Here is a 96219-nt window from a genome sequence, read left to right as displayed (position 1 = left end):
TTCGATGCCGCCTTCGGCGGGGCGCGACGCGACGAGGAGGCCTCCCGCGCCAAGGAACGCGTCTATTCGTTCCGCGACAAGCACCACCGCTGGGACCCCAAGAACCAGCGCCCCGAGCTGTGGAATCTTTACAACGGCCGGGTGAATCAGGGCGAATCGATCCGGGTCTTCCCGCTCTCCAACTGGACCGAGCTCGATATCTGGCAATACATCTACCTCGAGTCGATTCCCATCGTCCCGCTCTACTTCGCCGCGCCGCGTCCGGTGGTGGAGCGCGACGGCATGCAGGTGATGGTCGACGACGAGCGCCTGCCGCTCGAACCGGGAGAAGTGCCGGAAGAGAAGTGGGTGCGCTTTCGCACGCTCGGCTGCTATCCGCTCACCGGCGCGGTGGAATCGCGTGCGGCCACGCTGCCCGAGATCATCCAGGAGATGCTGTTGACCCGTACCAGCGAGCGCTCGGGTCGGGCCATCGACCGCGATCAGGCCGGGTCGATGGAGAAGAAGAAACGCGAGGGGTATTTCTAAATGTCACACCAGTCAACGCTCATTGCCGACGACATCGAGCAGTATCTCCACGAGCACGAGAACAAGGACCTGCTGCGCTTCATCACCTGCGGCAGCGTCGATGACGGCAAGTCGACCCTGATCGGACGACTGCTGCACGACTCCAAGATGATCTACGAAGACCAGCTTGCCGCCATCACGCGGGATTCCAAGACCAGTGGGACGACGGGCGACAAGGTCGACCTGGCGCTGCTGGTCGACGGTCTGCAGTCGGAGCGGGAGCAGGGCATCACCATCGATGTCGCCTATCGCTTCTTTTCGACCGACAAGCGCAAGTTCATCATCGCCGACACGCCGGGCCACGAGCAGTACACCCGCAACATGGCAACCGGTGCGTCGACGGCGAGCCTGGCGGTGATTCTGATCGATGCGCGCTACGGGGTTCAGGTGCAGACCCGTCGGCACAGTTTCATTGCCGATCTGCTGGGCATTCAGCATCTGGTCATCGCGGTCAACAAGATGGACCTGGTCGACTACTCGCAGGCACGCTTCGACGAGATCGTTGCCGAGTACCGCGCCTTCGCCGAGAAGCTCGACGCCCAGGATATCCGGTTCGTGCCGCTGTCGGCGCTCGAGGGCGACAACGTCGTCAACGAGAGTGACAAGATGCCGTGGTATCGCCACGGCGATGCGCCGGGCCCGGCGCTGCTGAGCGTGCTCGAGAGCGTCGACGTCAAGCACGACGCCAACCTCTCCGATCTGCGGCTGCCGGTCCAGTACGTCAACCGGCCCAACCTCGACTTCCGCGGCTACTGCGGCACGCTGGAGGCGGGCATTCTGCGCCCCGGGCAGGCGGTCAAGGTGCTGCCGTCCGGCAAGCCCTCGCGGATCGAGCGCATCGTGACCTTCGATGGCGATCTGGAAGAGGCCTATCCCGGCCAGGCCATCACGGTCACGCTCGCCGATGAGATCGATGTCTCGCGCGGCGACTGGCTGGTAGCGGCCAACGCCGAGGTCGAGCTTGCCAGCGCCCTGCACGCCGATCTGGTGTGGATGGACGAGACCGCCCTGGAGCCGGGGCGGCTGTACGATTTCAAGATTGGCACCCAGTACGTTCCCGGCCGTGTCACCGAGATCGACTATCAGATCGACGTCAATACGCTCGCTCATCAGGCGTCGGATCGGCTGCCGCTCAACGGTATCGGCCGCTGCCGGGTCGAGCTGACCGTGAGCGTGCCTCTGGACGACTATCGAACGAGTCCCGGTACCGGTAGTTTCGTGGTGATCGACCGGTTGACCAACATCACCGTGGGCGCCGGGCTGATCCGTGGCGCTGCGGGCGCTGAGTCGAGCGCCACGACGGTCGACTGGGCGGCATTCGAGGTCGATCTCAACGCGCTGGTGCGCAAGCACTTCCCGCACTGGGAGGCGAAGGACGTGCGCGAGCTGTTCAAGCGCTGAGCCGCTCGTGGCATTCGACGGCGCGCCTGATTCGGGCGCGCCGTCGGCGTTTCTGCATGGCGGTGTCCGATGCCCTGCGTCCGGGGTTTTGATCCCCTGACGGCGGCCGGCTTATGATAAAGCGCTATCCGCCCGGCCGTGACTACAAAGGACTTGACCCATGCAACACGTCAATTGGCAGCTGGACGGGATCGTCTCGCAGCTACGAGCGACCCGCGAGCAGTGGCGCGCCCAGAACGGCCGAGAGAAAGAGAAGGGGTGCCGTGAGCTGCCGTCACGCCACCGTCTGCGCGACACCCTCGATGCGCTCAGCGGGGCAATTTTTCCCATGCGCCTGGGTCCATCGGATCTGCGCAAGGAGAGCGAAGACTTCTATGTCGGCCATATTCTCGACCGTGCGCTCAATGCGCTGCAGGAAGAGGTGGTCCTCGAACTTCGCTACATGGCTCGGCTCAACGGCGACCGCGAGAGCGACCCGACGCTTCGCGCCAATGACATCATTCAGGGCTTCGCCGATGCGCTACCCGCGCTGCGTCAGCGTCTCGACGGGGACGTGATGGCGGCGTTCTACGGCGATCCCGCCGCGCATAGCGTCGATGAAGTGCTGCTCTGTTACCCCGGCGTCCATGCGGTGATCCATCACCGCATCGCGCACTACTTCTACCGTGCCGGTGCGGGGCTGGTGGCTCGCATCATTGCCGAAATGGCGCACTCGGACACCGGGATCGACATCCATCCCGGCGCCCAGATCGGCGAAGGTTTCTTCATTGATCACGGGACCGGTGTGGTGATCGGCGAGACGGCGATCATCGGCGATCGCGTGCGGCTCTATCAGATGGTCACGCTGGGGGCCAAGCGCTTTCCGGCGGACGAGAAGGGCCATCTCGAGAAAGGCCTGCCGCGCCATCCGATCGTCGAGGACGACGTTGTGATCTACGCCGGCGCCACGATCCTGGGCCGTATCACCGTCGGCAAGGGCTCGATCATCGGCGGTAACGTCTGGCTGACTCAGGGCGTTGCTCCCGGCAGCAATATCACCCAGGCCAATCTGCAGTCCGCCCCCTGCCCGTGACGTGGCTGCCGTCACGCGGCGGCTTTTGCACGAACGCAAGCGCCCGGCGAATGCCGGGCTTTTTTGTTGGCCAGCGCAGACCGGGAAGGATCAGCGCAGCGGCTTGCGGGCAATCAGCGTCGCCCGGCGCGGCGCGGGGTAGCCCTCGACGGTCCGCGTGCGGTCCTGCGGGTCGAGAAAGTCGGCCAGGGAATGAAACTGCATCCAGTCGGTGGCGCGCTGCTCGTCGAGAGTCGTTGGGGTTTCGTCGACGCAGCGCACCGCCTCGAATCCGCAGCGCGTGAGCCAGTGCGAGAGCGCCGCCGACGAGGGAAGAAAGTAGACGTTCGGCATGCTGGCATAGCGCTCCCCCGGCATGAAGACGGTGCGCTCGTCACCCTCGACCACCAGTGTCTCCAGCACCAGTTCCCCTCCCGGCTCGAGAGCGTCCTTGAGCTGTTGCAGATGTTCGAGCGGCGAGGGCCGGTGGTAGAGCACCCCCATCGAGAAGACCGTGTCGAATGCTTCCAGCCGCGCCGGCACGTCCTCGATGCCCACGGGCAGAAAGTGGGTGCGATGGTCGTCCGCATCGCCGACGAAATGACGCACCGCCTGAAACTGATAGTAGAAACGCGGCGAAGGATCGATCACCAGAACGAAGGCTGCCCCGGCACCGGCCATTCGCCAGGCGTGGTAGCCGTTGCCACCGCCGACGTCGAGAATTCGCCGCCCCGCCAGCGGGGCCAGATGAGGGGCGACGCGTTGCCACTTCCAGTCGGAGCGCCACTCGGTGTCGATCTCGATATCGCCGAGGCGGTAGGGCCCCTTGCGCCATGGCATGAGGATGCGCAGCAGACTCTCGCAGCGGCGCCGGTCGGCGTCGCTGAGCGTGACATCGATGGTGACGCTGTCGGTGTCGAGGTTCACCGCGCGCGGGGCGTCGAGCATCGGCAGCTTGGCAACCGCCTTCTCCCAGGCGGGCAGGTCGCCGTGGCGTCGACGGTCGAGGCCCGCCGCGAGCTGGTCCGGCAGCGCCGCAAGCCAGCGTGTCAGGCCCTGCTCGAGAAAGGCGAGGTAGAGCTGGCGTTCGGCCTTCTGCAGTCTCGTTTGCGGATCACTCATGGTCGGCCGCCTGGGAAGTATCGCCACGATTCGGTGTGTGTCTCGGTTTGAAGGCGATCAGGGAGGCGAAGTTCAGATACTGGAACCAGGGGGTGACGCGCTCGAAGCCGGCGCCCTCCAGGCGTGCCCGATGCCCTTCGAGCGAATCCGGCACCAGCACGTTCTCGAGCGCGGTGCGCTTCTGGCTGATCTCCATGTCGGTGTAGCCGTTGGCCCGCTTGAAATCGTGGTAGCGCTCCACCAGCCAGGCGTTCTCCTGCTCGTCGGGGGCGACGATCTTTTCCGAGAGCACCAGGATGCCGCCGGGTTCGAGCGCCGCGAAAAGGGCGGCGATGACGGCGTCGCGATCCGCCGGGGGGAGAAACTGCAGCGTGAAGTTGAGCACGATCATGCCGCTGGGACGGTAGTCGAGTCTGCGGATGTCCGCCTCGACGAAGCGCAGATCGTGCTCGGGCGCCTCCTTCGCGGCGGTTTCTCGGGCGCGCTCGACCATGGACGGTGAAAGATCCACGCCGGTCAGCGTGAACGCCGCGGGAGCCAGGCGTCCGGCCATGGCCAGGCCGACCGCGCCGAGCGAGCAGCCCAGGTCATAGACGTGAGCGCCGTGGCGCAGGTGGCGCTCGGCGAACAGTCCCAACATGCCGAGAATCTGGCCGTAGCCGGGTATCGAGCGGCGCACCATGTCGGGAAAACAGGCGACGACCTGCTCGTCGAAGGAGAAACTCGCCACGCGATCGAGGGGTGTCGAAAAGATGGCGTCACGGTAAGATGCGTCAGTCATTGCCGGAAGACTTTTGTGGATACATGGGTGACGGCTTTGCGGTCGATGGGTCACTGCCGGAGCGCTGCCTGCTCGCACGGCGAACGTCGACAGCGAGCGGGCGGTACCCGGGAACGGGCGTAGTTTACGTGTTGCGCCCCGGCGCTGCACGACGCGCCGCGCCACCCGTGACAGCCAACGGTTTGTGTTCACGACGCTCGTCGTTGCGGCTGACGGGAAGTTCGATCAACGCTCATTCTGATAGCAGCTAGACCGATACAAGGAGAGTCATCGATGTCGATTCGCGAAACGAAGGCGTGGAAAGCGCTCGAAGCACAGCTCCAGGGTGGCATGCGCGACGTCCACCTGAAGACGCTGTTTCGTGAGAGCGGACGCTTCGAGGCCTTTTCGCTCGACGCCGCGGGCATCCAGCTCGACCTCTCCAAGCAGCGCTGGACGCCGGCGGTCCGTGAAGATCTGCTCGCGCTGGCCCGCGAGGCGGGTGTGCCCGACGCCATCGAGCGGCTGCTGACCGGCGAACGGGTCAATGTCACCGAGGATCGCCCGGCGCTGCACACCGCGCTGCGTCTGCCGCGGGAAGCGAAGCTCGACGTCGAGGGCGTCGACCTGGTCGCCGAAGTTCACGCCACGCTCGACAAGATGGAGACGCTGGTCGACAAGCTGCTGAAAGGCCAGTGGCGTGGCGCGACCGGCAAGCCGATCACCGACGTCGTCAATCTGGGCGTCGGCGGCTCCGACCTCGGTCCGCTGATGGTGACTTCCGCACTGCCGGAGTTCGAGCAGGATGGCGCTCACAACATCGAGACCCACTTCGCCTCGACCATGGACGGCTCGCAGCTGGCGGACTTCCTCGGCTGGCTCAACCCGGAGACGACGCTGTTCATCCTGTCGTCGAAGTCCTTCGGGACCATCGATACGCTCTCCAACGCCTCGACGGCGCTCGACTGGATCGCCTCGCGTCTCGGCGGCGACGAAACGCTGATCAAACGCTTCCACTTCGTCGGCGTCTCGACCAAGCCGGAGAAGATGACCGAGTGGGGCATCGCGCCGGGCAACCAGCTGCTGTTCTGGGACTGGGTCGGCGGGCGCTACTCGCTGTGGAGCGCGATCGGACTGCCCATCGCCATTCGCATCGGCATGGATAATTTCCGCAAGCTGCTCGCCGGCGCCCATGAAATGGATGAGCACTTCCGGACGGCCCCGCTGGAGCAGAACCTGCCGGTTCAGCTTGGCCTCATCGGCATCTGGAACGTCAATTTTCTGGATATCCGCTCCCACGCCGTGCTGCCCTATGATGGTCGCCTGAAACATCTGCCGGGCTACTTCCAGCAGCTGGAGATGGAGTCCAATGGCAAGTCAGTGACCAATGATGAGCAGGTCGTCGACTACTCCACCTGCCCGGTGATCTGGGGCGAGATCGGCCCCAACGGACAGCACGCCTTCTATCAGCTGCTGCACCAGGGCACCCAGCCGGTGGCATGTGATTTTCTCGCCCCGGTGAACCGCTACAACGATGTCGAGGACGAGCGCTTCCGCGACGACCTGATGGCGCAGCACCGTCTGGCGCTGGCCAACTGTTTCGCCCAGTCTCGCGTGCTGATGCTCGGTGACGATGCGGTGAGCGCCGACGGTACGCCGCCGAGCTACAAGCGCTACCGCGGTAACCAACCCTCCAGCACGCTGCTCTTCGATAGCCTCAACCCGTCGACGCTGGGCGCGCTGATCGCGCTCTACGAACACAAGGTGTTCGTCCAGGGGGTGATCTGGAACATCGACTCCTTCGATCAGTGGGGCGTGGAACTCGGCAAGCAGATCGCCACCGAGACCGAGGAGATCATCGCCACGCAGAAAGGGCTCGAGACTCTCGACGACTCCAGTCGTGGTCTGATCGAAGCCATCTGGCGCGGCCAGCCGCCGCAGTGAGTGGTGACGCGCGCGTAACCGAGGGGCCGCTGGGCGCAGTGGCGGGCCCCTCGACGCCGGTCTCCTCGGTGCTCTACCTGCACGGTTTCAACAGCGCCGCGGCCTCGCCCAAGGCGCGGCTGATCGAGCAGACCTGCCGGCACCTGGAAGCCGAAAGCGGCGAACCGCTGGCGTGTCTCGCCCCGGATCTCTCTCACCAGCCGGCAACGGCGCTTGCGCGTGCCGAGGCCTGCCTGGATACGCTCGCCGAGCGTAATGGCGGGTTGCACAACACCCTGCTGATCGGCAGCTCCATGGGCGGCTTTCTCGCCACCTGCCTGGCCGAGCGTCACGGACTTCGCGCCGCGCTGATCAACCCGGCCGTCGCGCCGGCAAGATTGGTCGCCGACTATCTCGGCGCGACGCTGACCAATCCCTACACCGAAGAGACGTTCACCATCGGTGATGCCCACCGGGATGAACTCGAGGCGATGATGTGGTCGTCGATCGTCGATCCTGAGCGCTATCTGGTGCTGCTTGGCAGCGCCGACGAAACCCTCGACTGCCGTGACGCGCTAGGCGCCTACGCCGGCGCGCGCACGCTGATCGAGCCCGGTGGGGATCACGGTTTCAGTCGTCTCGCCGCCTACCTGCCGGCGATCTTTGCCCACGGCGGCTGGACGCTACCGTCAGACGTCGTGCCGCGTGTACTCGTGGACTGAGTGATCGATTCCGGCGAAGCGCTACTGGATGTTTGACCAGTCATGTATCATGGCCCGATGTCGTCCCCGGCTAGGTTTGCCGGTGTGCAGCCCTCGGCGCGCCAGTGTCGGGCGCTGCGATCTTCGACCCTGACAACACGGCGAGACCCTGCATGACGCAATACAGTGCCAGTTCCATCGAGGTGCTTTCCGGCCTCGATCCGGTCCGCAAGCGGCCGGGCATGTATACCGATACCACCCGCCCCAATCATCTGGCGCAGGAGGTGATCGACAACAGTGTCGATGAGGCGCTGGCCGATCACGCCCACGAGATTCGTGTCGTTCTGCTCGAGGACGGCGGCATCGAGGTCTCCGACGACGGGCGGGGCATGCCAATCGATATCCACCCCGAGCACGGCGTCTCCGGTGTCGAGCTGATCCTGACGCGGCTGCACGCCGGCGGTAAGTTCTCGCAGTCGAGCTATCGTTTCTCCGGCGGGCTTCACGGCGTCGGCGTATCGGTGGTCAATGCGCTCTCGACTCGGCTCGAAGTGGAGGTCTGCCGCGACGGCAGCCGCCACCGTATCGCCTTCGAGAAGGGCGAGAAGGTCGAGGAGCTGGCGGTGATCGGCAGCTGCGCCAAGCGTGCCACCGGCACGGTGGTGCGTTTCTGGCCGGAGGTCGAGTACTTCGACAGTGCCAAGTTGTCGCTGCCACGGCTGAAGCATCTGCTGCGGGCCAAGGCGGTCCTCTGTCCCGGGCTCAAGGTCGTCCTCAAGGAGAGTGACGGCGCCGAGAGCGTCTGGCAGTACGCCGATGGCCTGCGGGACTACCTGGCGCAGGCCACCGATGGCTACGAGGTGCTGCCGGCGTCGCCGTTCATCGGCCACTTCGCCGACGACGAGCAAGCGGTGGACTGGGCAATCCAGTGGCTGCCGGAAGGCGGCGAAGCGGTGCTCGAGTCCTACGTCAACCTGATCCCCACGCCGCTCGGCGGCACTCACGTCAACGGCTTTCGCAGCGGACTGCTCGATGCCGTGCGCGAGTTCTGCGAGTACCGCAGCCTGCTGCCTCGGGGGGTGAAGCTGACCCCGGAAGACCTGTGGGAACGGGTGTCGTTCGTCCTCTCGGTCAAGATGCTCGACCCGCAGTTCGCCGGACAGACCAAGGAGCGGCTCTCGTCGCGTACCGTCGCCGGCTTCGTCTCCGGCGTCGTCAAGGATGCCTTTTCACTGTGGCTCAATCACCATACGGATCAGGCCGAGGCGCTGGCCGAGCTGGTGGTCAGCGCCGCCCAGCGGCGACAGAAGAGCGCCAAGAAGGTGGCTCGCAAGAAGGTGACCTCCGGTCCGGCACTGCCCGGCAAACTTGCCGACTGTTCGGGTCAGGATCCCGTCGCCAGCGAGCTCTTCCTGGTCGAGGGGGACTCCGCCGGCGGCAGTGCCAAGCAGGCGCGTAACCGGGAGACCCAGGCGATTCTGCCGCTGCGCGGCAAGATTCTGAACACCTGGGAAGTCGAGTCCGGTGACATCTACAGCTCCCAGGAAGTGCATGACATTGCCGTGGCGATCGGTCTCGATCCCGGCAGCGACGACCTCGGCAAGCTGCGCTACCACAAGGTCTGCATCCTCGCCGATGCCGACTCCGATGGCCTGCACATCGCGACGCTGCTCTGCGCGCTCTTCGTGCGTCATTTCCCGGCACTGGTCGATGCCGGCCACGTCTTCGTCGCCATGCCGCCGCTCTACCGCATCGATCTCGGCAAAGAGGTGCACTACGCCCTCGACGAGAGCGAAAAGGCCGCGATTCTGAAACGGCTCGAGAAGAAGCGCGGCACCGTCAACGTCCAGCGCTTCAAGGGGCTCGGCGAGATGAGTCCGTTGCAGCTTCGCGAGACGACGATGGCGGTGGATACCCGGCGCCTGGTGCAGCTGACTCGCGAGCTCGACGACGGCACGCTGGAGATGATGGACATGCTGCTGGCACGCAAGCGGGCCTCGGACCGCAAGAGTTGGTTGGAGGATTACGGCAACCTCGCCGAAATTGAGGTCTGACAGGCCTGCGCGAGGCGGATACGGCGTGGAATGCTGCGCGCCGAAGGTGCTTTGACACCGGGGTCACTTCGCTTTACCGCTCATCGTCCGTCTCGTCTGAGCCATACGCGTCGCTGTCAGTCACTTCACGGTGCTTGAAGGGGCGACTCGGCAACGCGCTATCTCTCGACGCTCAAAGCTCAAAGCTCAAAGCCCAAAGCTCGAAGCTCGCGTTACCCAGCGTTGATGAGGGCGAAGCTCTCGACGATTCCACAATCGTGAACAAGGTCAAAATCGTATGACCATGGATATTCAGGTAGCGGAAGGCGACGTCGAACGCCTTTCGCTCAAGGAGTACACCGAGAAGGCGTATCTCGACTATTCGATGTACGTGATTCTCGACCGTGCGTTGCCGAACATCGGTGACGGCATGAAGCCCGTGCAGCGGCGTATCGTCTACGCCATGCGCGAGCTGTCGCTGAACGCCAATGCCAAGTACAAGAAGTCGGCGCGTACCGTCGGCGACGTGCTGGGTAAATTCCATCCCCACGGCGACAGCGCCTGCTACGAAGCGATGGTGCTGATGGCGCAGCCGTTCAGCTATCGCTACCCGCTGGTCGATGGCCAGGGCAACTGGGGTAGCCCGGACGATCCCAAGTCGTTCGCGGCGATGCGCTATACCGAAGCGCGGCTCTCCAAGTTCAGCGAAACGCTGCTCGCCGAGCTAGGCCAGGGCACGGTCGACTGGACGCCGAATTTCGACGGCACCATGAACGAGCCGGCGGTGCTGCCCTCGCGGCTGCCTCACGTTCTGCTCAACGGCGGCACCGGCATTGCCGTGGGCATGGCGACCGACATCCCGCCGCATAACGTCAGCGAGGTGGTGGAGGCGACCTGTCATCTACTGCGCAACCCCGGTGCGAGCGTCGCCGATCTGATGGCATATGTCCCGGGCCCGGATTTCCCCACCGAGGCGGAGATCATTTCTCCCGCCTCGGATCTGCGCAAGCTCTACGAGAGCGGGCGTGGCTCGGTGAAGCTGCGCGGACGTTACGCGCGCGAAGAGAGCAATATCGTCATCACCGCGCTGCCTTATCAGGTCAGCGGAGCCAAGGTGCTCGAGCAGATCGCCGCGCAGATGCAGGCGAAGAAGTTGCCGATGGTCGCCGATCTGCGCGACGAATCGACCCACGAGACGCCGACCCGGCTGGTCATCGAGCCGCGCTCGAACCGTATCGATGCCGAAGCACTGATGGCACACCTGTTTGCCACCACCGATCTCGAGAAGAACGTCCGCGTCAATCTCAACGTCATCGCGCTGGACGGTCGTCCGCGGGTGATGCCGCTCAACGACATGCTCGGCGAGTGGCTCACCTTTCGGCGTGAGACCGTACGCCGACGGAGTCAGCACCGTCTGGACAAGGTCGAGGACCGACTGCACATTCTCGAAGGGCTGCTGGCGGCATACCTCAATATCGACGAGGTGATCCGTATCATTCGCGAGGAGGACGAGCCCAAGCCAGCGTTGATCGCGGCCTTCGGGCTCAGCGAGCGGCAGGCGGAAGCGATCCTCGAGCTGCGTCTTCGCCACCTCGCCAAACTCGAGGAGATGAAGATTCGCGGCGAACAGGACGAGCTCGAGGCCGAGCGCAAGCGGCTGCAGAAGCTGCTCGGTTCCGAGTCCGCGATGACCAAGCTGATCGAGAAGGAGCTGCGCGACGCCGGCAAGGCCTTCGGCGACGAGCGCCGCTCGCCGATGGTCGAGCGTCAGGAGGCGAAAGCGCTCTCCGAAGTCGAGCTGCTCGGGGCTGATCCGGTCACCGTGGTGCTCTCGGACAAGGGCTGGATTCGTGCGGCACGCGGGCACGACATCGATCCGGCGGGACTTTCCTACAAGGCCGGTGATGCCTTCCATCTCGCCGCCCGGGGCAAGACCAACCAGCCGCTGCTGCTGCTGGACGACAGCGGCCGCAGCTACACCCTGGCGGCGCACAATCTGCCATCGGCGCGGGGGCAGGGCGAGCCGATCACCGGACGCGTCAACCCGGCGGCGGGGGCGCGCATGGTCGGACTGATGCTGGCACCGCCGAGTGCGCGCTATCTGCTGGCCAGCGACGGCGGCTACGGTTTCGTGACCCGCCTCGAGGACCTCACCGGCAAGAACAAGGCCGGCAAGGCGGCGCTCACCGTGCCCAAGGGGTGCAGCGTGCTGCCGCCGCAGCCCATCCCCGACGGCGACGACGTGCGCGTGGCCGTCGTCTCCAACGAGGGGCGACTGCTGGTCTTTCCGCTGACGCAGCTGCCGGCGATGGCCAAGGGCAAGGGCAATCGCATGATCGATATCCCCGGCACGCGGGCGGCCAATCGCGAGGAGTTCGTCAAGGACCTGGTGGTGCTGCCCGAGGGGGCAACACTCATCGTGCACGCCGGCAAGCGCAAGCAAACGCTGAAGGCAGCGGATCTCGCCTATTATGTCGGCGACCGGGGCCGACGTGGCAGCAAGCTGGCGCGTGGCTTCCAGAAGGTCGATCGGCTCGAGGTCGGCAGTTGAATACATTGCAGTGCGATTCTTGGCGCGGCACGGTCCCGCGCGCCGCAAACGAGAGTCACGATACGATCAGACAAGGGCGGTTACGCCCAGCAGGTAACAGATGTCACGACGTTTTGTAGTGAGAGCCGTCGGTCCGGCACGGCCGGGGCAGACAGCGGCGCTGGCAACGGCGTTGGCGGTGGCGCGGGTCCGGTTGCTGGATCTGAACCAGCGGGTATCGATGGGAGAGGTGAGCCTCGACGCGCTGGTCGAGACCGATGGCGACATCGATCTCGGGACACTGCTGCCCAGCGCGGGTGACAGCTGCGGCCTGGACTGCCGCGTCGAGCCGATCGCACCCGCAGTGGAGGAGACCTGGCAGGCGGAGGCCTGCTCGCCTCAGTGGAAGCTGACGTTGATCGGCGAGTCGCTGAGCGCCGAGATCGCAGCTGAGGTGGGGGCATTGACGGCCGCCCAGGGGCTGACGATCGAGCGTATCGAACGGCTGTCGGCGGGTGCGGACCTCGAACCTGCACAGACGCCGCCAAATGGGATTTGCCTGGCCTGGTCGCTGCGTGGCGAGCCCGTCGATAGCGAGTCGTTTCATGAAAGCGCGCTGGCGCTCGCCGAGCGGTTCGGCGTCGATATCGCACTGCAGCCGGTCACGCTCTGGAGTGGTCATCGCCGCCTGATCTGCTTCGATATGGACTCGACGCTGATTCAGGCAGAGGTGATCGACGAGTTGGCGCGGCGCCATGGCGTCTTCGATGAGGTGGCTGCAGTCACCGAGCGCGCCATGCGAGGTGAGCTCGATTTTCAGCAGAGCTTCCGCGAGCGCATGCGAAAACTCGAAGGGCTCGACGAGTCGGTGCTTGCCGAGGTGGCGGCATCGTTGCCATTGATGCCGGGTGTCGAGCGACTCATGCGCCATCTCAAGCAGCTGGGCTATCGCACCGCGATTCTCTCCGGCGGCTTTACCTACTTTGCGCACTATCTCCAGGCGAGGCTGGGCTTCGACGAGGTGCATGCCAATACCCTGGTGATTCGCCATGGCAAGGTGACCGGCGAGGTGGAGGAGCCCATCGTCGACGCCGAGCGCAAGGCGCTGCTGCTCGGCGAGATCGCTGAGCGTTGCGGTATCGATCGCGAGCAGACGGTGGCGGTGGGCGACGGTGCCAACGATCTCAAGATGCTCGCCAGCGCCGGCATGGGCGTTGCGTTTCATGCCAAGCCGCTGGTCAGACGTCAGGCGCGTCAGGCGGTATCGAACGCCGGGCTGGATGGGCTGCTCTATCTGCTCGGTTACACGGAACGGGAACTCGACGCTCTCAACTAGAACGTGGCGGGGCGGAAATCAACTTTCCGCCCGGACCGCCGATAATTCATCGATTTTTTCCGTTCTTGCTGCTGTCATCGGAGCCTCCCATGTCTGAAACCGCCTCGACCGATATCGTCAACGCCAAGGCCAAGTGGGAGTGGCTCGAGCCGCTGTATTTGAAGGGGGGAGTCAGTCTCGCCTTTGAGCCCGGCGATGACGAGTCCTGGCCCGTGCTGCTCGACGAAGTCACGCCTGATGAGTCGATGGTGGTCGATGTCACTGCCATCCCGGCGCTGGCTGCCAAGCTTCAGCGGGGGGATACCTTCCACCTCTTCGGCCACGTCAACGGCGCGCTGGTGCGCACCGGGCCGCTCGTCGCCGACGCGACGCTCGAGTCGAACGAGCGCCTTCGCTACCGCTGTGGGTATCCGGAATTCCTGAGCACCGTTCACCGGCGCAATACCTATCGCGCCGAGATTCGTCACGAGATGGGGGTCACGGCCACGCTGCTGCTGACCGGTCAGCCGACGCTGGACGTAGAGCTTCGCAATCTCTCCCTCGGGGGCTGCCTGTTGGCGGTGCGCCTGAGCGATGCGCTGGCACTCAAACAGGATCAGCGCATCGAGTGCCTCACGCTCCACTTTCCCAGTGGCCAGCGCCTCGAGGTCAACGGCTACGTGAGGCATGTGCGCAACGACGCCGATTGGACACTGGGGCTCGTCGGCTGCGAATTCGACACGCTCGACCTCAACGAGGAGCGCAAGCTGTGGTACTGCGTCAAGGAGATCGAGCGCGAAGGGGCTCGCAGCGCGTTGACCTCGGATAAGGCGTTGGCACCGTCGACGCTCTTTCGTTCGCCGGACGGGCGCCGCCCTAAACCGGCGCCCGTGATGCGCGAGTCGACGGTAGGGGTTCCCTCGGGTAATGCCACGGCACGTCGATTGAAGCACATCGCCGACTATCTCAACGCCCAGCAGTTGCAGCTGCAGAACGGTGGCGAAATCGCCGCTTCGCTGTTGTCTCGCCAGGCCGACAGTCTGGTGGCACTGGGCGAACAGGGGCGTGAGTCGCTGCTCTACGCGATGGGTTATCTCAGCGGCGAGACGCGACTCACCCAGCACTCGCTGGCGGTGGCGATTCATGCGACTGACCTGGCGCGTTGGCAGGGCCATCCTCGCGAGACGCTCAAGGCGATCGCGGCCAGTGCGCTCGTTCACGATCTCGGCAAGAGTTGGCTGCCGCCGAGCCTGCTCGAGAGTCAGATACCGCTGGACGAGGACCAGCGCGATCAGTTGGGGCGTCAGGTCGCGGCGTTGATCGAGCGGCTGCAGCCGTGTCGCTGGCTCGACCCGACTATCGCGGTAACGGTCATCATGCAGGTCAATGAGCGCCTCGACGGTAGCGGCTATCCGCTTGGCGTGAGCGCCGATCAGCTGGATGAGCTGGGACGGATGATGGCGGTGGTCGACGTCATCGATGCGCTGACGCGCCCGCGGGCCGATCGCGCTGCGTGGACGCGGGTCGAAGCCTACCGCTACCTGCTCGCCTCGCCGGCCGCATTCGATAACGCCTGGGTGCAGCGCTATATCAAGCGCTTTGGCACCACGCCGGTGGGATCACTCGTGAAGTACTCGAGCGGCGCGCTCGCCTGGGTCCAGCGCCTCGACGAGCAGGGCAAGCCTCTTCAGGTTCATCTGGTGCTCAACGACCGCAGCCCGGAGCGACGCCTGGACCAGATTCTCGTGGCGCCGGACATCGGTCAGCTCGGTCGGCTCGAGGGGGCCGTGGCGCCGGAAAGCTTCGGGCTGTCGCTCGCTTGAGAGCGCCCCGACGCCAAGGCCTGTACCGCTAGCCGCCCCCTTCAGGGCGCCACTGGCTAGCGCGCCCCACGCCGCGCTTCTCGCGGCGTGAGCCCAAAGGCGCGGCGAAACGCCGTGGCAAAATTGGTCGCATCGGCGTAGCCGGCGAGTTCGGCGGCGGTGTCGACACTCACTCCCCGCTCATGAAGTGCCTGACGCGCGGCCTCCAGTCGCCTGCGGCGCAGGTGACGCTGAAGCGACATGCCGTAGCAGTGCTGGCTCAAGCGTTGCAGCGTGCTCGTACTCATCCCCAGGTGGGCGGCGATGGCGCCGAGTGAAGCGCTATCGGCCTCGCCGCTATCGATGAACGTCTGCAGCCGCTGCTGCTGGCGCGACATCCCCGGTCCCGTCTCCCCGTAAGTGTCGAACAGCGTCGCCAGGCCCTGGTTCGCCATCGATAACGCCACGGCATCGCGCTGTAGATTGGCCAACCGCGACGTCTCGCCGTCCCTCATCGGTGATGCCAGCAGGGCGCGGGCGGCTCCATCGAGGGCGGTATCCGGCTGCCAGCGGCGGATCATGAGGTGCGGTAGCGCCTCCTGCAGCGGCGCTGTCTCCGCTGATTGGTCAAGCCACGCCGAAGAGAGCGTCAGCGTCAGACTCGACTCTCTCGTGCCGGCCTCGGCACGACGTTCGAAGGCCACGGGGTGGCGCAGATTGACCAGCAGCGCCGTCGAGCCGCCAGGGCACAGTGGCAGGGGCTGCCCGTCGAAGCGTACCTCCGTGGTGCCCGCCATGAAGACAATCAGCTTGAGTCCCGGGGCGACTTCGGCGCGGTTGCGCATGCCGATTCGATTGCGGATCGCCGCCTGGCGTAGCGTCATGCCGGCTTCGATACCGTCCACGCAGAAACGTCCCTCCACCAGTGCGCGCTGACTCGTGGCCTCGACATGGTAGCCGCGGCCGACGATCGCGGCGTGACGGGCGAGCGCCGTCACGCCAAGGGTTGAGCCGGTGCCACCGGTTGGCTCGGGTGACGCCGGTAGGGCGAGAGGCATTGATGACATCAGGTTGAACGTCCCGCAAAGCGATTGGCGTGTTTCGCACAGGTCGGGCCTGTGGGGATCTGGAATAATGCGCGTCGACAATCACTAGTGCAACTCATTCGCATTAAGAATGCCGGCCTGAGAGCCGCGCCGCCAAGGGGACGTCATGACCTTTACACATTGCCGCTTTCGCCATCGAGTGCCGTCGGCGCTGCTTCGTTATTCCCTGCCACTGGCCATCGGTCTGGCCGCACCCTGGGTGGCCGCTCAGGCGCAGGAGTCGGCGCCAGGCGATGACGCGTCACTCGAGACGCTGACCGTCACCGGCAATCGGCTTTACGAGATGCTGCCGTCCGAGACCACGGGGGGGTACTCGGTAGAGGCGGCCACGGTTGGCACCAAGACGCCGGCGTCGCTGCGTGACATTCCCCAGTCGATCAGCGTGGTCACCCGCGAGGCGATCGAGGACCGGAACCTGCTCACACTCGACGAGCTGGGACGCCGCACGCCCGGCATGCGAGTGCTCAGCAATGACAACGGTCGATCGTCGATCTATGCCCGCGGTTACGAATACGACGAGGCGAACATCGATGGCCTGCCGGCGCCGATGACCAGCATCAATGGCTCGGTGCCGTCGCTGGCGGCGTTCGATCGGGTCGAGATCATGCGCGGGCCATCGGGACTGTTCAACAGCACCAGCGAAATGGGCGGTATCGTCAATCTGGTGCGAAAGCGCCCGACCTACGACTTTCAGGGCCATGCCCAGGCAAGCGTCGGCACCCAGGGGCAGCAGCGCGTCCTGACCGATCTGTCCGGTCCGATCGACGCTCAGGGGCGAGTACGCGGTCGCCTGGTCATCGACAACACCGAGCACGCCGAACGGGTCGATCGCAACGACAATGAGCAGAACGACTTTTACGCGGCGCTGGATATCGATCTCGACGACGCCACCACGCTGGGGCTGGGCTTCCTGCGCAATACCAAGGACATCGTGGTCAACAACGGGCAGCCAGTGGACGCCAACGGTGACCTGCTCTATAGCCGGCGTACGGCCTTCTACGGCGCGGACTGGAACGACTTTCAGAGCCAGTCGAATGACTGGATCGCCGAGCTGAACCATCGCTTTGACGGCGGCGGCTATGGCCGGCTGGCGGCGCGCTACTCCAATCGAAATGCCAGCTACAACTATGCATTCGGTGGCAGCGCGCTCGACGACAGCGAGACGCTGGCCGTGGCGGGCACGGCGAGTCGCGTCGACCAGACGTCGCTCGCCCTGGATGCAAGCTACAGTCAGCCCTTCGCCGCCTGGGGCAATGTCAGTGAGTTCGTGGTGGGAACGGACTACAAGCGTTACGACACCGACGTGGCGTCGGGGCGCTCTCGCGACCTCGCGAGGAGACGGGTGACGCTCGACGAGCTCAACGACCTGGCCTACGTCGACATTCTGGGTGCGGCCCGTGCCACCGGCCGCGGTTTCAGCGATACCCGCACGCGACTCGAGGAGACCGGGCTCTACTCCAAGCTGACATTCCGCCCGGTCGCGTCGCTTGCGCTGATCACCGGCGGACGTTTCAGCCATTTCAACGTTGGCCTCGAAGATCGTGTGGCGGCGGATCATCAGTCGAGAAGCGATGATGAGTTCACCCCCTATGCTGGGCTCGTGCTCGATCTCGATACGCATCACTCGCTCTACGCCAGTTACTCGCAGGTGTTCAAGCCGCAGACCGAGTATGACGAAAACGGAGACCTGCTCGACGCTCGCGAGGGCGACCAGTACGAAGTGGGGGTGAAAGGAAGTTACTTCGGTGGCGATCTCAATGCCCGACTCAGCGGATTCCGCCTGTACGACGAAAACCGTGCGGCAACCCCGAGTGATACCGGCGCAAGCTATCAGGTTGCCGTGGGCAAGATGCGAATCCAAGGGGCGGAACTGGAAGTGACGGGCAGCATCACCGATCAGTGGGACGTTATCGCCGGCTACACTTACCTCGATACCGAAGTGCAGCAGGCGTCGACATCCCGGGACGACGGTATATTCCTGCTGATGCCCAAGAATACACTCAACCTCTGGACGCAGTATGCCTTCGCCGGCGCGCTCGACGGCTTTCATCTCGGCGGCGGAGTCACCGCGCTCAGCGACTTCGACTCCTCCAGTGGTGTCCAGGCACCCGGCTACGCCGTGGTGGATGCAATGATCGGCTACGACTTCTCTGCGCACTTGAGCGGTCAGATCAATGTCAATAACGTGTTCGACCGCGACTATTACAACCGCGTGGGCGGGGTGAACACCTTCAATATGGCCGGTGCGCCGGCCAACGCGGTCGCTTCTCTACGCTATGACTTCTAACCCACGTCGTCTGTTACGCACGCTGGGACTCGGCTGCCTGCTAGGGGCGGCCGTTTCATTTTGCGGCGTCGATGCCGCCGACTCGCGAAAGGAGACGCACGCCGTGACCCTACCCGACACCGCCGAATGGACGATGCCCGCGGCGAGTGGCGCGCGTGACTATCTGGTTCAGGTCTCGGTGCCGGATGCGCCGCCCCCCCCGGGCGGTTATCCGGTCCTCTATGTGCTGGATGGCAATGCGCGCTTTCCGCTGGCGGTGACCGGGCGTGACGCCTTGACGCTGCGCGGACCGTTCGACGGCACGGCGCCGTGGCTGATCGTCGGCGTGGGCTATCCGCAGACCCGGCGCTTCGACGGTGACGCGCGAAGCGAGGACTACACGCCGGCGCTGCCCGGCGGGGCGACAACGGACGCCCGCGGTCGACCCATCGGCGGGGCGCGTGCCTTTCTCGACTTTCTCACTCGACGTCTCATACCGGAAATCGAGCATCGGTACGACGTCGATGACCGGCGCCGGGCGCTGCTCGGCCACTCCTACGGCGGTCTTTTCGCCCTCTACGCGGCACTGACCGAGCCTGCTCGCTTCAGTGACATCATCGCCATCAGCCCTTCGCTCTGGTGGGGCGATGGTGAGCTCTATCGCCTGGCGGCGCCTGCCGGCGGTGACGCCACGAACGTTCGCGTACTGCTCGGGGTCGGCGGTCTCGAGCGCGCCCGGCGTCCTGCGTTTGCCGAGGTCGCGGGTGACGACGACACGCCGCGGATGTGCGACAACGTCGTCTGCTTCGCGGACTGGCTCGACGAGCACCGTCCGGGCTGGCAGATCGAACACCGTACCTTCGCGCAAGCGGATCACGGCAGCGTGATGTGGCCGGCCATGCAGGCGGTCTGGGCGTTTCTCGATCCTCCCGAGGAGCGAGATTCGCCCCGCCGACGCGGGCGGCAGACTCCGGCAGGGCCTCAGGATACCGACCTCCGTCAGGACGGCGACGAGCAACAAAAAGGTACAGTGACCGGGCGGTGACATTGGCGGGTTTGGACCACACTGGGATTGTACGCAGCGACCCAGGAGGCATTCATGATCTCACCGCGATCTCATCCGGCATCGGGCTTCATGCCCCCTCACGTGCTGGAACGGGTGGCGACCCACGGCAGCGTTCGGTTGAAGCGCTGTGCTCAGGCGACGCTTCGGGTGGACGCCGAATTTCGTGCCCGCAGTGCCGTGGCGCCCGCGGCGCGACCGGCCGACAGCGCGCGTCGCGGCGCGCCGGCGCGATACATCTACAGCGCCGGCAATGAGCAGACACTGCCCGGAGAGCTCGTGCGCCGTGAAGGCAAGTCCGAAAGTGGCGACGCCGCCATCGACGAGGCTTACCACTGGCTGGGCGCGACCTACCGGTTCTTCTGGGAACGCTTCGAGCGTCACTCGATCGACGACGACGGGATGGCGTTGCTCGGTACGGTGCACTACGGGGACGGTTACGACAATGCGTTCTGGAATGGCGCCCAGATGGTATTCGGCGACGGTGACGGGGAGCTGTTCAACCGATTTACCGCCTCGCTCGATGTCGTGGCCCACGAGCTGACCCACGGTGTCATCGAGCGTGAGGCGGGCCTCATCTATGCCGATCAGTCCGGCGCACTGAACGAATCCCTTGCCGATGTCTTCGGCATTCTGGTCAAGCAGTATCACCTCGAGCAGCGCGTTGACGAGTCGGATTGGCTGATCGGTGCGAGCCTGCTCACCGATCGTGTCAACGGTCGTGCGTTACGCTCCATGGCCAATCCCGGGACGGCCTACGACGACCCGGTGCTGGGCCGCGACCCCCAACCGGGACACATGGATCAGTTCGTGAGCACCTCGTCGGACAATGGCGGCGTTCACATCAATTCCGGCATCCCCAATCGCGCCTTTTATCTCGCTGCCGTGACGCTCGGCGGTGCGGCCTGGGAGGTCGCCGGGCCGATCTGGTATGACGCTCTGACTGATCCCCGGCTAACACGGGAGGCGGACTTCGTCGCCTTTGCCGAGCTGACACTTCTCTGCGCGGCGCGTCGTTATGGGGAGTCAGGGCGGGAAGTCGAGGCGGTGCGTCAGGCATGGATTGGCGTTGGCGTGCTCACGTGAGTGGTCATGAGTCGCCGCGCCTGGAGATGCAGGCCGTGCTGGCACTGGTGCGAGAGGGCGGTTTTGCCGCCATGCCCGGACTCGAGCGGCCTCGGCGTATCGTCTGCGCCGAGCTGAGCGAGGGACAGTGGCAGCGTCTTCAGGCGCTGCTCGACGAGATCGAGCGTCGCCATGCCGAGGCGTCGAGTGGCGCCGATCGACGGCGGTTCCGGTTGACCCTGGAGCTACCCGATCGGGGCACCAGCTGGCAGTGCGAGCTCGACGAGGCCACGACACCGACCGTCATCGTCGGCCTGTGGAAGCGCGGGGTGGAAGCGCTCGACGAATGACGCCGGCGTGCGCTTGAGTTTCGATGCGGTTTTCTCAATCTTTGCGCGTTTTTTTCGACGTTGGTGGAACTCTCACGTCAGAAGTGACTCTCAATAGGTAGCCCAGGACGGGCACACAGCGTAGGCCGGGCCCATCTTTGGGTTCGGCTTTTTTTTGTTCGATGGTTTTTGTTTGACGGCTGACCTTTTCCGCTGAGGGCATGGATGCCGTCAGCGGGCTAGACACGAGGTCTGCCTCGGTGTCTGGCTTTTCGCGAGAGGCTCACGCTGGAGAGTGCCCGCCGTTGCCCCAATACTTCAGGGAAACATCAGCGGAGGGCGGTCATGAAAGCCAGGCGCCGCAAGGGTTGCATGCATTCCCGGTTGAGCACGCTGGCCGCCGCGCTGGGTCTGGCCGGTCTGGTGTCGGTGCTGATCTTTGCGCTCGGCGGACTGCTTCCGGATGACCGAACACCCCAGGTCTCGGCGGAAGAGACGCTACGAAAGGCTTACGAGAGTCAGCGCAGTGACTTCTGGGTCGAGGCACAAGGGGAGATCGTTGCCGTGCTTGCGGACGACCGGCGTGGCAGCCGCCATCAACGCATGATCCTGCGCCTCGCATCGGGGCAGACGCTGCTGGTCGCGCACAATATCGATATCGCACCCCGGCTCGAAGGCATCGAGGCAGGCGACGCTTTGCGGGTGCGCGGGGCGTATGTCTGGAATGCCAAAGGCGGCATTCTGCACTGGACCCACCGAGATCCCGATGGGCGCCAGCCGGGCGGCTGGCTCGAATGGCGAGGCAGGCGCTACCGCTGATGGGGTAGCGGCTGGGCTCAGCGGGCGTAGGCGCGTCGCTTGGGGTGGCGCGCGGCCGCGGGCTGGGGCGTGAGTGGCCGGAGCCGGCGGGAAAACCAGGCCATGCCCAGGGCATCTCGCGCGGTGATCAGCGCTTCGAGGGGCAGTCGGTAGAGGGCACGTGCCGGTCTTTGGATGCCGGGCCGCGGATTGGCGGCATGGCATTCCATGAGCCAGCCACGGCGAGCCACCAGCAGCGGGAGGTAGCGCTTGAGACCGGTCATGTCGGGCATCAGGGCGAGTGCGTCTCGGCGCACTAGGTCCATGCCGTGATGATGGCTGCTGCCGGACCGACCCAGTGAGGCGACCCAGTGCGTCGCTCGGTCACGATAGCCGATGGGTGCCATCGCCTTGCCGTGAACCAGCGTCAGTCCATGATGCCGCGCCTGGCACAGCATCTCGGGCAGGTCATGCGGATCGTCACGCCCGCTGGCGTCCAGCGTCGCCACCCACTCATTGGCAGCGACTTCACCCGCGCGCAGGAGGGCCGCATCCTCGCCGATCGGCAGGCTTTGGCGCAGCACGCGAACGCGAGAATCCGACTCGGCCAGCCGCGCTAGGCTCTCGGCGGTGAGCGAGGCGGTGGCATCATCCACGACGATGAACTCCAGGCTCCGGGCGTGACGAAGGGCGCGTGACGCCTCTTCGACGACGCTCTGAACGCGGTGGGTCGCATCGGTCACGGTGATCAGAATCGATAGCGAAGGTAGTGCCAGCATGATGAAATCCTTTGATTTCCGCACGGTAGGGGCTTCTTACGGCGCTTCCACGTGTCACTATGGCAGCGTTTCCTTAACCGCGACTTAGCGGCTTTCCGAAGCGACTGCGAGGGTAACGGCGAGCGCGCCACGGCAGCGACGTCTCGCTGACGGTTACGACAGTACCGCGCGCCGACATGTTCATTCTGCGTCTCATCGATGACGCTGGCATGTCAGCGTGACGTCTCGGCCGGTGGGCGTCGGATCGGCACGGCAGCGCGGGTGAAGTACCGCCGCCGCGTTTTTCGAGAAAGGCGGCCCACGTCCGAACGCCGCTTTCTCGATCCCGAGCTCGCAGACAAGGAGCGCGTTCTTGAGAAATTCCGCCTGGGCTTTAACGTCACCGATGACGGCGTATCGACAAGAGGAGCGACCATGAGGGTAATGCTGGTGGAAGACGACCCGCTGCTCGGCGAGGGCATTGTCCACGTACTGCGCCGCGAGCAGATGACGCCCGAATGGCTGAGCGAGGGGAAGGGCGTGGTCGAGGCGGTGGGGAAGTCCACCTTCGACGCGCTGATACTCGACCTGGGGTTGCCGGACATCGATGGGCTGGAGGTGCTCAAGCAGCTCCGTGACGCGCAGTGCCACGTCCCGGTGCTCATCCTCACCGCGCGAGACGACATCAACCATCGCATTCGTGGACTCGACGAGGGCGCGGACGACTATCTGGTCAAGCCGTTCGACAACGGCGAACTGCTCGCCCGGCTGCGGGCGCTGGTCCGCCGCAGCGCCGGCAGGTCCTCGCCGGTGGTGAGCTGCGGGCGACTCACGCTCGACCCCGCCGCACACGAGATTCGCTTCGACCAGGAGGTGGTGGCGCTCGGCCGACGCGAGCATGATCTGCTGGCCTATCTGATGACGCACCCGGGTCAGGTTTTCAGTCGCGATCAGCTGGTTGAAGTCCTCTATGGCTGGAGTGCCGAGGTGGAGAGCAACGTCGTTGAGGTGCACGTCCACCATCTGCGTCGCAAGTTCGGCAGCGGTGTGGTGGCCACGGTGCGCAATGTGGGGTATCGCCTGGGTGCCACCGATTGATCTCTATTCGCCGCTATCTGCGCCGTGTCCTGCTGCTCTCGGTCACCTCGATCACCGCGATCGCGGCCCTGTGGAGCTATCACGACACCCGCGATCAGATTGACGAGCTGTTCGATGCCGAACTGGCGCAGACCGCTCGTACCGTGGTTGCGCTCTATTTCGAGTACCGCGGGGAAGCCGACCGGGCGCTGTCGAAACGCGGGCCGAGTTTGCAGCTAGCGCCGACCATCATCCCTGACAGCCTGACCGACGCGCCGACCCGGGTCGGCCACCCCTACGAGAAGAAGCTGGCGTTTCAGATATGGGATGCTCAGGGCCGGGCGCTGCTGGGGATGCAGCTGCCCGGCGTGCTGGATTCGCTCACCGCCGAGCAAGGCTACACCCATCTTAGCGATGGCGAGCATGACTGGCGGGTCTTCACGCTCTTCGACAAGGATCGCAAGGTGTGGGTCAGCGCCGCCCAGCGCGACGACGTGCGCGATGAGCTCACTTGGCAGATTGCCATTCGGGATCTCATCCCGCCGGTTGTCGGGGTGCTGCTCATCGCCGTGCTGATTCCGTTCATCATCGCCCGCGGGTTCTCCTCGCAGCTGCGCATCAGCCGTCAGATCACCGAGCGGCAGCCGACCTTCCTGGAGCCGATTGATGCCAGCCGCGCACCGGAGGAGATTCGCGGCATGGTCACTGCGCTCAACGGGCTATTCGCGCGTCTGGCGCAGACCCTGGACAAGGAGCGACGTTTCACGGCGGATGCGGCCCATGAGCTGAGAACGCCGCTGGCGGGCATCAAGGTCCACGCCCAGAATCTGATGGAGGAGACCGCGACCGACAGCTCCCACCGTGCTGTCAGGGCGATTATCAACGGTGTCGACCGCATGACACGGGTGGTGGAGCAGCTGTTGACGCTGTCGCGCCTCGAGAGTGGGCAGACCGTGACGCGCCAGAACGTCGATCTCAATCGACTCGGCCAGGAGCTGGCGCGTGAAATGCAGCCGCTCGTGCTCCAGCGAGCGCTTCACTTCGAGCAGGCGTTGCCGCCAGGGCTGCGCATCCACAGCTACGAAAACGCGCTCTACGTGCTGCTGCGAAATCTGCTGGATAACGCAGTGCGCTACACGCCGGCTGGCGGCGAGGTGAGACTGGCGATGGCGCGCCAGGGGCAGCGGCTGCACATCGAAGTTGCCGACAGCGGGCCCGGCATTGCCGACGACGATCAGGCGCGCGTTTTCGATCGATTCGTACGGCTCGCCGGTCAGGGGACCAGCGGTTCAGGCCTGGGGCTTGCCATCGTCAAGGCGCTGGTCGAACGGTTGGACGGCGAGATCTCGCTGGCGCCAACCTCTCTCGAGGCGCCCTCGGGCCTGAGCGTCCACGTCTATTTACCGCTCGCCTGAGCGGGTGCCCCAGCGTGCCGGGTGCCGAGCCCGGACGCTATAGCGGGGTCTTGTTGGGCTCGCCTGGGATCTCGCGCACCAGCCGCGGTACCAGAAATCCCGGCGCCCGCGCCCGCAGCGCCGCCACCAGGTCCCGCGCTTCATCATCGCCGACATCGAAGTGTGATGCGCCGCGTACCGGATCGAGCACGTGGAGGTAGTAGGGCAGCACGCCGGCGTCGAAGAGCTGTTCGGAGAGCGCCTCTAGGGTCGCGACGTCGTCGTTGACCCCCCGCAGTAGCACGCTCTGGTTGAGCAGCGTGACGCCGGCGTCGCGCAGGCGCTGACAGGCGCCGATCACGGCGTCGTCGATCTCCTGGGCGTGATTGATGTGGAGTACCATGACCCGTTGCAGCCGAGTCTCGCCGAGCCAGCCGAGCAGTGCGTCGTCGACCCGCGCCGGGATGACCACCGGCAGCCGCGTGTGAATGCGCAGGCGCTTGAGGTGTGGGATCTCCGATAGCCGTTCGACCAGCGCGGCGAGGCGACGATCGGACGAGGCGAGGGGATCGCCGCCGGAGAGAATCACTTCCCGGATCGAGTCGTCACCGCGCAGATAGTCCAGCGTGGTCTCCCACTCACGCATCGACGGCGCGTTGTCGTCGTAAGGGAAGTGCCGGCGGAAACAGTAGCGGCAGTTGATCGCGCAGGCGGGGCTTGCGATCAGCAGGACGCGGCCGGCGTACTTGTGAATCAGACCGGGCTTCGGGGTGTGATCGCGCTCGGCCAGCGGGTCGTCGACGAAGCCGGTGGCCGTTTCGGTTTCCGAGGCCACCGGTAATACCTGTCGCAGCAACGGGTCGCCGGGGTCCCGCGGCCGGATCCGCGCCAGGTAAGCTTCGGGGACCCGGGTGGCGAACAGCGCGTGGCCGGCTTCGGCGCCGGGCAGCCAGCCGGGGTCGAGGTCGAGCCGGCGGCAGAGTTCCAGCGGGTCGGTGATCGCCGCACTCAGCTGACGCTGCCACGAGGCCGCGACGGGCGCCGCGTCTACGTCATGCACGTCTGCGTCATGCACGGCGATCGGGGTTCGGGTTATCATGCGGACCACTCGGAGTCTGAGCGCACGCCATCGGCGTGACGCCTTTTGCGAAAGTTTTCGTCGCGACAGGATCGCGAGCGTTCATTAGTGAGGAAACATGGCGAACCATTCTACCAACGAATTCAAGGGCGGCCTGAAGGTCATGCTGGACGGTGACCCTTGCAACATTCTCGAGAACGAATACGTCAAACCGGGCAAGGGCCAGGCGTTCAACCGGGTCAAGCTGCGTAACCTGATCACCGGCCGCGTCTGGGAACGGACCTTCAAGTCTGGCGAGTCCCTCGAGGGCGCCGACGTGCTCGAGCTCGACATGGAGTACGTCTACACCGACGGCGACATGTGGCACTTCATGAAGACCGACGGCTCCTTCGAGCAGTACGCGGTCGACAAGAAGGCGATCGCCGACGTCGAGAAGTGGCTGAAAGAGCAGGCGGTCTACACCGTGACGCTCTGGAACGACAATGCCATTGCCGTTACGCCGCCGAACTTCCTCGAACTCGAGGTGACCGAGACCGATCCCGGCCTCAAGGGTGACACCGCCCAGGGCGGCTCCAAGCCCGCCACGCTCTCTTCGGGTGCCGTGGTGCGCGTACCGCTGTTCATCAATCAGGGTGAAATCCTGAAGATCGACACGCGTAACGGCGAATACGTTTCCCGCGCCTGACGTCGCGAGACATCCGTTGCCGCCGAGGCGGAGTCACTGGCCACGCAATTGCGTGGCCTTTGTCGTCACGGCCTGGAGAACGGTGCCGCGCCGGGGTGATGCGACAAGGAGCTGAGCATGGGCAGACTGAGCGGGCGCCGCGCGCTGATCACCGGCGGAGCCAGTGGCATCGGGTTGGCCACGGCCGAGCGATTCCTCACTGAGGGGGCCAGCGTGGCCCTGCTGGACCTCAATCGCGACGCCCTCTCGCGTGCGGTTGCAAGGCTCGAGCCGGCGCCCGGTACGACGGTCATCGGCATCGCGGCCGATGTCGCCGAACCGGGGGAGGTCGAACGCGGCGTTACCGATGTTCTCGCCGCGCTCGACGGCATCGATATTCTAATCAATGCCGCCGGCGTCAACGTCTTTGCCGATCCGCTCGCCACCGATGACGCGCTCTGGCGTCGCTGTCTGGCGATCAATCTCGAGGGTGCCTGGCACTGCATCCGCGCCGTGCTGCCCGGCATGCTGGAGCGAGAGTACGGCAATGTGGTCAACGTCGCCTCGGTTCACGGCCACAAGATCATTCCCGGGGCCTTTCCCTATCCGGTCGCCAAGCACGGCTTGATCGGACTGACCCGTTCGCTGGGGATCGAATATGCGGCGCGCGGGCTCCGGGTCAACTCGGTCTCGCCGGGATTGATCCGCACCCCGCCGGCTCAGGCCTGGCTGGACGGCCTGAGCGAAGAGGCGCGGCGCGAGCAGTTGGAACTGCTGCCCTGTCAGCGCTTGGGCGAGCCCGAGGAGGTCGCCAATACCGTGCTCTTTCTCTCAAGCGATGAAGCCCGTTTCATCAACGCCACCGATATCCTGATCGATGGCGGCCGCAGCCAGGTTTATCACTCATGACCCGGATGGACACCTTCGACGACTGGGGCCCGAGCGCCACCGTCGAGACGCTGCGAGGGCGCGCCCGACGCATCGCGGTGATTCGCGCCTTTTTCGCCGCCAGGGACGTGCTCGAGGTGGAAACGCCCACCCTCGGGCACGGTGGCTCCACCGATGCCCATCTCGACTCGCTGTCGTTGCTCGCGACGACGTCGGCGGGCCGCGAGCGGCTCTGGCTGCAGACCTCCCCGGAGTTCGCCATGAAACGGCTGCTGGCGGCGGGGATCGGGTCGATCTTTCAGCTTGCGCGCAGCTTTCGTGATGGCGAAGTGGGCGCGCGTCACAACCTCGAGTTCACCATGCTCGAGTGGTACCGCCCGGGGCTGGCGCTGGATGCCCTGATCGACGAGTGCGATGCGCTGATCCGCGATGTGCTCGAGCGCGATCCCGGCCCGCTGACACGCCGTCGCTACCGCGATCTGTTTCGCGAGCGTCTCGCGGTCGACCCCTTTACCACGCCCCTCGAGACGCTTCGGCAACGGGCAGAGCGCCACGGCGAGCTGCCCATGCAGGATGCCGATCGTGAGACGTGTCTGGATCTGCTGATGAGCCTGGTCATCGAGCCCGAGCTCGGGCGCCACGGTGTCGAGGCGATCGTCGACTATCCGGCTGCGCAGGCCGCGCTCGCTCGGCGACGAATCGACCCTGAAGACGGGGTCGAGGTGGCGGCGCGCTTCGAGATCTATCTACAGGGACTGGAGCTCGCCAACGGCTACGACGAGCTGGTGGATGCCGACGAGCAGGCCGCGCGATTCGCGGCGGACAACCGCCAGCGCGAGGCAATGGGCAAGCCGATGGTCGATGTCGACTCGCGGCTCGTTGCTGCCCTGGAGGCCGGAATGCCGGCGGGCAGCGGTGTGGCGCTCGGCGTGGACCGGTTGATCCAGCTGGCGCTCGGCAAGGATACGGTCGCCGAGGTCATGGCCTTCTCGACGCCGCGCTGCTGAAGCCCACGGCACAGCGCTGATCGATCCGGCCAGCAGCGCTCGGGTGCTGCAGCGGAGTGATGGCGCGGACCGCTCAGCCGTCGATCTTGCCGCGCAGGCGTTTTTTCTGACCGTGCTTGGTCTTCTGGTCGGCGCGTTTACGCTTGGCGTTGCGGGAGGGCTTGGTCTCGCGCCGCGGCTTGTCACCGTAGAGTATCGGCTTGATCAGCTCCTTCAGTCTGACCAGCGCCGCCTCGCGGTTGAGCTCCTGAGTGCGATGTTCCTGGGACTTGATCACGACGACGCCGTCGCGGGTGATGCGCCGGTCTTTCAGTGCGAGCAACTTCTCCTTGAAGCCCGGATGCAGGCTCGAGGCGCGGATATCGAAGCGCAGGTGAATGGCCGAGGAGACCTTGTTGACGTTCTGGCCACCGGCGCCCTGGGCGCGCACGGCCTGCAGCTCTATCTCATTGTCAGGAATGGCGACGTTGCGGGAGATCTCGAGCGTCATATCAGTGCCTTGCAGAAGATAAGAGGGGAACCTGACGCGATGTCAGGCCGCACCGGGCAGCCTGCCCAGCGATTGACCCATGCGAACCGGGGTGCCGCTGGGGTCGAAATCCGAGAAGGCGGTGTCGCGACCCAGGCACATCACCACGGTGGAGCCGAGCTTGAAACGCCCCATTTCCTGGCCCTTTTCGATCACGACCGGCTCGTCGAAGCGGGTCGTCTGGACCTGACCGCTCAAGGGTGTGATCTGGCCGGCCCAGACCGTCTCGATGGCGGCCACTATCATCGCGCCGACCAGCACCATCGCCAGCGGCCCGTGCTCGGTATCGAAGAGACAGACGAGTCGCTCGTTGCGGGCGAACAGGCCCGGTACGTGACTCGCTGTCGCCTGATTGACCGAGAAGAGGCGTCCGGGCACGTAGACCATCTCTCGGAGCGTGCCGGTCATCGGCATGTGGACGCGATGGTAGTCCTTGGGCGAGAGATAGACCGTGGCGAAACTGCCGTTGCGGAACGGCGTGGCGCGCTCGTAATCGCCGCCGAGCAGTGTCTCCAGCGAGTAGTACTGGCCCTTCGCCTGAATCAGCGTGTCGCCCTCGATGCGCCCGAAGCGCGACAGCGTACCGTCGGCAGGCGAGAGCAGTCCGCTGCCGAGCGGACGTGCCCCGGGTTTGAGGGCGCGTGTGAAGAAGTCGTTGAAGCAGGCATAGGCTGCCGGGTCCGGCTGCTGGGCCTCGCTCATGTCGACGCCGTAGGTGTCGATGAAACGCCGGATGAAGGTGTCCTTGACCCAGGGCTGGCGGCTCTCGGCGACCTGGCCTACCAGCCGCGAGATGGCGTGGTGCGGCAGCGGATACTGAATGTTGGCGAAGAGTTCCTGACGATCCACGGTAGTGATGACCTCGGCGGTTGATGGGGCAGGCTTGAAGGCCGGGACGTGCGGGGCGACATCAAGAGGGCGGACACGGTAGAGCGACGCCGGCGTCCGCGCAATAGACGTCGTGTCAGCCTGGGCGCGGCGAGCGGCTCACCGCTCGACCGGTGTGTCGTCGCGATTGCCCCACTCCTGCCATGACCCCGGGTAGGCGCGTACGTTGTCGTAGCCGAGCGCCCTGGCGGCAAGCCAGGTCAGTCCGCTGCGGTGGTGGCTCTGGCAGTGAGTGACAATCTCCTTGTCCGGGGTCAATCCGCGAATCTCGAGATCGTGGATCAGCTCGGCATAGTCGCGCAGGCGCAGGTCACGCTCGTGGTCCATGACATCGAGCCAGTCGAAATTCACCGCCCCGGGCAGATGGCCGAGCTTGCGGTTATTGCCCTTCTCGCCGCGGTACTCCGCCGGCGAGCGGGCATCCCAGATGGCGAGTTCGCGCTCGTTCAGACGTTCCAGCAGCTCCTCTCGGCGGATCTGTACTTCCGGGTTGAGGTAGGCCGCGTCGTAGCTGCCGGGCGTGGGATGCGTCTCATCGGTGGCGATGCGATGGCCGTCGGCGCGCCAGGCGTGAATACCGCCGTTGAGATAGGAGTAGCGCTGGTGGCCGATCAGCTCCAGGGTCCACAGCAGGCGGCCGGCCCAGCCGCCGCCTTCATCGTCGTAGGCGACGACGTGGGTTTCCGCCGACAGCCCCAGTTCGGAAAAGAGGGCGCTGAGTGCTTCTTCCGTGGGCACGTCATTGGGCACCTCACCGCTACCCGCGAGCAGGCGGCGGTGATCGAGGAAGACCGCCCCGGGCACGTGGCCTTCCCGGTAGCTTTCGGCCTTGAGCGGCACATCGATGATCAATAGATCATCGGCACCGAGGTGCTCGGCCAGCGTCGTCGGGTCGAGTATCAAGGGTAGTCGGGGCTGCTCGGAGCTCATGGGGCCTCCCGTTGCCGTGGGAAAAGGGGCGCGCGGTCACTGCGCGTGGATATCTCGATGATGGCACAGTCGCACCGCAACGTAATAGACGAGGCGGCAAGCGGCGAGAGAAGCCGTGTGATGAGCCGCGGCCGAGCTGCCGGCGACAGAGTGATCCGGTATACTGCGCGCCCTCGAGGGGCGTCTCTCAAGCCTGTCCCAATGATAATTAATGAATCGCCAGGAGACTGCTGCGTGATCGACAACTATTTCTCACTGCGCTCGAAAGGGAGCACCGTCAAAACCGAGGTGCTGGCGGGTGTGGCTACCTTCCTCGCCGCGATGTACATCATCGTGGTCAACCCGGCGATTCTTTCCGGGGCAGGGGTGCCCTTCGCCGGTGCGCTGACCGCGACGGTGATCATCAGCTTCTTCGGCAGCGTGATGATGGGGCTCTATGCGCGTAACCCGGTACTCGTCGCACCGGGCATGGGGATCAACGCGCTGTTCGCCTACACCATGGTGTTGGGGGCCGGCATTCCCTGGCAGACCGCGCTGGGGTGCGTGTTCTGGTCCGGGGTGCTGTTCGCGATACTCGCCGCGTTCAACGTGCGCCGCTACGTCGTCGATGCCATTCCCGCCACGCTGCGTCACGCCATCGCCTGCGGCATTGGGCTGTTCATCACCGTTATCGGACTGGTCAACGCGGGACTTCTGGTCTCCAACCCCGCGACGGTGGTCGGTCTTGGCGAGATGTCGCCGACGCTGATCACGTTCCTGATCGGTCTTGGCATCACCGCGGTGCTGGTGGCTCGAGGCATTCAGGGAGCGTTGATCATCGGTATCGTTCTTACGACGCTGATGGCGATTCCCATCGGCCGACTCTGGGGTGACGGCAGCGCCTGGTCCCCGGATGGCGCGACGGCGACACTGGTCAACTTCCAGGGCATCTTTGCGTGGCCGGATTTCGGCGCCATGGGTCAGGTCGATTTCCTCGGCGCGCTGGCGATTGGCTACTGGCCGTTCATCTTCGTGATCCTGTTCACCACCTTCTTCGATGCCATGTCGACCTTCATCGGTGTTTGTCAGGCGGGCAATCTGCTCGACGAAAACGGCGAGCCGCAGAACATTCGTCGCTCGATGATGGTGGATGCCGCCTCGGCGCTGATCTCGGCGCCGCTGGGTACCAGTCCGGCCAACGCCTACGTCGAGTCCGCCGCTGGGATCAGTCAGGGCGGCCGCACGGGCCTGGTGGCCGTGGTCGCGGGACTGCTGTTCCTGCCGTTCCTGTTTCTGTCGCCGCTGCTGGCACTGGTGCCAACCATCGCCACGGCGCCGGCGCTGATCATGGTCGGTGTCTTCATGCTCTCGCCGATCCGCACCATCGACTGGCAGAAGTACGACGATGCCATCCCCGCTTTCGTGGCAATGATCCTGATCCCGCTCACCTACTCGATCACGCATGGCGTGGTGTTCGGCTTTCTCACCTACGTGGTGGTCAAGGTGGGCGTGGGCAAATCCCACGAGGTGCGTCCGGCGATGTGGGTGCTGTTCGCGCTGTCGATCCTGATGCTTTTCGAGGGCTGAGCCCGGCGGCCGGCGCGTGTCGACTTCTCGCGTGACGCCCGCCGACCTCGAGTGAGCGCCACCTTGTCGTCATCATAAAAAAGCCGCCGCGTTTCGACGCGGCGGCTTTTTGGTGGATGGGGAACGCCCCAGCCAAGTGACTTGGCGCTAACCGCTGGCGACGTCATCGCGGATGCGCTGAAAACTCGCGAATCGTTGCGGATGAATCGCGCCTCGCTCGACGGCGTCGAGCAGGGCACAGCCGGGTTCGGCTCGGTGGCGGCAGTCACGGAAGCGGCACGCATCGAGAAACGGCCGGAACTCGATGAAGCCCTCGGCAATCTGCTGCTCGTCGAGATGCCACAGGCCGAACTCGCGGATGCCGGGGGAGTCGATCAGATCGCCCTCGCGGACAGCGCCGGCCTCGCCATCCCTGGGCAGCGGGTAGAGCCTGGCCGTCGTGGTCGTGTGCTTGCCCTTGCGGGACTCCTCCGACAGCGCGCCGATGCGCAGCGTCTCCTCGGGTAGCAGACGGTCGATCAACGACGATTTGCCGACGCCGCTCTGGCCGACGAAAACGGAGGTGCGCCCGTCAAGCTGTTCGTGGAGCGCGCCGAGGCCATGATCGACCCGGGCGGACGCCTCGATGACCGTATAGCCGAGCGCGGCATAGCGGGACAATAGCTCGCGCGCGTCGCCACCCTGATCGGGGAGCAGATCGCTCTTGTTGAGTACCAGCACCGGGGCGATACCGGTATTCTCGGCGGCGACCAGATAACGGTCGATCAGATTGCCGTAGGGCGCCGGTTCGCTGGCAACGACGATCAGGATCTGGTCGATGTTCGCCGCCACCGGCCGCATCTGGGCACGGGCATCGGGGCGTTCCAGCACGCTGGACCGTTCGCCGCGGGCGACCACCACGCCGGTGGCGTCGGCCGCTTCGCGCCAGACGACGCGGTCGCCGGTGACGAGACCTTCCAGGTTGGCGCGCAGATGGCAGCGGTGGCGGGTCAGGGCGCCCTCGGCGTCGCGAGCCTCCACTTCCAGGCTGCGGCCGAAGTGCGCCGCCACCCGGCCCGGGCGTTCGGCGCCATGCGCGCCTGCCTCGAGGGCGGCATCGTCACGTTCGGCGCGGCGGTTGGCACGTTCGGCGCGTTCGGCCTGGACCTTCTCCACGCGCCAGCGCTGTTGGCGTGTCAGCTTGCGTCGGCTCATGGTGACGGTGACTCCTCGGGTCGTGGCCGGGGGCTCGGCGGGTGAGTAGAATGGCGCGCATTGTAGCCATCCCCGACCGCCGTGTCCGCTCGCACCGAGCGCTTTCACGGCTGACACGACCTGGAGCGACGCATGTCCGCCACCGCGAATACCGATGCCACGCCTCGCCACGACCTGCTGGTCTGGATCGATCTCGAGATGACGGGTCTCGATCCGGATCGCGAACGCATCATCGAAGTCGCCACGCTGATTACCGACGGCGACCTCAATCTGGTTGCCGAAGGGCCGGTGCTGGCCGTGCATCAGCCCGACACGCTGCTCGATGGCATGGATGACTGGAATCGCAAGACCCATGGTGACTCCGGTCTGATCGAGCGCGTTCAGGGCAGCGAGATCGAGACTGCCGAGGCGGAACGGCGCACGCTAGAATTCCTCGCCGCCTACGTCGTGCCGGGTACCTCGCCGGTCTGCGGTAACAGCGTGCATCAGGATCGACGCTTTCTGGAGCGCGAAATGCCGGCGCTCAACGACTTCTTCCACTACCGCAACGTCGACGTCTCCACGCTCAAGGAGCTGGCGAAGCGTTGGAATCCCAAGGCTCTGGAGGGGTTCTCCAAGCGCAACACCCACCAGGCGCTCGACGACATTCGGGAATCGCTGGCCGAGCTTGCACACTACCGCAAGACGTTCCTCCGACTGCCCTGAGCCGCTGCCCGCGAGCGCCGAGTGCGTCTCCCACGCTGGGGCACGGCTAGCCAGTGGCGATGCGGGCGTTGCGCTTGAGCTGCTGTTCGTCGAGCGCCCAGCGGACGTGTTCGCGAACCAGATCCGACGGGTAGGCGAGCCGGGCGCGCAGGGCGGCGACTACCCGCTCGCTGTAGGGCGCATTACCCAGGCCCACGGCCAGGTTGCGCAGCCAGCGCTCGTAGCCGATGCGTCGAATGGGGCTGCCCTCGGTGCGCTTCAAAAACTCGGTTTCACTCCAGGCGAAGAGATCGATCAGCTCGGCGCGGTCGAGGTCGTGGCGCGGGGCGAAGTCCGGCTCGTCGCTCGCCCGGGTGAAGCGAGTGAACGGGCAGAAGAGCTGGCAGTCGTCGCAGCCATAGACTCGGTTGCCCATGGGGCGACGGAACTCGAGCGGAATCGAGCCGTGCAGCTCGATGGTAAGATAGGAGATACAGCGCCGGGCATCGATGACCTTGTCATCGACGATGGCGTCAGTCGGGCAGGCAGTCTGGCAGCTCGAACAGGAGCCACAGTGCTCTCGGGTGAAGGGCTCATCGATCGGTAGCGGCAGGTCGGTATAGAGCTCACCGAGAAAGAACAGCGAGCCGGCCTTCGGGTCGAGCAGCATGGCGTTCTTGCCGAACCAGCCGATGCCCGCCTTCTGTGCCAGCGCCCGCTCCATGACCGGTGCCGAATCGACGAAGGCGCGATAGCCGAAGGGCCCCACCGCCTGTTCGATGCGCTTGGCCAGCTGGTCGAGGCGCTTGCGGATCAGCTTGTGGTAGTCGCGGCCCAGCGCATAGCGTGAAACGTAGGCCTTGTCCGGCTGTCCAAGCACGCGCGTGGTCTCGACCTCCGGCGGCAGATAATCCATGCGCGCGCTGATGACGCGAAGCGTGCCCGGCACCAGCTCCGCCGGTCGCGTTCGCTTGGTGCCGTGCTTCTCCATGTAGCGCATTTCACCGTGATGGCCCGCCGCGAGCCAGCGCTCGAGATAGCGCTCATGGCTTTCAAGGTCGGTGTCGGTAATGCCGATCGCCTGAAAGCCGAGCTCGCGTCCCCACAGCTTGACCTGTGACGCGAGGTCATCCAGCTGGGCGGCGTCGAGGGGCGAGGCGTCGTGGTCGAGGGTGTCATCACTCGCCTGGGCCGTCGGCGTGTTGGCGTCGAATCGCGTGGTCATACCGGAAAGAAGATCACATCAGGAAGAAGGTTGGGAGGGGAGCGGGCCGCTACCCTACACCACGACGGCCAATGGCGACACGCTCCCGTAGCCGTCCATCGTTTCGAGGCGGCGCGTCCAGGCTGACAGCCGGACGCGCCGCAAGCCCCATGGAAACCCAAAGGAGCCGCAATGTCCGCGTCCTCTCAGCAGCGCCCCCTTTACCTCGCCGAGCAGGTGCGCGAGCTCGACCGTCGCGCCATCGCCGACGAGCGTGATGACTTTGCTCTGATGCAGCGCGCCGGCGAAGCGGCCTACGAGACACTGCGGTCACGCTGGCCGACGCGCGAGCGGCTGAGCGTCCTCTGTGGCGGCGGTAACAACGGCGGGGATGGCTATGTCGTGGCCACGCTGGCGGCGGCGGAGGGCCTTGCCGTTCAGCTGATTGCGGTCACACCGGTCGGGCAACTGACGGGGAGCGCCAGGCATGCCGCCATCCTGGCGCAGGAGGCAGGGGTCGTCGTGGTGCCGTGGGCGTCTTCGTTGACGCTCGAGGGAGACGTGCTGGTGGATGCGCTGCTCGGCACCGGGACGCAAGGGGCGCCACGCGCTCCGTTCGACACGGCGATTGCTTGCATGAACGCCACCGCCAGGCCCGCGATGGCCATCGACGTCCCTTCGGGCGTCGACGCCGATACTGGATTCGTCGCGGGGGAGGCGGTGCGGGCGAGCGTCACCGTCACCTTCATTGCCGACAAACTGGGGCTGCATACCGGAGCTGCGCTCGATCATGTCGGCGATATCGTCTACCTCTCGCTCGGCGTCAGTCCGGCGGCACACACCGATATGGTGCCTGTGGCCTGGCGCCAGTCGCGTCACGACATCGCCGAAGGGCTGCCGCCACGCTCCCCCTGCAGTCACAAGGGGAGTCATGGTCACGTCCTGGTGGTTGCCGGCGGCCCCGGAATGGGCGGTGCTGCGCTGATGACCAGCGAAATGGTGGCACGCCTGGGCGCTGGCAAGGTGAGCCTCGCCACCGACCCGGCCCACGTTACGGCGAGCTTGACGCGCTATCCCGAGATTATGGCTCATGGCGTGCGTGGGACCGCGGATCTCGCCGCGCGGGTCGAGGCTGCCGACGTGATCGCCGTCGGCCCCGGACTTGGCACCGGCGCCTGGGGGCAGGCCGCGCTCGCCAGCGCGCTGGCGGCCGGCAAGCCCTGCGTGGTCGATGCCGATGGACTCAATCTACTGGCGTCCGAGTTCACCGGCGAGCGCCGCAACGATTGGATACTCACGCCCCATCCTGGCGAAGCCGGACGTCTGCTGGGCTGCACCACCGCGGAGGTCCAGCGCGATCGGCGAGCGGCGATCACCGCCCTGCAGGCGCGCTTTGGCGGGGTGGTCGTGCTCAAGGGCGCCGGCACGCTGATCTTCGACGGCGAGACGCTCGCGCTCTGTCCCTTCGGCAACCCGGGCATGGCCAGCGGCGGAATGGGGGATGCCCTGACCGGCATCATTGCCGGCCTCGTGGGTCAGACCGAATCGCTGTCGCAGGCGGCGCGGCTCGGTGTCGTGATCCATGCGCTCGCCGCCGACGCCGCCGCCGAGGCGGGGGGGGTGCGTGGTCTGCTCGCAAGCGATCTGGCATCCTATGCGCGACATTTGGCCAACCCCCATTGATGCTGACCCATGCCGATAACGCTTAGCGATGAAGCCGCTCAGGTCGCCCTGGGAGAAGCCCTGGGGCTTGCGCTCGAGGGAAGAGGGCGAATTCACCTCCTGGGTGACCTGGGCGCCGGAAAGACCACGCTGGCCCGTGGCGTGCTACGCGCCCACGGTCACGCCGGTGCGGTCAAGAGTCCGACCTATACGCTGGTCGAGCCCTATGAGCTTGGCACTTACCGTATCTACCACTTCGACCTTTACCGTCTGGGTGACCCTGAGGAACTCGAGTTTCTCGGCGCGCGCGACATGCTCGGTGAGGAGGCGTTGAGCCTGATCGAATGGCCAAGCCGCGGCGAAGGCTGGCTGCCGACGCCGGATCTGGAGGTTCGGCTAACGACCCTCGAGAACGGTCGCCAGGCGCAGGCAGCGGCTTTTACTGCGCGAGGCCGCGACGTGCTTGCGGCGCTACCGACGGCGCTTAGCGATATCTCGAGTCACAAGGATGATGAATGTTAACAGCTGTTTTCCGGGCCGCAGGCCGTCAAATGCGTGGCGACGAACATCGGTGGCCGGCCCTGGCGGCTTGCGGACAGGTCATCATCGCCTGGGGGTTGCTGTGCCTGCGCTGTCTTCGACGCGTCGCATCGGTACGGCTCGACACCGAGGCGCAGCCGACGAGCCGAGTCGGCGGGGCGTGCTGGCGTCGCTGGGTTGCCGGTTCGCTGGCGTTCGCCTGTCTTGGCGGCGCCACTCAGGCAAGCGCTGCCGATATCCATAACATTCGACTGTGGGCAGCGCCCGACCATGTGCGGCTGGTCTTCGACATGTCCTCACCGGCGACCGCCAACGTTTTCACGCTCGACAACCCGGATCGGGTGGTGATCGATATCGACAGTAGCGATCTGTCGTTCGATGTCGGTGATCTCGACCTCGACGGCAGTGCCATCGATTCGGTACGCACCGGCACGCGAGAGGGCGGCGGGTTACGGGTCGTGCTCGACGTCAATCGCCACGTGGTACCCAAGAGTTTCACGCTGCCGCCGAACGAGCAGTACAGCGACCGGTTGGTGATCGATCTCGACTATCCCGGGGCGAGCGCGGTGAGCGATCCGATCGACCCCATCGAGGCAATGATTCGCGACCAGGAGATTTCCGCCCAGCGCGCCCAGCAGGAGGCCGTCGTTCAGGGCGGTGGCGTCGAGCAGCCCAGCCAGGTCGCGGCCACGGTGGAAGCCCAGCCGCATCCCAAGCGCGACATCATCATCGCGGTCGACGCGGGGCACGGCGGCGAGGATCCCGGTGCCATCGGTCCAAGCGGCACCCGCGAGAAGGATGTGGTGCTCGAGATTGCGCGCAAGCTCAAGAACCGTATCGATGACACGCCGGGCTTCAAGGCGATTCTCACGCGTGACGACGACTACTATGTCGGCCTGCGTCAGCGGACGCTGATCGCGCGGCAGCAGAAGGCGGACTTCTTCGTCTCGATTCACGCCGACGCGGTACGCAGCAGTCAGCCCTACGGCAGCTCGGTCTATGCCCTCTCCCAGGGGGGAGCAACCTCCGAGAGCGCCCGCTGGCTGGCGGCAAGCGAGAACCAGTCAGACCTGATCGGTGGTGTCGACGGCAGCCTGAGCCTCGACGACAAGGACGAGGTGCTACGTGGCGTGCTGCTCGACCTGACCATGACGGCGACCATGAACGACTCTCTGGCGACCGGTGGCCAAGTGCTCGATCAGCTGGGGCGGATCAACAAGCTGCACAAGTCTCGCGTCGAACAGGCCGGCTTCGTGGTGTTGAAGTCACCGGACATTCCGTCACTGCTGGTCGAGACCGGCTTCATCTCCAATCCGAAGGAGGAGGCGCAGCTGCGCTCTTCCGGCCACCAGGCGCAGCTTGCGCAGGCGATTTTCGCCGGTATCGTCGCGCACTTTCGTCAGCACCCGCCGCCCTCCAGCCTGCTGGCATGGCAGCGGGACCAGGGGCGCGGTGGCGCCAGCAATGAATACCGGGTGCGTGCCGGCGATACACTGTCGACGGTCGCGAGCCGCAACGGCATCAGCATGCAGGCGCTCAAGCAGGCCAACGGCCTCGATAGCGACATCTTGCGGGTCGGCCAGGTGCTGACACTGCCATGAACGTGGCGACGGATGGCGGCTGCCCGGCGGGCCTGAGGGGAGATTTTCGATGAGCGAGACGACGCGAATTCATGTTCTCGATCCGCGGCTGGCCAACCAGATTGCCGCGGGCGAGGTGGTCGAACGCCCCGCTTCGGTGGTCAAGGAGATCGTGGAGAACGCCATCGATGCCGGCGGGCAGCGCATCGAGATCGAACTGGAAGCCGGTGGCGCGCGCCTGATCCGGGTGCGCGATGACGGCAGCGGTATCGAGGAGAACGACTTGCCACTGGCGCTGTCCCGGCATGCCACGAGCAAGATCGCCTCGCTCGAGGATCTCGAGGATGTGGCGAGTCTCGGCTTTCGCGGTGAGGCGCTGGCATCGATCAGTGCGGTCTCTCGTCTCGAGCTGATCTCCAATGCCGATGACGATCCTGCGTCGGGCTGGCGGGTGGTTGCCGAGGGGCGCCAGATGGCGCCGCGGGTGACGCCGGCGCCGCATCCCCGCGGGACCTCGGTGCTGGTGCGGGATCTCTTCTTCAATACGCCGGCGCGGCGCAAGTTCCTGCGGGCTGAGAAGACCGAGTTCGGACACGTCGAAGAGGCGGTGCGGCGGCTGGCGCTGTCGCGATTCGACATCGCCTGGCTGCTCAAGCACAACCAGAAGGTGGTCCATCAGCTGCCGGCAGTCTCCGGCGATCAGAGCGGGCGGGAGCGGCGGATCGGCGCGCTGCTCGGCAAACGCTTTCTCAACGAGGCGCTGCATCTGGAGATGGAGGCCTCGGGGATGCGGCTGCACGGCTGGGTAGGGCTCCCGACCTACTCGCGGGCACAGGCAGACCAGCAGTATTTCTTCGTCAACGGGCGCGTGGTGCGCGACCGCCTCGTCGCCCATGCCATTCGCCAGGCGTATCGTGACGTCATGTTTCACGGCCGCCATCCGGTCTTCGTACTCTATCTCGAGCTCGATCCCCGAGTGGTCGACGTCAACGTTCACCCGACCAAGCACGAAGTCCGCTTTCGCGACGGTCGTCTTGTGCACGACTTTCTCTTCTCGAGTCTGCATCGGGCGCTCGCCGAGGTTCGCCCCAACGCGCCAGGCGGCGAAGAGCAAGCATCGGCCGACCCCAGCGAAGCGGGTGCGACGACATCAAGCGACTCCCTCGCGCCCCAGGCGCCGGGGGACACACCGTCGGCGAGCTGGCAACAGCAGCGTATGTCGTTGGCGGGACAGGCCGGCGGGTCCGGCGCGAGCGGTTACGCCCAGGATCGGCCGCCGGCGCAGCGCATTCGCGAGTTCATGGCGGGCTACCAGGCGCTGCATCCCGATCACGAGTCCACGCTGCTGACACCGCAGGCGCAACCTTCTCCCGGCGGTGAAGCGGCAGGCGTCGCGCTCGCCGAGCGTCCGCAGGCAGCGGTCGCCACGCTGGGCGAAGCCGACGACACTCAGGCGCCGCCGCTCGGTTACGCCCTGGCGCAGTTGCACGGCGTCTATATTCTCTCCCAGACAGAGCGCGGCATGGTCGTCGTCGACATGCACGCCGCGCACGAGCGCATCGTCTACGAGCGGATGAAAGGGCAGATACATGCCGGCGCCCTGCAGGCGCAGCCGCTGCTGGTGCCGGTGTCGATTGCCGCTGGCGCGGCGGCGGTGGAGACCGCCGAGCGCGAGCGGGAGGCGTTCAGCCGTCTGGGCGTGGAGCTCGATGTGGCTGGACCGGAGACCTTGCTGGTGCGTCAGGTGCCGGCGCTGCTGGCGGACGGCGATATCGAGCCGCTGATCCGCGACATGTTGAGTGACCTCGAGCGCTACGGGCGCTCCGACCGCTTCGAGACGCGGATCAACGAATTGCTCAGCACCATGGCGTGCCATGGCAGCGTGCGGGCCAATCGGCTGCTGACGATACCGGAGATGAACGCCCTGCTGCGCGACATGGAGCGAACCGAGCGCAGCGGCCAGTGCAACCATGGCCGTCCGACCTGGACCGAGATGTCCATGGCACAGCTCGACAAGCTCTTCCTGCGTGGCCAGTAACGCCCGCTGACAGCCATCTGACCCTTTTCAACGACGCGCCGCCGCGGCAATCGCGGGTGCGTGTCTGCCGCGCCAAGACTCGACGAGACCCACGCTAGCCCATGACTCACGATCCAAGACCGCTCGCCATTCTGCTGCTCGGCCCTACGGCGGCGGGCAAGACCGATACGGCGATCGCCCTGCACGAGCGCTTTGGCTGCGAGTTGATCAGCGTCGACTCCGCCATGGTCTATCGGGGTATGGATATCGGTACCGCCAAGCCGAGCGCGGCGGAACTGGCGCGTGCGCCCCATCGACTGATCGACATTCGCGACCCGGCCGAGACCTACTCGGCCGCGGAGTTTCGCACGGATGCCATGGCATCGATGGCGGAGATTGCCGCTCGAGGCAAGACGCCACTGCTGGTCGGGGGCACGATGATGTATGCCAAGCGACTGGTCGAGGGGGTCGCGGCGATGCCCGAGGCGGACCCGGAGCTCAGGCAGGCGCTGGAGACCGAGGCCGAGCGAGAAGGGCTTCAGGCGCTCCACGCAAGGCTCGTCGAGATCGACCCGGAAGCCGCGGCGGGGATGCACGCCCACAATCGCCAGCGGCTGATTCGGGCGCTGGAGGTGTTCCATCTGACCGGCGTGCCGATCAGTGAACACTGGCGCCGACAGCGCCGGGAAAACTTTCCCTATCGTTTGCTGTCCATAGCACTCGCGCCCGCAGAGCGTGCCGTGCTTCACCAGCGTATCGGTGAGCGCTTCGATACGATGCTGGACGGTGGGTTTCTGGAGGAAGTGGCCACGCTCAGGCGGCGCGGCGATCTTCATCTGGACCTACCATCAATGCGAAGCGTCGGTTATCGGCAGGCCTGGGAGGCTCTCGACGGCGTCTTTGCGCCGAGTGAACTCCGCGAACGCGGCGCGACGGCGACCCGGCAGCTGGCCAAGCGTCAGTTGACCTGGTTGCGTCGCTGGCCCGGTCTACACTGGGTCGATAGCAGCGCCGCCGATGCAGGGGAACGCGTGGCGAAAATCGTGCGCGAAGTCGGGAGTTAGCGTAAAATGTTGGGCTTCGTCACGACGACTGCAGGCGGTGGTCTTCACCGCGACAGGATGCCAAGTCAGCGCGAATCGTCGCCCAACTAAAACAGCACTACTCATAACATCGTTAGGGAGAGCATCATGTCCAAAGGACAGTCCCTTCAGGACCCGTACCTGAATATTCTGCGCAAGGAGCGCATCCCGGTCTCCATTTTTCTCGTAAACGGCATCAAGCTGCAGGGTCAAATCGAGTCTTTCGACCAGTTCGTCATTCTGCTGCGCAATACCGTCAGTCAAATGGTCTACAAGCACGCCATTTCCACGGTCGTGCCGTCTCGTAACGTCCGTCTGCCGCCGCAGGATCCCAGCGCAGCGCCCGGACTCGAATCCTGATCGAGAGGTAGTGATTGTTTTTCGAACGTCCCGAAGCCGGTGAAACGGCGATTCTGGTCCATGTGGACTTCCAGGACGAGCAGGACCGTGAAGACCCCGGCGAATTGTTGGAGTTGGTGCGGTCCGCCGGAGCGGTGCCGGCGACCCTGATTCAGGGAAGTCGTCGCCGTCCCGATCCTCGATCCTTCATCGGCAGTGGCAAGCTCGACGAGGTGAAGGCCGCGCTCGAGACCCACGGCGCCGAACTCGTCATTTTCAATCACGCCATGTCGCCCTCTCAAGAGCGCAACGTCGAGCGCTCGCTGAATTGCCGAGTGCTCGATCGTACGGGCTTGATTCTCGATATCTTCGCGCAGCGCGCAAGAACCCACGAAGGCAAGCTGCAGGTCGAACTGGCACAGCTCGAGTACATGTCCACGCGCCTGGTGCGTGGCTGGACTCACCTCGAACGCCAGAAGGGCGGTATCGGTCTGAGAGGCCCGGGCGAGACCCAGCTCGAGACCGACCGTCGCCTTCTGCGCGGTCGCATCAAGTCGATCCACAAGCGACTGGAAAAAGTTCGCAAGCAGCGTGACCAGAACCGTCGTGCCCGCGCGCGCGCCGAAGTGCCCAGCGTCTCGCTGGTCGGCTATACCAACGCCGGCAAATCGACGCTGTTCAATGCGATCACTGCCGCCGAGGTTTATGCGGCCGATCAGCTCTTCGCCACGCTCGACCCGACGCTAAGACGCCTGGACGTGCCGGATGTCGGACAGGTCGTGCTCGCCGATACCGTCGGCTTTATTCGGCACTTGCCGCACAAGCTCGTCGAAGCCTTCCAGGCCACGCTGCAGGAAGCGACCGAGGCGAGTCTGCTGGTCCATGTCATCGACGCTGCCGACCCGGATCGCGAACTCAACGTGGCGCAGGTCGATCGGGTTCTCTCCGAGATCGAAGCCGACGACGTGCCGCGCCTGCTGGTCATGAACAAGATCGATCTCATGGGGTCGTCGCCGCGTATCGAACGCAACGGGCAGGGGCTGCCACAGGTGGTCTGGCTGTCGGCTCGCGACGGCAACGGTCTCGATCTTTTGCATCAGGCGATCGGCGAGTGGCTGGCGGACGACATCCTGGATGTGCAGTTGACGTTGACACCCGATCAGGGCCGGCTGCGTGCGGCACTGCATGAACTTCAGGCGGTGCAGGAAGAGAGGTTCGATGAGCGTGGCCATTCGATTCTGGACATTCGCTTGCCCCGGCGAGAGTTTATGCAGATGATGGCTCGCTTGGGTGAAAGCGCCAACGATTACTTGCCCGCTTCGGAGAAGCCGACGGTCGCGGACTGGGAACGCGTCCGGAGCGAGGAATAACGCGCAGGGGAGCATCGCGACCCATGGGTCCGACACGCAGGGCGGTCACGATTCGACATCAGTTCGGACAAGCCTGCCGCCCGCCGAGGAGTTCCCGGCGGTCACCGCTCCCCATGCCTGACGCAACGGCTTTGACTGCATCAGTGGAGACTTAGGTATGGCTTGGAACGAGCCTGGCGGGGGCAACAACCAGCAGGACCCTTGGGGCGGCGGTGGGGGCCGTCGTCCGAACGGTAATGGTGGTAACAATGGCAACAACGGCAATCAGGGGCCGCCGGATCTCGACGAGGCCCTGAAGAAGTTTCAGGACAAGATCAATCGACTGATCGGCGGGCGCAACAAGCGCGGCGGCGGCGATGGCGGCGGATCCAATGGAGGGGGCGCCAAGCGCAACCCTTTCATCCTTCCGGTCATTGTGCTGGTCGTGGCAGCCGTGATCTGGGCGGCATCCGGTTTCCATCTTATCGATCAGTCCGAGCGTGGCGTCGTCTTCCGCTTCGGCAAGTACACCCAGACGTTGAATCCCGGTCTTCACTGGAATCCGCCGATCGTCGATCAGGTGGCGAACGTCAACGTCACCAGCATTCGCTCGGCCAACCAGTCGGATTCGATGCTGACCAGCGATGAGAATATCGTCCGCGTTAGCGTCTCCGCGCAGTATGTGGTGGGCGATGCGCATGCGTTTCTGGTCAACGTCAATCAGCCGGAAATGACGCTGCAGAACGCGATGGACTCGGCGTTGCGCCAGGAAGTCGGCAATATGCCGCTGCAGGAGATACTGACCACCGGTCGTGACCGTCTGGGGCAGCGCATCTTCGAGCGGCTCGGCGCCTATCTGGACGCCTACGGTACCGGCCTGCGGCTGCAGACGGTGAACATCGAGTCGACATCGCCCCCGGATCGCGTCCAGGACGCGTTCGACGACGTCATCCGCGCTCGCGAAGAGCGCCAGCGCTCGATCAACCAGGCCAATGCCTACAGTCAGGCCGTCGTGCTTCAGGCGCAGGGTCAGAAGCAGCGTCTGCTGGAAGAGGCGCAGGGCTACAAGGCCGCGCTGGTCTCCGATGCCACGGGTCAGGCGAATCGCTTCAACTCCTTGCTGGGTGAATACCAGCAGGCGCCAGAGGTGACGCGTGAGCGGCTCTACCTCGAGACCGTCAGCGAGGTGCTGTCCAAGACGTCGAAGGCGCTGGTCGATCTTGGCGATAGCGAGGCCGTGACCGTATTGCCGCTCAACCAGATGGGCAGCGGCGGACAGTCGCGCAGTGGTAACAGCGAGTCGTCGATGAGCCTGGAGCAGCTTCAGCAGATCTCACGCCAGGTGGTCGACATGAACAGCAGTGAAAGTGGCTCGCGGCAGCAGTCGAGTGGTTCCAGCCTGCGGGAGGGGCGCTAATGTTTAACAATCGTGCGCTGATCGGCGTGATCCTTCTGGCGCTGCTCGCCTGGTTCGCCAGCGCCAGTTTCTACATCGTCAACGAGACGCAGCGGGCCATCAAACTGCGTTTCGGTGAGGTGATCGAGAACGAGATCGGCCCGGGACTTCACTTCAAACTGCCGGTGTTCAACACCGTGCGGATCTTCGATACCCGAGTGCAGACCGTCGACTCCAGTGCGACGCGTTACATCACGTCGGACTCGAAAGCGGTGATCGTCGACTCCTTCGTCAAGTGGGAGATCGCCGATCCCCAGCAGTTCTACGAGGCGACGCGTGGCAACATTCAGGTCGCCGAGAATCTGATCGCGCCGCGGACCGATGAAGCACTGCGCAACAAGTTCGGTCAGACCCAGATGTCCGACATCATCCAGGAGCGCATCGCCGCCGAGAGCGATCGCAAGGACCTGGTCGGTGAGGACAAGGGGGCGGATACCGTCGAAGGCGCGCGCGAGGAGCTGATGGTCGAGCCGGTCGAGCAGCTCGACGCCGCGATGCGTCGTGAGCTTGGCGTGCACATCCTCGACATCCGGGTGAAGCGCATCGAGCTGCCGACGGAAGTGACCCAGGCCGTGTACGAGCGGATGAACTCCGAGCGTGAGCGGGCGGCACGCACGTACCGTGCCGAGGGGTCGCAGCAGGCCGAAGCGATTCGCGCCGACGCCGACCGGCAGCGCCAGGAAGTGCTCGCCAGCGGCCGGCAGGAAGCGGAGACCACGCGCGGTGAGGGCGATGCCCAGGCAGCGCGAATCTACGCCAGCGCTTATCAGCAGGATCCAGAGTTCTTTAGCTTCTATCGCTCCCTGCGCGCCTATCGCGAGAGCTTCAGCGGCGAGGGACAGGATCTTCTGGTGCTGAGCCCCGAGAACAGTGATTTCTTCCGCTACCTCGGTACGCCTACGCCGGAGGCGGCATCATCACCCTAAGCGTTCAACGATGGCCCGCGGGATTTCCCCGCGGGCATTTCGTGATACCATTTTTACTGCCGGGTGATGCCCGGCTTTTTTGTGCAAATCGTAAACGTGATGCCGCTTCCCGTCGGGGACGGCTGTCTCGAAGCGTGACGAGAGAGGCCGCGTTTGCGATTCCCTCACCCCGACAGATTTATCGCTTGGCAGGACAGGCTCATGACGATCGCTGACCGCTGGTTGCTTCCCGACGGCATGGACGAAGTCCTGCCGCCGCAAGCGACCCGCATGGAGGAGCTGCGCCGGGCGCTGCTCGATCTCTACGACCGCTGGGGCTACGACCTGGTCATGCCGCCAGCCGTGGAGTTCCTCGACTCGCTGCTGACGGGTACGGGTACCGACCTTGATCTGCAGACCTTCAAGCTCACCGACCAACTCACCGGGCGGATGATGGGCGCCAGCGCCGATGTCACGCCGCAGGTCGCGCGGATGGATGCGCACTCCCTCAAACGGGAAGGCCCGGTTAGGCTTTGCTACTGCACCACGGTGCTGCGCGCCCAGGCCGATAAGCATCAGGGCGGGCGCAGCCCGACGCAGGTGGGCGTGGAGCTGTTCGGCCACGCGGGTCTCGAGGCGGATATCGAGATTCTGAAGTTGGCGCTTTCGAGCCTCGAAGTTGCCGGTGCGACCCGCATCCATCTGGCGCTAAGCCACATCACGATCTATCGCGCGCTGATACGCGCCGCCAACTGGCCGGCCGAAGCCGAGCGGGCGCTGTTCGAAGCGATCGAGCGCAAGGCGTTCAACGCGGTCGATCAGCTCGTCGCCGAGCACGTCAGCGACCCGGAGCTTGCCAGAATGCTAGGCCAGCTGCCGCGCCTGCACGGCGGGGCGGAGGTTCTCGAGCAGGCGCAGACGTCGCTGGCCAATGGCCCGGACGCCGTGAAGGCCTCGCTCGATCAGCTGGTTCGGCTACACCAGGCAGTGACCGACGCCCATCCCGGCGTATCGGTCTACTTCGATCTGGCCGAGCTTCGCGGCTACCAGTACCACACCGGGATGGTTTTCGCCGCCTACGTTCCGGGATACGGTCAGGCGCTCGCCAAGGGCGGGCGCTATGATGACACCGGACGCGATTTTGGCCGTCCTCGCCCGGCAACGGGCTTTTCGATGGATCTCAAGCCGCTGGCGACGCTGGCGGCGCGCGAACCCGGCGTCGACGGTATCTGGGCGCCGGCGTCGGGCGACGCGGCGCTCATCGAGACCATCGCGGCGCTGCGTGCTCAGGGAGAGCGCGTGATTCAAGCACTGCCCGGCCAGCAGACAGGCCCGGCGGCGCATCGCTGCAATCGCCAGCTGACGCTCAGGGATAGCGCCTGGCGGATCGAGCCGCTGAACTGAGTCGGTGGCCGGCGCGAGCCGGTGTCGACAGAGCGTACTGTTCGCGATCGCTGGATCGCGACGAGCTGACCGAGAGACGAAAGCAATGGGTAAGAACGTAGTCGTATTGGGAACTCAGTGGGGAGACGAGGGCAAGGGCAAGGTCGTCGATCTCCTGACCGAATCCGCCAGTGCCGTGGTCCGCTTTCAGGGCGGGCATAACGCAGGTCATACGCTGGTGATCGATGGTGAGAAAACCGTTCTTCACCTGATTCCATCCGGCGTGCTGCGCGACGACAAGATCTGCGTCATCGGCAACGGGGTCGTCCTGTCGCCAGAAGCACTGATCGACGAGATCAAGACGCTGGAAGCGAAGGGCGTGCCGGTTCGTGAACGGCTGCGCCTGTCGCCAGCCTGCCCGCTGATCCTGCCTTATCACGTGCGCCTCGATCAGGCCCGTGAGAAGGCGCGCGGTGTTGCCAAGATCGGCACCACCGGCCGCGGTATCGGTCCCGCCTACGAAGACAAGGTCGCGCGCCGCGGGCTGCGTCTCGGCGACATCCTGCACCGTGAACGCTTTGCCTCCAAACTGGGGGAAGTGCTGGACTACCACAATTTTGTGCTGACGCGTTACCACGGCGAGCCGGCAGTGGATTTCCAGGAGGTGCTGGAGCAGGCGATGGCGTTCGCCGAAGAGCTGCGGCCGATGGTCTGCGATACCGTTTCTCTGGTGCATGACTTCCGCAAAGCCGGCGAGAACATCCTCTTCGAGGGGGCTCAGGGGTCGCTGCTCGACATCGATCACGGCACCTATCCCTACGTGACCAGCTCCAACACGACGGCCGGCGGCACCGCGACCGGTTCCGGCGTCGGTCCGCTCTACCTGGATTACGTACTGGGGATCACCAAGGCTTACACCACACGGGTAGGCTCCGGCCCGTTCCCGACGGAACTCTTCGATGAGTTCGGGCGTCATCTGGCGGAAAAAGGCCACGAGTTCGGCGCGACCACCGGCCGGGCACGCCGCTGTGGCTGGTTCGACGCCGTGGCACTCCGCCATGCCGTACAGATCAACTCGGTGTCCGGCATCTGTCTGACCAAGCTCGACGTGCTCGATGGCCTCGAAACCATCCGTGTCTGCGTCGGCTACCGCAGCAAGGATGGCCAGACCATCGATAATCCCGTGGATTCGGAAGGCTACGAGGTGATCGAGCCGGTCTATCACGAGCTGGCCGGCTGGAACGAGTCGACCCTCGGCGTGAAGCGCGTCGATGATTTGCCCGCCAACGCCAAGGCCTACATCACCTTCCTCGAAGAAGAGGTCGGGACCCCGATCGATATCATCTCTACCGGCCCGGATCGCAACGAAACGATCGTGCTGCGCAATCCGTTCGATTGAGTCGCGTTCGTTTCGCTCCACAGCATGACCCTGAAGCGCTCGCCGGCTACCGGCCGGTGAGCGCGACACCCTCACGTCGCCCGGCATGAGGGTTGAGCCCTTCCGATGGATCAGATGCCCCCTGTCGCTCGGCTTGCCGCGAATAGGGTTCACACGCGTCGCCAAACAGGACTAAAATAGTCCTATATCAATGATACTTAACGACCGAGGCAGCGAGGCATGTTGAAACTGTCGAAGCTGACCGACTACGCGGCCGTGATCATGGCACAGATCGCTCGGGACCCGTTGCGAGCTCACACCGCTTCGGAGCTTGCCGAAACCGCCAATCTGCCCTATCCCACTGTCGGCAAGACATTGAAGATGTTGGCGAAAGGCGGCTTGGTGGTCTCTCGGCGTGGGGCGCAAGGTGGCTACGTGTTGTCGCGTTCGCCGGACGACATCTCGGCGAGCGACATCATCGTCGCCATCGAAGGGCCCATCGGCATGACCGAGTGCAGTCACGCCGATGGCGAGTGCGATCTGATGGAGGTCTGCGGCGTGGCCAACAACTGGCAGCGGGTCTCGCTTGCGATTCGGACCCTGCTCGATGGGGTGACGCTGGCGCAGCTGGCGCAATCGTCGCCGATCAAGCTGCCGGTGCACCCCCCCATACAGAGTGTGACGCTGTCCGACGCGCACGAAGGCTGATGCAAACACAGGGTTGGTGACCTCGAGGAGAGGGCGCCACCGATCGAGATAAGGCGGTGCGCTGCGGTCCAGAAGCACGAGCCGCCACGATAAGACTCTCGACACGAGAGGAGAGGAGACCATGGCTAGCGAAGAAATGGAGCAGTTGGTTCGTCGCGAGTACAAGCAGGGGTTCGTGACCGACATCGAGAGCGACACCTTGCCCCCGGGCCTGGACGAGAGTGTCATCGCTTTCATCTCGCAGAAGAAGGGTGAGCCCCAATGGATGCTCGACTGGCGTCTCGAGGCCTACCACCGCTGGCTCGAGATGACCACGCCCTCCTGGGCGCATCTCGACTATCCGCCGATCGATTATCAGGCGATTTCCTATTTCAGCGCCCCGAAAAAGCCTGAGGATCGCCCGCAGAGCCTCGATGAAGTCGATCCCAAGCTGCTCGAGACCTACGAGAAGCTGGGCATTCCGCTGCACGAGCGTGCGGCACTGGCGGGCGTCGCCGTCGATGCCGTCTTCGACTCCGTCTCGGTGACGACCACCTTCAAGGAGAAGCTGGGAGAAGCGGGCGTCATCTTCTGCTCGATCTCCGAGGCGATCCGCGACTATCCGGAGCTCGTTCAGCAATATCTCGGCACGGTGGTGCCGCAGTCGGACAACTACTTCGCCGCGCTCAACTCGGCAGTGTTTACCGATGGCTCCTTCGTCTACGTCCCGGAAGGCGTGAAGTGCCCGATGGAGCTCTCCACCTACTTCCGCATCAACGCCGCCAACACGGGCCAGTTCGAGCGCACGCTGATCATCTGTGACAAGCGGGCTCAGGTCTCCTACCTCGAGGGTTGCACGGCGCCGCAGCGTGACGAGAATCAGCTCCACGCCGCGGTCGTCGAGCTGGTCGCGCTGGAAGACGCCTACATCAAGTACTCCACGGTGCAGAACTGGTACCCGGGTGACGAGGATGGCAAGGGCGGCATCTATAACTTCGTGACCAAGCGGGGCGACTGCCGCGGGGATCGGTCGCGCATCAGCTGGACGCAGGTCGAAACCGGCTCGGCCATCACCTGGAAGTATCCCTCGTGCATGCTGCGCGGCAAGGATAGCGTCGGCGAGTTCTACTCCGTGGCGGTGACGAATGGCCGTCAGCAGGCGGACACCGGCACCAAGATGATTCACCTCGGCGAGAACACCCGCTCGACGATCATCTCCAAGGGGATTGCCGCCGGTCGTAGTGACCAGGCGTATCGCGGTCTGGTCAAGGTCGGGTCTCGTGCCAAGGGCGCGCGCAACTACACCCAGTGCGACTCGCTGCTGATCGGTGACCAGTGCGGTGCGCACACCTTTCCGTACCAGGAGATCGGCAACTCGACATCGACCGTCGAGCACGAGGCGACCACCTCCAAGATCGCCGATGATCAGCTCTTCTACTGCCGCGCTCGCGGGATCGATGAAGAGGACGCGGTCAGCATGATCGTCAACGGCTTCTGCAAGGATGTCTTCCAGGAGCTGCCGATGGAGTTTGCGGTCGAGGCCGAAGCGCTGCTCAACGTCACGCTCGAAGGCTCGGTGGGCTGACGCGACCGCCGAAGTCACGCGTCACTGTCGGGAGTGCGCCGCGGCGCCTCCCCCTGGTTCCAAGTTCGTCTGAAGGGTTACACATGCTCGAAGTCAAGAATCTGCACGTCACGGTCGAGGGCAAGGCGATCCTCAAGGGTCTCGATCTGACCGTCAACGCTGGCGAAGTTCACGCCATCATGGGTCCGAACGGGGCCGGCAAGTCCACGCTGTCGGCGGTTATTGCCGGCAAGGACGGCTACGAAGTCACTCAGGGCAGCATCCTGTTCGAAGGTCGGGACGTGCTCGAGATGGAGATCGAAGAGCGCGCGCGTGCCGGTCTGCTGCTCGGCTTTCAATATCCCATCGAAATTCCGGGTGTGAAGAACATCTATCTGCTCAAGGCGGCGTTGAACGCCGCGCGGGCAGCGCGGGGGGAAGGCGAAATTCCGGCGCCGGAGTTCATGAAGCTGGTGCGTGAGAAGAGCGCCGAGATGAAGATGGACCCGAGCTTTCTGCAGCGCGCCGTCAACGAAGGCTTCTCCGGCGGCGAGAAAAAGCGCAACGAGATCCTGCAGATGCTGGTGCTTCAGCCGAAACTCGCGATGCTTGACGAGATCGACTCCGGTCTCGATATCGACGCCATGAAGGTCGTGGCGCAGGGCGTCAACTCGCTGCGCAACGCCGATCGCGCGATTCTGCTGGTGACGCACTATCAACGTCTGCTCAATCACATCGAGCCGGATCGCGTCCACGTGCTGGTCGACGGTCGCATCGCCAAGAGCGGCGACAAGAGCCTCGCCCTCGAACTCGAATCCCGCGGCTACGACTGGGTCGTGGAGGAGTCCGCTGCATGAGTGCACCGCAACGCTTTCTCGAGCGTCTTCCCGCGCGTCGTGGCGACGAGCCTAGCTGGGTCGCGGCGCGTCGTCAGGCGGGCGCGGCACGCTTCGAGGCGATCGGGTTCCCGACGCGTCGCGATGAAGAGTGGAAATACACTGACGTGCGACGCATCGCGGACGGCGACTTTGGCCTCGCCACCCACGCCGACTACGATCGCGATCAGTTCGAGAGCCAGCGCCTGGCGCTCGATGCCTACCAGCTGGTGTTTGTCGACGGCCGCTTCAATGCCGAGCTCTCCGATCTGGAAGGGTTGCCCGCCGGCGCCAGCGTCCAGCCGCTTTCGCAGGCTATCGATCAGGATGCCGAGGCGATCGGTGGGTCGTTGGGGCGTCTCGCCGGCGTCGACTTTTCGCCCTTTACGGCGCTGAGCACGGCGTTCGCCGATGAAGGGGCGGTCATTCGGCTAGCGCCCGGTACGGTCGTGGAGAAACCGATTTCCCTGGTGATGCTCTCGCGTGCCAACGACGTGCCGGTGATGAGTCACCCGCGGGTGTTGATCATGGCGGGCGCCAACAGTGAAGCGACGGTCATCGAGCACTATCTCGGTGAGGAAGAGGCGGCCAACTTCACCAACGTGGTGACAGAGGTGCTGCTGGAGCGTGGAGCGATCATCGATCACTACAAGCTCCAGGAAGCCTCGCTGAGCGATCTCCACATTGCCAGCATCCATGTCGACCAGACGCGTGACAGTCGTTTCAACTCGTTCAATCTCAGTCTGGGCGGCGCGCTGGTGCGCAACGACCTGGTCGCGGATCTCAACGCCGAGGGTGCCGAGACGGGCTATAACGGCCTGTTCTTCGTCCAGGGGCGTCAGCACGTGGACAACCACACGCTGGTCAATCACAACGCGCCGCGCACTTTCTCCAATGAGAACTACAAGGGCATTCTCGACGATCGTGCCCACGGTGTGTTCAACGGCAAGGTCTACGTCAAACGCGACGCGCAGCAGATCGAGGCGTATCAGAATAACGCCAACCTGCTGCTGTCCGATCGGGCAGAGATCGATACCAAGCCGGAGCTTGTCATCTACGCCGATGACGTCAAATGCTCCCACGGGGCAACGACGGGCCAGCTCGACGAAGAAGCGGTCTATGGTCTGCGTGCTCGCGGAATTGACGAACCGATGGCGCGGGCGCTGCTGACGTTGGCGTTCGCCGGCGAGGTCATGGAGCAGGTCAAGCTCCACGCCATTGCCGAGCGGGTCGAGCGCGCCGTCGCCGGTCGCCTGCCGGAGCGCTTCAACCTGGCCGACCTGGTGGAGACCGCCGAGGCGGTTCAGGAGGCTTGAGATGACGGCGCTCACCGACCTCACTCTCGATGTCGCGGCCGTGCGCGCCGACTTCCCGATCCTGGATCGGGAAGTTCACGGCAAGCCGCTGATCTACCTCGACAACGCGGCAACCAGCCAGACGCCCTCGGCAGTCATCGAGAGTCTCAGCGACTACTATCGGCGCTACAACGCCAACATCCATCGCGGCCTGCATACCCTGGCCGACGAGGCGACCGCGGCCTACGAGGGTGCCAGGACCAAGATCCAGGCACACCTCAACGCCACGTCTGCGCGTGAGATCGTCATGACGCGCGGGACTACCGAAGCGATCAACCTGGTAGCCAACAGCTGGGGGCGTGCCAACCTGGCGGCCGGCGACGAGGTGATCGTGTCGCTGATGGAGCATCACTCGAATATCGTGCCGTGGCAGCTGCTCGAACGCACGCTGGGCATTGTCATTCGTGTGATCCCGGTGGACGAGCGCGGCGTGCTGGATCTCGAGGCCTACCGCGGGATGCTCAATGAGCGTACGCGGCTGGTCTGCGTCAATCACGTTTCCAACGCGCTCGGCACGGTGAATCCGGTCGCCGAGATCATCCGCGAGGCGCACGCTGCCGACGCGCGGGTGCTGATCGATGGCGCCCAGGCAGTCCCGCATCAGTCGGTCGATGTGCAGTCGCTGGATGCCGACTTCTACGTGTTCTCGGGGCACAAGGTCTACGGGCCGCTGGGTATCGGCGCGCTCTACGCCAAGGCGTCGATCCTGGAGTCGATGCCACCCTGGCAGGGGGGTGGCGAAATGATCTCCCGGGTCTCCTTCGATCGGGGCACCGAGTTCGCGGGGATTCCGCATCGTTTCGAGGCCGGGACGCCGGCAGTCGCCGAGGCGATCGGCCTTGGCGCTGCGCTCGACTGGGTCAACGCCATCGGCATCGAACGTCTGGCTGCCTGGGAGCAGTGGCTGCTTGGACACGCGACCGAGCGACTCGAGCGCATCGATGGTCTGCGTATCATCGGTACGGCGCCGGAGAAGGCGAGCGTGGCGTCGTTCGTCGTCGACGGCGCGCACGCCCAGGACATCGGTCTGCTCATCGATCAGCTCGGGGTGGCAATTCGGACCGGCCATCACTGCGCCCAGCCGGTGCTGGCACATTTCGGCCTCGATGCCACCTGTCGCGCCTCTTTTGCGGTGTATAACACCCCGGAAGAGATCGACGCGTTCGCCGATGCCCTCGAGCACGTGCTGGGCATGCTGCGCTGAACGGGAGAACGACATGAATGCTTCACAGGATCCGGCGGCCCAGGGCCTCTATAAAGGTCAGGAGATGCCGCTACAGCGGGCGGTGGATGTCATTTCCATCCCGTTTGGCAAGACGATCACATTGGACGAAGATAGCGTCGTCTCGGTCATGCAGGCCAAGGGCAGCTCTGTCAGCGTTGGCTATGAAGGCCGGCTCTATCTGATCGAGGGGCACGATTTCGATGCGCTGGGATTGGAGGCGCTGGAGCGGGCAACGCTCGATCCGGCTGCGACGGAGGCCGAAATGGAAGCCTTCGTCTGGGACCAGCTCAAGACCTGCTTCGACCCCGAAATCCCGGTCAACATCGTCGATCTGGGTCTCGTCTACGGCTGTCGGATCGACCGCCTGCTCACCGGTGAGCGGATGGTGGTGATTCGTATGACGCTGACGGCCCCCGGCTGCGGGATGGGGGATGTGATCGCTGAGGATGCCCGACGCAAGATTCTCGGCGCCCCGCAGTTCGCCAAGGTCCATGTGGAAATTGTTTTCGATCCGCCGTGGAGCCGTGAGATGATGACGGAAGAGGCGCGCCTAGAGCTCGGGATGTTCTAAAGCACGTCGGTTGTCGCCGCGTTCGCAAGGCTGACTGTTGGCCGGTCGGTGCATGAGTTTGAAGATCGCCGTGTCGAGCCGTACGGTTCGGTCGATGTCGGGCCGGCGTAGATGGATTGAGGCATCGATCACCCCATGTCGAGTAGCGAGTCCCACTGTCATACCCCACCGCGAGGCGGCCCATCGAGGCCGCCTCGCGTCGTGCATGGGATGCGCCGACTACTGAAGTGGCTTGTCGTCGCTGTGGCTGGCGGGGCCATCGGGCTCGCGCTCGCGATCATCGGTGTCAATATGTGGATCCTGCAGCAGACCCAGAGTCGGATCGAGCATGAGACAATGCTCTGCCGCTCGGAGCCGGTCGGTCTGGTGTTTGGCACGGCACAGTGGCTGCGCCAGGGTGGCCCGAATCCTTACTATCGCGCGCGGATGGAAACGGCAGCCGAGCTGCTTCGGCTCGATCGCATTCAGCACCTGCTGCTATCGGGTGACAACCGGACGCGCTACTACAATGAGCCGATCAGCATGTGGCGGTCGCTTCGTCACCGTAACGTCGACGATGCGCACATGACGCTCGACTATGCCGGTTTCAGCACCTTCGATAGCGTCGTGCGCGCTCGAGAGGTCTTCGGCGCAGACCATCTGGCATTGATTTCACAGGCATGGCATCTACCGCGTGCGCTTTTCATCGCGGATGCATTGGGCATCGATGCGACGGGCTGCGCGGTGCCCGATGACGGCGTCGAGGGCGAGTGGCGGCTGCGGGCGAGGGAGTGGCTGGCTAGGGCGGCGACCTTCGGCGATCTCTATCTCTGGCAGCGAAAGCCCCATTTTCTCGGCCCGCAGGAACCGATTCGCCTGGCGCCGTGACCGCTAGGTCGTCGGCGCTGAGCCCGTATCCGGGTAACGGCGTCGAAGGCGTGAGAGAGCAGGACAGTCGAGTGAGGCTATCCGGGGAGGCGTCTGACATTAGCGCTGACGCTGCTGAACCTTGTTGATCTCTCGAATCAGCGCGCGGCAGTTCTTCCAGCAGCGCTCGAGCGTCGGTTCCAGCACGTCGGGAAGGGGGTGTGTGAAGGCGGTGCCCAGCGCCTGCATGAGCACGCGCTCCTGCTCGAGCAGTTCGCCCAGCAGCACCGCACTGTCATTGCCGACGAAGCTCTTGATACGGCTCCACAGCCAGAGATAGTCGTCGCGTTCGACGTCGGCATCACGGGGCAGCATGTCCAGGTGCTCTCGCACCAGCGCCTGCAGTTCGCGCATCGCCGCGCCGCGCTCTTCGTAATGCGGTTTGAGTGCATTGCGGAGCGCCGGTCGCAGGCGATCGAGATTGTCCTGGAAGTAATCCAGGCTGTCTGCCAGCGCTTCCAGTACGCTGTCGATCGCCACTTGGCGATTGTCGAGAAACATGCGTAGCCACCTCCTGAGGCGACGTGAATTGTGCGGCTGGAAACACTGTTTTACTACCCCTGGCAGGACAAAATTTTAGGTTTTCCGGCGATTCGTCACACCTCAGGCATCAGCCCTTGGGTTTGGGGGGTGCCTTCTGGGCTTGCGCCGCATTTTTTTCGATATGCGCGACAATCAGCCCGGCAATATCCTTGCTGGTCGCCGATTCGATCCCCTGGAGGCCCGGCGAGGAGTTGACCTCCATGATCACCGGCCCGTGATTCGAGCGCAGCAGGTCGACGCCTGCGACGCCCAGGCCCATCGCCTTGGCGGCGCGAACGGCGGTCGAGCGTTCTTCAGGGGTGATGCGGATGACGCTGGCTGTGCCGCCGCGGTGCAGGTTGGAGCGAAACTCTCCCTCGGCGGCCTGACGCTTCATGGTCGCCACGACCTTCTCGCCGATGACGAGGCAGCGGATGTCGGCACCTTTCGCTTCCTTGATGTACTCCTGCACCATGATGTTGGCCTTCATGCCCATGAAGGCCTGGATGACCGATTCTGCGGCCTGCTGCGTCTCTGCCAGTACGACGCCGATGCCCTGCGTCCCCTCGAGCAGCTTGATGACCAGGGGCGCACCCTTGGCCATTTTGATGAGGTCGGGAATGTCATCCGGCGAGTGGGCGAAACCGGTCACCGGTAGGCCCAACCCTTTTCGCGAGAGTAGCTGTAGCGAGCGCAGCTTGTCGCGCGACCGCGTAATCGCCACGGAGTCGTTGAGCACATAGGTGTTCATCATTTCGAACTGGCGGAGCACTGCGCAGCCGTAGAACGTCACCGAGGCGCCGATGCGAGGGATGATCGCATCGAACGCTTCGACTTCCTGTCCCTTGTAGTGCATAGAGGGGCGGTGCGAAGCAATGCTCATGTAGCAGCGCAGGGTGTCGATGACCCGAACGGTGTGGCCGCGCTGTTCAGCGGCCTCGATCAACCGTCGCGTCGAGTAAAGGTTGCGATTGCGGGACAGGATGCCGATATGCATTGTGGTTGACTCCGTGAACGAATCAGGGTTCGCCGTGAAGAAAAGCGGCACCCGGTGCGACCAGCAGGCGGCGCATGGCGCGACGACCCAGCAGCATGGGATGGCGCATGTTACTGCGGTCGGTCAGCGTCAGTTCAATCGGGAAATCGAGCCCTCCCAACACCAGATGGGTGCGAATGACGTAGCGCCATTGGGTATGACCGTTCGAGCTTCGCACCTTGCGACGGTCGTGCAGGGCGACGCGGCATTCGTGGGCTGGCGTGTTGCCACCGCTGATCCGCGTGATGAAGCGTACCCAGGGATGGCCGTTCTCCTCGAAAGGCTCGATCGATTCAGCGTGCAGGGCTGAGGTTCGCGCGCCGGTATCCGCCTTGCAGCAGAGAGTGAGATCCAGCTCCGGCAACGAAACCATCTCGCGCCGCCCGATGATCGCCTTGGCTTGGTAGGGCAATGGTTTCATTCGATCACAGCTTCCATTCGGTAACGCGCCGTCCTACTGCGCTATCCGTCGGCGCCTGGCGCAACATCATCACTATTGGCAACCTTAGGCGGGGGATCAATGCCAAATCGTGAATCACGCGACGAAAGTTAAGTTTTTCACAGGTCGCCAGCCGGTCCAGGAAGCGTTCGAGGCGAATTTCGTGTTCCAGGTGATGCCAGCCCCGGGCCGCTACCGCCACGAGACAGTCGGCGGCCTGCGAGGGGGGAGCGGTGAGCCATTGCTCCAGCCAAGCGCTAGCGAGCGAGGACTCACTGCCGACGATGGCACGCAGCAGCGCGCAGTAACGCTCGAGATCCGCATCGGCCCAGGCGGCATCCAGCTGTGAAATCAGCGTCTTGACGAGCGCGTCGCTGGCGTGACCCTGCTCGAGGCAATAGCAGAGGGGGAGCAGTACCTCCCGGGGCAGTTCGGGCAGTCGTTGCTGCCATATCACGTCATCGAGTGTCTCGCGATCGATGACGAGATCCGCCAGGCCCTGAAGGCCGATCATCTGCCAATTGACCGTTTCCGTCTGAGCGAAGTAGCGCCGCGCCAGTTCGGCATGGGGGGATGCGGGGCGACCGAAATACCTGGCGAGCAGGGCATGCAGTAGCGCCCGCTGGTGAATCTCGGGGTCGAAGGCCAGCGGATTGTCCTGCATCAGGTTCTCGACCGTGGGCTGACTCTCGTCCGCTGCCGAGGTGGTGCCCTCCGCGACCGGGCTGGCGGTTCGCAGCAGCCGCTCCAGAAACGCATCCCGGGAAGCGGGGGAGAGCATGGCCTGCTCGTCGAGAGGCAGAGCAAGAAACCAGATCGCCGGGTCATCCATGCCGGGCCACAGAATGGCGCAGGCGAACTGGGCCTGATCCTTCCAGGGCAGCGGCCAGGGCGTTTGCTCTCGCTCGAAGGACTCGAATGTCTCCAGGGAGAGCCTCTGCACGCGCCGCCCGAGTGTGAAGATCGCGACGTCCGCGTTGGTCTGTTTGAAAAAGTCAGCCAGAGTCTTCATGTTCTCGTCCTTCGGTGTTCGAGGCGGCACTGTAACGCCGAGGTTTAGACGAGAATAGAGGGCGTTCAAAATTTAAGCAGGTCGCGGGAGCGTCGCGCTCTCGCCACGATCCGCGATCTATCCCAAGTTTATCCACAGTCTCTTTCAGCGTTTCTGTTAGCAACCGGCGTTCGATCACGACGATCGAGCGTCATCACGATAGGTAAGGAGTTTTCATGACTGCCCACCATAGCGTTCAGGCGGCGCTGCAGGACCTCGAGGTCGTACTGAAGCGTGCGGACCTCTGGCCGCAGACCCAGCCGGCGCCTGCAGATTTCGAGAGCACGCAGCCCTTTTGCGTCGATACGATGACACTGCCGCAGTGGTTACGATTCGTCTTCATCGCGCGACTGCAGGCCCTGCTTGACGCCCACTCCCCGCTGCCGCAGCACTGCGACGTGGCGCCGGCGATGGAGGTTTATCTCAAGGACTCACCGATGGCGGAAAAGCCCACGGTGATCGCAGCGATCGACCGCGTCGACCGAGCGGTGACCCAGGCGTGAAGTGAGCAGGGCGCGTCTTGCGTCCAGTCTGGGGAGAATACGAAGTCCAGACGTAAAAAAACCGGGCCCATGGCCCGGTTTTTTCGATTCAGCTTCAAGTCTTAGAAGCGAACCATGGCACCGGCGCCCACTGTCAGCGGGTCGATGTCCAGATCGCTGCCGCCGTTGATTTCGGCGTCCACGTCGGCGTACTGAGCAAATGCGTTCAGGCCGAAGTTGTCAGTGATGTTCATGTCGACACCCAGCTGGCCGACAGCACCCCAGGATTCGTCGATGCTGCCCAGGCCGCTGCTTTCATCGCTGAACGTGGTGTAGTTGACACCCAGGCCAGCATAGGGCTGAACGCGTGCATCAGTGCCACCCAGCGGGTAGTACTGCGCCATCAGGTTGATCGGAACCTGCTTGAAGGTGCCGCCTTCAGCATGAACCTGAGTCTCTGTCATGGAGCTCAGTTCGATACCGACATTGTCATGCACCATGGTGCCGAGGCCGAGGTAGGCGCCGGTGTCGCTGTCGGCATAACCCGCGTCGGTTTCGACTTTGGCGATGCCGGCACGGGCGAAGAAGTCACCCTGGCCGTAGGCGAACGCTGCCTGGGTACCGAATGCACAAGCGCCAGCGACGGCCATGGCGGAGAACAGTTTGGTCTTGGTCATGAGTAAGTACTCCCTTATCTACGTCATGAAGCCGTATTACCGGCCTTTACACTCTATGAGACAACGTCTCCATGATAGGAAACGCTGTTCATTAAGTCTAGGGAAATTTTGAAACGGCGTTCTTTTACTCGCCGCAAGAATATTTTCCACGGCTTGATGGCGCGAGCCAGCCGCTACGCTTAACGTAGTTTGCCGTTGCCGAATTCGCCAAGAATGGTGGTACGTTTTCTTTAGTTTGGCGCCGGCGTCACCTTCAGGAGTCTTAATACGTGATCGGAAACGCCAATAATTCCAAAATGCTCAGGACCCCTCACGTCGGCACTATCCTTGCACCGGTACGCCTTGCACCGGTGCGCAATCCGCTCCCTTGCGCTGCGCCTCAACCGTCTCGCTACCGGACGCGCTCGGTATGAGGCGACGAATCAAGCGGGAAGCCAAGACCGCCGCCAAGTTTGGTCTGGTCGGCAGCAGCGCGACCGCCATGCACCTCATCATAGCCGCGACCATGAGCGCTGCGTTGCCTGCGCTCTCCGAGTTTGTCGTCAACTGCTGCGGGTTCATCGTGGCGTTCCAGATCTCTCTTTTCGGCCACCGGCGCCTGACATTTCGCACGCGGGGTCGCGCAAGGCGGTTTTTTCTTCTCGCCGTGCTCGGTTTTGGGTTGAACAACCTCGTGCTGGCGGTGCTGCTGGCCACCACGTCGCTTTCCGGATTCTGGCCGATCGGTATCGCGACGCTTACGGTGCCGCTCATCACCTATGTCGGCGCCCGGCTTTGGGCGTTTCGGGACCAGCCGGCTTGAGTCCAGCCATGAAAAAGGGCTCCCGAGGGAGCCCTAGATCGATCTGGCATGGCCAGGCGCGACTGGCGCCAGGGGTTAACGTTCGATCACTTTGTATTCTCCCGCATCGGCAGTCGCTCGGCTCACCACGATGATGGCGATCAAGGCGGCGATGAAGCCGGGAATGATTTCGTAGACACCCGGTCCGCCCAGGAAGCTGGCGCTCCATCCGAGGGAGATCCATAGGATGACGGTGAGCGCGCCCACCACCATACCGGCAATGGCGCCGGCACCATTGGTGCGCGACCACATCAGCGACAGAATGATCAGCGGACCAAAGGCCGCCCCAAAGCCCGCCCAGGCGTTACTGACCAGCCCCAGTACCTGACTGTCTCGATCGGACGCGATGATAGCGGCAACGATGCCGACTGCCACTACGCTGATGCGGCCGACGCTGACGGTCTGCTTCTCGGAGGCTTGTTTGTTCAAGAACAGGCGGTAGAGGTCCTCGGTCAGCGATGAAGAGGCTACCAGCAGCTGGCTTGAGATGGTGCTCATCACGGCGGCCAGCAGCGCGGCATACAAAAAGCCGGTGACCAGCGGGTGGAACAGCAGATCGGCCAGGACAATAAAGATCGTTTCAGGATCTTCGACGTCGATGCCGTTACGAATGGCGTAGGCGCGGCCGAAAAGCCCCAGGGATACAGCGCCGATTAGCGAAATGGCCATCCAGCCCATGCCGATGTTACGCGCTGTCGGCACATCCTTGAGACTGCGGATGGCCATGAAGCGCACGATGATATGCGGCTGGCCGAAGTAACCCAGGCCCCAGGTCACCGCCGAGAGCCAGCCAATGAAGGTGAGGCCATCGGTCCAGGTCAGCAGGTTGGGGTCTACCTCGTTGAGCGTTTGAGAAGCTTGTGAGAAGCCACCACCGCCTTCGCCGAAGAGTACGACCGCCGGCATGATCACCAGTGCCAGCATCATGATGCAGCCCTGTACAAAGTCGGTCATGCTCACGGCCAAAAACCCCCCTACGACAGTGTAGGCAAGCACCACGATCAGCGTAATGGCAACACCGGTGCCATAGTCGCTTAAGAAGCCGATATTGACGACACCGGCAAACGCGCTCTCGAACAGCTTACCGCCCGCCACCAGGCCAGACGCGGTATACACCGCAAAGAAGATCACGATGACGATCGCTGATACCGTGCGCAGCGCCATGGCTTGGGTCGGAAAGCGATTAGCCAGAAAGGCTGGAATGGTGATGGCGTTGCCGTAGTGCACCGTCTGCTCGCGCAGGCGAGGAGCGACCAGCAGCCAGTTAAAGAAGGCACCGACAAACAGGCCGATGCCAATCCATGCCGATCCCAGGCCTGATACGAACATGGCCCCCGGCAAGCCCAATAGCAGCCAGCCGCTCATGTCCGAGGCACCTGCCGACAATGCGGCAACTTTGGGACTTAAGGTCCGCCCCCCCAGCACGTAGTCCTCGGAAGTCGAAGTTGACGTGCGCATGGCATACACACCAATGCCTATCATGAGCACGAAGTAAGCGATGAGGCTGATCCACACACCGATAGCCATAAAACGTCTCCAGTTTCTGTTATTGGTTCGGAGGCTGCTTTGACGAACCCTGGGTCGGCACCCCAGCCGCATCAAGCACGGCCGGGAATGGGAGTCGTGAAGTTACGAGCACGAGGCTCGTGCGTGTGTCGTTTTCAAACATCGAAAGCGTCCTGCGGTGCTGCGGTGCATTGTCGCCGTTTGCGCCCTGACATCAGTCTCCCATCGCCAGCAGCGTAGCGTTTCCGCCGAGCGCGGCTGTGTTGATTGTACAGGTCTTCTCCGTCGCGAACCGTAGCAGGTAATGCGGGCCGCCCGCTTTGGGGCCGGTGCCTGAGAAGCCCTGGCCGCCGAAGGGCTGTACGCCGACCACGGCACCGATGATGTTGCGATTGACGTAGACGTTGCCGACCTGAAGCCGTGCGGCGACGTGGCGCGTGAAGCTTTCGTTCCGACTGTGGACGCCGAAGGTCAGGCCGTATCCCTTGGCATTGATCGTGTCGATCACGCTCTCGAGCTCGTCGGCGCGATAGCGAACAATGTGCAGAATCGGGCCGAATTGCTCGCGCTCCAAGGCATCGATGCCGTCGATCCGGAACGCCATCGGCGCAACGAACGTTCCGTGCCGGGTCTGGGGCTCGTCGAGCTCGGTCTTCGCCACCAGGCGACCTTCCGCCGTCAGGCGTTCGGCATGCGCGAGCAGACCGTCGCGCGCCTCTTCGTCAATCACCGGTCCGACGTCGGTCCCCAGATCCCGCGGATCGCCAATGCGCAGCTCCTTCATCGCTCCATCGAGAATCTTGATGACACGATCGGCGATGTCCTCCTGGAGATAAAGTACGCGAAGTGCCGAACAGCGCTGTCCTGCGCTCTGGAAGGCCGAGTGGACGACGTCGGCTACCACCTGCTCCGGCAGGGCAGTGGAGTCGACGATCATCGCATTGAGACCCCCGGTCTCGGCAATCAGCGTCGGCAGCGGGGCATTGTCCCGCGCCGCGAGCGAGCGGTTGATGATCTGCGCGGTATCGGTGGAGCCGGTGAACACCATGCCGGTGATGCGAGAGTCACTGCTCAGCACGCTGCCGACGGTGGCACCGTCACCGGGCAGCAGTTGGACGACCTCACGAGGCATGCCGGCTTCGTGGAGGAGTTCGATCACTCGGTGCGCGATCAGCGAGGTCTGCTCGGCGGGCTTGGCGAGCACGGTGTTGCCGGCGACCGCCGCGGCCACGATCTGGCCGGTGAAGATCGCGACGGGGAAGTTCCACGGGCTGATCGCGGCGAAGACGCCTTTGCCACTCATCGATAGCTCATTGGACTCGCCCGTCGGGCCGGGCAGCGGGGTGGGCGCGTCGAACAGCTCTCGTGCCCGGGCGGCGTAATAGCGGCAGAAGTCGACGGCTTCACGAATTTCGTCGACGCCGTCGGTGAGTAACTTGCCGCCCTCGCGGGAGCAGAGCGCCATCAGCTCGGCGAGATTCTCCTCCATCAGATCGGCATGCCGCTCGAGAATCGTCGCGCGAGTTTCCACCGACGTGTCTCGCCATTCGGGGAAGGCTTTCCAGGCACTGCCGATGGCCTGCTCGGTCTGCTCGGCGCTTGCCCACTGGACCTGGCCCACGACCTGGCGACGGTCGTAGGGGGACAGCACACGCTGGAGGCTGTCGGTATCGTCGGATACCTCGAAGGCGAGCAGCGGCTTCGCCGTGTACTCCTGCTCCATGAACTCCGCCATTCGCGCCATCAGCGGACGATACTGGCTGTCCACATTGAGGTTGACGCCTTTCGAGTTGCGCCGTGCCGGGCCATAGATGTCCCGCGGCAACGGAATTTTCGGGTTGGCGTGTCCGTCGACCTGGCGCAGCGTCTCGACCGGATGCACGCAAAGCGATTCCACCGGCACTCTCGGGTCGACCAGTTGGTGGACGAAAGAAGAGTTGGCGCCGTTCTCCAGCAAGCGGCGAACCAGGTAGGGCAGTAGATCCTTGTGCGCGCCAACCGGAGCGTAGATTCGGCAGTAGGTGCCCGTCGGCGCGCGTTGCAGGGCGGCGTCGTAGAGCGCCTCGCCCATGCCATGCAGCCGCTGAAATTCGAAGTGACGATGGGTCCGGTTGGCGAACTCGAGAATCTGGCTAATGGTGTGGGCGTTGTGCGTGGCGAACTGCGGGAAGATACGACCTTGGGTCTCGTCGCAGAGCAGAAAGCGGGCGCAGGCAAGATAGGCCACGTCCGTGCAGGCCTTGCGCGTGTAGACGGGGTAGCCATCGACGCCGAGCTGCTGGGACTCCTTGATCTCACTGTCCCAGTACGCGCCTTTAACGAGACGCAGCGGAATCTCGTCCCCCTGTTCGTCGGCGAGCCGATTGATGTAGTGCAGCACCGGCAGACAGCGGGTGGAGTAGGCCTGTACGACCAGGCCGAAGTGTCCCCAGCCGGTACATACATCACTTTCGAAGACGGCGCGGAAGACCTCGAGTGAAATCTCCAGTCGGTCGACTTCCTCGGCATCGATGGTCAGCGCGACGTGGCCATCCCGAGCCAGTTTGACCAGCGATTTGACGGTGTCGACGAGTTCGTCGAGCACCTGAGCGCGCCGGCCGAACTCGTAGCGCGGGTGCAGCGCGGAGAGTTTGATCGATACTGATGGCGCCGGTGTCGAGGCATCCAGCCGACGGCTGGTATCGCCGACTTCGCGAATGGCGGCGGCATAGTCTTCGTAGTAGCGATTGGCATCGTCGCGGGTACGGGCGGCTTCGCCGAGCATGTCGTAAGAGTAGGTGTAGCCCTTGTCGAACAGCGGCTTGGAGCGCTTGAGCGCCTCGCCAATGGTGCGGCCGAGGACGAACTGCTGGCCCATGATCCGCATCGCCTGATACATGGCGCTGCGGATGACCGGCTCGCCCATGCGATTGACCATCCGATTGATGAAGCTCGCTGGCTTGCCATCTCGCGGCTTGTCCATCTTGAGCACGTTGCCGGTCATCAGCAGTCCCCAGGTCGAGGCGTTGACCAGCCAGGATTCGCTCTGCCCGAGGTAGCTCTTCCACTCCGCCACGCCAAGCTTGTCGTCGATCAGGGCATCGGCAGTCGCCTTGTCGGGCACGCGAAGCAGCGCCTCGGCGAGGCACATCAGCAGTACGCCCTCCTGAGTGTCGAGGCTGTACTGCTGAAGCAGTTCGTCGATGGAGTCGACGGCAGTGTCCATTCCGCGGACGTCGCGTACCAGTGCCGCCGTGGCGTCTCCGATCCGCGCAAAGTCCGCATCGCCTGCCCCCAGCAGGGCTATCAGTTCGTCGACGTAGGCCTGTTCATCGACGATATAATGTTCACTGATACGGGCAAACAGCGTCTCGAGCGAGGTCTGCCACGTGGAAGTATCAAGCATCTGATCGGCTTTAAGCATGGGGCAACCCTGTAAATGACAGGCTCGAGAGATACCGTGCACCGCATGAGAAGTCTGCAGTTCAGCACCGCCTCGGCCGAAATGAAGGAAACTGGCGTTACCTCGACTCTAGCGTGAAACCTCGGCGCCGCGCTTGCCAAATTCCCGGGTTGGCGATGTCAGAAATTGCGGTCGGGCTTACAGGAATTGGATACGAGGACGCGAATCGCCCTAACCAGGAGGACTAACGAAGGCTCTCGCGAAGGGCGATCGGGGGGTGACCGTAATGCCGTCTGAAAGCATGGCTCAATGCGCTCTGGCTGGCGAAACCGGCACGTTCAGCGACCCCGGCCAGATCCAGCTCATTGGCGACGATCAGGCCACGCGCGGTCGACAGACGCTGCCGCAAAACGAACTGATAGGGCGTGAGGCCGGTCTGTTCGCGAAAGCGTGCGCTGAAGTGTGCTTCGCTCAGACAGACAAGCCGAGCCAGATCGGCGACCTGAATCCGGCGATGCAGATGGGCCTGAACGTAACGTTCCAGGCGCGCGATATCCAGCGCGCGAATGCGCCGAGGAGAGCGCATGTCCTGCGGCTGACGCGTGTCGATGCGCGTCTGAAGCGCGCTGAGTAGCGTCGCGACCAAAAGTCCGTTCGGCGTGTGGTGAGGTCGTGTGCTTTCCTGGACCAGAAATTGCAGGTAGTGCGTCAGTGTATCGTCCAGTGAAAAGTAGCCGGGGCGATCGAATAGGCGACGTAGTGGCCGGTGGGCGCCTGTGAGCGACTCCGCCTCATCGTCGAGGTCGATAATCAGCTGACGGTTTTCTCCCAGCCCTTGATAGTAGTGCTCGACGTTTGCCGGCACGAGGCAGCCGGTGAGGGGGGCGATTATGCCGCTTTGCTGGGCGATTTCGAATTCGGCGTACCCCGTCAGCCCGATCACGATCTGATGGTGGTTGTGCTGATGGTGATTCACCGTGGTGTCCAGCGGCGTCTGGCGAATGCTGTCGATCATAAGGGACTCATGATTCACTGCCGAGCAAGCGTCATGCGCGATACTCCCCCGGCGTCAGCGCGGTGTGCGCGGCCAGGTGATCGCGCAGCCCCAGCAGCTCGTCGCGGCCATCGCGGGAGAGGAGAGAGCCACCCTGCGCGACCTGCCAGGGCCTGCCGTATTGTTCCATCAGATGCTGGCAGCGGCGTCGCAGGTTTTCGAGATAGGGGTCGTGGCGAATAGGGTAGCCGATGAGGGTGTGCCACTGGGCTTCGCTGGCGCGATTGGAGAGCACATCGTCGAAGAGGGCCAGTAGATCGCTCGCCTGCGTGCGATAGCGTGGCGTTCGCGACACCATTAGGGCGATCACGGTAAACAGCGTGATGAGTAGGCAGACGGCAAAAACGAGCAGGTAAAGCAGCACGGGCGCTCTCCAACAACGCGGGCGGCAATTCGTGGATGGTAGCACGCGACGCAGTGCCTGCGCAGTCGCCCCGGGGTCTGGCGCGGAGCCAGCGATGACGCCTGAGCGGATCTAGGAAATGAAGTTGGAGGAGGCCGTTGCCGGCTGAGCGTGAAGTACCCCACGGCAAGGCATGAGGCGTCATCGTTGGCGCGCGGTCGGCGTCAGCGTCGAGCGGACAAAAAATCGCCGCGCAAGGAGCGCGGCGAGAACGATCGCTAACAATAAGCTAGGAAGACGACGCGATGACGTTGAATTCCATACCCTCTATGAGTCCAGCAACGGCGATAAGTTCATCGCGATTTCGAAGAGGCTTCGATGCCATCTTCTGCCTCAGCGACGCATAAGGTTCCCAATGCCGGCGAGCGTGTGAATAATGTGGGCTCTGAGTGGCATAGACCAAAGTAGGAGAGGGATGTGGCGGAAGCTGTGGAAACTGAGGTACGCCCCTCTGCGCGCGTCGCCTTGCTGATCGAACTCGCCCTGGCCGTCGGTGGGTTTGCGATCGGTACCGGTGAATTCGCGATCATGGGATTGATGCCGGACGTGGCGCGTGGACTGGGCGTCGGCGAGACGCAGGTCGGACATCTCATCAGTGCCTATGCGCTCGGTGTGGTCGTCGGCGCACCGCTCATCGCCATTTTTGGCTCCTATCTCTATCGACGTCAGCTGCTGCTACTGCTGATGATCTTCTTCGCAGTAGGCAACTTCGCCAGTGCCATCGCGCCCGAGTACTACTCGCTCATGGCCTTCCGGTTCATCTCCGGGCTACCTCATGGCGCCTATTTCGGCGTGGCCGCGCTGGTGGCGGCATCGATGGTGCCACCTCACAAGCGGGCGAAGGCGGTCAGTCGAGTCATGCTGGGGATCACCACGGCAATGCTGGTGGGCAATCCGCTGGCGACCTGGCTGGGTCAGCTACTGGATTGGCGCTACGCCTTCGGGCTGGTCGGCGCGATCGGCATCGCCACGGTCGTCATGGTGGCGCTCTATCTACCGGTGAATCGGCAAGAGGTGCGCTCCAAGCCGCTCACGGAGCTCGCGGCGCTGGGGCGACGACAGGTCTGGTTGACTCTGGGTATTGGCGCTATCGGTTTCGCCGGCATGTTCAGTGTCTTCAGCTATCTCGCGCCGACGTTGATCAACGTGACAGGCATCGCCGAGCACTGGGTACCGTTAGTGCTGGCGGCATTCGGTATCGGGGCGATTGCTGGCAACATCATTGGTGGCTGGCTATTCGACAAGCTTCAGTTCCGCTCGGTTGGCTGGATTCTCGGGTTCAGCGCTTTGATCCTGTTTCTTTTTCCCTTGGCGGCGAACTCGGTATGGAGTGTCGTGCTGTCGGTCATGACGGTGGGTAGCATGGTGGCGCTATCACCGGCCCTTCAGATTCGCTTGATGGATGTGGCGAAGGACGCGCAAACGATGGCTGCGGCTTCCAACCATGCGGCTTTCAACGTTGCCAACGCCCTGGGGCCTTGGCTTGGGGGCATGGCCATTACGGCCGGGTTCGGCTGGACGTCCACAGGCTACGTTGGAACGGCGATGGCACTGGGTGGTTTGCTGATCTACTGGTGGGCGCGCTGGCTGGAACCAAAGGCCAAGAAGTAGTGCCCGTTGAATCGGACTGCCTGAAGGTAGCGTCGCCTGTCTTGCAGGCCGTCCCGGATAGCCAGACAGTCAATTCAAAAGCCAGGCACCCGCCTGGTTTTCAGTGTCAGACGCGACGCCGAGGGCGCTCTCGTCGCAGGCCTACTTGGCGTGATAGGCCAGTGTTGGCGGCGTGATGTCAGCGCTCGAAAGCGGGTGTTGAGACGCTTCGCGTGGGTGGCGTTCGCATTCGACGCTGACAACAGCGCCCAGGGCATCGTGAGTGTCTCATTGACCGGGATCCAATCAGGCTGTCGCAAGCTGGCAGCCTGCGAGCCCGTTCGCGGCATCCTGCTTGAGTGTGGACACATTGCGTGCGCGATCATTTTATCGCTGGGGGAGGGGGCGCTTGCCGGCGGCTCGTAGACTGACGGCCCATAGAGGGGAGTCGTCCACAGTGTCGCCGACAAAGACCGTCAACAGTAGGTCGCCAGCGTCGATAGTGGGTAATGCCGTCGACAGCCGGCTCGCTAGCCAATGACGAAGCGATAATGGCTCAGGTTTGACGGCGCCAGCGCGCCCGTACCTGACCGAGAACGCGAAACGGTGGGTTACGAATGTTCTCGACACTCGCGCCGTCGAGCTGTTCACCACTGACGCGCATGCGTCCGGACGCCAGGCGCTCCAGGTACTGAATGGCCAGACTGCCCTCGCGCTCGATCAGGTAGAGACCGTCCTGCTGGAAGTTCTCGGTGGGAGAGATGGCAGCGAGATCACCTTCGACCAGGAAGTCGAAGACCTCTCCCTCAGCCGGGGTCACCATCTGACTGTTTTCCATCAGGAGCTGAGCGGTAGAAAGCTCTCCGTCACTGCTCTCACCTCGTTCCCAAGGTGCGGGACGATCCGCTTTTAGCGATAGTACCTGGCAACCCGCCTGAGACGGCGTGCCGGCGATCGCGTTCATGGCGTCTTCGTCGAGCAGTTCTCTCAGCGAGCAATCGAGTGCCGAGGTCAAAGAGACCAGTCGCTCATGACCGATCTGCTTGATGGTGCCCGATTCCCAGTAGGAAATGGTGACATCCGAGACGCCGACACGACGCGCCAGCGCAGCTTTGCTCAGTCCCGCTTGCAGCCGAAGCTGTTTGATTCTTGGTCCTAGCCCGTCCATCCGAAAATCTCGCCTGGGTGGGGATGCGAATGCTTACCGATTGGCGATCATAGCGTTTTGAGTCCTAATTATGTTTCGGGTTGCAGGGGCGTTCAGGTTAAAAAGCGAGATCGCGCAGTGAATTAACGAGGCGTGTCAGTTTGCGGCATCGGCAGCCCGATGCCCGACGCGTATAATAGTGGTCGCTCGTTCATCAACGGATAGGAAACATGACTGTACGCACGCGTATCGCGCCATCGCCGACTGGCGATCCTCACGTTGGCACGGCTTACATCGCGCTATTCAACCTCTGCTACGCCCGCCAGCACGGGGGGCAGTTCATCCTGCGGATCGAGGATACCGACCGTCAGCGTTCGACCGATGAATCGGAGCAGATGATTCTCGATTCGCTGCGCTGGCTGGGCCTCGACTGGGACGAAGGCCCCGACGTCGGTGGTCCTCACGGCCCGTATCGTCAGAGTGAACGTGGCGACATCTACGCCGAGCATGCCCAGCAGTTGCTGGACAAGGGGTTCGCCTTCAAGTGCTACCGCACCAGCGAGGAGCTTGAGAGCCTTCGCGAATCGCGTCGCGAAGCGGGCGAGCATCTGGCGCTGAAGCCAAAGGATCTCGCGCTCGACCCAGAGGAGCAGTCGCGGCGCGAGCGCGAGGAGTGGCCCTACGTCGTGCGCATGAAGGTGCCGGATTCCGGCGTCTGTGTTGTCGAGGACATGCTGCGCGGGCAAATAGAAGTCGAGTGGGCACAGATCGATGCGCAGGTTTTGTTGAAATCCGACGGTATGCCGACGTACCACCTGGCGAATGTCGTTGACGATTACCTGATGGGTATCACCGATGTGCTGAGAGGGGAGGAGTGGATCAACTCCGCACCCAAGCACCAGCTGCTATACGAGTACTTTGGCTGGCCCATGCCGCGGCTCTGTCACATGCCGCTATTGCGCAATCCGGACAAGTCCAAGCTTTCCAAGCGCAAGAACCCGACGTCGATCAACTATTACCGGCGCATGGGGTATCTGCCACAGGCGGTCACGAATTATCTGGGCCGAATGGGTTGGTCGATGCCTGATGACCGGGAGAAGTTTACCCTCGAAGAGATGATGTCGAGTTTCGACATCCAGCGCGTCTCGCTCGGCGGACCGGTCTTTGATCTGGAGAAGCTCACCTGGCTAAACGGCGTTTACCTGCGTGAAGATCTCGATGACGCCGCTTTGCTGCAGGCGCTTCGCGATTGGGCGTTCAACGACACCTACGTGTCACAGATCTTGCCCCAGGTTCGCCCGCGTATTTCAACGCTCTCAGAGGCGATACCGCTTGCCGGGCACTTCTTCTCGGGGCTGCCGGCCATTCGGCAAGAGAGCTTTGACGGTATCGCGCTCGAGCGTGAGTCGCTCGTCGAACTATTGCAGTTTCTGACCTGGCGTCTGGAGAGTGTGACCAAGTGGGAAAAGGATGAACTGCTGTCAGTGGTGAAGACCTTGGCCGAGCAGTTAGAGATGAAAATGAAGGGCTTCCTCGCGCCTGTCTTTATTGCCATCACCGGCAGTGCCCATTCGACCTCGGTTCTTGACGCCATGGCGATACTGGGGTCCGACATGACACGTGCGCGTCTCCGTCATGCCATCGAGGTGCTGGGTGGTGCCTCCAAGAAACAGGCCAAACGCCTCGAGAAGCGTTATCGAGACCTCTAAGTGCGCCATTGCCCAGTGTTGATACGTGGCACTGCTGTAAAAAACGGCTAAGACCTTGACGTGTCAGGTGGGTCGGCGTATATTTCGCCCCGTTCTTGGGACGGGGCCTTAGCTCAGCTGGGAGAGCGCGACACTGGCAGTGTCGAGGTCAGCGGTTCGATCCCGCTAGGCTCCACCACAAGAACCGGTGCAATCCGTTCTAATGCGTCCCATTCGTCTAGTGGTCCAGGACACCGCCCTTTCACGGCGGTAACAGGGGTTCGAACCCCCTATGGGACGCCATCTCCGTTATTCCTCTTTATCCCCTTATCCTTCTGCGATTCCGGTTCGAGCGAACCAGCTTTACCCTGCTGGCTTGTTGATAACTTGCTTGAGTCTGCCGTTTTTCGCTTGACACTGTCTTCTGTTTTCCACCACTGAGCGCTGACCTCGTGGGGATGCCCCGTAAGCTGCTGAATTGCCTTGCCCTCAACGCTAATTCTATGTAAATCAACAGCTTATACTTGGTCAAAAAATGTACGATCTGTTGAAAGTCCCGTGATCATGCCGTTTGTGTGACCGATTGGCTAGGTTTTTAACAGGTTTATCCACAGAAAGTGTGGAAATCTTGGCTTGGGTGGTAGAGGCGAAAAAAACCGCCGAGCGATGTCGGCGGTTGGTACTCGTAAAGTCGCTGCGTTGCATCGGCGAGTCAGGTCGTCGGGTAGTCTCGCTTGTCATGGCCGTTGTAAAGTTGGCGTGGGCGGCTGATGCGGTAGCCATTGGCAATCATCTCGTTCCAGTGCGAGATCCACCCCACTGTCCTCGCCATGGCGAAGATCACGGTGAACATGTTGGTGGGAATGCCGATCGCCTTGAGGATGATGCCGGAGTAGAAATCGACGTTCGGGTAGAGCTTGCGTTCGATGAAGTACTCGTCTTCCAGGGCGATCTGCTCCAGACGCTTGGCGATCTGTAGCTGAGCATCATCACCAATGCCGAGTTCGCCGAGGACTTCGTCGCAGGTCTCCTTCATCACTTTGGCGCGCGGGTCGAAGTTGCGGTACACCCGATGACCGAAGCCCATTAGCTTGAACGGGTCGTCCTTGTCCTTGGCTTTGTCGATGAAGCGCTGAATGTTCTCCTCGGAGTCATCGCCGATTTCGTCGAGCATGGCGAGCACCGCCTCGTTGGCGCCACCGTGAGCCGGTCCCCAAAGCGCCGCGATGCCAGCGCTGATGCAAGCGAAGGGGTTGGCGCCTGTCGATCCGGCGAGGCGAACCGTTGACGTCGAGGCATTCTGCTCGTGATCGGCGTGCAGCATGAAAATGCGATCCATCGCCTTGGCGATAACCGGATTTACCTCATAGTTTTCACACGGGTTGCCGAACATCATGTGAAGGAAGTTCTCTGAGTAGCTGAGATCGTTCCGCGGGTACATGAAGGGCTGACCGATATTGTACTTGTGACACATCGCAGCAAGGGTCGGCATCTTGGCGATCAGGCGCACGGCACTGACGTGGCGCTGATCGGCCTGAGTGATGTCGAGATTGTCATGGTAGAAGGCTGCCAGCCCGCCCACGACGCCGCAGAGGATCGCCATGGGGTGAGCGTCACGGCGAAAACCCTTGTAGAAGTTGACGATCTGCTCATGGACCATTGTGTGCCGACCCAGCGTACTCTCGAAATCCTCATACTCTTCGGAGGAGGGGAGTTCGCCAAACATTAGCAGGTAACATAGCTCGACGTAGTTGGAGTTTTTTGCCAGCTGTTCAATGGGGTAGCCGCGATGAAGGAGGACGCCTTCGCCGCCGTCGATGTAGGTGATGCTCGACTCGCAGGAAGCGGTGGCCACGAAGCCGGGGTCGTAGGTGAAAAAGCCTTCGCCGGTGAGGCTGCGTACGTCGATGACATCGGGCCCGACGGTGCTTGGATAGACCGGGAATTCAATCGGCTCGTCGATGCCGTCGATCGAGAGTTTCGCTTTTCTGTCAGCCATTGTGTGGCCTCCTTAACGTGACATAACCCTTTGTCTTGGCTGTGGTGTAGGCACAAAAATAGTTTGCCCACTATAGGTTTCCACCATGCTTTGTCAATTCGTCGCACCCCCTTGACCTGCAGGGAGAGGGGTGGGTGGTAGTGGTTGTTTTCTTCGTCACCGCCCAGCGGTGCGTGACCTGTCCGGATTGTCGACATTGCGGGTCCGTGAGGGAGCATTGTGCTGCCACGGCAATGAATATGAAAGGAGGGGAGGTGGGGTGGGTCTTCTAGGTTAGGGCTGCCGCCATGTCAATGAAGGTGTCCGCCCAGGGCTCGATGGGGCGCTTTGTCGCCGGTAGGTGGCACCGGGTAACGGGTAAGGTAATGGCTAAATAGAGGAGGTACGTCTCGTCTTCTCGGAACCTGGCGTCGCCTGTAGCAGTTTGTCATGCAGCGGCTCAAACCCTATAATCAATGCCCACACGATATGGCATCGTTAGCTCGGCCTGGGCCGCACCGATTCCGATTCTGCGACCGAGATCCTGCTTCTTATAACCACCGCCCAAACGGGCTTGGCCCGTCTTGGGGCAAGAGAGTGTTGAAGAGCCGTGAATAGCAAACGTCCAGTAAACCTCGATCTTTCCTCCATCCACTTTCCACTCCCCGCACTGACTTCCATCGCACACCGTATTACCGGCGTCATTCTCTTCGTCGGCCTCATCTTCGGCTTTTGGGCCCTGGATGCTTCCCTTTCCTCGCCGCAGGGCTTCGACGCCGTCAGTGATGCCCTGGCCCATAATGTCTTGGCGAAGCTTGTTGCTTGGGGCCTGCTATCGGCTCTCGGTTTCCACTTCGTCGCAGGGGTGAAACACCTGCTGATGGATGCCGGCATGGGGGTCGACCTCGAAGGGGGTACACGCAAGGCACAGATCACGGTCGTGATCAGCGCCGTTCTAGTGATTCTGGCGGGAGTCTGGGTATGGTAACCAACATCACGAACCTTGGGCGCAGCGGACTTTCCGACTGGCTCATTCAGCGGGTCTCGGCTGTCGTGCTGGCAGTCTATGCGGTGTTCATGGTCGCTTACCTGTTGTTCCATCCTAATCTGGACTATGTCACCTGGAGTGGCCTCTTTTCCCAGACCTGGATGCGTATCTTCTCGCTGCTGGCCTTCATTTCGATGGCCGCTCACGCCTGGGTCGGTCTCTGGACGGTTTCCACTGACTATCTCAAACACACCGGTGTGCGGTTCGCCTTCCAGGCAGTCGTCATTTTCGCCATTTTCGTCTTTCTGGTGTGGGGCGTCCAAGTCCTCTGGGGAGCCTGATCTATGTCTACCATGCGTAGCTTGAGTTTCGACGCCATCATCGTTGGTGGTGGTGGTTCTGGTCTGCGAGCCGCACTCGAACTGGCCAAGTCGGGTAAGAAGACCGCGGTGCTGTCCAAGGTCTTCCCCACCCGTTCGCACACCGTTTCCGCTCAAGGCGGTATCACCTGTGCGATTGGCTCTGCCGACCCCAACGATGATTGGCGCTGGCACATGTACGACACCGTCAAGGGTGGCGACTACATTGCCGACCAGGATGCCGCAGAGTATCTCTGCTCAGAGGGGCCGAAAGCCGTCTTCGAGCTTGAGCACATGGGGCTTCCGTTCTCGCGCTTCGATAACGGACGTATCTATCAGCGCCCGTTCGGGGGTCAGTCCAAGGACTTCGGTAAGGGTGGTCAGGCGGCGCGGACTTGCGCGGCGGCCGACCGTACCGGCCATGCCCTGCTGCACACGCTCTATCAGAATAACCTTAAGAACAACACCGTCTTCCTTGACGAGTGGTATGCGGTGGATCTGGTGACCAACGCCGACGGCGACGTGGTCGGCTGTATCGCGCTGTGTATCGAGACTGGCGAGATCGCGCATGTGAAGGCGAAGGCCACGGTGCTCGCGACCGGGGGTGCAGGCCGAATCTTTGCCTCGACCACGAATGCCCTGATTAATACCGGTGACGGTATCGGCATGGCGCTGCGTGCGGGTTTCCCGATGCAGGACATGGAGATGTGGCAATTTCATCCCACCGGCATTCACGGCGCCGGGTGTCTGGTCACCGAAGGGTGTCGCGGCGAGGGGGGCTACCTCATCAACAAGGATGGTGAGCGCTTCATGGAGCGTTATGCGCCCAATGCCAAGGACCTCGCCGGCCGTGACGTTGTCGCTCGCGCGATGGTCATGGAAGTGCTCGAGGGTCGCGGCTGTGGCGAGAACGGCGACCACGTGATGCTCAAGCTCGATCACCTCGGGGAAGAGGTGTTGATGAAGCGTCTGCCGGGCATCGTCGAGCTCTCGAAGACCTTTGCGCATGTCGATCCGGTCAAAGAGCCGATCCCGGTGACGCCGACCTGTCACTACATGATGGGCGGCATCCCCACTAACGTGGACGGTCAGGCACTGGCGCAAGATCCCGATGGCAACGATCGAGTCATCAACGGCTTGTTTGCCTGCGGTGAAGCGGCTTGTGTCTCGGTGCACGGCGCCAACCGCCTCGGCGGTAACTCTTTGCTCGATCTCGTCGTGTTTGGTCGTGCTGCCGGCATCCATATCGAGAAGTCGCTCAACGAAGGCGTGGAGTATCTTGAAGCCTCGCAGTCCGACGTCGATCGTGCCATGGCTCGCATGTCGCGCTGGAACGAATCCAACGGGGGTGAGTCGGTCGCCGATCTTCGCGCGGAGCTGCAGAGCACCATGCAGAACGCGTTCGGCGTTTTCCGTCAGGAAGACAACATGCAGGAAGGGGTGAGCAAGCTCGCCGAACTGCGTGAGCGTATCGGCAATGCGCACCTCGGTGACAAGTCCAACGCGTTCAACACGGCCAGGGTCGAGGCGCTCGAACTCGACAATCTGCTCGAAGTCGCCGAAGCGACCGCCATCGCGGCGCTGGAGCGCAAGGAGAGCCGCGGTGCACACTCGCGCTACGATTATCCGGATCGTGACGACGTCAATTGGCTCAAGCACTCGCTCTTCCACCCGACCAACAAGACGGTGACCAAGCGTGAAGTGAATTTCACGCCGAAGACGGTCGATACCTTCGAGCCGAAAATTCGCACCTACTAAGGGGGTTGTCACGCATGTCCAATCTTCAGGTTTCCGTTTACCGCTACAACCCCGAGACCGACTCCGCGCCCTACATGCAGGAGTTCCAGATCGACACCCAAGGGCGCGATCTGATGGTTCTCAACGTCCTGACCATGATCAAGGACCAGGATAGTTCACTCGCCTTTCGGCGCAGCTGTCGCGAAGGGGTCTGTGGCTCCGACGGCATGAACATGAACGGCAAGAACGGTCTGGCCTGCGTCACGGCAGTTTCTGAGGTGATCAAGGACAACAAGCTCGTTCTTCGCCCGCTGCCGGGTCTGCCGGTCATGCGCGACCTCGTCGTCGACATGAACCTGTTCTACAAGCAGTACGAGCGGATGCAGCCTTATCTTCAAAACGATACGGCCGCACCGGCAATCGAGCGTCTGCAGTCGCCGGAAGATCGCGACAAGCTGGACGGCCTCTACGAGTGCATCTTGTGCGCTTGCTGCTCGACCTCCTGCCCGTCGTTCTGGTGGAACCCCGACAAGTTCGTCGGCCCCGCCGGGCTTCTCCAGGCCTATCGCTTTCTCGCGGACACCCGAGACAACGCGACTCAGGAGCGTCTGGCAGAGCTCGAAGATCCGTTCAGCCTTTTCCGCTGCCGAGGCATCATGAACTGCGTGGCGGTCTGTCCCAAGGGGCTCAACCCGACGCGAGCGATCGGCAAGATTCGTGAGATGCTGCTCTCCAACGCGACTTGATCAATGAACAGGCATCTACGACTTAAATCGAAGCGACGAGCTTGGTATCATGCGCAGCAACCAGCTGCGGCAGGATGTCGCAGACGTTGGGTTGGATAGATGTTGGCCGGTGCCTAGTGCACCGGCTTTTAACGATCATGGCGCCGAGGTTTGCGGTGCGATCGTCACACCGTCTCGCGACGGTCCGGAGTGACGCCGATACGCCTCATCGCGGCCGGCGCCGACAACACCCCATCAGTGCAGGGTGAACGAGAGATGCAAGAAGGCATAATGGAGTTGATGTGGCGCACTTCCCACATGAGCGGTGGCAACGCCCATTACGTGGAAGCGCTCTACGAGCAGTACCTTGACGACCCCACCACGGTTCCCGATGAGTGGCGCGAGGCTTTCGATCAGCTGCCTCGCCTGGAAGGTACTCCCTCTCAAGATGTTCCTCTTGGTCCCATTCGGGATCAGTTCTACCAGCTGGCGCAATCGCGTCGCGCACCGGCCACCACCACTTCCGGCAACAGCGAGAACCGCAAGCAGGTCAAGGTTCTTCAGCTGATCAACGCCTACCGGTTTCGCGGTCATCAGCGTGCCGACATCGACCCGCTCGGGCTGCGTCCGTCGGATACGGTTCCTGATCTCGATCTCTCCTTCCACGACCTGACCCAGGCCGATATGGAGACGACGTTCCAGACCGGCTCGCTGTTCATTGGCAAGGATGAGGCGCCGCTCAAGGAGATCGTCGAGGCGCTGAGCCAGACCTACTGCCGGTCCATCGGCTGTGAGTTCATGCACATCGTCAACACGGAAGAGAAGCGCTGGCTCCAGCAGCGCTTCGAATCGGTGCGCTCGAAGCCGAACTACAGCCAGAGCGAGCGCGAGCATTTGCTCGAACGCCTGACCGCAGCCGAAGGACTCGAGAGCTACCTGGCGTCGAAGTACCCCGGCACCAAGCGCTTCGGGCTGGAGGGTGGGGAATCCTTCATCCCGATGATGGACGAGGTGATCCAGCGCGGTGGCAGTTACGGCGTCAAGGAAGTTGTCATCGGGATGGCCCACCGAGGGCGTCTCAACCTGCTGGTGAATATTCTCGGTAAGAGCCCGTCGGAATTGATCGACGAGTTCGATGGCAAGAAACAGATCGAGCGTGGCTCCGGCGACGTCAAGTATCACCAGGGCTTCAGCTCCAACGTCATGACGCCGGGCGGCGAAGTGCATCTGGCACTGGCGTTCAACCCGTCTCACCTCGAAATCGTCTCGCCGGTGGTCGAAGGGTCGGTACGCGCCCGTCAGGATCGTCGTGATGACGAAGACGGTCAGCAGGTATTGCCGATCGTCATTCACGGTGACGCGGCTTTCGCCGGCCAGGGCGTGGTGATGGAAACCTTCCAGATGTCGCAGACCCGCGGTTACAAGACTGGCGGCACGCTGCATGTGGTGATCAACAATCAGGTGGGTTTCACGACCTCGCGCATCGATGATGCCCGGTCCACCGAGTACTGCACCGATATTGCCAAGATGGTTCAGGCGCCGATCTTCCACGTCAATGGAGACGATCCGGAAGCCGTGCTGCACGCCACCCGAGTCGCAGTCGACTATCGCAAGGAGTTCAAGCGGGACGTCGTCATTGACCTGGTCTGCTATCGTCGGCGCGGCCACAACGAGGCCGACGAGCCCTCCGGCACGCAGCCGCTGATGTACTCCAAGATCAAGTCGCACAAGTCGACTCGCACGCTCTACGTCGAGCAGCTGATCAAGGAAGGCTTCCTGACGGAAGAGCAGTCCAAGCAGATGGGCGAGCAGTATCGCGACGATCTGCAGGCGGGCAATCACGTTGCCAACGCGCTGGTGAAGCAGCCCAATACCGGCCTGTTCGTTGACTGGACCCCCTATCTCGGTCACGAGTGGAGCGGCGATACCGATACCAGTATCGATCGCGAACATCTGGTCCAGCTCGCCCAGAAGATGAGCGAGATCCCGAACGGCGTTGATGTTCAGCGCCAGGTGTCGCGCGTCTACGAAGAGCGTCGCAAGATGCTCGCGGGCAACCAGCCGCTTAACTGGGGCTTCGCCGAGACCCTGGCCTACGCCACGCTGCTCGACGCCGATCATCCGGTCCGTCTGACGGGGCAGGACTCCGGCCGCGGAACGTTCTCACACCGTCATGCCGTGGTTCACAACCAGGCAGACGGTTCGACATATGTGCCGCTGCAGCACGTCAAGGAAGGCCAGCCCGAGTTCACGGTGCGTGACTCCTTCCTTTCCGAGGAAGCCGTACTGGCGTTCGAGTATGGCTATGCCACGACGGCCCCGAACTCGCTGATCATCTGGGAAGCCCAGTTCGGCGACTTCTTCAACGGCGCGCAGGTGGTGGTCGATCAGTTCATCTCCTCCGGTGAGTCAAAGTGGGCGCGTCTTTGCGGTCTCACGCTGCTCCTCCCCCACGGCTACGAAGGTCAAGGGCCTGAGCACTCATCGGCGCGCCTCGAGCGTTTCCTTCAGCTATGCGCCGAGCACAACATGCAGGTCTGCGTGCCGACCACGCCGGCGCAGATCTATCACCTGTTGCGCCGTCAGGTCATTCGACCGCTGCGTAAGCCGTTGATCGTGATGTCGCCGAAGAGCCTGCTGCGCCACAAGGATGCGACGTCGACCATGGAAGAGCTGGCCGACGGTCGCTTTCAAATGGTTATCCCTGACGTGGGAGAGCGCGACGCCACGCAGGTCAAGCGCGCCGTACTCTGCTCGGGCAAGGTCTATTACGACCTCGCGACCTATCGTTCCGATAACGAGCGTGACGATACGGCGATCATCCGCGTCGAGCAGCTCTATCCTTTCCCGAAGGAAGAGCTATTCGATGCACTCAAGGCCTTTCCGAACCTGGAACAGGTCGTCTGGTGTCAGGAAGAGCCGCTCAATCAGGGCGCCTGGTATCAGAGCCAGCATCATCTTCGCCTGGTGGCGAGCATGGTGCGCGAAGGATTGGACCACAGCCTCAAGTTCGCTGGTCGTCCGGCATCCGCCGCACCAGCCGCAGGCTATATGTCTGTCCACGTGGCACAACAGAGCCAGCTGGTCGACGACGCCTTCAATGCTTGAAGCGAGTCGCCGCGAAGCCGCGAAAGAGAAGAGACTAAGGATACGACATGGCTACTGATATCAAAGCGCCGACTTTTCCGGAATCCGTGTCAGAAGGCACGGTTGCGACATGGCACAAGAAGGTAGGCGACAGCGTCGAACGGGACGAGCTGCTCGTCGAGATCGAGACCGACAAGGTCGTGCTCGAAGTCGTCGCACCGGAGGCGGGAACGCTCTCCGATATCAACATCGAAGAGGGTAAAACCTGCGAATCCGAGCAGGTGCTGGGCACCCTAGGTGCGGCGTCCGAGGGGAAGCAGAGCGAAAAAAAGTCCGAGCCTAGCGCGAGCGATGATGGCGAGGGTAAAGACAAGTCCCAGAGCGATAGCGGCAAGGAAAGCGCAGATTCGAAGCCGGCTGCCTCCGGTAAGACTCATGACGTGAAAGCGCCGAGTTTCCCGGAGTCCGTGCAAGAAGGCACGGTTGCCAGCTGGGCCAAGAAGCCAGGCGAATCGGTCAAGCGCGATGAGATTATTGCCGAGATCGAGACCGACAAGGTCGTGCTCGAGGTGGTCGCGCCGGCTGACGGCACACTTTCCGAAATTCACGTCGAAGAGGGCGGGGTTGTCGAGTCCGAAGCGCTCCTGGCCGTCTTTTCCGAGGGTGGCGGCGGTTCGGAAGGCGCTTCTGCCGAATCCGCTGACGATCAGGACCCGGCATCTGGCGCCGACAACGACGAGCAGGACGCCAAGGTCGACGGCAAGATCCTCGCTCCCGCAGCTCGCAAGATGGCGGCCGAAAACGATCTCGACGTCAGCAAGATCGAAGGGACCGGCAAGGGCGGTCGCGTGCTGAAGGAAGACGTCCAGAAAGCATTAAAGGATGGCTCGGCCAAGAAATCGGCCCCGGCTGACAGTGGTGCGAAAACGCCGAAGGCGGCAGCGACTCCGTCGCCGGCGGTCGAAGGCGATCGTCCCGAGCAGCGCGTACCGATGAGCCGGCTGCGCCAGACCATTGCCAAGCGTCTGGTTCAGGCGCAGCAGACTGCCGCTATGCTCACCACCTACAACGAGGTGGACATGACCGCGGTCATGTCGCTGCGCAGCCAGTACAAGGACACCTTCCAGAAGGCGCACGACGTCAAGCTCGGCTTCATGGGCTTTTTCGTCAAGGCGGCAACGGAAGCGCTCAAGCGCTTCCCGGACGTCAACGCCTCCATCGACGGCACCGACATCGTCTACCACGGCTATCAGGATATCGGCGTGGCGGTTTCCACGCCGCGTGGGCTGGTCGTGCCGGTGCTTCGCGACACCGACAGCATGAAGCTTGCGGACGTCGAGAAGGCGATCGGCGACTTTGGTCAGCGCGGTAAACAGGGCAAGCTCGGCATCGAAGACATGCAGGGTGGCACCTTTACCATCACCAATGGCGGCATCTTCGGTTCGCTGATGTCGACGCCGATCCTGAATCCGCCGCAGACCGCGATCCTGGGCATGCACAAGATCCAGGAGCGGCCGATGGCGGTGAACGGCAAGGTCGAGATTCGTCCGATGATGTATCTCGCGGTCTCCTACGATCACCGCATGATCGACGGCAAGGACGCGGTCCAGTTCCTCGTCGCCATCAAATCGCTGCTGGAAGATCCGGCACGCCTGCTGCTCGACATCTGAGCTGCAATCTCTGAAGACCTTGCATTCGGTTCGCCGGGTTTGCCCGGCGAACGGCAATCGAAGCGAACAGGAAATCTTTCATGGCCGATAAATTCGATGTAATCGTCATCGGTGCGGGTCCTGGCGGCTACGTCGCTGCGATTCGCGCCGCCCAGCTGGGCCTCAAGACAGCCTGTGTCGAGAAATGGGTCAACAAGGAAGGCAAGACCGTCCACGGCGGCACCTGCCTGAACGTGGGCTGCATTCCGTCCAAGGCGCTGCTCGAAACGTCGCACAAATTCGTCGAGACGCGTGATCACTACGCCGAGATCGGTATCAATGTCGGCGAGCTCGACACCGACATCGGCAAGATGCTGGAGTTCAAGAACAGCGTCATTGCCAAGAATACCGGCGGCATCAGCGCACTGTTCAAGGCCAACGGTGTTACCGCGCTCGAAGGTACCGGCAAGTTGCTCGACGGCAAGAAAGTGGAAGTCACCGGGCAGGACGGCAAGGCCGAAACCTATGAGGCCGACAATGTCATTCTCGCCTCGGGTTCCGTGCCGGTGAACATTCCCCCCGCGCCGATGACCGACGATATCATCGTCGATTCCGCCGGGGCCCTGGAGTTCACCGAGGCTCCCAAGCGCCTGGGTGTCATCGGCGCAGGCGTCATCGGGCTCGAGCTCGGCAGCGTCTGGAGCCGTCTCGGCAGCGAAGTCACCATGCTGGAAGCGCTCGACACCTTCCTGCCGATGGTCGACCAGGCGGTTGCCAAGGAAGCGCAGAAGCTGTTCAAGAAGCAGGGCCTCGATATCAAGATGGGCGCTCGAGTGACCGGCTCCGAGATCAAGGGTGAAGGCGACGCACGCGAAGTCGTGGTCAAGTACACCGACAGCGACGGCGAGCAGGAGCAGGTCTTCGACAAGCTGATCGTCTGTGTGGGTCGCAAACCCTACACCGACAGCCTTCTCGACGACGGCGCCGGCATCAAGATGGACGAACGCGGTTTCATCTTTGTCGACGACCAGTGCCGAACCAACGTCTCCGGCGTCTACGCCATCGGCGACGTGGTGCGCGGCCCCATGCTCGCTCACAAAGCCTCGGAAGAGGGCATCATGGTCGCCGACGTCATCGCCGGTCAGAAGCCCGAGATGAACTATGACGCCATTCCGAGCGTGATCTATACCGCACCCGAAGTCGCTTGGGTGGGGATCAACGAGCAACAGGCGAAAGAGCAGGGTATCGAGGTCAAGACAGGTAGCTTCCCGTTCTCGGCCAGCGGCCGAGCACTCGCCAACAATGCGCCGGAAGGGATGGCCAAGGTGATCGCGGATGCCGAAACCGATCGCATTCTCGGTATCCACATCATCGGTCAGCACGCCGGCGAGCTGATCGCGCAGGGCGTCATCGCCATGGAGTTCGGCTCCAGCGCCGAAGATCTGGCGCTGACCTGCTTCGCGCACCCGACGCTCTCCGAAGCGGTGCACGAAGCAGCACTCGCCGTTGACGGCCACGCGATTCACGCGGCCAACCGCAAGAAGCGCAAGTAAGTCGTTATCCCGCTTTTTGCTTGAGGTGCCGCCCGGGTCCGGGCGGCACGGGGGCATCGGGTCACAGTGGCCGGGTGCCATTCGAGTCACATGCAACCTAATGGCATGAATCGATGAACCTTCACGAGTATCAAGGCAAACAGCTGTTTGCCGATTACGGTCTTCCGGTGTCCAAGGGCTTCGCGGTCGACACCCCCGAAGAAGCCGCACAGGCTTGCAAGAAAATCGGCGGCGACAAGTGGGTCGTCAAAGCCCAAGTTCACGCAGGCGGCCGCGGCAAGGCCGGTGGCGTCAAGCTGGTCCAGAGCCCGGAAGAGGCCAAGGCCTTCGCCGAGCAGTGGCTAGGCAAGAACCTGGTGACCTTCCAGACCGACGCGAAGGGCCAGCCGGTCGCCAAGATTCTGGTCGAGAACTGCACCGACATCGCCAACGAGCTCTACCTCGGCGCCGTCGTCGATCGCAGCACGCGCCGCGTCGTCTTCATGGCGTCCACCGAGGGTGGCGTCGAGATCGAGAAGGTCGCCGAAGAGACGCCCGACAAGATCCTCAAGGCCGAGATCGACCCGCTGACCGGCGCACAGCCCTACCAGGCGCGTGAACTGGCTTTCAAGCTGGGCCTGAACAAGGAACAGATCAAGCAGTTCACCAAGATCTTCCTGGGGCTCTCCAAGCTGTTCCATGACAAGGATCTGGCGCTTCTGGAGATCAACCCGCTGGTGATCACCGAAGACGGCAACCTGCACTGCCTCGATGCCAAGATCGGCCTCGACAGCAACGCGCTTTACCGACACCCGGACCTGCAGGCAATGCGCGATCCTTCCCAAGAAGATGAGCGTGAAGCGCATGCGCAGCAGTGGGAGCTGAACTACGTCGCGCTCGACGGCAACATCGGCTGCATGGTCAACGGTGCCGGTCTCGCCATGGGTACCATGGACATCGTCAACCTGAACGGCGGCAAGCCGGCCAACTTCCTCGACGTTGGCGGCGGTGCAACCAAGGAGCGCGTGGCGGAAGCATTCAAGATCATTCTCTCCGACACCAACGTCAAAGCCGTGCTGGTCAACATCTTTGGCGGCATCGTGCGTTGCGACATGATCGCCGAGGGCATCATTGGTGCCGTCGAGCAGGTCGGCGTCAACGTGCCGGTCGTGGTGCGTCTGGAAGGTAACAACGCCGAGCTGGGCGCCGACAAGCTGGCCTCCAGCGGACTGAACATCATCGCTGCTACCAGCCTGACTGATGCGGCTCAGCAGGTCGTCAAAGCGGCGGAGGGCAAGTAATGAGTATCCTGATCGACAAGAACACCAAGGTCATCTGCCAGGGTTTCACCGGCGGCCAGGGGACCTTCCACTCCGAGCAGGCTATCGCCTACGGCACCAACATGGTCGGCGGTGTGACGCCGGGCAAGGGTGGCCAGGAGCACCTGGGTCTGCCGGTGTTCGATACCGTCAAGGAAGCCGTCGAGAAGACCGGTGCCGAGGCATCTGTCATCTACGTGCCTGCCGCCTTCTGCAAGGATTCGGTCCTCGAAGCCGCCAACGCCGGCATCAAGCTGATCGTCTGCATCACGGAAGGCATTCCGACGCTGGACATGCTCGACGTCAAAGTGAAGTGCGATGAGCTGGGCGTGCGTCTGATCGGTCCGAACTGCCCGGGCGTCATCACGCCGGGCGAGACCAAGATCGGCATCATGCCGGGTCACATCCACAAGCCGGGCAAGGTCGGTATCGTGTCGCGTTCCGGCACCCTGACCTATGAAGCGGTCAAGCAGACCACCGATCACGGCTTTGGCCAGTCCACCTGTGTGGGCATCGGTGGCGACCCGATTCCGGGCTCCACCTTCATCGACATCCTCGAGATGTTCGAAAAGGACCCGCAGACCGAAGCGATCGTCATGATCGGTGAAATTGGCGGCACGGCCGAGGAAGAAGCTGCGGCCTACATCAAGGCCAACGTTTCCAAGCCGGTCGTCTCCTACATCGCGGGCGTTACCGCACCTCCGGGCAAGCGCATGGGCCATGCCGGTGCGATCATTGCCGGTGGCAAGGGGACCGCGGACGAGAAGTTCCAGACCCTCGAAGACGCCGGCGTCAAGACCGTACGCTCGCTGGCTGAAATTGGCGATGCGCTGAAGGCCGCTACCGGCTGGTAAGCGTCATCCGCTGACGCGAAGCTTCGGCTTCCCACAACGGCCCGCCAGGCTCTGCCAGGCGGGCCGTTGTCGTTTCCTCGTAAGCCGTTTTCCCGGCAGTCGTGGCGGCGCGGGTCGCTACTGCAGGGGCGCTCGCTGGGACTCGATGGGCCGTAACGGGTTCGGGGGCCCGCCCGCCGTGCTAGCGCTGGCTACGCTTGCTCATCATGCGCAGGAAGGTGCGGCCCGCCGTGATGAGGAAGATCGGGAAACCCGCGAGCAGGTAGAAATAGTAGGTCACGAAGCGCCAGATCAACACGGCCGCCGCGGCGCTCTGGGCACCGATCAAAGGCGTCAGCATCGCCGACGAGGTGAGTTCGGCACCGCCGGCGCCACCGGGGAGAAAGCTCAACTGGCCGGCGGCCATGGAGACCATCTGGACCAGGAAGGTCCATGCCCAGTCGATATGCTGGCCGAGGCCCTGCACGACCAGGTACAGAATGCTGTAACGGATCAGCCAGTGGGCGCAGCAGAGCAGAAATACCGTCAGCAGCAGCCAGCGTGGTAGTCGTAGCGTCTCGACCAGTGAGTTGCGAAAGTGCAGCAGCCGTCGAGCCAGGCCGAAACGCGAGCGTCGCTTGACGTTGAGCTTCTCCAGCCAGCGGCCGGTGACCTGCATGACCCGGTTGTAATTGCTCAGCGTCAGCCACAGCAGGCCCAGCGCGGTCACCAGCAGCAGCGTGGGTAGCCCCACGAGCCAGCCAAGATTGAGATCCACCGCCTCAATCAGCACGTAGATTGCCACGCCCACGAGCCCGGAGAGGAAGAAGAGCAGATCGGTCAGCTGATCGACGGCGAAGATTGCCGAGGCCTGGGCCGGGCGCACCCCGCGTCGTGACAGCAAGCCGAGCAGTGTTAACGGTCCGCCAGTGCCGCCCGGTGTCGCACAGATCGCGAACTCGGTCGCCATGATGATCGAGAACGCCCGCGTCTGGGAGAGTCGCCCGGCGCGACCGGCCAGCAGCAGGCGCAGGCGAAGCGCATTGATGTTCCAGCAGACGAAGACCATGCCCAGCATGATCATCAACTGTGACGTGGGAAAACCGCGCAGTTCGGTAACGATGCCGCGGCCGCCGACGAGCAGCGGTATCGCCAGCGCTGCGACCAGTCCCAGGGCGAGGAACCAGAGAATCCGTTTCATGCCGTGTTGCGACTCCCGAAGGAGGGCGTTGTGGGTGCCGCTGCCTGGCGGTCGAGCCAGTCCCGCTTGGTGATCGGCTGACGCCCGCTGGCCAGCAGCGCCTCGACCAGCTTCAGCCAGTAGTCGCGGGAGAGGCGGTGGCGCATATCGACCGGATGGAGCGCCAGGCGAACGAGCGCCGCCCGTTCGGCACGGCGCTGTTGCAGCGTACTGACAACGCGTGACATGCCACGGCGCCAGGCACTTCGCGCGCTCCAGACGATACTTGGTGCCTCGAGCGGCGTGAAGTCGGGCAAACGATAGAGTCGCTGGGGGTCGCTGGTGTAGCGAAAGGGTCGCTCGGCGAGGGCCTCGCGGGTGCCGGTGCTCATCAGCCAGGCCGGTGCAACGAATCCTTCATGGGGCCAGCCACACGCCTCGAACTGCGCCATGCCGCGATCGAGCAGGGCGCCCGCCTCGGCGCGATCCAGGGTGTAGAACTCGCCTTCCCAGGTATAGAACCGGCGCATGTAGAAATCGCGGAGCGTGCGCGGTGAGGGCGCGTCGTCGCGGTGGAAATAGCCGTGCAGCGCCAGCTCGTCCCCGAGCATCACGCGGGCATCCAGCGCCTGGCGTAACCGTGCGCTGGCACGGCACTCGCCGCGACCGTGGAAGTCCGGCACCACTAGCCAGGTCATGTCCACCCGACGGCCGTAGCGTGCCCCCAGCGCGTCGACGTCGGCGACGAAATCGCGATAGTCGTCCCACGTCTCCGGGGCGATATCGTGGAGAACCAGCGAAAAATGACGCTCACCCATGCTGCGGCCCCTGCTGTGCTTCCCGCGAGCCGACGCTCGACTGGGTCAGGCGGCGATAGTGGGAGAAAAGTCCATCGATGACGATATCCCAGTCATGATGGCGTTCGACATAGCGACGGGCTTCTCGACCGACGCTCGCGGCATCGTGATTGCCGAACAGCTCACGAATCGCCCGGACCATGTCCGCCGGCGAGTGGGGTTCGCTGAGAAACCCGCAACCCGCCGGGACGTTCTCGGTAAGCGCGCCGGCCCGGGCGGCGACCACCGGGATGCCGCAGGCCATCGCCTCCAGCGCGACCAGGCCAAAGGTTTCCTGCGTACCCGCGTGTACCAGAACGTCGCTGCTGGCGAGCCAGCTCGCGACCTCTTCGGTTGGCGTATAGCGATCAATGACGCTGACGTTGTCGGGGACCTGACTCGGCATGTTGGGGCCGACCAGCAGCAGGTGGTAGCCCTTGCCGAGCTGCCGGCTCATCTCCAGCAGATGATGAAGATTCTTCTCCCGCGAGCCGCGGCCGACAAAGATCATCAGCTTGGTGTCGTCGTCGAGTCCCAGCCGCTGGCGCAGCGTCGAATCCTGATAGCGGGGATGGAAACTCTCGAGATCGACGCCCAGCGGCTGCACCGTGACCCGTTCGAGACCGATCCGCTTGAGCCGCTCGGCCATCACCTGGCTAGGTGCGAGGACCTGATCGAAGCGGCGGTAGAGACGATACACGTAGCGCTCCACCAGCCGGTCGCTGCCGAGGCCCAGGCGATTGCTGATCAGTCGCGGTAGATCCGAGTGATAGAAGCCGACGACCGGCACGTCGAGCTGGCGCCCGGCATTGAGCGCTGCCCAGCCGGTAACGTAGGGGTCGCCGGCTTCAATGATGTCCGGCGCGAGACGCACGAGTTGTTGCTCCCAGCCGCGTTTGCGCAGGGGGAAGCGGTAGCCCTTGCTGAAAGGCAGGGGGGGAGAGGGAACCTGGTAGACGCCCTCGCCGGTAGGAGGCTGCGGACCGGGGATCAGCAGGCTGCAGGTCGTGCCCGGGCGCCGGGCCAATCGGCGATGCTTGGCATCGAGATAGGTGCGAACCCCGCCACTGGCAGGGGCGTAAAACATCGTAACGTCGGCAATATGCAACGAGCCGCTCCTCTTAGAAACCGTCCCTGTCGATACGGCACATTCCGGTATGGTGCAGACGCGTCAGCCTGTCGGGTCACCGTGAGCGAGTGTGGCCCCGTGGCGTGTGCGTCGAGGAGTATATCGCGCCGTTGTCACGAGGTGTTCACACCATGGTGGTAGCCGCCGCTCGTGGCATGAGCGGCGGCAGGGGAGGTCAGTCGGCGGGTGTGGCGACCAGCGAGCGAGTGGCTTCGCGTGCTTCCACGAGCTTGACCCGAATCGCATCGCCGAGCTTGTAGCGCGGCTCGTCGGCGATCTGAATCCGTCCCTCTTTGTCGTCGATGACGACCTGGGTGCGATCGCTATGGATCAGCGGCGCGGGGACGAAGGCAGTGGCGCCATTGGCGATGAGGCGAACACGCATGCCGCCGCGGCGAATGTCCATGATCTCGGCGTCGAAGACGGTGCCATCGTCGAGAGAGGCGCCGAGATAGCGGACATACAGCCAATCCTTGACGTCGCGCTCGGCCATGCGATTGAGACGCCGGCGCTCCGTCAGCTGCTCGGTGAGCTTCTGGCTGGCTTCTTCCGGCGCCGTCTCCGACTTGAGTACGCGCTTGATCAAGCGGTGATTGACCATGTCACCGTACTTGCGAATGGGCGACGTCCAGGTGGCGTAGGCGGAAAGGCCCAGACCGAAGTGCGGGCCGGGCTTGGCCGACATGTTGGTGTAGCCCTGGAAGCGGCGCAGACGCACGTCGAGCCAGGCGTCCTCGCGCGCATCCAGCGCCCGACGAAACTCGCGGTAGCGAGGCAGCTCCGCGAGCTGTTCACGCTCGACCTCGATTCCCTGGCCGGCGAGAAACTCCATCGCCTGATCGATCTTCTCCGGCTCGAACGCATAGTGAACGTTGAAGATGCCGTGGCCGACCTGGCTGGCGAGAAGATCCGCGCAGCAGGCGTTGGCAACGATCATCGACTCCTCGATCATGCGCTGGGCAATGCGACGTTCCTCGGTACGAATCGCCAGCACGTTGCCGGCATCGTCGAGATCGAAGACATAGTCGGGACGATCCTTGAAGACCAGCGTATTCGCCTCACGCCAGGCGCTGCGCGCCTGCGTGAGCGCCTCCAGCGTCTTGAGCTGATCGGCGATCGGCTCGGCGGGGGCCTCGGCACCTTCGGCGTCTTCCAGCCAGTCGGAGACGGCATCGTAGACGAGCCGCGCCTGGGAGCGGATGTTGGCAGCGAAGAAGCGGTACTCACCCAGTGATCCGTCGGCATGCACGTGCAGACGGCACGCCAGTACCGGCCGTTCGACGTCCGGTTTCAGCGAGCAGAGATCGTCCGCCAGCGCTTCCGGCAACATGGTGATGTTCTGCCCCGGCAGATAGACGGTGAAGGCGCGGGTGCGCGCTTCGAGGTCCGCCGGGTGGGACTCGTCGACGTAGGCGGTGGGATCGGCGATCGCCACCGTCAGCAGCCACCCATCGTCCGTGGTTTCGATGCGCAGCGCATCGTCCATGTCCCGGGTCTTCTCGCCGTCGATGGTGAAAAACGCCTCGTCGGTGAGGTCTTCGCGGGTCAGGCCTTCGTCGGCCAGCGGCCAGGAATCGGCAGCCGGCGGGCACTCCTGCTCGAGCGCATGACGGGCGAGGGTGACGCGCCACGGCACTGCCGGGTCGTCACTCTTGACCACCAGCTCGTCGATCTGTGCGAAGAAACCGCGATCGTCAGCTCGCATGGGATGGCGGATCAGCCGTGCGACGACCCAGTCGCCGTCGGCGATGGCGTCCTCTTCCAGCGAGCGCTTGAGCCGCGACTTGAGCGCCAGGTTGATCGACGGGTGGTCGGGTACGACGGCGAGACGGCCCTCGCGTTTCTGAACCCGGGCGACGAATCGTTCGAGCGAGGCTTCGAGCAGCGTCTCGGGTTCGGCTTGTTTCTTGTCGCCGTCCTCCTTGATCGTCGCTTCGATACGATCGCCGTGAAGCACACGCTTCATCGCGGGGGGTGGAATGAAGTAGGAGCTGCCATCTTCGGATTCGAGAAAGCCGAAGCCCTTCTCGGTGGCCTTGATGGTGCCCTGAACGCGGGGCGTGTTGGCACGAATCTCTTGTTTGAGCTGAGCCAGAAGATCGTTGTTCTGCAGCATCGGATCGAATCGGTCGGTGGACGAGATCGCCACTATACGGATTCCGTCAGGACCACGCCAATGACGGGCTCCGTGGCGATCCCCATCAGTGCGGATCGGCGGCCTCATGAACAGCCACCTGGGGGAGGCGAGTCGACCGGGCGTTGCACCCTGGGGCGGGGGGAGTGAGAGGAAACGTTTACCTGCGTGGCCCTCGGGGGCTTGGTAATTGGTATGCAAGTGGTTATGTTGAGACATTCTGACCGTCGCCGTTGGCGACCCCGGCTTCCCAGCTCGCGAGCGCGCCACTGCCATGAACGGAATTGAAGCCGACCTTCGTCTTGACCCGAGCCACGCCACGCCACTCTACCTGCAGTTGGCCGCACGTCTCGTCGACGCCATCGATGGGGGGCAGTGGCAGACGGGGCAGGCACTGCCTTCGGAGCGCGCGCTGGCACAAAGGGTCAATGTCTCGCGGATCACCGCGCGCAAGGCGCTGGATCGGCTGGTGGCTCGGGGCCTGATCCGGCGCGCGAGGGGCTCGGGCACCTTCGTTGCGCCCCGCGTCGACCCTTCACTGTCACGCCTGACCAGTTTCACCGAACTGCTGATACAGCGCGGTCATCGCCCCAGTTCTCGCTGGCTACATCGGGAGTCCGGTCACGCGACCGCCGAGGAGTGCGCGCGTCTCGACCTTGCCGCGGATACCGCCGTCTGCCGGCTCAAGCGCCTTCGCCTGGCCGACGACGTCGTGGTCGCGGTCGAGGAGACCAGCTTGCCTTCGTGTGTGCTCGATGAGCCGCAGGCGGTGACGCACTCGCTCTACGCGACGCTTGCGTCCCGCGGCACGCCGATCGTCAGAGCGCGCCAGCACATCTCCGCGATCAATGCCTGGCCGTCACTTGCCAGGCTTGCCGAAGTCGAACCCCAGCAGGCGCTATTGATGATGACGCGTATCGGCTACCTCGCCGACGGACGCGCGGGAGAGCTGACGGTGACCTACTGCCGCACCGACTACTACGACTTCCAGGTGGAGCTGGCGCCATGACCCCTCGTGTCGGCCTCACCGACGATCAATCCAGACCGCCCCTCAAAACGGAAACACCCATGCTCTACGGCAACATACTCACTCCCGACGGCTGGCGACTCGGCAGCCTGAACTGGCAGTCGGGGCGGATTACCGGCATTGACGGCGAGGCCGTGGATCCCGAGAGCAACGATCACCCGCGCATCCTGCCGGGCTTCGTCGATCTGCACGTTCACGGCGGCGGCGGCGCGGATGCGATGGAGGGCGGGGACGCCGCGACGACCCTGGCGCGAACCCATGCGCGTTTCGGCACCACCAGCCTGCTGGTGACCACGATGACGGCGCCGCTCGACGACATCCGCCGCGTTCTCGCGGAGACGTCCCGCGTAGTGAGCGCGGGTCCCGATCAGGGAGCGCGTCTGCTCGGCGTGCATCTGGAGGGGCCCTACCTCAACCCCGACAAGCTCGGCGCCCAGCCGCCCTATGCGCTGCCGGGCACGATCGATGCCGTGGACGTGCTGCTTGCGCTCGCGCCGATTCGGCTGATCACGCTCGCGCCGGAGCTTCAGGGGCACGCCGAGTTGATCCGCCATCTCGCCGACCGCGGCGTCCGGGTCCAGCTCGGCCACACGCTGGCCAGCTACGAAGAGGGCGTTGCGGCACTCGGCCACGGCGCCAGCGGCTTTACGCATCTGTTCAACGCCATGACCGGGCTGCACCATCGCGAGCCCGGCATGGTTGGCGCGGCACTGGCCCACGCCGAATACGCCGAAATCATCCCCGACCTGCTCCACGTCCACCCGGGGGCCATCCGTGCGGCGCTGCGGAGCATTCCGCGGCTCTATGCGGTGACCGACTCCACCTCGGCGGCGGGCATGCCGGATGGCGACTACCGCCTCGGCGAGCAGCACGTCACCAAATGTCTCGGCGGTGTCCGGCTCGCCGACGGCACCCTGGCGGGCAGTACGCTCACCATGGATCGTGCCCTGCGCAATTTCGTCGAGATCGGGCTCGATCTCGCCGAGGCCTCGGATCGACTCTCCCGATTTCCCGCCGAGTTTCTGGGGGAGACCGACGTCGGCCGGCTGGCCCCCGGTGCCTACGCGGATATCGCGGTTTTCTCGCCGGCGCTCGAGCTCGAGGCGGTCTACGTCGGCGGCGAACGGCTCGACTCCGTCGCCGGCGATCACGCAACCCCATTACCCACCTCTGAGGAGTCGATCTGATGTCACTCATGTTGCAGGAAGCCCAGAGCGCCCCGGCACAGCTCGCCAGCCAATGGTCAGCCAACGCCGCGCGTGTTGCCGATATCGGCCGTCGCCTGCGCGACGCCGATCCTCGCGGCCTGCTCACCGTGGCTCGCGGCAGTTCCGATCACGCCGCCGCCTATCTTGGCTACCTGGGAATGAAACGTCTGGGGCTGCCGACGGCGTCGATTCCGCCGTCGCTCGGCACGCTCTCGCCGGCGCCCTGGCGGGTACGGGATCAGCTGGCAGTCGCGATCTCCCAGTCCGGAGCCAGTCCGGATCTGATCGCCGCCCAGCGGGCCCTCGCCGAGGGTGGCGCGCGCACGCTGGCGCTGGTCAATACACCCGATTCGCCGCTTGGCGACGCCAGCGACGAGACACTGCTTCTGCACGCCGGGGTCGAGAAGAGCGTCGCCGCGACCAAGAGCTACCTGGCGACACTCGCCGCCTGCGCGCATCTCGTCGGCGCCTGGCAAGAGGATGGCGAGCTTCTCGGCGCCCTCGAGCGACTCCCGGAGCGCCTCGAGCGAGCGGCCGCGCTCAGCTGGCAGCCGGCGATCGAGGCGCTGCAGGGCGTGGATCGCATGATGGTCATCGGCCGCGGGGTCGGGCTCGGCATTGCCCAGGAGGCGGCGCTCAAGTTCAAGGAGACCTGTGGCATCCAGGCCGAGGCCTTCAGTGCCGCCGAGGTGCGTCACGGGCCGATGGCGCTGATTGGCGAGCATTATCCCGTGCTCGTGTTCGCGCCGCCCGGGCCGGAGCAGGCGGGCCTGCTCGAGCTGGCCACCTGGCTTGAGAGCGTCGGGGCTCGGGTACTGCTGGCGGCGGATGACGGCGTTGCGTCGCGTCAGCTCGATCTGGTCGATGCCGGTCACGATGACCTGCAGCCGCTGACGACGATCCAGAGCTTCTATCCGATGGCGGCGGCACTCGCCGTGGCGCGCGGCGGCGACCCCGACCGGCCGCCGCACCTCAAGAAGGTGACGCGCACGCTGTAAACGCCTGGCGGTCAGCCAGTCATCCGGTTTGAACGAGAGTCTATGCATGCAAGTTTCTACCCAGACACTGCTCGCCCCGCTGCGGGGCGTCGTCGTCCCGCTGGACGAAATCCCGGATCCCGTCTTCGCCGGCGCGGCCATGGGCCCCGGTATTGCCATTGATCCGCTCGACGACACGCTTTATGCCCCCTGTGACGGTCAAATCGTGCACTGCGCACGCACCCATCACGCGCTGACGCTTCGCGCTAACGACGGTTGTGAATGGTTGATGCACATCGGGCTCGATACGGTCGATCTTCAAGGCGAGGGCTTTGACATCCTGGTTGCCGAGGGAAGCCAGGTGACGGCCGGCGCGCCGCTGTGTCGCTTCGACGTGGACCGGCTCGCGAAGAAGGCGACGGCATTGATCACGCCGCTGGTGCTGACCAATGCCGACGCGCGACAGATCGAGTGGTGCGCGAACCCGGGGACGATCGTCGAGCGTGGCGCCGAATTGCTGAGGGTGACGTCAACGACGGATGCCGCCGCCGAGGACGGCACCCTCCCGGAGAGTCCGGGGGAAACGGTGCGCCGAGAGGCGCGCATCGGGGCGAGCAGTGGCCTGCACGCTCGCCCCGCTGCGAGGCTACGGGCGCTCGCCACGGAGTTCGCGGTGGAGATGCATCTGGTCAGCGACGCCCGCGAGGCGAGCGTCGCCAGTCTCAGCGGCCTGCTCGGCCTTGGTCTGATGCAGCATGACCGCGTCAGTGTCGTGGCGCAGGGCGCACAGGCCGATGCCGCGGCGTCGGCCGCGGTCGCCCTGCTCGAGCACGCCGAGACGAGCGACACACCGTCGACGGCATCCGGCGTCGAAAGTGACAGTCAAAGCGCGCAGGAAACGGCTCCCGGGACGCTTCGCGGACTTTCCGCCAGTCCGGGGTTGGCGGCAGGTCGGCTGTGCCATTTCCAGCGGTCGTTGCCCCGGGTTGCCACGGAGGGCGAAAACCGCGCTGACGAGCGCCGGTCGCTGGAGGCTGCGCTTTCGCAGGTCGCCGAGGCGCTCGGTCAGGCCGAGCGTCGGGCGCGGGCGCGCCAGCAGACCGCAGAAGCGGAGATCTTCGAAGCGCATCAGGCGT

The 96219-nt window shown here is 63.7% G+C and carries 81 protein-coding genes and 2 tRNA genes (1 of these 83 only partly in view); 58 read left to right on the top strand and 25 right to left on the bottom strand.

The features are described from left to right. The 3 genes from cysD to epsC all read left to right on the top strand — a co-directional run. Positions 1–528: sulfate adenylyltransferase subunit CysD (gene cysD, locus DOM41_RS17075; protein WP_157956970.1), on the top strand; the 528-nt coding region annotated here is incomplete at its 5' end. Then, positions 529–1968, top strand: coding sequence for a sulfate adenylyltransferase subunit CysN (cysN, locus tag DOM41_RS17070; protein WP_110688035.1), 1440 nt, complete (start codon positions 529–531; stop codon positions 1966–1968). A gap of 160 nt (positions 1969–2128) precedes the next feature. Further along, positions 2129–3040, top strand: a complete 912-nt coding sequence (gene epsC / locus DOM41_RS17065) for a serine O-acetyltransferase EpsC (RefSeq protein ID WP_110688034.1) — start codon at positions 2129–2131, stop codon at positions 3038–3040. A gap of 90 nt (positions 3041–3130) precedes the next feature. On the opposite strand, the gene cmoB is transcribed toward epsC, so the two are convergent. Both cmoB and cmoA read right to left on the bottom strand, forming a co-directional pair. After that, positions 3131–4141, bottom strand: coding sequence for a tRNA 5-methoxyuridine(34)/uridine 5-oxyacetic acid(34) synthase CmoB (gene cmoB, locus DOM41_RS17060; RefSeq protein WP_110688033.1), 1011 nt, complete (start codon positions 4139–4141; stop codon positions 3131–3133). Next, positions 4134–4922 (bottom strand): carboxy-S-adenosyl-L-methionine synthase CmoA, encoded by a 789-nt coding sequence (cmoA, locus tag DOM41_RS17055; protein ID WP_110688032.1) that lies wholly within the window; start codon positions 4920–4922, stop codon positions 4134–4136. Before cmoA ends, cmoB begins: the two co-directional genes overlap by 8 nt. 273 nt (positions 4923–5195) lie before the next feature. Here cmoA and pgi point away from each other — a divergent pair, with 273 nt between their 5' ends. The 6 genes from pgi to DOM41_RS17025 all read left to right on the top strand — a co-directional run bounded on the left by pgi (position 5196) and on the right by DOM41_RS17025 (position 15226). Next, positions 5196–6845, top strand: a complete 1650-nt coding sequence (gene pgi / locus DOM41_RS17050) for a glucose-6-phosphate isomerase (RefSeq protein WP_110688031.1) — start codon at positions 5196–5198, stop codon at positions 6843–6845. Further along, positions 6842–7546, top strand: coding sequence for a YqiA/YcfP family alpha/beta fold hydrolase (locus DOM41_RS17045; protein ID WP_245391895.1), 705 nt, complete (start codon positions 6842–6844; stop codon positions 7544–7546). The genes pgi and DOM41_RS17045 overlap by 4 nt, the downstream gene beginning before the upstream one ends. Before the next feature lie 152 nt (positions 7547–7698). Next, entirely contained in the window at positions 7699–9579 is a 1881-nt protein-coding gene (gene parE, locus DOM41_RS17040; protein ID WP_110688030.1) for a DNA topoisomerase IV subunit B, read from the top strand. Positions 9580–9856: 277 nt separating this feature from the next. Next, on the top strand, positions 9857–12109 hold the full coding sequence (gene parC, locus DOM41_RS17035) for a DNA topoisomerase IV subunit A (protein ID WP_110688029.1): 2253 nt from the start codon (positions 9857–9859) through the stop codon (positions 12107–12109). A gap of 100 nt (positions 12110–12209) precedes the next feature. Next, positions 12210–13424 (top strand): phosphoserine phosphatase SerB, encoded by a 1215-nt coding sequence (serB, locus tag DOM41_RS17030; protein ID WP_110688028.1) that lies wholly within the window; start codon positions 12210–12212, stop codon positions 13422–13424. An 89-nt stretch (positions 13425–13513) separates the two neighbouring features. Continuing rightward, positions 13514–15226 carry an HD domain-containing phosphohydrolase gene (locus DOM41_RS17025; RefSeq protein WP_110688027.1) on the top strand — a complete coding sequence of 571 codons (1713 nt, stop codon included), beginning with the start codon at positions 13514–13516 and terminating at the stop codon, positions 15224–15226. 56 nt (positions 15227–15282) lie between these two features. Here the strand turns inward: DOM41_RS17025 and DOM41_RS17020 are convergent, their stop codons facing one another. Then, positions 15283–16272, bottom strand: a complete 990-nt coding sequence (locus DOM41_RS17020) for a helix-turn-helix domain-containing protein (RefSeq protein ID WP_110688026.1) — start codon at positions 16270–16272, stop codon at positions 15283–15285. A 145-nt stretch (positions 16273–16417) separates the two neighbouring features. Here DOM41_RS17020 and DOM41_RS17015 point away from each other — a divergent pair, with 145 nt between their 5' ends. From DOM41_RS17015 to DOM41_RS16995, 5 genes are all read left to right on the top strand, one after another. Further along, positions 16418–18598: a TonB-dependent siderophore receptor gene (locus DOM41_RS17015; RefSeq protein ID WP_110688025.1), complete on the top strand. Its 2181-nt coding sequence runs from the start codon at positions 16418–16420 to the stop codon at positions 18596–18598. Positions 18599–18701: 103 nt separating this feature from the next. Continuing rightward, entirely contained in the window at positions 18702–19622 is a 921-nt protein-coding gene (locus DOM41_RS17010; protein ID WP_157956969.1) for an alpha/beta hydrolase, read from the top strand. A 54-nt stretch (positions 19623–19676) separates the two neighbouring features. Further along, entirely contained in the window at positions 19677–20726 is a 1050-nt protein-coding gene (locus tag DOM41_RS17005) for a M4 family metallopeptidase (protein ID WP_110688023.1), read from the top strand. Beyond that, the gene (locus tag DOM41_RS17000; RefSeq protein ID WP_157956968.1) at positions 20723–21055 is read left to right on the top strand and encodes a protealysin inhibitor emfourin; all 333 of its coding nucleotides are present in this window, start codon (positions 20723–20725) and stop codon (positions 21053–21055) included. Before DOM41_RS17005 ends, DOM41_RS17000 begins: the two co-directional genes overlap by 4 nt. A 324-nt stretch (positions 21056–21379) precedes the next feature. Further along, positions 21380–21853 (top strand): DUF3465 domain-containing protein, encoded by a 474-nt coding sequence (locus tag DOM41_RS16995; RefSeq protein WP_245391894.1) that lies wholly within the window; start codon positions 21380–21382, stop codon positions 21851–21853. A gap of 17 nt (positions 21854–21870) precedes the next feature. Here DOM41_RS16995 and DOM41_RS16990 read toward each other — a convergent pair whose 3' ends face one another. Then, entirely contained in the window at positions 21871–22611 is a 741-nt protein-coding gene (locus tag DOM41_RS16990; protein WP_110688020.1) for a glycosyltransferase, read from the bottom strand. Positions 22612–23025: 414 nt separating this feature from the next. Here DOM41_RS16990 and DOM41_RS16985 point away from each other — a divergent pair, with 414 nt between their 5' ends. Further along, positions 23026–23688, top strand: coding sequence for a response regulator transcription factor (locus DOM41_RS16985; RefSeq protein WP_110688019.1), 663 nt, complete (start codon positions 23026–23028; stop codon positions 23686–23688). Beyond that, positions 23685–25082, top strand: coding sequence for an ATP-binding protein (locus DOM41_RS16980; RefSeq protein WP_110688018.1), 1398 nt, complete (start codon positions 23685–23687; stop codon positions 25080–25082). The genes DOM41_RS16985 and DOM41_RS16980 overlap by 4 nt, the downstream gene beginning before the upstream one ends. A gap of 37 nt (positions 25083–25119) precedes the next feature. On the opposite strand, the gene epmB is transcribed toward DOM41_RS16980, so the two are convergent. Next, the gene (gene epmB, locus DOM41_RS16975; RefSeq protein WP_110688017.1) at positions 25120–26160 is read right to left on the bottom strand and encodes an EF-P beta-lysylation protein EpmB; all 1041 of its coding nucleotides are present in this window, start codon (positions 26158–26160) and stop codon (positions 25120–25122) included. 97 nt (positions 26161–26257) lie between these two features. Between epmB and efp the strand changes: the two genes are divergently transcribed. The 3 genes from efp to epmA all read left to right on the top strand — a co-directional run bounded on the left by efp (position 26258) and on the right by epmA (position 28698). Then, positions 26258–26824, top strand: coding sequence for an elongation factor P (efp, locus tag DOM41_RS16970; protein WP_110688016.1), 567 nt, complete (start codon positions 26258–26260; stop codon positions 26822–26824). A 117-nt stretch (positions 26825–26941) separates the two neighbouring features. Then, positions 26942–27712, top strand: coding sequence for an SDR family oxidoreductase (locus tag DOM41_RS16965; RefSeq protein ID WP_110688015.1), 771 nt, complete (start codon positions 26942–26944; stop codon positions 27710–27712). Further along, entirely contained in the window at positions 27709–28698 is a 990-nt protein-coding gene (gene epmA / locus DOM41_RS16960) for an EF-P lysine aminoacylase EpmA (RefSeq protein ID WP_425353275.1), read from the top strand. The genes DOM41_RS16965 and epmA overlap by 4 nt, the downstream gene beginning before the upstream one ends. Before the next feature lie 73 nt (positions 28699–28771). On the opposite strand, the gene arfB is transcribed toward epmA, so the two are convergent. The 3 genes from arfB to DOM41_RS16945 all read right to left on the bottom strand — a co-directional run bounded on the left by arfB (position 28772) and on the right by DOM41_RS16945 (position 31045). Next, positions 28772–29188 (bottom strand): alternative ribosome rescue aminoacyl-tRNA hydrolase ArfB, encoded by a 417-nt coding sequence (gene arfB / locus DOM41_RS16955; RefSeq protein ID WP_110688013.1) that lies wholly within the window; start codon positions 29186–29188, stop codon positions 28772–28774. 42 nt (positions 29189–29230) lie between these two features. Next, a complete protein-coding gene (gene asd, locus DOM41_RS16950) occupies positions 29231–30076 on the bottom strand; it encodes an archaetidylserine decarboxylase (RefSeq protein ID WP_110688012.1) in 846 nt (281 codons plus the stop codon). A gap of 138 nt (positions 30077–30214) precedes the next feature. Beyond that, complete coding sequence (locus DOM41_RS16945) at positions 30215–31045, bottom strand: sulfurtransferase (RefSeq protein ID WP_110688011.1); 831 nt, start codon at positions 31043–31045, stop codon at positions 30215–30217. 201 nt (positions 31046–31246) lie between these two features. On the opposite strand from DOM41_RS16945, the gene DOM41_RS16940 reads away from it, so the two are divergent. Beyond that, on the top strand, positions 31247–32611 hold the full coding sequence (locus DOM41_RS16940) for an NCS2 family permease (protein WP_110688010.1): 1365 nt from the start codon (positions 31247–31249) through the stop codon (positions 32609–32611). A gap of 147 nt (positions 32612–32758) precedes the next feature. Here the strand turns inward: DOM41_RS16940 and rsgA are convergent, their stop codons facing one another. After that, positions 32759–33805: a small ribosomal subunit biogenesis GTPase RsgA gene (rsgA, locus tag DOM41_RS16935; RefSeq protein ID WP_110688009.1), complete on the bottom strand. Its 1047-nt coding sequence runs from the start codon at positions 33803–33805 to the stop codon at positions 32759–32761. A gap of 132 nt (positions 33806–33937) precedes the next feature. On the opposite strand from rsgA, the gene orn reads away from it, so the two are divergent. Continuing rightward, positions 33938–34510, top strand: coding sequence for an oligoribonuclease (gene orn / locus DOM41_RS16930; protein WP_110688008.1), 573 nt, complete (start codon positions 33938–33940; stop codon positions 34508–34510). Between the two features lie 46 nt (positions 34511–34556). Here the strand turns inward: orn and queG are convergent, their stop codons facing one another. Then, positions 34557–35714: a tRNA epoxyqueuosine(34) reductase QueG gene (gene queG, locus DOM41_RS16925; protein ID WP_110688007.1), complete on the bottom strand. Its 1158-nt coding sequence runs from the start codon at positions 35712–35714 to the stop codon at positions 34557–34559. A gap of 171 nt (positions 35715–35885) precedes the next feature. Between queG and DOM41_RS16920 the strand changes: the two genes are divergently transcribed. The 18 genes from DOM41_RS16920 (at position 35886) to DOM41_RS16835 (ending at position 56528) form a co-directional block, all read left to right on the top strand. Then, positions 35886–37376, top strand: a complete 1491-nt coding sequence (locus tag DOM41_RS16920; protein ID WP_110688006.1) for an NAD(P)H-hydrate dehydratase — start codon at positions 35886–35888, stop codon at positions 37374–37376. A gap of 9 nt (positions 37377–37385) precedes the next feature. Further along, positions 37386–37877, top strand: coding sequence for a tRNA (adenosine(37)-N6)-threonylcarbamoyltransferase complex ATPase subunit type 1 TsaE (tsaE, locus tag DOM41_RS16915; protein WP_110688005.1), 492 nt, complete (start codon positions 37386–37388; stop codon positions 37875–37877). Next, positions 37871–39496, top strand: coding sequence for an N-acetylmuramoyl-L-alanine amidase (locus DOM41_RS16910; RefSeq protein ID WP_245391892.1), 1626 nt, complete (start codon positions 37871–37873; stop codon positions 39494–39496). Before tsaE ends, DOM41_RS16910 begins: the two co-directional genes overlap by 7 nt. A 49-nt stretch (positions 39497–39545) precedes the next feature. Beyond that, on the top strand, positions 39546–41513 hold the full coding sequence (mutL, locus tag DOM41_RS16905; RefSeq protein ID WP_110688003.1) for a DNA mismatch repair endonuclease MutL: 1968 nt from the start codon (positions 39546–39548) through the stop codon (positions 41511–41513). A gap of 101 nt (positions 41514–41614) precedes the next feature. Then, positions 41615–42556 carry a tRNA (adenosine(37)-N6)-dimethylallyltransferase MiaA gene (gene miaA / locus DOM41_RS16900; protein ID WP_110688002.1) on the top strand — a complete coding sequence of 314 codons (942 nt, stop codon included), beginning with the start codon at positions 41615–41617 and terminating at the stop codon, positions 42554–42556. Between the two features lie 126 nt (positions 42557–42682). Beyond that, positions 42683–42934, top strand: coding sequence for an RNA chaperone Hfq (gene hfq / locus DOM41_RS16895; protein WP_110666204.1), 252 nt, complete (start codon positions 42683–42685; stop codon positions 42932–42934). Positions 42935–42948: 14 nt separating this feature from the next. Beyond that, entirely contained in the window at positions 42949–44283 is a 1335-nt protein-coding gene (hflX, locus tag DOM41_RS16890) for a ribosome rescue GTPase HflX (RefSeq protein ID WP_110688001.1), read from the top strand. A 157-nt stretch (positions 44284–44440) separates the two neighbouring features. Further along, positions 44441–45679, top strand: coding sequence for an FtsH protease activity modulator HflK (gene hflK / locus DOM41_RS16885; protein ID WP_110688000.1), 1239 nt, complete (start codon positions 44441–44443; stop codon positions 45677–45679). Further along, a complete protein-coding gene (gene hflC, locus DOM41_RS16880) occupies positions 45679–46644 on the top strand; it encodes a protease modulator HflC (RefSeq protein ID WP_110687999.1) in 966 nt (321 codons plus the stop codon). Before hflK ends, hflC begins: the two co-directional genes overlap by 1 nt. A gap of 201 nt (positions 46645–46845) precedes the next feature. Continuing rightward, positions 46846–48027, top strand: coding sequence for an ATP phosphoribosyltransferase regulatory subunit (locus DOM41_RS16875; RefSeq protein WP_110687998.1), 1182 nt, complete (start codon positions 46846–46848; stop codon positions 48025–48027). A gap of 85 nt (positions 48028–48112) precedes the next feature. Continuing rightward, positions 48113–49405, top strand: a complete 1293-nt coding sequence (locus DOM41_RS16870; RefSeq protein WP_110687997.1) for an adenylosuccinate synthase — start codon at positions 48113–48115, stop codon at positions 49403–49405. A gap of 219 nt (positions 49406–49624) precedes the next feature. Beyond that, positions 49625–50092 (top strand): SUF system Fe-S cluster assembly regulator, encoded by a 468-nt coding sequence (locus DOM41_RS16865; RefSeq protein WP_110687996.1) that lies wholly within the window; start codon positions 49625–49627, stop codon positions 50090–50092. 121 nt (positions 50093–50213) lie between these two features. Continuing rightward, positions 50214–51656 (top strand): Fe-S cluster assembly protein SufB, encoded by a 1443-nt coding sequence (gene sufB, locus DOM41_RS16860; protein ID WP_110687995.1) that lies wholly within the window; start codon positions 50214–50216, stop codon positions 51654–51656. 83 nt (positions 51657–51739) lie between these two features. Further along, positions 51740–52492: a Fe-S cluster assembly ATPase SufC gene (sufC, locus tag DOM41_RS16855; RefSeq protein WP_110687994.1), complete on the top strand. Its 753-nt coding sequence runs from the start codon at positions 51740–51742 to the stop codon at positions 52490–52492. Further along, positions 52489–53826 carry a Fe-S cluster assembly protein SufD gene (sufD, locus tag DOM41_RS16850; RefSeq protein WP_110687993.1) on the top strand — a complete coding sequence of 446 codons (1338 nt, stop codon included), beginning with the start codon at positions 52489–52491 and terminating at the stop codon, positions 53824–53826. Before sufC ends, sufD begins: the two co-directional genes overlap by 4 nt. A 1-nt stretch (position 53827) precedes the next feature. After that, on the top strand, positions 53828–55069 hold the full coding sequence (locus tag DOM41_RS16845; RefSeq protein ID WP_110687992.1) for a cysteine desulfurase: 1242 nt from the start codon (positions 53828–53830) through the stop codon (positions 55067–55069). A 13-nt stretch (positions 55070–55082) separates the two neighbouring features. Next, entirely contained in the window at positions 55083–55661 is a 579-nt protein-coding gene (sufT, locus tag DOM41_RS16840; RefSeq protein ID WP_110687991.1) for a putative Fe-S cluster assembly protein SufT, read from the top strand. Positions 55662–55871: 210 nt separating this feature from the next. Beyond that, positions 55872–56528, top strand: coding sequence for a SanA/YdcF family protein (locus DOM41_RS16835; RefSeq protein ID WP_110687990.1), 657 nt, complete (start codon positions 55872–55874; stop codon positions 56526–56528). A 99-nt stretch (positions 56529–56627) separates the two neighbouring features. On the opposite strand, the gene DOM41_RS16830 is transcribed toward DOM41_RS16835, so the two are convergent. From DOM41_RS16830 to DOM41_RS16815, 4 genes are all read right to left on the bottom strand, one after another. Continuing rightward, positions 56628–57068 (bottom strand): ferritin family protein, encoded by a 441-nt coding sequence (locus DOM41_RS16830; protein ID WP_110687989.1) that lies wholly within the window; start codon positions 57066–57068, stop codon positions 56628–56630. A gap of 109 nt (positions 57069–57177) precedes the next feature. Continuing rightward, entirely contained in the window at positions 57178–58086 is a 909-nt protein-coding gene (gene rimK, locus DOM41_RS16825) for a 30S ribosomal protein S6--L-glutamate ligase (protein WP_110687988.1), read from the bottom strand. A gap of 22 nt (positions 58087–58108) precedes the next feature. Then, positions 58109–58546 carry an ATP-dependent zinc protease family protein gene (locus DOM41_RS16820; protein WP_110687987.1) on the bottom strand — a complete coding sequence of 146 codons (438 nt, stop codon included), beginning with the start codon at positions 58544–58546 and terminating at the stop codon, positions 58109–58111. Positions 58547–58550: 4 nt separating this feature from the next. After that, the gene (locus DOM41_RS16815) at positions 58551–59576 is read right to left on the bottom strand and encodes a DUF3549 family protein (RefSeq protein ID WP_110687986.1); all 1026 of its coding nucleotides are present in this window, start codon (positions 59574–59576) and stop codon (positions 58551–58553) included. 215 nt (positions 59577–59791) lie between these two features. Here DOM41_RS16815 and DOM41_RS16810 point away from each other — a divergent pair, with 215 nt between their 5' ends. Then, complete coding sequence (locus DOM41_RS16810) at positions 59792–60118, top strand: YqcC family protein (RefSeq protein WP_110687985.1); 327 nt, start codon at positions 59792–59794, stop codon at positions 60116–60118. A gap of 101 nt (positions 60119–60219) precedes the next feature. Here the strand turns inward: DOM41_RS16810 and DOM41_RS16805 are convergent, their stop codons facing one another. Beyond that, positions 60220–60774, bottom strand: a complete 555-nt coding sequence (locus DOM41_RS16805; RefSeq protein WP_110687984.1) for an OmpW/AlkL family protein — start codon at positions 60772–60774, stop codon at positions 60220–60222. A gap of 409 nt (positions 60775–61183) precedes the next feature. Here DOM41_RS16805 and DOM41_RS16800 point away from each other — a divergent pair, with 409 nt between their 5' ends. Further along, positions 61184–61576 (top strand): GtrA family protein, encoded by a 393-nt coding sequence (locus DOM41_RS16800; RefSeq protein ID WP_110687983.1) that lies wholly within the window; start codon positions 61184–61186, stop codon positions 61574–61576. Between the two features lie 75 nt (positions 61577–61651). On the opposite strand, the gene putP is transcribed toward DOM41_RS16800, so the two are convergent. The 4 genes from putP to DOM41_RS16780 form a co-directional block, all read right to left on the bottom strand. Next, on the bottom strand, positions 61652–63142 hold the full coding sequence (gene putP / locus DOM41_RS16795) for a sodium/proline symporter PutP (protein ID WP_110687982.1): 1491 nt from the start codon (positions 63140–63142) through the stop codon (positions 61652–61654). Between the two features lie 193 nt (positions 63143–63335). Next, positions 63336–66524, bottom strand: a complete 3189-nt coding sequence (gene putA, locus DOM41_RS16790) for a bifunctional proline dehydrogenase/L-glutamate gamma-semialdehyde dehydrogenase PutA (protein WP_110687981.1) — start codon at positions 66522–66524, stop codon at positions 63336–63338. Between the two features lie 223 nt (positions 66525–66747). Further along, the gene (locus DOM41_RS16785; RefSeq protein ID WP_110687980.1) at positions 66748–67518 is read right to left on the bottom strand and encodes a helix-turn-helix domain-containing protein; all 771 of its coding nucleotides are present in this window, start codon (positions 67516–67518) and stop codon (positions 66748–66750) included. Positions 67519–67549: 31 nt separating this feature from the next. Next, a complete protein-coding gene (locus DOM41_RS16780; RefSeq protein WP_110687979.1) occupies positions 67550–67921 on the bottom strand; it encodes a hypothetical protein in 372 nt (123 codons plus the stop codon). A gap of 456 nt (positions 67922–68377) precedes the next feature. On the opposite strand from DOM41_RS16780, the gene DOM41_RS16775 reads away from it, so the two are divergent. Next, positions 68378–69571, top strand: coding sequence for an MFS transporter (locus DOM41_RS16775; RefSeq protein ID WP_245391891.1), 1194 nt, complete (start codon positions 68378–68380; stop codon positions 69569–69571). Positions 69572–70106: 535 nt separating this feature from the next. On the opposite strand, the gene DOM41_RS16765 is transcribed toward DOM41_RS16775, so the two are convergent. Next, positions 70107–70718: a helix-turn-helix domain-containing protein gene (locus DOM41_RS16765; RefSeq protein WP_110687977.1), complete on the bottom strand. Its 612-nt coding sequence runs from the start codon at positions 70716–70718 to the stop codon at positions 70107–70109. Positions 70719–70927: 209 nt separating this feature from the next. On the opposite strand from DOM41_RS16765, the gene gltX reads away from it, so the two are divergent. From gltX to DOM41_RS16750, 3 genes are all read left to right on the top strand, one after another. After that, positions 70928–72406, top strand: a complete 1479-nt coding sequence (gene gltX / locus DOM41_RS16760) for a glutamate--tRNA ligase (RefSeq protein ID WP_110687976.1) — start codon at positions 70928–70930, stop codon at positions 72404–72406. 102 nt (positions 72407–72508) lie between these two features. Further along, a tRNA-Ala gene (locus tag DOM41_RS16755) sits at positions 72509–72584 on the top strand. Positions 72585–72612: 28 nt separating this feature from the next. Then, positions 72613–72688: transfer RNA gene (locus tag DOM41_RS16750), tRNA-Glu, on the top strand. Positions 72689–73097: 409 nt separating this feature from the next. Here the strand turns inward: DOM41_RS16750 and gltA are convergent. Beyond that, a complete protein-coding gene (gene gltA, locus DOM41_RS16745; RefSeq protein WP_110687975.1) occupies positions 73098–74384 on the bottom strand; it encodes a citrate synthase in 1287 nt (428 codons plus the stop codon). A gap of 589 nt (positions 74385–74973) precedes the next feature. Between gltA and sdhC the strand changes: the two genes are divergently transcribed. From sdhC to sucD, 9 genes are all read left to right on the top strand, one after another. Beyond that, on the top strand, positions 74974–75351 hold the full coding sequence (gene sdhC, locus DOM41_RS16740; protein ID WP_110687974.1) for a succinate dehydrogenase, cytochrome b556 subunit: 378 nt from the start codon (positions 74974–74976) through the stop codon (positions 75349–75351). Beyond that, a complete protein-coding gene (sdhD, locus tag DOM41_RS16735) occupies positions 75345–75692 on the top strand; it encodes a succinate dehydrogenase, hydrophobic membrane anchor protein (RefSeq protein WP_110687973.1) in 348 nt (115 codons plus the stop codon). The genes sdhC and sdhD overlap by 7 nt, the downstream gene beginning before the upstream one ends. Positions 75693–75695: 3 nt before the next feature. Further along, on the top strand, positions 75696–77468 hold the full coding sequence (gene sdhA, locus DOM41_RS16730) for a succinate dehydrogenase flavoprotein subunit (protein ID WP_110687972.1): 1773 nt from the start codon (positions 75696–75698) through the stop codon (positions 77466–77468). Positions 77469–77482: 14 nt separating this feature from the next. Continuing rightward, entirely contained in the window at positions 77483–78193 is a 711-nt protein-coding gene (locus DOM41_RS16725; protein ID WP_110687971.1) for a succinate dehydrogenase iron-sulfur subunit, read from the top strand. A 255-nt stretch (positions 78194–78448) separates the two neighbouring features. Further along, positions 78449–81280: a 2-oxoglutarate dehydrogenase E1 component gene (locus DOM41_RS16720; RefSeq protein ID WP_110687970.1), complete on the top strand. Its 2832-nt coding sequence runs from the start codon at positions 78449–78451 to the stop codon at positions 81278–81280. 47 nt (positions 81281–81327) lie between these two features. Beyond that, a complete protein-coding gene (gene odhB, locus DOM41_RS16715; RefSeq protein ID WP_110687969.1) occupies positions 81328–82929 on the top strand; it encodes a 2-oxoglutarate dehydrogenase complex dihydrolipoyllysine-residue succinyltransferase in 1602 nt (533 codons plus the stop codon). 80 nt (positions 82930–83009) lie between these two features. Further along, positions 83010–84461 carry a dihydrolipoyl dehydrogenase gene (gene lpdA, locus DOM41_RS16710; RefSeq protein ID WP_110687968.1) on the top strand — a complete coding sequence of 484 codons (1452 nt, stop codon included), beginning with the start codon at positions 83010–83012 and terminating at the stop codon, positions 84459–84461. A 113-nt stretch (positions 84462–84574) separates the two neighbouring features. Further along, positions 84575–85741: an ADP-forming succinate--CoA ligase subunit beta gene (gene sucC, locus DOM41_RS16705; protein ID WP_110687967.1), complete on the top strand. Its 1167-nt coding sequence runs from the start codon at positions 84575–84577 to the stop codon at positions 85739–85741. After that, on the top strand, positions 85741–86613 hold the full coding sequence (sucD, locus tag DOM41_RS16700) for a succinate--CoA ligase subunit alpha (protein ID WP_110687966.1): 873 nt from the start codon (positions 85741–85743) through the stop codon (positions 86611–86613). Before sucC ends, sucD begins: the two co-directional genes overlap by 1 nt. A gap of 181 nt (positions 86614–86794) precedes the next feature. Here sucD and gpgF read toward each other — a convergent pair whose 3' ends face one another. From gpgF to DOM41_RS16680, 4 genes are all read right to left on the bottom strand, one after another. Next, the gene (gpgF, locus tag DOM41_RS16695; RefSeq protein ID WP_110687965.1) at positions 86795–87793 is read right to left on the bottom strand and encodes a glucosaminyl phosphatidylglycerol flippase; all 999 of its coding nucleotides are present in this window, start codon (positions 87791–87793) and stop codon (positions 86795–86797) included. Continuing rightward, positions 87790–88590, bottom strand: a complete 801-nt coding sequence (gpgD, locus tag DOM41_RS16690; protein ID WP_110687964.1) for an N-acetylglucosaminyl phosphatidylglycerol deacetylase — start codon at positions 88588–88590, stop codon at positions 87790–87792. Before gpgD ends, gpgF begins: the two co-directional genes overlap by 4 nt. Then, positions 88583–89716 carry an N-acetylglucosaminyl phosphatidylglycerol synthase gene (gpgS, locus tag DOM41_RS16685; RefSeq protein ID WP_110687963.1) on the bottom strand — a complete coding sequence of 378 codons (1134 nt, stop codon included), beginning with the start codon at positions 89714–89716 and terminating at the stop codon, positions 88583–88585. Before gpgS ends, gpgD begins: the two co-directional genes overlap by 8 nt. A gap of 196 nt (positions 89717–89912) precedes the next feature. Beyond that, entirely contained in the window at positions 89913–91853 is a 1941-nt protein-coding gene (locus DOM41_RS16680) for an exoribonuclease II (protein WP_110688061.1), read from the bottom strand. 292 nt (positions 91854–92145) lie between these two features. Between DOM41_RS16680 and DOM41_RS16675 the strand changes: the two genes are divergently transcribed. The 4 genes in view from DOM41_RS16675 to ptsP are tightly spaced (at most 59 nt apart) and all read left to right on the top strand, a layout consistent with a single transcriptional unit that may run on beyond the window. After that, positions 92146–92880, top strand: a complete 735-nt coding sequence (locus DOM41_RS16675) for a GntR family transcriptional regulator (RefSeq protein WP_110687962.1) — start codon at positions 92146–92148, stop codon at positions 92878–92880. 59 nt (positions 92881–92939) lie between these two features. Further along, the gene (gene nagA, locus DOM41_RS16670; RefSeq protein ID WP_110687961.1) at positions 92940–94085 is read left to right on the top strand and encodes an N-acetylglucosamine-6-phosphate deacetylase; all 1146 of its coding nucleotides are present in this window, start codon (positions 92940–92942) and stop codon (positions 94083–94085) included. Beyond that, the gene (locus tag DOM41_RS16665; protein WP_110687960.1) at positions 94085–95104 is read left to right on the top strand and encodes an SIS domain-containing protein; all 1020 of its coding nucleotides are present in this window, start codon (positions 94085–94087) and stop codon (positions 95102–95104) included. The genes nagA and DOM41_RS16665 overlap by 1 nt, the downstream gene beginning before the upstream one ends. 46 nt (positions 95105–95150) lie before the next feature. Then, positions 95151–96219: the start of a phosphoenolpyruvate--protein phosphotransferase gene (gene ptsP / locus DOM41_RS16660; protein ID WP_110687959.1), read on the top strand. It continues 1490 nt past the right edge of the window; 1069 of the gene's 2559 nt are visible here — the first part of the coding sequence; it begins with the start codon at positions 95151–95153; its stop codon lies beyond the right edge, outside the window.

It is taken from the genome of Salinicola aestuarinus (assembly GCF_003206645.1).
GTDB classification, from domain to species: Bacteria; Pseudomonadota; Gammaproteobacteria; order Pseudomonadales; family Halomonadaceae; genus Salinicola; species Salinicola aestuarinus.
The sequence above is the reverse complement of the archived record's forward strand: the minus strand, read 5'-3'. Positions and strand labels throughout refer to the sequence as shown.

What these genes read in the sequence shown, in the direction of transcription:
- cysN (WP_110688035.1), top strand. Translation starts at nt 529, where the DNA reads ATGTCACACCAGTCAACGCTCATTGCCGACGACATCGAGCAGTATCTC.
- epsC (WP_110688034.1), top strand. Translation starts at nt 2,129, where the DNA reads ATGCAACACGTCAATTGGCAGCTGGACGGGATCGTCTCGCAGCTACGA.
- cmoB (WP_110688033.1), bottom strand. Translation starts at nt 4,141, where the DNA reads ATGAGTGATCCGCAAACGAGACTGCAGAAGGCCGAACGCCAGCTCTAC.
- cmoA (WP_110688032.1), bottom strand. Translation starts at nt 4,922, where the DNA reads ATGACTGACGCATCTTACCGTGACGCCATCTTTTCGACACCCCTCGAT.
- pgi (WP_110688031.1), top strand. Translation starts at nt 5,196, where the DNA reads ATGTCGATTCGCGAAACGAAGGCGTGGAAAGCGCTCGAAGCACAGCTC.
- parE (WP_110688030.1), top strand. Translation starts at nt 7,699, where the DNA reads ATGACGCAATACAGTGCCAGTTCCATCGAGGTGCTTTCCGGCCTCGAT.
- parC (WP_110688029.1), top strand. Translation starts at nt 9,857, where the DNA reads ATGACCATGGATATTCAGGTAGCGGAAGGCGACGTCGAACGCCTTTCG.
- serB (WP_110688028.1), top strand. Translation starts at nt 12,210, where the DNA reads ATGTCACGACGTTTTGTAGTGAGAGCCGTCGGTCCGGCACGGCCGGGG.
- DOM41_RS17025 (WP_110688027.1), top strand. Translation starts at nt 13,514, where the DNA reads ATGTCTGAAACCGCCTCGACCGATATCGTCAACGCCAAGGCCAAGTGG.
- DOM41_RS17020 (WP_110688026.1), bottom strand. Translation starts at nt 16,272, where the DNA reads ATGTCATCAATGCCTCTCGCCCTACCGGCGTCACCCGAGCCAACCGGT.
- DOM41_RS17015 (WP_110688025.1), top strand. Translation starts at nt 16,418, where the DNA reads ATGACCTTTACACATTGCCGCTTTCGCCATCGAGTGCCGTCGGCGCTG.
- DOM41_RS17005 (WP_110688023.1), top strand. Translation starts at nt 19,677, where the DNA reads ATGATCTCACCGCGATCTCATCCGGCATCGGGCTTCATGCCCCCTCAC.
- DOM41_RS16995 (WP_245391894.1), top strand. Translation starts at nt 21,380, where the DNA reads ATGAAAGCCAGGCGCCGCAAGGGTTGCATGCATTCCCGGTTGAGCACG.
- DOM41_RS16990 (WP_110688020.1), bottom strand. Translation starts at nt 22,611, where the DNA reads ATGCTGGCACTACCTTCGCTATCGATTCTGATCACCGTGACCGATGCG.
- DOM41_RS16985 (WP_110688019.1), top strand. Translation starts at nt 23,026, where the DNA reads ATGAGGGTAATGCTGGTGGAAGACGACCCGCTGCTCGGCGAGGGCATT.
- epmB (WP_110688017.1), bottom strand. Translation starts at nt 26,160, where the DNA reads ATGATAACCCGAACCCCGATCGCCGTGCATGACGCAGACGTGCATGAC.
- efp (WP_110688016.1), top strand. Translation starts at nt 26,258, where the DNA reads ATGGCGAACCATTCTACCAACGAATTCAAGGGCGGCCTGAAGGTCATG.
- DOM41_RS16965 (WP_110688015.1), top strand. Translation starts at nt 26,942, where the DNA reads ATGGGCAGACTGAGCGGGCGCCGCGCGCTGATCACCGGCGGAGCCAGT.
- epmA (WP_425353275.1), top strand. Translation starts at nt 27,709, where the DNA reads ATGACCCGGATGGACACCTTCGACGACTGGGGCCCGAGCGCCACCGTC.
- arfB (WP_110688013.1), bottom strand. Translation starts at nt 29,188, where the DNA reads ATGACGCTCGAGATCTCCCGCAACGTCGCCATTCCTGACAATGAGATA.
- DOM41_RS16945 (WP_110688011.1), bottom strand. Translation starts at nt 31,045, where the DNA reads ATGAGCTCCGAGCAGCCCCGACTACCCTTGATACTCGACCCGACGACG.
- DOM41_RS16940 (WP_110688010.1), top strand. Translation starts at nt 31,247, where the DNA reads ATGATAATTAATGAATCGCCAGGAGACTGCTGCGTGATCGACAACTAT.
- rsgA (WP_110688009.1), bottom strand. Translation starts at nt 33,805, where the DNA reads ATGAGCCGACGCAAGCTGACACGCCAACAGCGCTGGCGCGTGGAGAAG.
- orn (WP_110688008.1), top strand. Translation starts at nt 33,938, where the DNA reads ATGTCCGCCACCGCGAATACCGATGCCACGCCTCGCCACGACCTGCTG.
- queG (WP_110688007.1), bottom strand. Translation starts at nt 35,714, where the DNA reads ATGACCACGCGATTCGACGCCAACACGCCGACGGCCCAGGCGAGTGAT.
- DOM41_RS16920 (WP_110688006.1), top strand. Translation starts at nt 35,886, where the DNA reads ATGTCCGCGTCCTCTCAGCAGCGCCCCCTTTACCTCGCCGAGCAGGTG.
- tsaE (WP_110688005.1), top strand. Translation starts at nt 37,386, where the DNA reads ATGCCGATAACGCTTAGCGATGAAGCCGCTCAGGTCGCCCTGGGAGAA.
- DOM41_RS16910 (WP_245391892.1), top strand. Translation starts at nt 37,871, where the DNA reads ATGTTAACAGCTGTTTTCCGGGCCGCAGGCCGTCAAATGCGTGGCGAC.
- mutL (WP_110688003.1), top strand. Translation starts at nt 39,546, where the DNA reads ATGAGCGAGACGACGCGAATTCATGTTCTCGATCCGCGGCTGGCCAAC.
- miaA (WP_110688002.1), top strand. Translation starts at nt 41,615, where the DNA reads ATGACTCACGATCCAAGACCGCTCGCCATTCTGCTGCTCGGCCCTACG.
- hfq (WP_110666204.1), top strand. Translation starts at nt 42,683, where the DNA reads ATGTCCAAAGGACAGTCCCTTCAGGACCCGTACCTGAATATTCTGCGC.
- hflK (WP_110688000.1), top strand. Translation starts at nt 44,441, where the DNA reads ATGGCTTGGAACGAGCCTGGCGGGGGCAACAACCAGCAGGACCCTTGG.
- hflC (WP_110687999.1), top strand. Translation starts at nt 45,679, where the DNA reads ATGTTTAACAATCGTGCGCTGATCGGCGTGATCCTTCTGGCGCTGCTC.
- DOM41_RS16875 (WP_110687998.1), top strand. Translation starts at nt 46,846, where the DNA reads ATGACGATCGCTGACCGCTGGTTGCTTCCCGACGGCATGGACGAAGTC.
- DOM41_RS16870 (WP_110687997.1), top strand. Translation starts at nt 48,113, where the DNA reads ATGGGTAAGAACGTAGTCGTATTGGGAACTCAGTGGGGAGACGAGGGC.
- DOM41_RS16865 (WP_110687996.1), top strand. Translation starts at nt 49,625, where the DNA reads ATGTTGAAACTGTCGAAGCTGACCGACTACGCGGCCGTGATCATGGCA.
- sufB (WP_110687995.1), top strand. Translation starts at nt 50,214, where the DNA reads ATGGCTAGCGAAGAAATGGAGCAGTTGGTTCGTCGCGAGTACAAGCAG.
- sufC (WP_110687994.1), top strand. Translation starts at nt 51,740, where the DNA reads ATGCTCGAAGTCAAGAATCTGCACGTCACGGTCGAGGGCAAGGCGATC.
- sufD (WP_110687993.1), top strand. Translation starts at nt 52,489, where the DNA reads ATGAGTGCACCGCAACGCTTTCTCGAGCGTCTTCCCGCGCGTCGTGGC.
- DOM41_RS16845 (WP_110687992.1), top strand. Translation starts at nt 53,828, where the DNA reads ATGACGGCGCTCACCGACCTCACTCTCGATGTCGCGGCCGTGCGCGCC.
- sufT (WP_110687991.1), top strand. Translation starts at nt 55,083, where the DNA reads ATGAATGCTTCACAGGATCCGGCGGCCCAGGGCCTCTATAAAGGTCAG.
- DOM41_RS16835 (WP_110687990.1), top strand. Translation starts at nt 55,872, where the DNA reads ATGCGCCGACTACTGAAGTGGCTTGTCGTCGCTGTGGCTGGCGGGGCC.
- DOM41_RS16830 (WP_110687989.1), bottom strand. Translation starts at nt 57,068, where the DNA reads ATGTTTCTCGACAATCGCCAAGTGGCGATCGACAGCGTACTGGAAGCG.
- rimK (WP_110687988.1), bottom strand. Translation starts at nt 58,086, where the DNA reads ATGCATATCGGCATCCTGTCCCGCAATCGCAACCTTTACTCGACGCGA.
- DOM41_RS16820 (WP_110687987.1), bottom strand. Translation starts at nt 58,546, where the DNA reads ATGAAACCATTGCCCTACCAAGCCAAGGCGATCATCGGGCGGCGCGAG.
- DOM41_RS16815 (WP_110687986.1), bottom strand. Translation starts at nt 59,576, where the DNA reads ATGAAGACTCTGGCTGACTTTTTCAAACAGACCAACGCGGACGTCGCG.
- DOM41_RS16810 (WP_110687985.1), top strand. Translation starts at nt 59,792, where the DNA reads ATGACTGCCCACCATAGCGTTCAGGCGGCGCTGCAGGACCTCGAGGTC.
- DOM41_RS16805 (WP_110687984.1), bottom strand. Translation starts at nt 60,774, where the DNA reads ATGACCAAGACCAAACTGTTCTCCGCCATGGCCGTCGCTGGCGCTTGT.
- DOM41_RS16800 (WP_110687983.1), top strand. Translation starts at nt 61,184, where the DNA reads ATGAGGCGACGAATCAAGCGGGAAGCCAAGACCGCCGCCAAGTTTGGT.
- putP (WP_110687982.1), bottom strand. Translation starts at nt 63,142, where the DNA reads ATGGCTATCGGTGTGTGGATCAGCCTCATCGCTTACTTCGTGCTCATG.
- putA (WP_110687981.1), bottom strand. Translation starts at nt 66,524, where the DNA reads ATGCTTAAAGCCGATCAGATGCTTGATACTTCCACGTGGCAGACCTCG.
- DOM41_RS16785 (WP_110687980.1), bottom strand. Translation starts at nt 67,518, where the DNA reads ATGATCGACAGCATTCGCCAGACGCCGCTGGACACCACGGTGAATCAC.
- DOM41_RS16765 (WP_110687977.1), bottom strand. Translation starts at nt 70,718, where the DNA reads ATGGACGGGCTAGGACCAAGAATCAAACAGCTTCGGCTGCAAGCGGGA.
- gltX (WP_110687976.1), top strand. Translation starts at nt 70,928, where the DNA reads ATGACTGTACGCACGCGTATCGCGCCATCGCCGACTGGCGATCCTCAC.
- gltA (WP_110687975.1), bottom strand. Translation starts at nt 74,384, where the DNA reads ATGGCTGACAGAAAAGCGAAACTCTCGATCGACGGCATCGACGAGCCG.
- sdhD (WP_110687973.1), top strand. Translation starts at nt 75,345, where the DNA reads ATGGTAACCAACATCACGAACCTTGGGCGCAGCGGACTTTCCGACTGG.
- sdhA (WP_110687972.1), top strand. Translation starts at nt 75,696, where the DNA reads ATGTCTACCATGCGTAGCTTGAGTTTCGACGCCATCATCGTTGGTGGT.
- DOM41_RS16725 (WP_110687971.1), top strand. Translation starts at nt 77,483, where the DNA reads ATGTCCAATCTTCAGGTTTCCGTTTACCGCTACAACCCCGAGACCGAC.
- DOM41_RS16720 (WP_110687970.1), top strand. Translation starts at nt 78,449, where the DNA reads ATGCAAGAAGGCATAATGGAGTTGATGTGGCGCACTTCCCACATGAGC.
- odhB (WP_110687969.1), top strand. Translation starts at nt 81,328, where the DNA reads ATGGCTACTGATATCAAAGCGCCGACTTTTCCGGAATCCGTGTCAGAA.
- lpdA (WP_110687968.1), top strand. Translation starts at nt 83,010, where the DNA reads ATGGCCGATAAATTCGATGTAATCGTCATCGGTGCGGGTCCTGGCGGC.
- sucC (WP_110687967.1), top strand. Translation starts at nt 84,575, where the DNA reads ATGAACCTTCACGAGTATCAAGGCAAACAGCTGTTTGCCGATTACGGT.
- sucD (WP_110687966.1), top strand. Translation starts at nt 85,741, where the DNA reads ATGAGTATCCTGATCGACAAGAACACCAAGGTCATCTGCCAGGGTTTC.
- gpgF (WP_110687965.1), bottom strand. Translation starts at nt 87,793, where the DNA reads ATGAAACGGATTCTCTGGTTCCTCGCCCTGGGACTGGTCGCAGCGCTG.
- gpgD (WP_110687964.1), bottom strand. Translation starts at nt 88,590, where the DNA reads ATGGGTGAGCGTCATTTTTCGCTGGTTCTCCACGATATCGCCCCGGAG.
- DOM41_RS16680 (WP_110688061.1), bottom strand. Translation starts at nt 91,853, where the DNA reads ATGCTGCAGAACAACGATCTTCTGGCTCAGCTCAAACAAGAGATTCGT.
- DOM41_RS16675 (WP_110687962.1), top strand. Translation starts at nt 92,146, where the DNA reads ATGAACGGAATTGAAGCCGACCTTCGTCTTGACCCGAGCCACGCCACG.
- nagA (WP_110687961.1), top strand. Translation starts at nt 92,940, where the DNA reads ATGCTCTACGGCAACATACTCACTCCCGACGGCTGGCGACTCGGCAGC.
- DOM41_RS16665 (WP_110687960.1), top strand. Translation starts at nt 94,085, where the DNA reads ATGTCACTCATGTTGCAGGAAGCCCAGAGCGCCCCGGCACAGCTCGCC.